Origin of the sequence: Nocardioides sp. zg-1230, assembly GCF_013155335.1 — a bacterium.
GTDB lineage: Bacteria > Actinomycetota > Actinomycetes > Propionibacteriales > Nocardioidaceae > Nocardioides.
Genome location: NZ_JABJQZ010000007.1, coordinates 1 through 115,038, shown reverse-complemented (window position 1 = coordinate 115,038; position 115,038 = coordinate 1). Strand labels below are relative to the sequence as shown.

The following is a 115,038-nucleotide window of genomic DNA, read 5'->3' as shown; positions in this document are numbered from 1 at the left end:
CGCCAACGGACCCTCCCGGTCTGGACCACCCGTCGAGGACGGCGACCCGGGGGTGAACGACGTCCGGCTCCTCGGACGGGTGACGAGCGTGCCGGTCGTCGTCGACCTGCCGAGCGGCGACGCCCTGGTGAGCTTCCGCGTGTCCGTCCCTCGCAGCCCCGGCGCGGCGAGGCCGGGCAGCGCCACAGCAGGCCAGCGGATCGACTCGATCCCCTGCTCAGCGTGGAGTGCGGCCCTGCGCCGCCGGATCGCCGGCTGGCGCCCGGGCGACATGGTGGAGGTGTCCGGCGCCGTGTGCTGCCGCTTCTACCAGGCAGGGGGTGCGACGCGCTCGCGGGTCGAGGTGGTCGTGTCGTCGGCGAAGATCATCCGGCGCTCACGCGTCGCATGATCACGCCGAGACTGGGCTTCGGCTGGAACGACGTGGCCTTCTCCGGCAGGAGCCCGCCCGACTCGACCAGGGCTCGCACCTGTTCGAAGTCGGGACTGGGCAGGAGCACAGCAGGCGCAGCGGACGACGTCGCGGCAAGCGCCTGCTCCACCGTGTGGTGGTGCTCGAGGCGTCGTGGCGGCTCCGGCAGCCGGGGGAGCACGTGGTCGTGGAGCCACGACACGGCCGCCTCGCGATCGAGCCGGTCGGGTGCGACGGCGCACCAGGTGTTGCCATCCGTCAGCACCAGGTGGGTGCTGTCGAGGGCTCCGAGTGCGTGGCGGCGTGGCTGGGCGGTGACCTCGGCTCCTGCGGCCCGGGCGGCCTCGACGAGAAAGTCGAGGCGTACGTCGGGCAGGGTCCGGTGGATGGCTCCGAGGAAGAGGGGAGTGTCGGCCTGGTCGACCAGCATCGCGAGACCCGCATCCCACGCGGTGCCCGGGTGCTCCTCCTGCAGCCGTAGGTAGGCGGCGTACCGGTGGTGTCCATCAGCGAGGAGGCAGCGGCTCGTCGCCACGAGCTCACCGATCCGGGCCACTGTCTGCGCATCCCTCACGGCCCAGAGCCGCTGCCGCTGACCGGTGCGGTCGAGGTAGCGCCAGTCGGGGTCGGCGCCGGCGACCTGGTCGACGAGGTCGCGGAGCTCCTGCCGGGCGTGGTGGACGAGCAGGATGGGCGCCGGGTTGAGGTCCATCTGCAGCATGCGCTCGGCCAGCTCCCCGGCCTGCTCGGGGTGGATCGCCTCGTGCGGCCACACGGCGCGGTCGGCCAACGTGTCGGCGCGCTCGGACATCCGCAGGGCTCCGACGATCCCACGGACGGTGAGGCCGCCCGAGGTGTACTCGTGGAGGTAGAGGGCGGGGGCGGTGTCGGCGTGCGCGTCACCGCGGTCGATCCACTGCATCAGACGTGCCGCCACGTCGCGGTAGGGTCGCGCCAGTGCTCGCGCGGAGGCGGGGTCGCCCACGCGTGTCGGGGACAGCATGACCGCCCGGAACGGGAGCAGCTCGAGGGGTTTCGCCACGTACGGAGGCACGACGGTGGCGGAGTCCATCGGAGCATCGTAGGGGGACGCTCGTCACAATCCGGAAAGGGGTGGACCATGCTGCAGGAGTCCACGACTCCCCTCGTGGAGGCCCACGACCTGGTCATGTTCGACCTCGACGGCGTGGTCTACGTCGGGGGCGAGGCCATCGACGGCGTTGCCGCGGCGATCGACCGGGTGCGAGGGTCCGGACGCCACGTCGCATTCGTGACCAACAATGCCTCACGCACCCCCGACCAGGTGGCGGCCAAGCTCACCAAGGTCGGCGTCAACGCAGAGCCGGGAGACGTGGTCACGTCGGCCCAGGCGGCGGCACGTCTGCTGGTCGAGGAGCACGGTGAGGGCGCTCGGGTGCTGCTCCTCGGGGGAGAAGGGCTGAGGGTTGCGCTGCTGGAGGCCGGCCTCGAGCCCGTCGAGGACCCCGACGGTGCGGTGGCCGTGGCGAGCGGCTACGGGCCGGACGTGCGCTGGCGGGACATCATGCGTGCCGCGACGCTCGTGCGCGACGGGCTGCCCTACGTGGCGAGCAACGCAGACCTGACGATCCCGACGCCCTACGGGCTCGCACCGGGGCACGGTGTGCTCGTGCGCACGATCACCGGTTTCGCCGGTGTCGACGCCGTCGTCGCGGGCAAGCCGGAGCGGCCGCTCATGGAGGAGACCGTCCTGCGGGTGGGTGGCGACCGCCCGCTGATGGTCGGCGACCGCCTCGACACCGACATCGAGGGCGCGCACGCGATCGATGCGCCGTCGCTGCTGGTGCTCACCGGGGTGACCTGGCTGGAGGAGCTCGCCGCGGCGCCGCCTGCGCTGCGGCCGACGTACGTCTCCCCGACCGTGGCCGGGCTGTTCGAGCCGCACCAGGTGCCCGACGTCACCGGTGGTGCCGTCGAGCTGGGCGGCTGGAGGGCGACCGTCGACGACGGGCGACTGGCCGTGGACGGGGCGGGCAGTGACGGTGACTGGTGGCGCGTCGCGGTGACGGCGTGCTGGGTCCACCTCGACGGCGCGAAGAGCCCAGCCGACGTCTCCGACACGAAGCCGCCTGGACCGGTCCGACAGCTCGACGCCGAGTAGGGTCTCGGCCATGAGTGAGCTGCCCGACCACGAGCCGACCGGCGTCGAGGCGGTCGACCGCGTGCTGGCCGAGGTGACGGCCCTGGCCGAGGCTCCGGTGGCCGAGCACGTCGCGGTCTTCGAGCGCGCCCACGAACAGCTGCGGAGAGCCCTCGACGCACGGCCCGACGCGTCCGGCGACCCCCGGGCCGACTGACCGATCGTGCCCCCCAGACGTCTGCGACTGGACCAGGAGCTCGTGCGCCGCGGCCTGGCCCGTTCGCGCGAGCACGCCAGCGAGCTGGTGGCCGCCGGCCGGGTGACGGTCTCGGGCGCGCCCGCCACCAAACCGGCGACGGGTGTGACCACCGACGTGGCGATCGTGGTCAAGGACGACCCCACCTCCGTGGACTACGTCTCCCGCGGCGGGCACAAGCTGGCCGGGGCCCTGGCGGCGTTCGCCGACCACGGTGTGAGTGTCGAGGGGAAGCGGTGCCTCGACGCAGGCGCGTCCACGGGCGGTTTCACCGACGTCCTGCTGCGGGCCGGGGCGCGGGAGGTGGTGGCCGTGGACGTCGGCTACGGCCAGCTGGCGTGGTCGCTGCAGAGCGACGAGCGGGTGCAGGTGCACGACCGCACCAACATCCGCGAGCTGACCCTCGACGTGATCGGTGAGCCGGTCGACCTCGTCGTGGGCGATCTCTCCTTCATCTCCCTGGCCCTCGTGCTCGACCCGCTCCTGTCGGTGACGCGGGACGACGGTGAGCTCGCGCTGATGGTGAAGCCGCAGTTCGAGGTCGGCAAGGAGCGCGTCGGCAAGGGCGGCGTCGTACGCGAGCTCGCGCTGCGGGCCGAGGCGGTCACCACCATCGCCGACCTCGCCGCCGAGCGCGGCTGGGGCGCCGTGGCCGTCACCGTGAGCCCCCTTCCCGGACCGTCCGGCAACGTCGAGTTCTTCCTCCTGCTGCGCCGCGGCCCGGCCTCGATCGGGGCGGACGAGATCCGCGCCGAGGTCGAGCGCGCCGGGGCGATGGGGGTGGCGGGTGAGAGGGTGGACCCGTGAGCACCCCCAGCCCCCAGCGCCGCGTCCTGGTGCTCGCCCACACCGGCCGGGCCGAGGTGCGAGAGGTGGCCCGGGCCTGCGTCCAGAGCCTCACCGCCCACGGCATCGCCGTACGCCTCCTCGCCGACGAGGCGGCCGACCTGGGTCTGGAGGACATCGACGGGCTGGTCGAGACCACGCACCCCGATGACATGCCCGGCGAGGGCTGCGAGCTGGTGCTGGTCATCGGCGGTGACGGATCGATCCTCCGCGCGGCGGAGCTGACCCACGCGACGAGCACGCCGCTGCTCGGCGTCAACCTCGGCCACGTCGGGTTCCTCGCGGAGGCCGAGCAGGAGGACGTCGAGTCCACCATCGCAGCCATCGTCGGTCGCGACTACACCGCGGAGGACCGCCTCACGCTGGACGTGTGCGTGCTCGTGGGCAAGGAGGTGCGGTTCTCGACCTTCGCCCTCAACGAGGCGAGCGTGGAGAAGGCGGCGCGCGAGCGCATGCTCGAGGTCGTCGTCGAGGTCGATGGCCGCCCCCTGTCGCGCTGGGGCTGCGACGGCGTCGTGTGCGCCACCCCGACGGGGTCGACCGCCTACAACTTCAGCGCCGGCGGACCAGTGGTGTGGCCCGAGGTCGAGGCCCTGCTCATGGTCCCGCTGAGCGCGCACGCGCTGTTCGCCCGCCCGATGGTGGTCGCGCCGACCTCGGTGCTCGCCGTCGAGGTGCTCTCCAACACCGAGGGGTCCGGCGTGCTGTGGTGCGACGGCCGGCGCACCGTGGACCTGCCACCGGGCGCCCGCATCGAGGTGCGCCGCGGCGCCCGACCGGTGCGGCTGGTCCGGCTGCACCACGCGCCGTTCACCGACCGGTTGGTCGCGAAGTTCGACCTGCCCGTCGAGGGATGGCGCGGCGCCGCCGAGCGCCGACGCCGGGACAACGGGGACACGGATGCTTGAGGAGCTCCGCATCAGCCAGCTCGGCGTCATCGAGTCCTCCACGCTGGAGCTCGGGCCGGGCCTGACCGTCATCACCGGTGAGACGGGCGCAGGCAAGACCATGGTCGTCACCGCCCTCGGGCTGCTCCTCGGGGGGCGCGCCGACTCAGGCGCGGTGCGCTCGGGGGCCAAGCAGGCCCGCGTCGAGGGCGTCGTCACCGCCCGGGACCTCGACGGGTTCCGGGGGGCCGTCGAGGACGCCGGCGGCGAGGTCGAGGACGACCAGGTCGTGCTCGCCCGCAACGTCGCGGCCCAGGGGCGCTCTCGCGCGTGGGTCGGCGGTGCGTCGGTGCCGGTGACCACGCTGGCCGAGGTGGCCGAGCCCCTCGTGGCCGTGCACGGCCAGTCCGACCAGCACCGTCTGCTCCGCTCGGGCGCGCAGCGTGCGGCGCTCGACCGGTTCGGTGGCGAGCCGCTGGCTGCGGCCGCGACGTCGTACGCCGAGCTGTGGGCCGAGCTGGTCGTCACGGAGCGGACGCTGGCCGAGGTCGTCGGCTCCGCCCGGGAGCGTGCCCGCGAGGCCGACCAGCTGAGGTTCGGCCTCGGCGAGGTCGAGACGGTTGACCCGCAGCCCGGGGAGGACGCGGAGCTCGCAGCCGAGGAGACCCGGCTCGGGTTCGCCGACACGCTGCGCACCGCGGCCGAGACGGCCCGGGAAGCGCTGTCCAGCGAGGAGGGCGCGCCCGACGCCCTCGGCACCACGGTGACGGCCCGGCAGGCCCTCGAGGGCGTGCGCGAGCACGACCCCGCCGCGGGCGAGCTGGCCGATCGGCTCGCCGAGCTCGGCCACCTGCTGGTGGACGTCGCCGGCGATGTCGCGTCCTACGCCGCCTCCCTCGACACCGACCCCGCGCGACTGGCCGCCGTGTCGGAGCGCCGGGCCGCGCTGACGGCGCTGACGCGGAAGTACGGCGAGACGATCGACGAGGTGCTCGCGTGGGCCGAGGACGGCGCGAAGCGGCTGCTCGACCTCGAGGACACCGACGGCCAGATCGCCGAGCTGGAGGCACGCCGCGACCGCATCCGGAGCGAGCTCGGCGGGCTCGCCGGCAGCCTCAGCGCCCAGCGGCAGCAGGCGGCGCACCGGCTCGGCGTCGCGGTCAGCGACGAGCTCACGTCGCTGGCGATGCCGCACGCCACCGTCACCATCACGGTGAGCCAGCAGGACACCCCGACACCCGAGACGCCCGCCGGGCCCCAGCTGCTCGTGGACGGCCGCTGGGTGCGCGCCGGGTCCCACGGCATCGACGACGTGGAGTTCCTGCTCGCTGCCAACACCGGCGCCGAGGCCCGCCCCCTGCACAAGGGCGCGTCGGGCGGCGAGCTGTCCCGCGTCATGCTGGCCCTCGAGGTGTCCCTGGCCGAGACCGGGTCCGTCCCGACGTTCGTCTTCGACGAGGTCGACGCCGGCGTCGGCGGCAAGGCCGCGATCGAGGTGGGCCGACGGCTGGCCGCCCTCGCCCGCTCCTCGCAGGTCCTGGTCGTGACCCACCTGCCGCAGGTGGCGGCGTACGCCGACCGGCACGTGGTTGTGCACAAGTCCAGCGACGGCACGGTCACGACCTCGGGGCTCGTCTCGCTCACCGACGACGACCGCGAGCGCGAGCTGTCCCGCATGCTCGCCGGCGTCGAGGACTCCGACAGCGCGCGGGCCCACGCACGCGAGCTGCTCGACGCCGCCGCGCCCGAGCGGGCGTGCCTCCCCGAGAGGCCCACCCGCGGCTGACACCATGGCGCGGTCATGAAGTTCGCAGTCCGCTCCCGCCAAGCCCCCGCCCTCCCCGGTGTGCACGGTCCCGCTCGCGTGCACCGCCGTACGGCCAGCGTCCTCGGCCGCCTGCACGCAGGCGACGTCGCCGTCCTCGACCACCTCGACATGGACCGGGCCACGGCCCAGGCGCTCGTCGACGCCGGCGTGGTCGCTGTCGTCAACGCCAGCCCGATGATCTCGGGCCGCTACCCCAACCTCGGGCCCGACCTGCTCGTCGACGCCGGCCTCGCGGTGGTGGACAGCGTCGGCCCGGAGGTCTTCGACCGGGTCCGCGACGGCGTCGCGGTGCGGGTCGACGGGGGAGCGGTGCACGTGAGCGACGAGCAGGTCGCCGAGGGTCGAGAACTCACCCCCGACCTCGTCGCCTCGGAGATGGACCGGGCCCGCTCGGGCCTCTCGGCCCAGCTCGAGAGCTTCACCCACAACAGCACCGAGTTCCTGCGCCGTGAGCAGGACCTGCTGCTGCACGGCCACGGCGTGCCGCGCACCGCGACCGAGATGGCCGGGCGCCCGGTCGTGGTGGCCGTGCGCTCCCACGGCTGGGAGCAGGAGCTGCGCGGCATCAAGCCCTTCGTCCGGGAGCAGCGACCGGTCCTCGTCGGCGTCGACCGCGGCGCCGATGCCCTGGTCAGCGCCGGCCACCGGCCTGACGTCGTCGTGGTCACCGGCGGCTCCGACGACCTGCCCACGGCCGCGGTCCTGCGGCGCGCCCGCGACGTCGTCGTCCTCGTCGAGCGAGGCGCGTCCCGCAGCGCCACCGAGCCCTTCGAGCGGCTCGGCATCCGGCCGCTGCGCTTCGAGACCACCGCCACGACCGAGGACGCCGCACTGCTGCTCGCCTCTGCCCATGAAGCGTCACTCATCGTCGGCGTCGGCATGCACGCCACGCTCGACGAGTTCCTGGACCGGCGCCGCAGCGGCCTGGCCAGCACGTTCCTGACCCGCCTCAAGCTCGGCCCCGACCTCGTGGACGCGGCAGCGCTGCCGCGGCTCTACGACGGCGCTGTCCGGCCGCGCCACCTCGCGGGCGCCCTCGCCGCCGGGGTGCTCGCGCTCGCCGCCGCCGTGAGCGTCACCCCGGTCGGACAGCAGTGGGTCGACGAGCTGTCCGCGGGCGTCACCAGCCCCACGTCCGACCTGATCGACAACGTCCGAGGAATCCTCCCGTGATCACCCTGCGCCACCACCTGCTCACCATCGTCGCCGTCTTCCTCGCGCTCGCCGCCGGGATCGTCCTCGGCGGCGGTCCGCTCTCCGACGTCGCACCGACCGTCGCGACGTCCGCCGCCGAGGACCAGGAGGCCGAGCCGGTGGAGGACGGCGCGCAGGCCGACTACACCGAGAGCTTCGTCTCCGCCCTGGGTCCTGCGACGGTCGGTGGCCGGCTGGCCGAACGGTCGGTCGCGCTGGTGACCGTGCCGGGTGCCGACGAGCAGGTGGTCGCGGCGCTCACCGACCAGGTGTCGGCCGCCGGCGGCACGGTCAGTGCCCGCTACGACCTGTCCGAGGACGTGGTCGACCCGAGCCAGAAGTCGCTGGTCGACACGCTGGGCAGCCAGCTGCTGACCCAGCAGGCCGAGGGCGACGTCGCTGCCGACGCGTCGACGTACGACCGCATCGGCCAGCTGCTCGGCATCGCCGTGGCCACCAAGGAGGCCGAGGGGCTCGACGTCAACGGCAAGGCGCGCGCCATCGTCGACGCCGTCAGTGGAGCGGGGCTGATGGCCGAGCCGGGGGAGGTGTCCCAGCGGTCGCCGCTGGTGCTGGTCGTCCTCGGGACCGACGCCGCGGACGAGGGCTCCGACGCGATCCTCGCCGGGCTCGCCCGCGGGCTGGCCGCCCAGGCGGTCGGCGTGGTCGTGGCAGGCGCCACGGCCGACGGCGGCGAGGGCCAGCTGGGCAGGTTGCGGGCCGACCCGGCCTCGGCCGGCGTGGCGACCCTCGACGGCGTGGACACGGCTGCCGGTCGCGTCGCGACGATCCTCACGCTCCAGCGCTCGTTGACCACTCCGGGCGGAGCGTTCGGTGCGTCGGGTGCCGACGGACCCGTCCCCCTCGGGTAGGATCGAAGCCCGTGAAGAGCCGCACGCCGACCAAGCACGTATTCGTGACCGGAGGCGTCGCCTCCTCCCTCGGCAAGGGGCTCACCGCCTCCAGCCTGGGCATGCTGCTGAAGGCGCGCGGACTGCGCGTCACGATGCAGAAGCTGGATCCCTACCTCAACGTGGATCCCGGCACGATGAACCCGTTCCAGCACGGCGAGGTCTTCGTGACCAACGACGGCGCGGAGACCGACCTCGACATCGGCCACTACGAGCGGTTCCTCGACACCGACCTCAACCAGATCGCCAACGTGACGACCGGTCAGGTCTACTCCACCGTCATCGCCAAGGAGCGCCGCGGCGACTACCTCGGTGACACCGTGCAGGTCATCCCGCACATCACGAACGAGATCAAGGACCGCATCCTCGCGATGGGCGGACCCGACATCGACGTGGTCATCACCGAGGTCGGCGGGACCGTCGGCGACATCGAGTCGCTGCCGTTCCTCGAGGCCGCTCGCCAGACGCGCCACGAGATCGGGCGCGACAACTGCTTCTTCATCCACGTCTCGCTGGTGCCCTACATCGGCCCGTCGGGCGAGCTGAAGACCAAGCCCACGCAGCACTCGGTCGCGGCGCTGCGCTCGATCGGCATCCAGCCCGACGCCATCGTGTGCCGGGCCGACCGCGAGCTCCCTGACGGCATCAAGCGCAAGATCGCCCTGATGTGCGACGTCGACGACGAGGCCGTCGTCACGGCCGCGGACGCCCCCTCGATCTACGACATCCCGAAGGTGCTGCACCGCGAGGGCCTCGACGCCTACGTCGTACGCCGACTCGACCTGCCGTTCCGCGACGTCGACTGGACCGACTGGGACGACCTGCTGCGCCGGGTGCACCACCCGTCGGAGGAGGTCACGATCGCGCTGGTCGGCAAGTACATCGACCTGCCCGACGCCTACCTCTCGGTCAGCGAGGCGCTGCGCGCCGGTGGCTTCGCGCACGACGCCAAGGTCATCATCCGCTGGGTCGCCTCCGACGACTGCCAGACCGAGGCGGGTGCGGCCAAGCACCTCTCCGACGTCGACGCGGTGCTGGTGCCCGGCGGCTTCGGCGTGCGGGGCATCGAGGGCAAGCTCGGCGCCCTGCACTACACCCGCACGCACGGAATCCCGACGCTCGGGCTGTGCCTGGGCCTGCAGTGCATGGTGATCGAGTACGCCCGCAACGTGGCGGGCCTGACCAAGGCGGGGTCGACCGAGTTCGACCCCGACACCGTCGAGCCGGTCATCGCCACGATCGAGGAGCAGAAGAAGTACGTCGAGGGCGCCGGCGACCTCGGTGGCACCATGCGGCTCGGCCTGCAGAAGGCCGACCTCCTCGAGGGCAGCGTGGTGCGGGCGACGTACGGTGCCGGCACCGTGGAGGAGCGCCACCGCCACCGCTACGAGTTCAACGACGCCTACCGCGAGACGCTCGCCCAGGCAGGCCTCGTCTTCTCCGGCACCAACCCCGAGCTCGGGCTGGTCGAGTTCGTCGAGCTCCCGGTCGACGTCCACCCCTACTACGTCGCCACCCAGGCACACCCCGAGCTGCGCTCGCGGCCCACGCGCCCCCACCCGCTGTTCGCCGGGCTCGTGGGTGCGGCCATCGAGCGCCAGCGCTCCGAGCGCTTCCCCCTCGACGAGTCGGGGCTCCGCCGCAAGGACGAGGTCACCGAGGCCTGACGCCTCAGAGGCGGCGGGCCGCCAGGATCCGGCCGAGGACGAACGAGTTCGACCGGAGCTGGTTGCGCGCGTAGGCCATCAGGCTGGTGTCCTCGGCGGCTGCTTCGGCGGCGGCGAGGAACTCCTCGTCGCCGGCCCCGAGGGGATACATCGCGCGGATGGTGAGCCCCTGGTTGAGCAGGCCGCCCTTCAGCGTGTGCAGCTCCTCGAGGTAGCGGTGCGCGAAGGGCGCGAGCAGCTCGGCCTGGCCGGGGCGCCAGAACGTCGAGCCCAGCACGAGGGTCTCACGGCTGGCGGGGACGGCGTAGTCGACGAAGAACGCGCGCCAGACCTCCTCCTTGGCCTCGACGTCGGGTCGGGCGGCGAGCACCGCGAGCCGGCGCATGCCGGCGTCCGGGTCGGGGTCGGACTCGAGCAGGCGGCGTACGGCGTCCTCGTCGTAGTCGCCGAGCTCGGCGCGCCGCACGGCCATCCGCCAGGCGAGGTCGAGGTCGGTGGCCTGGGCGGCAGCCCGCTGCAGGACCGTCCAGTGCTCGTCGGTGGACGCGGAGGCGGCGAGGGTGCGCAGCGCCGCCTGTCGGGCGTCCGGGACGTCGACGAGCCCGAGCACCGCGTCGGCGAGGGCGGCCAGCAGGGCTGGGGACTCGTTCGCCGGTGCCCACCGGTCGGCCACCGAGAGCGCCTGGCTGAGGAGGGGCTCGATCAGCGCCGGGCTGGTCTCCGACGCCAGCGCCCGGGTGAGGGCGGCTGCGACGTCGCGGGGCGCGACGTCGCCGAGCAGCAGCAGCTGGCCCGCGGTCGCGGCGACCATTGCCCGGTCCAGCGGGTCGTCGAGCTGGTGGACGCGCTCGAGCATGAGGCGCAGCGAGTCGGGGTCGGGCTTCACGGCGGCGAACGTGTAGTCGCCGGCGTTGACGAGGCGGAGGTCGCCGTCGGGGAGGTCGACGGGTGTGCGGGCGCCGGTGACCTCGTACGACGACCGGCCCGCCGCGACGAGCGTGTCGCCCGAGGCGTCGAAGACGGCGACGTCGAGCCGGTGCGGGCGGGGCTCCTGGCCGTCGGTCGTCTCCACGACCAGCTCGCCGTCGACGAGCGAGATGACGTCGGTGCCGGCCTCGTCGAGCCACGCCTTGGTCCAGGCCGACAGGTCACGGCCCGAGGCGCGCGAGTAGCAGTCCATCAGGTCGTCGAGCCGGGTGTTGGAGAAGGCGTAGCGGCTGAAGTAGTCGCGGAGGCCCTCGACGAACGCGTCCTCGCCGATGTAGGCCACGAGCTGGTGCAGGACGCTCTGGCCCTTGACGTAGGTGATGGCGTCGAAGTTGGACATTGCGGACGAGACGTCGGGCACGTCACTGCGGATGGGGTGGCGCGCGGGGCTCATGTCCATCTCGTAGGCGGTGCGCTTGAAGGCGGCGAGGAAGGTGGCCCACTGGTCGGTGAACTCGGTCGCGGCGGCCATGCCCCAGTTGGCGGCCCACGACGCGAAGGCCTCGTTGAGCCACAGGTCGTCCCACCACTGCATCGTCACGAGGTCGCCGAACCACATGTGCGCCATCTCGTGGAAGATGAACTCGGCCCGGACAGCGCGCTGCGCGTGAGTCGGGGGAGTGCGGAAGAGCTGGCCGTCGCCGTAGGTGACGCATCCCCAGTTCTCCATCGCGCCGCCGAGGTTGGGCACGAACACCTGGTCGTAGCGCGCCTGCGGGAACGGGTAGCCGAACCGCTCGCCGAAGAACGCGAGGCCCTGGCGCGTGAGGGTGACCATCTCCTCGAGGTCGCGCTCCAGGATCGGCACGAGTGACTGGCGGCAGTAGAACCCGAGGTCGTGCCCGTCGTGCTGCTGGCGCACCTCGTGGAACGGACCGGCGTTGACCACGACGACGTACGTCGACAGGCGGGGCGTGTCGGGGAAGGTCCACACACGGGCGTCGTCGGCCAGGTCGGGGTCGGCGTCCTCGATGGACTCGGGCGCCCCGTTGGAGGTGACCAGCCACGAGGAGGGGGCGGTCACCACGAAGCGGTGGGGGGCCTTGAGGTCGGGCTGGTCGAAGCACGCCCACACCCGGCGGGCCTCGTCGGGCTCGAGGCTGGTCCAGACGTAGACGAGCTTGTCGGTCGGGTCGACCGTGCGGAGGATGCCCTCGCCCGTGGCCGTGTTGGTGGTGCGCGCCTCGACGACGAGGACGTTGTCGGCGTCGAGCGCGGGGAGCGGGAGCCGTCCGTCGGCTGCGGCGGACACGTCGACGTCGGCGCCGTTCAGCGTCGCCCGGGTGACATCCATCGCGACGTCGACGAAGGTGGTCGCGCCGGGCTCGGAGCAGGTGAACGTCACGGTGCTGGTCGAGCGCCACTCCTCGCCCTCGAGCAGGCCGGTCATGTCCACGTCGATGTCGTAGCGCTGGACCTCGATCAGGTCCGACCGGGTCTTCGCTTCGTGCGTGGTGAGGGTCGACAACGTCATGGGGGCGAACCTAACCCACCGTCGGCGATCCCCGCCGGTCGTTGGGCTAGCGTCGGGGCATGACCGACGTGAGCGGGTCCGAGGGACAGCACGAGCTCGCCGACCGGCCGATGGCATGGCCCGTGGTCTCGAGCAAGGACCTGCACCGCGACGACTGGGTGGTGGCGCTCCGTGAGGACCGGATCACCCGTCCCGGGCACCCCGAGGAGTTCAGCCGGCTCAGCCTGGAGCACCCGGGGGCCGTGGTCGTCCTGGCCGTGGACGACGACGAGCGGGTGATGTGCCTGCGCCAGTACCGGCACACGAGCGGACACGAGTTCGTCGAGCTGCCCGCCGGTCTGCGCGACGCGGGGGACGAGCCCGCGGTGGAGACTGCCAGGCGCGAGCTCCGCGAGGAGGTCGAGCTCGACGCCGCCGACTGGCGGTTGCTGCTGAGCACCTACTCGAGCGCCGGGATCACCGACGAGGTGCACGAGATCTTCCTGGCCCGCGGCCTGACCCATGCCCCGCGTGGGGACTTCGAGATGGAGCACGAGGAGGCCGAGATGGAGCGCTTCTGGGTGCCCATGGCCGACCTGCTCGACGCCGTCCTGGAGGGGCGGGTGCGGCAGGGTCCGCTGGTGCAGGCGGTGCTGGCGTACGACGTGCTGAAGCACCGGGGCACCCTGGACGCCCCGTAGGGGCTCTCGGGAGTAGTCTCGCCCTCGCTGTGAGGCGGGCCACACCGTGGTGGTCCCCGGGACACCTGAGGAGCAAGGCATGAAGGTCGGCGTACCCAAGGAAGTCAAGAACCGCGAGTACCGCGTGGCCCTGACCCCCATCGGCGTGCACGAGCTCGTCCAGCACGGCCACGAGGTCGTCGTGCAGAAGACCGCCGGTGAGGGCTCGCTCATCCCCGACGAGGAGTACGTCGCCGCGGGCGCCACGATGCTCGACACGGCCGACGACGTGTGGGGCGAGGCCGAGATGGTCCTCAAGGTCAAGGAGCCGGTCGCCGAGGAGTACGCCCGCATGCGGGAGGGCCAGACCCTCTTCACCTACCTGCACCTCGCGGCCGACAAGCCGCTGACCGAGGAGCTGATGCAGCGCAAGGTCACCGGCATCGCCTACGAGACGGTCCAGCTGCCCTCGGGCGGGCTGCCGCTGCTCTACCCGATGTCGGAGGTCGCCGGCTGCCTGGCCCCGCAGGTCGGTGCCCACGCTCTTCTCAAGGCCAACGGCGGCCGCGGCGTCCTCATGGGCGGCGTCGGCGGTGTGGCCAACGCCAAGGTCGTCATCATCGGCGCCGGCGTCTCGGGCCAGAACGCCGCCAACATCGCGCTCGGCATGGGCGCCGACGTGACGCTGCTCGACACCGACCTCGACAAGCTGCGGATGTCGTTCTGGCGTTACAACAACCGCGTGCACGGCCTGGCGTCCTCCAAGCTCGCCATCGAGCAGCAGGTGATGGAGGCCGACATGGTGATCGGCGCCGTCCTGATCCCCGGCGCCGCGGCTCCCAAGCTGGTGAGCAACGAGCTGGTCTCGCGGATGAAGCCGGGCTCGGTGCTCGTCGACATCGCGATCGACCAGGGCGGCTGCTTCGAGGACTCCCACGCCACGACGCACGACGACCCGACGTACCCGGTGCACGATTCGGTCTTCTACTGCGTGGCGAACATGCCCGGCGCGGTGCCCAACACCTCGACGTACGCCCTCACCAACGCGACGCTGCCCTACGCCGTGGCGCTCGCCGACAAGGGCTGGCAGCAGGCGCTGCGTGACGACCGGAGCCTCGCCCTCGGTCTCAACACGCACGCGGGACAGCTGACCAACGCGCCGGTCGGCGAGGCCGTCGGCATCGAGTCGGTGGACCTCGATACCGTCCTCGGGTGAGCTCCGGGGCGAGGGTGGACCGCGCGGTCCGCACCTATCTCGACCACCTGGCGGTCGAGCGCGGACTGGCGGTCAACACGCTCAGCTCCTACCGGCGTGACCTCGCGCGCTACGACGAGTTCCTGAGCAGTCAGGGCATCGACGACCTGGACGCGGTCACCGAGGCGACGGTGGCCGCGTTCCTGGTCAGCCTGCGCGAGGGCAGCGAGGCCCACCCGCCGCTGAGCGCGACCTCGGCCGCGCGGACCGTGGTCGCGGTGCGCGGCTTCCACAAGTTCGCGGTCGCCGACGGGCTGGCCGTGGCGGACCCGGCTGCCGCCGTCAAGCCGCCGACCCCGGCCAAGCGGCTGCCGAAGGCGCTGCCGCTCTCCGACGTGGAAGCGATCCTCGACGCAGCGGGCGCCCCCGACACCGTCCTCGCCCTGCGCGACCGGGCGCTGCTCGAGCTGCTCTACGGCACGGGTGCCCGGATCTCCGAGGCCGTCGGTCTCGACATCGACGACCTCGACCAGGTCGACGGCACCGTGCTGCTGCGCGGCAAGGGTGGCAAGGAGCGCCTGGTGCCGGTCGGCGGCTACGCCCGCGACGCCGTGGCGGCCTACCTCACCCGCGCGCGGCCCGAGCTGGTCGGTGCCGGGAAGGGCGGCCCGGCGATGTTCCTCAACTCGCGCGGCGGCCGGCTGTCGCGGCAGAGCGCGTGGGCGGTGCTGGTCAAGGCGGCCGACCGGGCCGGCGTCACGGCGTCGGTGTCGCCGCACACGCTGCGGCACTCGTTCGCCACCCACCTGCTGGACGGCGGCGCCGACGTGCGCGTCGTCCAGGAGCTGCTGGGCCACGCGTCGGTCACCACCACGCAGGTCTACACCCTCGTCACCGTCGACAACCTGCGCGAGGTCTTCGCCACGGCGCACCCGCGGGCCCGGGAGTAGCCGTGCTGCGGCTGCTCGACGAGGTCTCGTGGGACCACGCCCCGCTGCCCGGCGCGCGGGTGGCTGCGCTGCTCGCCGTGCTCGCCGAGCAGACCGCGGGAGCCACGGACGGCCGCCTCGTGCGGGAGATCTGGCCCGACGCCGAACCCGTGCATCCCGCCAAGGCGCTCCAGGTCCTGGTGTCGCGCACCCGTTCGGCCACCACGCCGAGCGCGATCGAGCGGGTCGAGGGTGGCTACCGGCTCGGTCTGGCCGACGAGGACGTCGACGCGCGGCTGCAGCTGGCCCACCTCGCCGCCGCCCGTGCGGCTCTGGCGTCCGGTGACGCGGCCGAGGCGTTGCGGCTGGCGTCTGCGACAGCGGCCGTCGACGTCGGCGTCGCCGACTCCGGACCGCTGGCCGACCTGCGGACGGCGGCCGCGCGACGACGTACGACGGCACGCGAGGTCGCCGCGCTGGCGGCTGTCCGGCTCGGCCGGCACACCGAGGCGCTCGAAGACCTGGCGGCCGCCCACGAGCGGCGGCCCGACGACGGTGAGGTCCTGCTCGCGTTGCTGCGTGCCGAGGCGGCGACCGCCGGACCGGCCACGGCGCTGGCGCGCTACGAGCACTACCGGGCGGACCTTGCTGAACGACTCGGTGTGGACCCGGAGCCTGCTCTCCAGCGGCTGCACGCCGAGCTGCTGTCGGCCGACGACCCGGTGCGCACCGGCGTGAGGTGGGACGCGGCCGGGCTCCTGGGCCGCGACCGGGACCTCGACCAGCTGCGCTCGGCCCTCGCGTCGTCCCGGTTGGTGACCGTGCTCGGGCCCGGCGGCATCGGCAAGACCAGCATCGCCCATGTGCTGGCGCGCGAATCGGTGCTGCCGCACGTGCACGTGGTCGAGCTCGTCGGCGTGGGTGCGGGTGACGACGTCGTCGTCGCCGTGGGTGCGGCCCTCGGGATCCGCGGCTCCGTGACCACGAGACTGGCGCTCACACCGGCCCAGCAGGCCGACGTGCGCAGCCGGCTGGCACAGGAGCTCGACGCCGGACCGACGCTCCTGGTGCTCGACAACTGCGAGCACGTCCTCGAGCCCGTGGCGGCGCTGGTCGCGTTCCTGCTCGCGACCACCCGCGACCTCCAGGTGCTGACGACGAGCCGCGCGCCGCTGCGGCTGGCGGCGGAGCGCGTGGTCCCGCTCACCCAGCTCTCACCGGCCGATGCGGCCGCGTTGTTCGTGCAGCGAGCCTCTGCCACGCGGCCCGACGCCGTGCTCGAGCCCGCTGCGCTCCGCGACGTGGTCGACCGGCTCGACGGTCTGCCGCTCGCCGTCGAGCTGGCTGCTGCTCGCGTGCGCACGATGACGCTCGCCGAGGTGGCCACCGCGCTCGACGACCGGTTCGCCGCCCTCCGCAGCCGCGACCGCACCAGGCCCGACCGCCACCGGACGCTCGAGGCGGTGATCGCGTGGTCGTGGGACCTGCTGACCAGTGACGAGCAGCGCGCACTGGCGTGGCTCTCGGTGTTCCAGGACGGGTTCGAGAGGGCGACCGCGCTGGCGGTGCTGGGACGCGACGGGCCCGACCTCGTCGACGCCCTTGTCGAGCAGTCGCTGCTGGTCGTCACCGAGGACGAGGGCACTGCGCGCTTCCGGGCGCTCGAGACGATCCGTGAGTACGCCGCCGCGCAACTGGTCCGCAGCGGCGAGGAGGTCGCCGCCGCCGAGGCACAGCGCAGATGGGCCCGAGACCTTGCCGAGCGCTGCCAGGACCTCGTCGTCAGCGACGACCAGGTCGCGCTCGTGGACGTGCTCGTGCGTGACCAGAACAACCTCACCGACGTGCTCCGGCACGCCCTCTCCAGCGGTGACCGCGAGATGGTGGCCCGGCTCGTGGCGCTCCTCGGCAGCCTCTGGACCGTGACCGGCGACCAGCCCCGGGTGTTCGCGGTCTGCGACGCAGCGTCGGAGCTGCTGTCCGGTTGGGAGGTCCCGCCGGACCTGTGGTCGCACGCCCACGAGGCCGCCGGTGTGCTGATGGTGCACCTCAGCTGGATGCCGGGCGCGGACCTCGGCGGCCTCCGCGAGCTGCTCCTGCAGGGGGAGCGGCCGACGGGCCCGTGGGGGCTGATCGGCCACACGGTCCACATCGCCGGCGGACCCGTTGCGGAACGTCTCGCCGAGGTCGCCGCGCAGCAGTCGGTGCCGGGGATGGCGGGCGCCCTGCTGCTGTGGGCAGCGATCGTGGCGGAGAACGACGGCGACGTCGCCGCTGCGAGAGCGTACGCCGAGGCAGCCCTGGACGGTCCGCTCCCGCCCTACCTCCATGCCTCGCTCCACGCCGAGCTCAGCCAGCTGGCGATGGTCATCGGGGACCACCACCGGGCAGCGCGTCACGCGGGAGTCGCGTGGCCGCTGCTGGAACGCATCCACTCGACGACCGACGCCTACAGCCTCCAGGTCGCGACCGCCATCGCGCCGTTGCTGGACGGCGACGTGGACCAGGCGGAGGCTCTCCTCGCACGGTTCGGTCCGCCCGACGGCGAGACCGCCCAGGTCGGCGCTCGGCTGACGTGGCAGACCGCCCAGGCCGAGCTCGCCCTCGCGCGGGGTGACCACGCCGGGGCCATCCGTCGCTACGACGAGATCGTCGACCTGGTCACCGACGGCGACACGATGGGCGGAGGGCCGGCCGGCTCGCCGTGGGTGGCGCTGGCGGCGTCGGCGGCCCTGGTCAGCCGGGTCCGCTACGGCACCAGGTCGCCGGACGCCCGTGCCGACGAGCTCCGCGACCTCGTCGCCGGACCCGCCGGACGGACGCCCGAGGGCACGCTGTGGTTCACCGACCTGCCACTGAACGGGGTGCTGCTGGTGGCGCTGGCCGGCTGGATGCTCAGGTTCGGGCCCCCGGAGCAGCACGTGGACGGCGTGCACCTCCTGGCCGTCGCGCACCGCTGGGCCTACAACCGCAGCATGCCGGTGATGGCCTGGGAGCCCATGGCGGCCCTCGCCGACGCGGTCGAGCCCGGCCGCCTCGGCCCGCTCGTCGAGGGGCTGGCCGAGCGGCCGGGCCCGGAGCTGCTGCCGGGTGCGGCCGCGACGGTGGACCGCCTGCGGCGCGCCTGGCGCGTCACATCCGCCGGTTGAACGCCCGCACCGAGAGCGGGGCGAAGACGGCGATGACGACGCCGCACCCGAGAAGCGCCCAGCCGACGTCGGCCGTGACGGCCCCGTCGTTGGCGAGGTCGCGGATCGCGGTGATCACCAGCGAGACAGGGTTGACCTCGGCGAACGCCCGCAAGCCGTCGGGCATCGTCTCGGTCGGGACGAAGGCGTTGGACAGGAAGGTCAGGGGGAACATCACCAGCAGGGAGATGCCCTGGACGGCCTGCGCGTTGCGGCCGACGATCCCGAACAGCGTGAAGATCCACGCCAGGGACCACCCGGCCAGCATGGCCAGGACGACGGCCCCGGCCACGCCGAGGACCCCGCCGCCGGGCCGGTAGCCGATCGCGATGCCGACTGCGAAGGTGAGCACGGACGCGATGAAGTAACGCAGCAGGTCGGCCACCATCGGTCCGGCCAGGGGGGCGATGCGCGAGATCGGCAGCACCTTGAAACGGTCGAACACGCCGGTGTCCATGTCGGTGCGGAGCTGGACGCCGGTGGCGACGCACGCCGTCAGCACGGTCTGGCCGATGAGCCCGGGGATGATCCAGGGCAGGTAGCTCTCCACGTCTCCCGAGATGGCCCCGCCGAAGATGTAGGCGAACATCCCGGTGAAGACCAGCGGCTGGATGGTGACGTCGAACATCACCTCCATGCTGCGGCGCATCTTCATCGTCGCCCGCCATGCCAGGGTGAGCGTCTGGCTGAGGGTGTCGGTCAGGCCGACGCGGCCGGTGCCGACATCGGCGGGGTCGGTGACGGTCATGGCGCTCATCGGGCGTCCTCCATCTGCAGGTCGTCGACGCCGGCCGGCGCGGTGGCGTCGTCGGTGTCGTGGGTGTCGTGGCCGGTCAGGGCGAGGAAGACCTCGTCGAGCGACGGCTTCTGCACGGTCACCGACTCGATCGCGACACTGCGGTCCCGCAGGGCGACCAGGACGTCGACGGCCTGGTCGGTGCGAGCCAGCGGCACGTTGACGCGCCGCGCCTCGGGGGTCAGGACGGCGTCCTCACCGACCAGTCGCCGAGCCTCGCCCGCCACGAGCGTCAGGTCACCGGGATCTGCCAGCTGCAGCTGCAGCGTGGACTGGCCGACCGACGACTTGAGCTCGTCCGCGGTGCCCTCGGCGACCTTGCGGCCGCGGTCGATGACGGCGATGCGGTCGGCGAGCTGGTCGGCCTCGTCGAGGTACTGCGTGGTGAGCAGGACCGTGCACCCGGTGCGGACGAGGTCACGGATGGTGTCCCACATCTGGCCGCGGGTGCGGGGGTCGAGCCCGGTGGTCGGCTCGTCGAGGAAGATCAGCGGCGGCCGGGTCAGCAGGCTGGCGGCGAGGTCGAGACGACGACGCATGCCGCCCGAGAAGGCGGAGATGGGCTTCCTCGCCGCCTCGGTGAGGTCGAACTGCTCGAGCAGCTCGGCGCCCCGGGTGCGGGCCTCGGTGCGGCCAAGGCCCTGCAGGCGCGCGAAGAGCCAGAGGTTCTCCGACGCCGTGAGGTTCTCGTCGACCGAGGCGTACTGCCCGGTGACGCCCAGGAGCCGGCGTACGGCATGCGGCTCGGTGCGGACGTCGCGCCCGAAGAGCTCGGCCTCGCCCTCGTCGATGTGGAGCAGGGTCGCGAGCATGCGCAGCATCGTCGTCTTGCCCGCACCGTTGGGCCCGAGGACGCCGAACACCTCACCACGGTGGACCTCGAGGTCGATCCCGTCGACGGCACGCTGGTCACCGAACCGCTTGACGAGCCCGGAGGCCCGGACGGCGAGCTGTGGATGTGTGGTCATGGGAGGAACGCTCCCCGACCCCGGTTTCAGCGTGGTTGCACGGCGGCTGCCGCGCTGAAACCCGCGGATGGTTGGATCGACGCATGCCGGATCCAGTGCGCCTCGACACGCGGGTCCCGACGGGTGCGGACCCGGACGCGGTCTACGACGCCTTCACCGGCTGGGTGGGCGACCAGGGTCTCGACCTCTACCCGCACCAGGACGAGGCCGTCATCGAGCTGCTCGGCGGCAACCACGTGATCCTGGCGACCCCGACTGGCTCGGGGAAGTCGATGGTCGCGATCGGCGCCCACGTCGCTGCCCTCGCCCGCGACGAGGTCAGCTTCTACACCGCACCGATCAAGGCGCTCGTCAGCGAGAAGTTCTTCGCGCTCATCGAGGTCTTCGGCGCCGACAACGTCGGGATGCTGACCGGTGACGCCGCAGTCAACCCGGACGCCCCGATCATCTGCTGCACGGCCGAGGTGCTGGCCAACATCGCGCTGCGCGAGGGTCGCTCGGCCGACGTGGGCCTCGTCGTGATGGACGAGTTCCACTTCTACTCCGAGCACGACCGCGGGTGGGCCTGGCAGGTGCCGCTGCTCGAGCTGGTCGACGCCCAGTTCCTCCTGATGTCGGCGACGCTGGGCGACGTCTCCTTCTTCGTGGAGGACCTGAAGCGGCGCACCGGCCGCGACACCGCCGTCGTCGCTGACGCGGAGCGTCCGGTGCCGCTGAGCTTCCGGTGGTCCATGGAGCCGCTCGACGAGACGCTCGAGGAGCTGGTCACCACTGGGCAGGACCCGGTGTACGTCGTCCACTTCACGCAGGCCGCAGCCGTCGAGCACGCCACCAACCTGCTGCGGCGCCCGCCGGGCAAGGTCGACAAGGAGGCGATCGCCGAGCGGATCGGCGCGTTCCGCTTCGGCGCAGGCTTCGGCAAGACGCTGTCGCGCCTCGTGCGCAACGGCATCGGCGTCCACCACGCCGGCATGCTGCCGAAGTACCGCCGGCTCGTGGAGACGCTCGCCCAGGCCGGGTTGCTGCGCGTCATCTGCGGCACCGACACCCTGGGCGTCGGGATCAACGTGCCGATCCGGACCGTGCTGTTCACCGGGCTGGCCAAGTTCGACGGCAGCCGGCAGCGGGTGCTCCGGACCCGGGAGTTCCAGCAGATCGCCGGCCGGGCCGGCCGGGCGGGCTACGACACCGCCGGCTACGTCGTCGTACAGGCTCCCGAGCACGTCATCGAGAACGAGCAGGCCAAGGCGAAGGCCGCCGCGCGGGTCGCGGCGGGGAAGAAGAAGTCGAAGGCGCAGCTCAAGAAGGCCCCCGAGGGCACGGTCGTGTGGACCGAGCAGACCTTCGACAAGCTGGTGGCCGGCGTGCCGGAGCGGCTGACGAGCCGGATGAAGGTCGACAACTCCATGATCATCAACGTCCTGACGCGCGAGGAGGATGCCTTCGCGGTCATGCGGCGCCTGCTCACCGACAATCACGAGGAGCGACGCGGCCAGCTGCGCCTGTCCCGTCGCGCCCTGCGCCTGGGGCGCTCGCTGGTGCGCACCGGCATCGTCACCCGCCTCGAGGAGCCGGACGAGCACGGGCGCAGGTTCGTGCTGACCGTCGACCTCCCCGACGACTTCGCCCTCAACCAGCCGCTCGCCCACTTCGCGCTCGCCGCCTTCGACGTGCTCGACCCGGAGTCGGAGACCTACGGCCTCGACGTGGTCTCCGTGGTCGAGGCGGTCCTCGAGGCGCCCCGGCAGGTCCTGATGGCGCAGCAGCACGCCGCGCGCGGCGTGGCCATCGGGGAGATGAAGGCCGACGGCATCGAGTACGACGAGCGGATGGCGCTGCTCGAGGAGATCACCTGGCCGCAGCCGCTGCACGAGCTCCTCGAGGCCCTCTACGAGACCTACCGGCAGACGCACCCCTGGCTCCCCGACGACGCGCTCGGCCCCAAGTCGGTGGTGCGGGAGATGTGGGAGCAGGGGATGGGGTTCACCGACTTCGTCAGCCGCTACCAGCTCGCCCGGTCCGAGGGGCTGGTGCTGCGCTACCTCACCGACGCCTACCGCACGCTGCGCCAGACGGTGCCCGAGTCGCACCGCGCCCCCGAGGTCGAGGACGTCATCGAGTGGCTGGGGGAGACCGTGCGCCAGACCGACTCCTCGCTGCTCGACGAGTGGGAGGCGCTGTCGGACCCTGACCACGCGTCGTCGGCCGTCGCGCACCACGAACCGCCGCCACCGCCGCGTCCGCTCTCGAAGCAGGAGCGCCCCTTCCGGGTGATGCTGCGCAACGCGATGTGGGCGCGCGTCGACGCGGTCTCGCGCGACGACCTGGACGGGCTGGTCCGGCTCGAGCGGGCCGCCGCCGACCGGACCGACCCGCCCCGGCAGGTCGTCGTCGGGCGGTCGGTGTGGGACGCGGCGCTCGAGGACTACTACGCCGAGCACGACCGGGTGCTGACCCACGGCGACGCCCGCGGTCCCGAGCTGCTCGTCGTGGGGGAGGAGCGCACCGGGGAGCCGGTCGGTGCCGAGGAGGGCACCACGGCCCGCCTGCGCGACGTACGCCAGACCATCCACGACCCCGAGGACCACCACGACTGGGTCATCGAGGCGGTGGTGGACTGCGACGCCACGGACTCCGCCGGTGAGCTGGTCCTGGCGACGGTCGCGATGCGGCGGCTCTAGGGCGGGCAGACCCCCGGACGGCGGGGGGCAGGGGGCGCGTAGAGTCCCGCGCGGTGCGCAGCCGGACCGATCCGGAGAATTGGGCCGGGAACTGTCGACGTGTCGACAAAGTTCGTAGCGTCCGGCGTGGTCGAATCGAGGTCCAGGCCGATGCACGACGCATGCACACACGAGGAGCAGACATGAGCGGATTCCCCGGTCACGACACGGGCAGCAGTGCCCCGCAGATGCCGCCCCTCGTGCGACCGCCGCACCCGCAGCAGACCCCCCAGCCCGGCCCGACCCCGCGAGACGAGCAGACCGTGACCCAGCCGATCCCCTTCGAGCGCCCGATCGAGACGCGTGCCACGACGACCCTGGAGGAGGAGCAGCCCCTCGGCCCGACCGGACGCCCGATGCCGGTGTTCCCCGACCCGGCTCCTCTGACCTCGCACGGTGGCGCGCGTGTCATCTCGATGTGCAACCAGAAGGGCGGGGTCGGCAAGACCACCACCACGATCAACCTCGGTGCCTCGCTGGCCGAGTTCGGCCGCAAGGTGCTGCTGGTCGACTTCGACCCGCAGGGCTCGCTTTCGGTGGGCCTCGGGCTCAACCCGCACGAGATGGACCTGACCATCTACAACCTGCTGATGGACCGCGAGACCACCCTCGACGAGGTCGTGGTCCCCTCCGGCATCGAGGGCATGGACCTCCTGCCCTCCAACATCGACCTCTCCGCCGCCGAGGTCCAGCTGGTCCACGAGGTGGCGCGCGAGCAGACGCTCCAGCGCGTGCTCGCCCCGGCCCTCGAGCACTACGACATCATCCTCATCGACTGCCAGCCGTCGCTCGGCCTGCTGACCGTCAACGCGCTGACCGCCTCCGACGGCGTCATCGTGCCGCTGGAGTGCGAGTACTTCGCGCTGCGCGGCGTGGCGCTGCTCAAGACGACGATCGACAAGGTGCGCGAGCGGCTCAACCCCAAGCTTGAGATCGACGGCGTCCTGGGCACCATGTTCGACGGTCGCACGCTGCACAGCCGCGAGGTCATGGAGCGGCTGGTCTCCGCATGGGGCGACAAGGTCTTCCACACCGTCATCCGCCGCACCGTGAAGTTCTCCGACGCCACCGTCGCCGGCGAGCCCATCACGTCCTACGCCTCGTCCTCGACCGGCGCCGACGCCTACCGCCAGCTCGCCAAGGAGGTGGTGACCCGGTGGCCCGCCGAGTGAGCATGCCGGCGGCGGACGACCTGTTCCGGCCGACCTCCGACGCCGCCCCCGAGCCCGCTCCCGAGCAGCGCCCGCGCCGTGTGCGAGCCGTGGCCGACACCAACCCCGATCCTGGCGAGCCCGCGGGCCCGCGCAAGCCGAGTGGCCGGGTGCGGCACGACGAGAAGATGACGGTGTACGTCACCTCCGACGAGCTGCTCGACATCGAGCACGCCCGCCTCACGCTGCGTCGCGAGCACGGGCTCGCCGTCGACCGCGGCCGCCTGGTCCGGGAGGCGCTGGCGCTCGTGCTCGCCGACCTCGAGGCCCAGGGCGCCGACAGCGCGCTGGTGCAGCGGCTGCTCGACGAGTGAGCACCGGCCGCCCCGCCGCCCCGGACCCCTCGTCCGGCGGCACGCTCGAGCCGGGCAGCGAGGTCCCGGCGTTCGCCGTACGCCTGGACAACTTCGAGGGGCCCTTCGACCTGCTGCTCGGGCTCATCGCCAAGCACAAGCTCGACATCACCGAGGTCGCGCTGTCCCAGGTCACCGACGAGTTCATCGCCCACGTGAAGAACCTGGGTGACGCCTGGGACCTCGAGCAGACCACCTCGTTCCTGCTGGTGGCCGCGACGCTGCTCGACCTCAAGGCGGCCCGCCTGCTTCCGCAGGGCGACGTGGAGGACGAGGAGGACCTCGCCCTGCTCGAGGCACGCGACCTGCTCTTCGCCCGGCTCATGCAGTACCGCGCGTTCAAGCAGGTGGCCTCGGTGCTGGAGGAACGACTGTCCTCGGAGTCGCGCCGGCACCCGCGCGCGGTGGGCCTCGAGGAGCGCTTCGCGACGCTGCTGCCCGACGTGCTGATCGGCATCGGGCTCGACGAGTTCGCCCGCCTCGCCGCGCGGGCGATGGAGCCCAAGCCGGTCCTCGAGGTGTCGCTGCAGCACATCCACGCCGCCAAGGTGAGCGTGCGCGAGCAGGCCCAGCTCGTCGTCGACCGGCTGCGGCGCAGCGGCACGATGACCTTCCGGGCGTTGTGCGGCGACTCGCCCGACCGGCTGACCACGGTCGCCCGCTTCCTGTCCCTTCTCGAGCTGTTCCGCGAGGGTGCGGTGTCCTTCGACCAGGTGACACCACTGGGCGAGCTGACCGTGCGTTGGACCGGTGCGGAGGACGGCGAGGTGGACATCCACGACGAGTTCGACGGAGCCCCGCCGGGCGACGATGATGATGAGGCGGCCATGCCGTCGCCGGCAGACGAGCGCGAGGAGGACCAGTGAGCGAGCACCCCGACAGCACCCTGGACGTGGCGGTTGCCGAGCTGCGCCCGGCGCTCGAGGCGATCCTGATGGTCTCCGACGAGCCGCTGGCCACCGTGCGCCTGGCCTCGGTCGTGGGTCACCCCGTCGAGGAGGTCGAGGCCGCGCTCGAGGGGCTGGCAGCCGAGTACGCCGAGCAGGGCCGCGGCTTCGACCTGCGGTCGGTCGCCGGAGGCTGGCGCTTCTACTCGCGCCCGGAGCTCGCCGGGGTCGTCGAGTCGTTCGTGCTCGAGGGGCAGCAGGCCCGGCTCACGCAGGCCGCGCTGGAGACCCTGTCGGTGGTCGCCTACAAGCAGCCGGTCTCGCGCGCCCGGGTGTCGGCGATCCGCGGGGTCAACGTCGACGGCGTGATGCGCACCCTCCTGACCCGCGGGCTGGTCGAGGAGGCCGGCCAGGACGAGCAGAGCGGCGCCAACCTCTACCGCACGACGTCCTACTTCCTCGAGCGCATCGGCATCACCTCGCTCGAGGAGCTGCCCGAGCTCGCGCCCTACCTGCCCGACATGGACGACCTCGAGGACGAGCTGGCCAGCGTGGCCGGCCTGGACGCCACTGTCGAGCCCGCCGAGCCCGCGCCCGAACCCACTGGCGAGCCCGCCCCCGAACCCACCCCCACCGCCCCGCCCGCGCCGGTGCGCCACCCGTCGCCGCACTCCGGCGACGGCACCGAGCCCGACGGCGGGACCGAGATCGCATGAACACCCCGAGGACGTGATGAAGCCGCACGACGCCCCCGACAACGACCAGCCCGCCTCCCAGCGCCCGGCCACCGACGAGGACGGCTTGATCCGGCTGCAGAAGCTGCTCGCCCAGTCCGGTGTCGCCAGCCGCCGCAAGTGCGAGGAGCTGATGCTCGACGGGCTCGTCGAGGTCGATGGGGAGGTCGTGACCAGGCTCGGCACCAAGGTCGACCCCCGCACGGCGGTCATCCGCGTCGAGGGCAAGCGACTGCCGCCGATCAGCGACAAGGTCTACCTCGTCCTCAACAAGCCCCGCGGGGTCGTCTCGACGATGTCGGACCCCGAGGGCCGGCGCACCCTCGGCGACCTCGTCGCCGACCGGCCCGAGCGGCTCTTCCACGTCGGCCGGCTCGACACCGACACCGAGGGCCTGATCATCCTCACCAACGACGGCGACTTCGCCCAGCACCTCGCCCACCCCTCGCACGAGGTGGACAAGACCTACGTCGCCGAGGTGGAGGGGGAGGTGCACGTGCGCACGGTCCGCGAGCTGCTCGCCGGCGTCACCCTCGACGACGGCCCGGTCGCGGTCACCAAGGCCCGCGTGGTCGGCGGCGACCCACGACGCGAGGGCAGCAACCGCTCGATCGTCGAGCTCACCATCCACGAGGGTCGCAACCGCATCGTGCGGCGCCTGCTCGCGCACGTCGGGCACCCCGTGACCCGGCTGACCCGCACGCAGATCGGTCCCGTCACCCTGTCCAGGCTGCGGTCGGGGGAGATGCGCGAGCTGACCGTGGCCGAGCTCGGTGAGCTGATGGACAGCGCGCAGCTCTGAGTCCCGACGCGGCTAGGCTCGTGCCGTGGCAGTGAGAGCAGTGCGTGGGGCGACCCAGCTCGAGGAGGACACCCGCGAGCACATGCTGGACCGGGTGGCGGAGCTCGTGACCGACGTGATGGAAGCCAACGACCTCGCGGTCGACGACTTCATCTCGATCATCTTCACCGCGACCAGCGACCTCACCAGCGAGTTCCCGGCCTACGCCGCCCGCCAGCTCGGCTTCTCCGACGTCCCGCTGGTCTGCGCGCGCGAGCTCGAGATCGAGGGCTCGATGCCGCGGGTGGTCCGGCTGATGGCGCACGTCGAGACCGACCTGCCGCGGGCGGAGATCACCCACGCCTACCTCCACGGGGCGGCCAACCTGCGCCGCGACCTGGCGCGCACCACCAGCCATGACTGACCCCCGGTCCGAGGTGGCCCTGCCGGCCCTCACCGGGCCGGTGGAGGTCGTCGGGGCCGGGCTGATCGGCACGTCGATCGCCCTGGTCTGCACCCGCCTCGGCATCGACGTCGTCCTGCGCGACACCTCCGAGGAGAACGTCCGCACCGCACACGGCCTCGGCGCCGGACGCGCTGCGCGGCCCGGCGACCGGCCGCAGCTGGTCGTCGTGGCGGTGCCGCCCGCCGCGGTCGGCGACGCGATCGTGGACGCCCTCGCCCGCACCGCGGCCGTGGTCACCGACGTCGGCAGCGTGAAGGCCGCCCCGCTCGAGGAGGTGGCGGCCCGCGTCGACGCCGACGACCTAGCCCGCTACGTCGGCTCGCACCCGATGGCCGGCAGCGAGCGCTCGGGCCCACTCGCCGCCAGCGCCGCGCTCTTCGACGGAAGGCCCTGGGCCGTCACGCCGCACCCGCATGCACGCCCCGACGCCGTACGGCTCGTGGAGGCCCTCGTGCTCGAGTGCGGCGCCGCCCCGATCGTCATGGATCCGACCGAGCACGACCAGGCGGTCGCCCGCATCTCCCACCTGCCCCACCTCGCGGCCGTGCTTGTCGCCGGGCGCCTCGCCACCGCCCCCGCCGAGCACCTCGCGCTGTCGGGCCAGGGCGTCCGCGACGTGACGCGGGTCGCGGCCAGCGACCCCGAGCTCTGGCAGCAGATCCTCGAGGCCAACTCCGAGGCGGTGCTCGACCTGCTGGCCGAGGTCCGCGCCGACCTCGACGCCCTGATGACCGCGGTCGCGTCCGACGCCGGTTCCGACCTCGTCGAGATCCTGACCCGCGGCAACGCGGGGACGGCGGCGATCCCGGGCAAGCACGGCGGCCCCGCGCGTCCCACGCGCTCGGTCTTCGTCGCGGTACCCGACCACCCGGGCGAGCTGGCTCGCCTCTTCGGCGACGCGGGGGAGATCGGCGTCAACATCGAGGACGTCCACATCGATCACGACCCGGGACGCCCGGTGGGCCTCACCGAGCTGGTCGTCGAGCGGGGCAGCGCCGAGCGCCTGCTCGCGGCTCTCGAATCCCGCGGGTGGACGACCCACCGGTAACCTTCTCGCCCGTGAGCACCGCCGCCAGCACCTCCCGGACCGGGTCCCTCGTCATCGCCGTCGACGGCACGTCCGGCTCGGGCAAGTCGAGCACCTCGCGCGGCGTGGCCGAGCGGCTGGGCCTGCGCTACCTCGACACCGGCGCGATGTTCCGGGCGATGACGTGGTGGCTGCTCCGCGAGGGCATCGACGTACGAGACGAGGCAGCGGTCGCCGCCGCAGCCGGACGGCCCACGATCGAGTCCGGCACCGACCCGCTGGCGCCGACCATCGTGGTCGACGGCACCGACGTCTCGGTGGCGATCCGCAGCGACGAGGTCAACGCCGCCGTCAGCCCGGTCAGTGCCGTGCCGGAGGTGCGGGGGCGCCTGCTCGACCTGCAGCGGGAGGCCATCGGCGAGGGCGGCATCGTCGTGGAGGGCCGCGACATCGGGTCCGTCGTGTGGCCGCAGGCCGAGGTCAAGGTCTACCTCAGCGCCGACCCCGACGCCCGCGCGCAGCGTCGTACGGCCGAGCAGGGCGGTACCGACGTGGCCAGCACCCAGCAGTCCCTCCTCGAGCGCGACCGCATCGACTCCGGGCGGGCCACCGCCCCCCTGACCATGGCCGAGGGCGCCGTCCACGTCGACAGCACGCACCTCACCCTCGCCGAGGTCATCGACCGGATCGTCGCGCTGGCCACCGGGGCCGAGCGAGCGTGACCCGGGCGGACCTTCCCGCCAGCGCCGACGAGCACCCCGCCACCCGGCTGCTGCACCTGCTGCGCCCGCCTGCGGCGCGGCTGGTGCGGACCCGCTGGCCGGTGGTGGTGCACCACGCCGACCGCGTGCCGGCGTCGGGCGGCGTCATCCTCGCGAGCAACCACATCGGCATCATCGACGGCCCGCTGCTCGCGGTGTTCTCGCCCCGCCCGGTGCACGCGCTGACCAAGCAGGAGATGTTCTCGGGACGGCTCGGACGCTTCCTGCGTGCCTCGGGGCAGATCCCCCTCGACCGCTTCCACGCCGACCCGGGCGCGATCCGGTCGTGCCTGCGGGTCGTCCGGGACGGGGGAGTGGCCGGGATCTTCCCCGAGGGCACCCGCGGCTCCGGCGAGCTGCACCGCTTCCACCACGGCGCCGCCTACCTCGCGCTCGTCACGGGCGCGCCGGTCGTCCCCGTCACGATGCTCGGCACCCGCCCGACCGGGGGCGGCGCCAACACGCTGCCCGGTCGCGGGGACCCCGTCGACATCGTCTTCGGGACGCCGTGGCGGACGACACAGCAGGCATGGCCCCGCACCCGGGAACACGTGGCCGCCACGTCGGTGTTGCTCCGGGGGCACCTGCTGTCCGAGCTGGCCACCGCGCTCGCCGACACGCGCCGATCCTTGCCCGGGCCGCTTCCTGCGGGACAATCCGAGGACGACCCCGACACCGGGCTCGTCGAGCCATCCAGAGAGCTGTGATCACCCATGACTGACTACGACGCCGACCTCGCGTCCGCGTCCACCGACGAGCCGACCGGGCCCACCCCGGTCCTGGCGGTCGTGGGCCGACCCAACGTGGGCAAGTCCACCCTCGTCAACCGGATCATCGGCCGCCGCGAGGCCGTCGTGGAGGACCGCCCGGGCGTGACCCGCGACCGGGTCTCCTACGACGCCAACTGGGCCGGCCGCGCGTTCACCGTCGTCGACACCGGCGGCTGGGACCCCGACGCCCGTGGGCTCGCCGAGCGCATCGCCGGGCAGGCCGAGGTGGCGGTCTCGCTGGCCGACGCGGTGTTGTTCGTCGTCGACGCGACCGTCGGGATCACCGACGCGGACGAGGCCGTCGTCCGCATCCTGCGGAAGTCGGGCAAGCCGGTCGTGCTCGCCGCCAACAAGGTCGACGACCAGCGCACCGAGGCCGAGGCCTACGGCCTGTGGAACCTCGGGCTGGGCGAGCCCTTCGCCGTCTCGGCGCTCCACGGTCGCGGGTCCGGCGAGATGCTCGACGCGATCCTCGCGGCGCTCCCCGAGACCCCGGACGAGTCCTTCGACGAGGTCGGCGGCCCGCGGCGCATCGCCATCGTCGGCAAGCCCAACGTCGGCAAGTCCTCGCTGCTCAACATGCTGGCCAAGGAGGACCGGGTCGTCGTCGACAACGCCGCCGGCACCACGGTCGACCCGGTCGACGAGCTGATCCAGCTCGGTGACCGCACCTGGCGCTTCATCGACACCGCCGGCATCCGCAAGCGCGTCAACCAGGCCTCCGGCCACGAGTACTACGCCTCGCTGCGCACCACCACCGCGATCGACCGGGCCGAGGTGGCGGTCCTGGTGCTCGACGCCAGCGAGACCGTCTCCGAGCAGGACATGCGGATCATCCAGACGATCCGCGACGCCGGCCGGGCCATGGTCATCGCCTTCAACAAGTGGGACCTCGTCGACGAGGAGCGCCGCTACTACCTCGAGCGCGAGATCGAGCGTGACCTCGTCCAGCTCAAGTGGGCGCCGCGGATCAACTTCACCGCCCGCACCGGCTGGCACGTCGACCGCCTCGTCCCGGCGATCGACAAGGCGCTCGAGGGCTGGGAGACCCGCATCGGCACGGGCGCGCTCAACACGTTCCTGGGCCGTCTCGTCGCCGAGCACCCGCACCCCGTCCGCAGCGGCAAGCAACCGAAGATCCTCTTCGCCACGCAGCCGTCCGTGGCCCCGCCGACGTTCGTGCTCTTCACCAGCGGCAAGCTCGACGCCGCCTACGAGCGTTTCGTCGAGCGGCGACTGCGCGAGGAGTTCGGCTTCGTCGGCACGCCGATCATCATCCAGCAGAAGCCGCGCGAGAAGCGCAAGCGCTGACCCCACGTGGGTCGGCAGCGCTCAGGGCTCGAGGCCCTGGCTCCGCAGCCACTCCATCGGATCCACCGGGCTGCCGGCTGCCGGACGCACCTCGAGGTGGAGGTGCGGCCCGGTGGAGTTGCCCGTCGAGCCGACGCTGCCGATGACGTCCGCGATGCCGACCTCCTGACCGGCGACCACGGTCGCGTCGGTCTGGTGGCAGTACCAGACCTCCGTGCCGTCGGGGAGCGTGAGGATCGTGCGCAGGCCGTAGGGACCGGCGTACGCCACCTCGGTGACGACCCCGTCGGCGACCGCGACCAGCGGCTCCCCGGCGTACGCGCCGAAGTCCTGCCCCCCGTGCTCGGCCTCCCACAGGGGACCGGTCAGCCCGAACCCGGCGGAGAGGTCGTACGACGACAGCGGCAGGACGGCGCGCACCGCGTCCGGGTCGCCGTCGTAGCCGTAGCGCGCGAGCACTGCGCGGTAGCCGATCAGAGCGCGGTCGCGGGCGTCGGCCTGACGGTTGAGCACCGCGAGGGTCTGCTGCCGCTCGGCGAGCTGCTCGGCCAGCGCCATCGCCTCGGCGACAGCCTCGGCCGTGCGAGCCTCCTCACGTACGACGGTCTCCGGCGCCGCGTGCGCGGGCGCGACGAGGACCAGGCCGACGGCCGCCGCGGTCGCGGCGAGCAGCAGACCGGCGCGCTGCAGTACTGGCATCTGGAACCCCCCACGGGTCGACGGTCCATGGTCGGACGACCGCCGTCGTCGCTCACGGGGTTTCGCGACAAATGGCCCACTCGGACTACTGCCGGGGGCCAGTGGCGGGTCGATTCCGTGACCGCGGAGGGGCTGCGGTAGTGTTCCCCTCGCTCCGCAGGCCTCGCGCCGGGGGCACTCGGGCTGTGGCGCAGCTTGGTAGCGCACTTGACTGGGGGTCAAGGGGTCGCAGGTTCAAATCCTGTCAGCCCGACCATGTGATGTCTCAGGACATCGTGGACACCCGGACCTACGGGAACGTAGGTTCGGGTGTTCTTCATTTGGGGGTTCGTGGCTGGTAGTCCTTGCTCGGGTCGAGGGTGAGCTCGCGGAGCAGCTCTCCTGTGATTGCGTTGACGACGCGTACGTGAAGGTCGTGGACGAGCAGGATGACGTGGGTTCGGGCGTGGGTTCGGCCGACGCCGATGTGGCGTAGGTGGCCGGCGACGCGCAGGGTGACGCTGCTGGACTTGTCGATGCGTTCGTGTCGGACCCGGTCGTGTGTCTCGGGGTCGCGCGATGGACCGGGCACGGTCTTGGGCATGGTGTCGTAGACCGCTGCCGGTGTGGCTCGGTGCGGCAGCGAGCGGTGAGGCCGGTGGTGGTTGTACTCGGTGCGGAACCGGTCGAGCTGGGCCTGCAGCTGCTCGATGGTGGCGGTCTGGGCGGGCTGGGTCCGGAGCCAGTTCTTCATCGTCTGCTGGAAGCGTTCGACCTTGCCGCAGGTGCTGGGGTGGTTGGGCCGGGAGTTCTTCTGCACCACGTGCCACTCGCGGAGCTGGTGCTCGTAGCCGTTTCGGCCGCCTCGGTGTCCGATGCCGGCCAGGCGGACGGTGCAGACCATGCCGTTGTCGGTGAGGGCGAACTCTCACCGGACACGGCCACGATGCTGGGCAAGCAGCTGCCCAAGGTCGAGCAGATGCTCCGCGACGCACACGACGACCTGCTCGCGTTCACCGGGTTCCCGGTGGCGCACTGGAAGAAGATCTGGTCGACCAACCCGCTCGAGCGGCTCAACAAGGAAGTGAAACGCCGCACCGACGTCGTCGGGGTCTTCCCCAACCCCGCCGCCCTGCTCCGCCTGGCAGGCGCGGTCCTCGTCGAGGCCCACGACGAGTGTCAGGTCACCGCCGAACGCCGCTACCTCTCCGAGCACTCCATGGCCCAGTTGGCCAAGAAGACCAACCACGAGAACGAGGAGGTGGCCAAGCCCGAACTCATGACGGCATGATCAGAACCACTCACCCGCACGGTGTCGAGAACTCCACCACTCAGCGGGACGTCACCGGGGGCCCGGCCGCGTGCGGGAAGGCTCGCCCCACGGCTGGCCACCACTGTGGTGGCCGACCCAGGTGCCTTGTGGCTGTGTCACATTGGGCGGGATGCATTACGGACGTCGGCTCACCGGAGACCTTCGTCAGGATCGTGGTTTGCCCAGACTCTGTTCCAGGTGATCAAACGCGGATACGCAGTCTTCAAACCGCGCCGGCAGCGCTGAGCGTGAGCTTGGCATGCGCGCCGCCGGCAGCGGTGCCGCCTGCGGTCAGTTCGTGTCCCTAAGCGAAGGCGTCGCGTTCTGAGACCCGCGTCGGTGCTGTGATGCACGGCGCGTGAGCGCATCTCCGGGTTTGGCGTGAGGGTTAGCCGGACGTCAGAAGGGGGTGCGCGCCCGAGGGAGGGTCCGGAGGACTGTCTGGCCGCAGCCTTCGACGAGGGCCTGGAGCTCGGGATCGGGTGAGATGCCCAGCTCTCGCCTCACCAGGTCTGAGTAGTCACGGTAGATCCGCCGTGCCTCACAGAGGTTGCCCTCGGCCAGATGGGCCTCCACCAGTACCCGCAGGGCGCTCTCCCGCAGGGGATCGATTCGGACACCCTCGAGAGCAACCTCAATGGCCTGGGCGAACAGGCGCGACTTGGCCAGGGTGCGGCTCAGGCTCTCCAGCGCGTGGAGCAGGCGCTGGCGCAACCGCTCCCGCTCGTAGATCACCCAGTCGTCGTACCAACCTGGCAGCAGGTCCACCGCGTCCAGGCTGCAACGAGGCATGCGGAGGTCTGCGCCTACTGCCGTCTCCTCGATGATGCGACCGGCCCACCGGTCGAGGTCGCGGACATCGAACCGGGCTTGAGGATCAAGCCACAGGGCGTACTTGTCGGCGCGTACGACGCTGATGCCGGCACCCTTCATCCGCCAGAGCGCGGACCGGAGGTTGCCGGCGGCTCGCTCATCGTCACCGTTAGGCCACAGGGTGCCGGCCGCCTGACGACGGTCGACGCGCCCTCGGCGCAGCGCGATGAACACCAGCAGTCGCTTGCTGCCCTCCGGGACTGAGATCGGACGGTTCCCGTCCACCACGTACGGGCCGCCGAAAAGTCGCAGCTCCTGGCTCGGGGCCGCATCAGCGGCCCTCAGGGTCGGGGGTGCGGCGAGCAACGCGAGGTCCTCACCCGGTGAACCCGTCATAGTCGCCTCCCCGATCCCACGACGATAGCGACAGTAGTCGCGCTGCGTCACGACTCTGTCACCGCGCGCGGCGGGGCCTTCGGGACCCCGATCAGCCGGATGAGTCGTTGAGGAAGCGCGCGACGATGCGCAGCACCTCGTTCACGTCGCTGGAGCGCAGGTTTCGCTGGGCGGTGACCTGCAGGATGTCGAGGCTCACCGTCACCGAGTAGACGCGCGCGTGGTCGATCGGCTCGGAGCGCACCACCAGCACGCCAGTCGGTCGCAGGCGGCCTACGGACCGCACGGTTCCCAAGGGCTCTTCGCTCATTGCTGCCCCTTGGCAGCGCCCGGCTTCTTGGCAGCGGGTTTTGCAGAGCGGGTCCGCGCACTCGCCCGGGTCGACGGGGCAGAAGCCTCCTCGGCCGCTGACGGTTTCTCGGAAGAGTCCTCCTGTGGGGACTCGTGCTCGGGACACTCGAGGCGCTCGGTGCGGGTGAAGAGGACCCACGTGGTCGTGGCGCGGTCCCCTTCCGACGGCACGTGCACGTCGATGGCCTGGGTCTCGCCGGTCGTGGTGCCCGGAGAGGCGAGGGTGGTTCGGTCGCGGTGCTGGGCGTCCTCGAAGAGGCGCCCTACGTCGCCCAGCGAGCAGCGGCAGACTCGCCGGACCAGACCAGGGCTGGCCAGGTAGGTCTCCACCGCGTCCCGGACCGTCTCGAGGCCGTCCGAGGAGCACGGCAGGAACCCGGCCGGCGGGATCTCGATGAGGGTTCCTCCGGGTGGGCCGACGGAGCCCTTGGCCCGGCGCGCGCCGCCGGGGGAGAGGCGGGCGATCGAGGAGCGGCTCAGCATCTCCTCCAGCCACGTGGTCTGCTGGGACAGCGCCTCCAGATCTGCCTGCTCGGGTCTCCCCTGGAATGCCGCGGCCAGACGGCGACTCGCCTGCGCCTGCTCCTTCAGCGTGCTGCGCACCTTCGCGGTGTCCGGGGCCGTGCCGCTGCTCGTGGCCTCGTCCGCGACCTGGGCCTGGAACTGCAGCACCTGCGCGAGGAAGACGTCCCAGGGCCGCATCCGCAGTCGGCCCTCCCAGTAGCGGCGCGGTGGTGCGGCTCCGCGGTCGCGGCGCACCATCCAGGTGTCGAGCTCCCACGCCCCGTCGCCCCGGGGCGGGAGCAGCACGGCCAGGGGCAGCGAGTCCCGGACGGGTGGCGGCGCCATCGGCCGCCACGCGAGGGGGAGCTCGGTGTCGTACCCGCGTGGCAGACGACCGAGCGCGTCGTCCTCCTCCTCGAACAGGTATGACGCCAGCCAGGAGCGGCGCCGGTCCGTGTGCGACGCGAGCTCGGTGACCCGGTCCACCTTGGTCACCAGCACCGAGGGTCCTTCCAGCAGGCGCGCGCTGCGCACGGCGCCGTTGTCGCCGCAGCCCGAGTCGCAGAGCAGACCCTGGACGGCCTCCTCGCCCTCCTGCCAGGTGTCCCATCCGAGGCGAACCTCGTAGTAGATGCCCGCGGCAGCCGTCAGCTCGTCGATCTCCAGCTGGAGGAGGTCGTTGCTGCGCAGCGGTCTGCCGTCGTCCATCACCGCCAGCCCGGGGGAGACGTTGACCTTGCCCTGGGACAACGACACCTCGAAGCCCCACACGATGCCCGGGCCGCCGGCGCTCGCCACCGCCGCCGCGACCGAGTACGCGTACTCCTGCATCAGGTTGAGGTGCTCGGACCGCAGGAAGAGGCCGTCGAAGGCCGCCAACCGCTCGAAGGCTCCGGGTGGGGGCCGGGTGGCGGACCGGTCCTCCGAGGTGGACTGGGTGGTCATGTCGACTTCTCCTGACTGCTGTCGAGGTGCGGGAAGTAGCTGGTGAGCACCGCGTCGTGCCCCTCGTCGGCACCGCCGGGCGCACCTCCGAGGAGACCGGCGAACGGCGCCCGCGGGCTCGCCCCGTAGAGGGGCGTGGTGCCGGTGCCGCGGACCACGACCCGCACCAGCCCGTACGACGGCGGGCCGTCCAAGCGCACCCGCACCCGCTTCCCGCGCTTGGTCAGGCGGATCCTGCGGCACTCCTCGCGGGCCCAGCCGTGGCCGTGGGCGGAAAGAGAGCTGACCTCCACCGCGTGCTCCTGCGAGCCGGCTGCTGCTCGTGCGGTGAGCCGGAAGCTGAAGCCTTTCAGGTCCTCGTCCCATTTCAGGCGGCCCTGGAGCCGGGGTCCCTCGACCTCGGTGCCCGGCTGGTCCTCGGTCGACCCCGAGGCGCCTGCGCACAGCAGGTCCTGGAGGGTGGTGGTGGGCAGGAGAGCACGTCGGGCGCAGGGATCGATGGGTTCGCAGAGAGTGACGCACCCGTCGGCCTCCACGTCGAGGCAGAGGCGGGCCAGGACGACGGGAGCCGCCGCCGGCGGCACGGAGAAGAGGCCGGGGTGAGGAGTGCCCTCCTGCCGGGGCGGCACCACCTCGGTCACGTCGAGGGCGGCCAGGCAGCGCAGCTCCTCCAGCAGCACGAGCCGACGCCGCTTCGGCGGCGCCCCGCGCACCCTGCGGAGCGCCTCGACCACCCGCTCGTCGCTGGTGTGCTTCCCATCGGTGTCGAGACCGAGCAGCGCACGCACCCGCGGGTAGGGCTCCCACTGCGCCGGGGCCTCCTCGACGATCCGTAGGCGCGCTGTCTCGACGACCCGGGACGCCTCGTTGTGCTTCCTCGTCGTGTCGCACGGGTCGGCCAGGGCAGGCACCAGCCGGTCCAGGCACCAGTCCGCCTCGAGCACCACGTGGACGCAGACGTGGCGCGTCCCCGACTTGCACGTGCTGGTCGAGCCGGAGTCGGTGGTCGTGTCTGGGTGCATCTCGAGCCACGCCTTGGCCCAGGCCTGGAGGGTGAGGCACTCCTGGTGCTCGAGCCGCAGCTCCCGACCCCATCCGTCGACGGCCAGTCCCTGCCCCACCTCGAGCAGCGTGGCGTCGTCGCTGAGGGTCACCGGCAGCCCCCAGACCACTCCCGAACCGTGCAGCCAGCCCTGGTGCAGGCGCATCTTCGCGCGCGGGTTGCCGAGCATGACGTGGAAGTCCTCCGTGCCCAGCAGCATCCCCGGCGCCACGCGCAGGGACTGGAACGGCCACAGCGGGAGCTCGACGTCCTCGCGATCGTCCCGGGCGAGGCTGCCGTGGGGTTGCTGGCTGCTCATGACGACTCCTTGGACGTGGCGGCGAGGGTGCGGATGGCGCGCTCGTCGGGTGTGTCGAGACGGCCGGCTGACCGTCGGGAACTGGTCGGTTCGGCCGGCATGGTGCGGCTGTCCTTGGCGTACTCGCGTCGCAGGGCCGCCAGCAGCTGCTCCTGGGTCACGGGCTCGCCGGAGGAGGCCGCGAGGTAGGCCGCCCCGAGGGCGGCGTTGCGGATCCATCCGCCGGGCACCGCGTGGCGACGGGCCAGCGTGGCCAGGTCGACGTCGGTGCCGCGCACCGGCTCAGGCACGTGCATCGCCCACATCACCTCGCGCGCCTCGGCGTCGGGCAGGTCGAACTCGATGACGTAGTCCATGCGGCGTGTGAAGGCCGGGTCGATGTTGTGCCGCAGGTTGGTGGCCAGCACCGCCAGGCCCTGGAAGCGGTCCAGCCGCTGGAGCAGGTAGGCGGTCTCCAAGTTGGCGTACCGGTCGTGGGCGTCGCTGACCTTCGTGCGGCTGCCGAACAGGGCGTCCGCCTCGTCCATGAAGAGCACCGCCTGGGTGCGCTCGGCGACGTCGAAGACCGCCCCCAGGTTCTTCTCGGTCTCACCGATCCACTTCGAGACCACGTTGGCCACGTCGACGGTGAGCAGGTCGGTGCCCACCCGGCTGGCCACCACCTCGGCCGCCAGGGTCTTGCCGGTGCCGGGCGGTCCGCAGAAGAGCAGGCGCACGCCGCGATCTGCCCGGGCGGCCTGGCCGAGGCCCCATGTCTCCAGGACCAGTGACTGCAGCTCCAGCCGGGCGACGGCCTCGCGCAGGCACGACTTGTCGTCGCGGGGCAGCACGAGCCGGCTCCACCCGACGTCGGGGGTGCTCAGTCGGGAGCCCGGCGGCAGGGCAGCGCTGGCCCGGCCGCGGATGGACTCGGTCACCATCGCGCCGACCGAGCGCGTGGGGTCGGGTCGCGAGCGGCGGGACAGGTCAGCGGCCAGCTGGGCTGTCAGGGCCGGGTCGAGGGAGTGCCGCGCGGCCAGCTCGGCGGCCGCAGCCGGTTCGTCGGGCAGGGCCGCCTCCCACGCCAGGCGCTGGTCCGCCGGAGGGACGTCGCTCACGCGCAGCGCGACCACCGGGTCGGGACCGCTGAGGGAGACCGAGCCGGTCCGGGCCGCCACCATCAGCGGCCCGGTCACCAGCGAGGAGTCGAGCTGCCGGGCCGGGCCGCCGTCGGCCACCGAGGAGAAGGCGACCAGCAGCGGGAGCTCCGCGCGCGCGATCGCCAGCACCGACAGCGCTGCGAGACCGCGGGGATCGTCAGGTACGCCGCGCCGCGCCAGCAGCGTGGTCCCCACCCCGGTGGCCAGCGCCGCGCAGCGGCCGAGTGCGACGGTCTCGTCTTCGGCCAGCACCAGCACCAGGGTGCGGCCGGGCTCTTCCAGAGCCCGCACCGCATCAGCGACCTGGGGCGTGGCGAGCCAGCTCTCGAGCCCAGGCACTAGCCCGTCGGTCGCGACCTCGTCGCCTCGTCCATCCCGGGGGTAGGAGCGCAGGGCGCCCCACAGCCCCTCGGTGAGCACGAGCGAGCGTTCCGTGAACGGGACCGCGCCGGTGACCTCCAGCGCCGACCCGCGCACTGCCGCACCTCCGTGCAGAACGGCGAGCAGCCGGGACGGGTCCTCGGGTTGGAGCAGCCGGAGCGCGAGGCCGACGGTCGGCCGGCCCTCGTTCGCCGGGTGCAGCTCGCGCAGGGCACCGGCGAACCCGTCGCTCTCCTCCGGCATGCCGGCGAGCACGACCAGGGCGACCTCCTCCGGTTCCAGCCCGAGTCGGAAGCGCAGCCGGTCGAGCGGGGTGTCCGGACCGCGGCCGAGGTCGACCCCGGGATGGGTCGTCGCCCAGGCCCGCAGCCACGCCTCCCAGCCAGGTTGCTCGTCACCGGCGGCGTGCAGGTGGTCGGCCAGCCTGACGGCGAGCCGGTGGAGGACGACGTCGAGCTCACTCATAGTGGAACCTCACGACCGTCCCGAGCCAGGGCACGAAACCGGGGTCGAGGTCGAGTCCGGCGGCGCGGATGGCGGGTTCGACGCCTGACAGCGGCAGGACCACCGTGATCCACCCGGGCTCGGCGTCGATCTGCCCGGGCCGCGTGACCAGCCACCCCAGGACCGCGGCCGCGCCGGCCAGGGGCCCGGCCACGTCGGGGTCGAACGAGCAGAGCCGGGCCACCGTGACCCGGCGCCACCTGGCGGCGAGCACGGCCAGTCGGCGTCGCTCGGCGGCGGTGGCAGGGGCGGCGTCGAGCAGGGCCCCGGTCCGGTCGGTGGCCAGGCCCGCCAGTGCGAGGACCGCCGGGTCGTCGGGGCGGGCTGCGGTGAGCAGCAGCGCCGCCTGCCACACCGCCCACCGCACGCCCCGGTCCGCCAGCCCGGGGTCGTCGAGGACCCGATCAGGGAGGCCGGCTGCGGTCGCGGTCGCGAGCAGGTGGAGCAGTCCGGCCAACTGGGACGAGATGCCCGCGGCGGCGGTGTCAGCGACCTCCTCGACCACGGGGACGTCCTCACCCTGCGACTGCTCGCGGATCCCGTCCTCCTCCACGGCAACGGCCAGGCGCGGGTCCGCACGCCCGGCCTCGCGCACCGGCGCCTGCGTTCCGCCGTACGGCGAATCCGGATCGAGCGGGGACGACTCAGCGGTGCTCTCGCGCGGTGCCGCACCAGGCAGGCCGTGCGCCGCCTGACGAGCGGCGGTCTCCTCTCGCGCCGAGGGCACGTCGCGCAGCGCCGCCGCCCTGGCGAGACGGGCCTCGGTCAGCCGCTCCAGCAGCACGGAGGCGACACCTCCCACAGTCCTGCTCAGCCTCGACGTCGTGAGCCACGCAGGTTCGACCTCTGCCACCACCAGCCACGCCCAGGCCTGCGCTGTCGCGGCGCTCGGGCGCAGCCGCGAGCCGAGCAGCAGCCGTCCCAGCGTCGCGGAGGTGACCATGGCCTCGACGGTGTGGTCGGGCTCAGCGGGCTCCTCGCCGTACCCGGACGGTGGCGGTTCGAGCACCGCTGCCTCCGCTCCGGCCGCGACGGCCACCGCCTGCCAGCCCGCCTCGCCCAGCGCCCGGTCCAGCGCGGCCACCGAGCACACCTCTGCCGCTCGCACCATCGCAGCGACCGCCACGTGAGGACGGCCCACCAGCGCGGCCACCACCCGCTCCGCCGGCGGCAGGGCACGAGTCGTCGCGTCGTCCATGCCGCAGCGGGCCCACACCCAGTCGGCCGACGGGTCCGTGGAGACGGCCGCGACGAGGTAGGCCGCGACGAGCTCGACGTCGTTGCCGAAGTGCACACACGAGCGATCCGTGGCCACCGAGCGGGCGAGCGCCTCCACGATCGCCCGGGACCAGTCGGCGGCGAGCGGGGGCAGGGCCGCGACGTCACGGCACCGCAGCGCCAGCTCCAGGCGCGGGATGAACCAGTGACCGGGAGGCAGGGTGGCCTCGGCGAGTGCGCGGGGCAGGTGCACCTCGACCAGCTCCGCCGTGGTGTCGTCCAGCCACCTGCGAGCAGGGGGCGTGGGCTCGACGCCCGCCAGGGTCGCGGACAGCTCGTCGACGAACAGGTCGTGGGTGGTCATCCGACCCGCACCCTTCCGGAGACGGCGTCGCCGACGTGTGCGGTGAGGTCCGGGACGCCGACGACGCCACCTGCCCCGAGCAGCACCTGGCCCAAGATCTGGGGCGAGCCTCCGGAGCTGTTCCCGACGAGCGACGTCAGGTCCACCCGCATCCGTCCGATCCGCATCCCGTCCCCGACCTCGCAGATCTCGGCCCGGGTGTGGGCCGGCTTGTGCGTCTCGACCACGGAGGCGACGACACGGCGCTGCTCCTCGTCCAGGGGGACGGGCACGATGACGGTAAAACGGTGGGCGACGTCGGTGTCCGAGGCGGTGATCACCTCATCGGCCGCCGGCAGCGGTCCGCCGACCACGAACGAGCCGAGGGGCCCGACCGCGGCACCCGCCTCGGCGACGAACGGCGGAGCGGGTCCCGTCGCGGCCGGGCCGAGCGTGGTGCCGCCCAGCCCGCGCAGCTGCCAGTTCTCGATGACGGCGACGCGGCGGCCCAGGTAGAGGGCCAGCAGCCGCTCCAGCGCGGCCCGGGTGCCGCGCAAGCGGTAGAGGTCGTAGGCCTCGGACACGAGGTCGCGGCGCGCGGGGAGGGGCCACCGCTGGTCCAGGACGAGCCCCAGCAACCCGGCGAGCCAGTCGAGAGTCTCGGGCGAGGTGGTCTGCGGGTCGAGCAGCGAGGCGCGCTCGGCCGCGCGGTCGCCGAGGTCGCGCATCATCCCCTCGGCGGGTGCGAGGAAGCGTTGCAGGAAGGAGGCGCTCGCCTCGGTGCGGGTCCAGGCGAGCGGGAGCTGCCGGTCGAGCCGGTGCCCGGTGCGCTCGACCCTGATCTCACGCACCTTGGGCGACGTGCGCGAGGTGCCCTGCAGGTCGACGACCAGCCAGAGGTACCGGCCGGGGGGCGCGTCGACGACGGTCTCGAAGGTGTCGAAGCCGTCTGCGTCGTCGTTCTGCTCCCAGGGACGCTCGGGTCCCGTCGTACGCCGGTGCAGGGGATGCTGCACCGGCCGGGCCAGTCGTGCCACGTGCTCGGCGGAGGGGAGCGGCGGCGTCAGCTCGGGGGACGGGACGTCTCCTGCGTCGTGGGCCGGGGCCCTTGCCGGCATCGGCCCGACGACCTCGTCGTCGTCGGAGGTGAGGGCCGCGACCCGGACCGACGTGCCGACAGGTACGCACGCGTCGAGGAAGACCCGACCCCACCGGCCGCCGTAGGTCCCCGAGTCGAGTCGGTAGGTCAGCAGCCGGCCCTGGCTGTGGTAGCTGGCCGCGCTGCCGGGCGAGCCGGCCACGCCCCAACCGCCGGTGTGGACGAGCTCGCCCGCGGGGTCGGTCGCGAGGGCGGCGCCGTCGTAGTCGCGGGAGTCCAAGGGCTCCAGCTGGTCCCACTGGCCGGCGCGGTCGGCGAAGACCCGGAAGGGCATGCCCGGAGCCCGGGCCACGACCAGCCGGCCGCGCCCGTCGAGCGCCAGGTCGGTGGCCCCGGGCACCACCAGAGCACGGAGCCCGTGGAGGTCGCAGACCACTGCCCGGGTCGTGCCCGGCTCCCGCCACAGCACCAGGACCCCGGCGGCGGGGTGGACGACCAGCCGGGAGGGCCGCAGGCCCGCCTCGTCGCGCGGCGGTCGGGGTGCGGGGCAGGGGAGGGGGCCGCAGCGACCGCGCACCCCGACCAGTCCGGGCGGACCGTCGAGGAGGGCGAGCACGCCGTACCCGTCGGCGGCCACGTCGACCGGGCGGCCGCCCCCGGAGGCCATGGGCACGGCTCGGATCAGGCGCATCGCCCCCAGGTCGACCACGAGCACCCTGGAGCGGCCCGTCTCGGCGACGTAGAGCCGTTGGGCCTCGTCGACCGCGAGGCCGCAGGGGTGCGCGAGGGCGCCCGCCGCCGGCGGGGGAGCCGGTTGCGCGGAGCCGTACGGGAGCACCACGACCCGTCCGTCGTCCGGGTCGCTGCGGTAGGCCCGTCCCCACCGGTCGACGGCGAGACCGCCGAGCGGCGCGGTGCTCGGGACCGGGTCAGGGACCTGGTCCGACTCGGACCAGGCGAGCTCGACGCCTCGGCCTCCGTCGACCAGGCCGGTGCCGTCGTGGTGGCAGCGGCGCCACTGGTCGGGCTCGGAGAGCCGGCAGAAGGGGGACGTCGTGCTCATTGGCACACCTCCGGCGGCAGGGGTACGACAACTGGGTCGGTCTCGGGGTCGGGCGGCGGGACGTAGCCGACGCCGATGGGCAGCGGGGTCCCGGAGACCGCGGTGATCACGGCCAGCTCCGGCACCTCCCAGTCCCGCAGCCTCACGGTCGCCTCCCCGAGCCAGGAGTCGTCCTCGAGCTGGCGAGCCAGGAGGAGCTCGCCGTCGAGGGAGTCGACGCCCTCGACCTGCACGGCGACGGCCTCGAGTTCCGCGCGCCGCACCGGACGGCCCAGGGGCCAGCCGGACCCGCCGGGCCCGTACGGCGGAACCGGCGCCAGGTACTGCCGCAGCAGCAGCTCGACCCATCGTCGTACCGCGTCGATCTGGTAGCCGTCCTTGACCCGCACGCCGACCGAGACGGCGATCTTGCGGTAGGTCGGCGGGATGACGTAGAGCTCGGCGGTGACGAGCCGTCGCGGGTCGAGGTGGGCAGCGACCCTGCGCAGCAGCGTGTTGTCGGGAAGCGGCGCGGCGGGGTCGCGCAGGTCCTCCTCGGGGAAGATCACCACGCTCAGGACCCCGGCGCGCCGCACGTCCGGGGTGTCGGGGTGGAACAGGCTCAGCGTCTCCGCGCGACGCACGCCGCTGACCTCGAGGGCCAGGGCGGTGAAGTCCTCGGCAGCCACCGCCCGGTCGCGGCGGTGCACGTAGGCGGGTACCTCGGCAAGCGCCGCGGAGAGCGGTGCGGGATCGCGTCCGCCCCGGGCTGCCAGCACGTTCCGGACCTCGACCGATGCCACCCCGCTGAGCCGCGCGATCGCCCCGGCCGGGACGTTGCCAGCCGCGCCGCCACCGTGCCGGTAGCGCACCACGCGCACCCGCTGGCCCAGCTGCGGCACCCGGCTCCGGGTGCCGAAGGTGACCTGGCCGCTCTGGGTGTCGAGGCTGTAGTGGGCGTCCTCCTGCCGGCTCATCGCCAGCGACTCGACCTCGGACCAGCGGGTCCACCCGCCGTCCTCCTCCACGTCGAGCTCGATCGTCCCGGCGAGCACCGGGTGCTTGGTGAGGGTGAAGAGCTGTCCGGGTTCGCCGGTGCCGATGCCGAGGAGCTCTGCCCCGGCCGTGGACGCCTGCTCGACCTCGACGGCGTTGAGTCCGACCCAGCGCACGGTGTGGATCGCGTCGTTCTCGCCGCGCGGCCGCACGACCCGCAGCCACGCCACCACACCGGCCGCCTGCTCGGGGTCCAGCGGCGGCGGCGAGTGGTAGTCGCCCACCGAGACCGCGCCGCGCTCGTGCACCGGGAACTGCTGGGGGAGGTCGAGTGCGACGACGCCGGTGGTGGTCATGCCACGGGTGGTGTCGCGGACCAGGGAGAGCGGGAGGAGCCGCGGCCCCGGCCCCGGCTCCGGCCCGGCCCACAGCTCCCAGCGGGTCTCGGGCGGGTCGGGGGTGAGCGTGTCGGCCAGCCAGCGGCGGCCCGGTCCGGCGGCCTCCGAGTCCAGGTCGAACCCGTCGGGCTGCTGCTCGTCGAAGACCACCCCCAGGAAGAGCAGCCGCCCTGCCGGGCGCGCAGCGACGTCGGGGCGCTCGGAGACGAGCGCAATCCACAGCGACTGGTCGAGGGTCTCGCTGACGTCGAGGGCAGGCGCGGTGCCGGCGGGGTCCTCCGGCACGCGCTGGGTCCGGTAGAAGTCCTCGCGGTCGGTGGCGGGGTCCACGACGGGACGTCCCAGCGACTGCCGCACCCGCGCCGCAGCGTCCTGGCGCCGGCGCCGCTCGCGAGGGCCGACCTCGTCGTCTCCGGCGGAGACCTTGCCGACGGCGACTGCTGACAGCGGCCAGGCAACCGTCTCGTCCAACGTCTCGAACGCCACTGCTCCGGCCAGCGCTTGCGTGCCCTTGGGCACGGGCACGCCCTCGGGGCGCTCGGTGGTGAGGGCGAGCAGGGCGCGAGCGACCTGGGGTGGGCGCGGTCTCGCGCCCAGCAGGTTGAGGAAGGCGACCTTGGTGCTGTCGGGAATCTGGTTGAAGCGGAAGAGCATCGACTCGCCGAGTGAGGCGAAGAGCTCGATCAGCGCGATGCCCGGGTCGCTCTCGTTGTGGTTGGTCCACTCGGGCGTGTACGCCGGGATGCGGCGTACCAGCTCCTCGCGCAGCTGCTCGTAGGTGCGGTCGTCCAGGACGGGTCCGGTGATGGGCATCGCGGTCCGCTCGCTACTCGAGGTAGAAGGGGTAGACGAGGTTGTCGGCCCGCAGGTCCGAGACCCGGACGTAGGAGATCCCGATCCAGACCATCGTCGGCCGGGCGCCCGGGGTCACCGACACCTCGACGAGGCGGATCCTCGGCTCCCAGGTCGACAGCGCCGCCTCCACGTCCTGCTGGATAGCGGCTCTCGTCGACACCGTGTTGGGCGCCATCAGGTAGCGGCGCAGACCGCACCCGAAGCCGGGCAGCATGATCCGCTCACCCGGCTCGGTCTCGAGGATCGTCTCGATGGACTGACGCACCAGCTCCATGCCGTCAACCCACGCGATCCGGCCGTCCTGCGGCAGGAGCGGCATCCGCAGACCGGTGCCGAGCCACTGGTCCGCCGGCGAGCCGGGAGCGCTCGTGGCTAAGTCGTTCCTGGCCATGGCGTCGATGCTCCGCCCCGACCGTCACCCATGCGTATCAGTTCGTTGCGCGCACGAGATCACGGATTCTCGGTGATCTCCTCCGGACGGGGCAGCCCGACCCAGGTGCCAAAGGCGCCGCTCTCGGTGGCGGGCGGTTCCACCGGCTTGTAGGAGACGTCGATGCCCTTGGGAAACCTGGTGATGTCGAAGTTCTTGTTGCGGGCACGTAGCGCGTTCACCTGATCTGGCTTGTCGCCTGCCTGGTGGTAGTGGACGCGGACGTCGATCGTGTAGCGGTAACCCTTGGGCGCCTGCCGCTTCAGAACCTTCTCGTACATGTGGTGCAGCTCCTGGTTCACCGGCTTCGGCACCATGGCGAGGTTCCACCGTTCGCCGGGTCCGTCGAGCCAGCCGTCGAGGAGGTGCGCCCGGTCCCAACGCGGGGGAGCGAGGATGTCGTAGCCGTCCGGCTCTTGCTCGGGTTTCAGGTACGCCTTGCTCACCCCCACCTCGCCGGCCACGTGCTCGCCTCGCTTGCCCGCCTCGGGGGTCGTCAGGAGACGCTTGCGCGGACCCGTCGCCATGGGTCCCGCCAGGTCGAAGGTCGGGTTCTTCCCGGAGCTGTCGAGGGCGTGCCAGTGGACCTTCGTCTTGCCCACCTGGAAGACCAGCCGGTACTCCGACGACCGCCCGGCGAAGGTCACCGGCGCCGCCTCGATCTTGACTAGGGTCCCGCGCTGTCCCGCGAACGCACCCTCCTTCATCGTGATGTCGGTGTTTGGGGTGTACTTGGAGAGCTCCGGCGGGATGGGCTTGGCTCCAGCGCCCCCGGGAACTTCCTTGGCCTTGGGCAGCTTGATGTCGGGAGGTGGGGGGTTGATCCTCGGCGAGACGACCCAGTGGTCGCCTTCCGCCTTGGCTGGAGGGACGGTGAATCCGAGCGCCCGGATCTTCGCCAGGGTCTCGTTGATCTGGGCCTCGTCCTCGGGGTGGCTCTTTTCCTTCTCGACGATCTTCGAGAGGCCCGCCATGGCCTTCTTGACCTTGGCATCGTTCTCCTGCGTGGGGACCAGACCCGCCTCGGCGTCGGTCTTGCCACTGGGCCCGTTGGCCTTGGGCGGAGCGCCCTTCGCCGGAGCTTTGGCTCCGGAGACCTGCGGCGGGGCACCGGGTGCGCCGGTCGCGAGCTGCTTGCCCGGGGCGGCAGGTGCTGAGGAGGAAGGCGCGGCGGCCGCGGGGGCCGGCGGTTCCTTCCAACCGCCCTTCTTCTGCTGGTCCGCGGACTTCTTCGGCGGCACGTGGTCATCGACGAGATCGGTCATGAAGCGGGAGGCGTTGAAGTCGACCGGACCGAACGCGATCTCGGGGGTCTTGCCCGAGCCCAGGACGTGCTCGACGTCGGCTCCGATGCCGAACTCGCCCGGCAGCGGGTACTCCAGCTGTCCGAGCGGCCAGGTCCAGCGCTTGTCGGGAGCCGGCGACCACCAGGGGCTGTCCAGGTCGACGAAGAAGTCGCCGCCCAGTTGTAGGAACGGCTGGGCCGCCAGGTCCAGGTGGCCGCCGATGTAGAACTCGCCCTTCTTGCCGGCCGCAGGGTCGGCGACCTCGCGATAGCCGATCCGCGGCTTGGCATCGACGTACCCCCGGATGCCGGCGAGGGCGCTGAGGGCGACGCCGATCTTGAGGTCGTGGTCGGCGACCTCGATCCCGGCACCCCCCTCGGCCGTCACCCGGATCCCCGCGAACGCCGAGATGTTGAGGGTGGCGGTGAGACCGAAGCTCTGCAGCACGGCGGGGTCTGTGGAGTAGGTGCCGGTCATCTCCAAGTCGGTCAGGGTCGCGGGCCCGAGCTTGGCCAGCGCCTCGATGCCGATGTTGGCGAAGACGAAGATGTTGCCGATCACCGGGACCCCGTAGCCGGCCCGCACCTCGATCTTGGGCAGGGGGTACTTGTAGTCCCGCTGCTCGAAGAGCGGCTTGGTCATCTTCGGGGTGATCTTGCCGACGATGGTGACGTGGCCGGCGGCGTCGACCACGACCACCGCCTCGCCGCTGAGCCACTCGGCCAGGTGCACGTTGACCGAGCCCCAGCCGACCAGCACGCGGGGCCCCGGTTTGGCCGTCACCGCCGCGCCGGGCGGCTCGGCCCCCGCCGCCGGGGACGGTGCGGCGGGCGAGGGGGGAGCCGCGCCCTCGTGCGGGATCGCCCCCTCGGCAGCCGGTGCTGCGGTCTTCACCTCGGCGGGCGTGTGCGCGGCGGTGAGCGCCTTCGCGTTCTCCTTGTCCGTGGCCGCCAGGGTCACGCTGCCCTCGAACTTGTCGTTCGCGTACTTGACCGTCCCGACGACGTCCACGACGCCGTGCGCGTAGGAGGCCTTCACCTGCCCGGTGAAGCCCTTGAGCGTTAGGTCGACGTCGACCTCGCCCGACAGCGAGCCGTCCGCTTTGCGCTCGATCGGCACCGTCACGGTGGCCAGCCCCGGGACCTTGCCGGTCGCCGTGGCCTTGAACGTGACGACCTCGTTGGCCATCGTGAAGGTGCCGGTGCCGCTGAGGAACCGGCTGACCTCGAACGACAGACCGTCGACCTCGAGGACCAGGGTTGTGTCCTTCAGCTCGTTGGTGAGCCTGGGCAGGGAGAGCTTGTCCAGCCCGGCCCAGCCGAGGAGGTCCGCGTGCTTGCGGAGCTCGCCCGCCAGCCCGGAGCCCTTGCTCACCAGCTTGGTGCCGGTGCGGACCGAGGCGTAGCCCTGCACGCCGTCCGGCTCGACGTCGACAGCGAGCACCGGCTCGATGCCGGCAGTCCTGAGCGGGTCGAAGAGCGGGAGCAGGAGGGGGATGCCCTGGGTCCTGGTCGTGCGCAAGCCCTTCGACCCGGCCTTCATCGTGACAGTGCCGGCCGCCACGTTCCCGACCCGGACCCGCACCGGCGCACCGGGGCCGCCCTTCCCCTTGACGTAGTCGACCACCTCGGCGGGCGCCTCCAGGGGAGCGCCACCGACCAGCGACACCTCGTGGTCCGGCGCCCCGGGCGGCAGGGGCGTCGAGGCCGCGGAGACGACGCGGGCGGAGGCCGCGGCCAGCGGACCAGGCGTCGGCGGTGCGACGGCCGGAGGTGCACTGGCCGGCGTCACGGGCTTGCCGGCGGGGGAACGGTGAGCCGGCTTGGCTTGAGGGGGAGCCGCCACTGTCACGTTGGCCCCCCGGCTGGCGGGTTGAGCGGGCAGAGCGGGTCGGGCACCGGCTCCTCGGGCTCGGGTGGAGGCGGTGGGTCGTCCGGTGGGGCGAGCCCCTCGGCGAGGTCGTCCAGGGCAGCCGCGGGAAAACCGGACGCGGCCGTCTTCAACCTGGCGCCCGTGCCGCGCCCGCCGACCACTTCGTCGAGCGCCGCGTCCTGGGCAGCACCCATGGAGCCGGGGGTGCCGCCCGACTTGAAGTGGTTGCGCAACACCTCCACCGCGTCCGCGGCGGGTGGGAGGCAGAACTTGAGGAGCAGCATCCACCAGAGCTGGAAGAGGAACATGACCACGGGCAGGAAGAGGCTGAAGAGGAACATCGCCACGATCGTGAACAGCTCCACGGCGTAGGTGCAGGTCTGTGCGACGGTGCCGCCCGGAGGGAGCCCCGGGCTTCCCGGTGACCCGTTGTCCGGGTCGAAGGAGAGCTGGGAGCCCGGCGGCGTGGTGATCGCGACGCCGCCGGCGGCCGGTTGTCCGGCGCGAGCCGCGACTGCCCGCAGGTCTGGCATCGTGATCGAGACCGTCCGGTTCTTGGTGCCCTCGGGGTCGAAGAAGCTGGCCAGCCGGTACGGCCGGGTCGGTTCGCTCCAGTACCCCTCCGGCGGGCAGTCCTCGCGCCCGGGACCGGGCGGCCTCGTGGCGAGGCATCGGATCTCGTAGGTCTGCCGGTCGTCGTACCTCGGGCCGAGCTCGTGCGAAGGAAGGGGGAGCGCCGGGTCAAAGGCCGTCTCCCGGTCCGCCGAGGCCGTCGGTACCAGCCCGAACCACAGCGACCGGGTCGACGCTCTGTCGCAGTCCGCCGCGTCGGGCGGTATCCGCCACATCGGCAGCAGGTTCTCGGTGAGCCGCTTCTCCAGGAGCAGCGCGTGCTCCCCGTCGGGATCGGCGCCCGCGGTGGGGAGCGGCCGACCGTTCGGGTCGACGTCGACCCACCCCTGTCCGCCTCCGCACTGGTCCGTCATCCACCCTTGCGCGCCCGTCACGGTGACGGGTGAGGCCGCCGTGGCGGACACCTTGCCCAGCAGCACGTCGCGCGCCATCTTGCGTACGTCGTGCTCGTTCAGGTCGGTCGACAGCACCTGGCGGCGTACTGCGAGGGCGAGCGAGAAGGTGTCGTCGGGGCGGGGACGGGGGAGCCCGTCGTGGTCGCAGAAGACCTCGACGACGACCGCGTAGAAGCGGTCGTGGTTGGGCTGGAAGAGCTTGCGCATGCCCATCCGGGCGAAGGAGTGGGTGGCGAAGCGGAGCCGGCCGGTGCTCCCCTTCTGCTGCGTCTCGGATCGCGGCATCGGGACCGACCACTCGTCCTCGGCGGTGAACCTCAGCGAGTTCCGCGGGTCGGCCATGATCCGCTGCACGAGCTCGGGGGAGTCGTACTTCTGGATGCTCGGCTGCAGGGCAGGCGGGTCGTAGACGTCGAAACGGTCGAACCGCTTGGCCGGGTCGACCGGTCGCTCGCCGACGTACCAGGGCGCGCGCAGGGCCAGGGGGTGCTGCCCCGCCCGCAATCGCGGGCCAGGTCGCTGGGTGGTCACCGTGGTCACGAGGTCACCAGACGTTTCCCGCGCCAGGGCTGTAGGCGGGGGAGGTGACCATCTGCTCGGCGATCAGCATCGAGCACTTGACCAGACCGCTGAACGTCGAGACCGCGGCGTCCACCTGCACCATCGGCGAGGTCACCTGGACTGTGGCGTTGGCGGTGACCTGCACATCCGTGGCGGTCAGCTTCACCGTGCACCCGCCCGAGTGCTTGACGGTGACCTCCTGCGTGGCGTCGTCGAGGGTGATCTCGTGCCCCGAGGCCATGGTGATCCTGACCTTGGCCGAACCCGCGGAGTCGTCGAACTCGAGCTTGCTGTCGGCACGCGAGCGCAGCAGCCGGATGTTGTTGGCCCGCTCGGGGTCGCGGGGCAGGCGCTCCTTGCCGTTCCAGGTGGAGCCGAGGACGTAGGGACGGCGCAGGTTGCCGGCCTCGAACGCGACGACCACCTGGCTGCCCACCTCCGGGAGGATCAGCAGCCCCTGTTCGTCGTCGGCGTACGGCGTGCAGAGCGTCGCCCATGCCCGGACGTCGGCGCCGTCGTCGCCCAGCCAGGGGAAGGAGACCCCCACCCGGCCGAGCGAGTCCGGGTCGACGAGGTCGCTGACCAGCGCCGGGTAGACGCCGTGGTAGCCCGGGGCGCCGCCGTCGACGGGTTGCGGCAGCACGTCAGCTCACCTCGTTGAGGGTTGCGCGCTGTGCCGTGAACTCGGTGCGGAGCCCGGTCCTGAGGTCGAACCGGTGACGGATCGAGGTGACGTAGTAGCCCTCGCCCTCGAACGGCTCTCCCACCAGGCGAAGGGTCAGCCGGGAGCCCACGACCAGGTCCGGGGTGCCGTTGGTGACCCCTGAGACGGTGACGAAGGCGCGGCCGCGACGCAGCATCTCCGCCCGTGCCCAGGCCTGCGCCTCCTCCGAGCTGAGCGGGACCTCGCGGACCCGCACCGAGGCCGAGGCACCGAGGGCGCGGGTGACCAGGCTCGCGCCGGAGCGTCCGCCACTGGTCTCGGCCTCGACCACGTCGCTACCCGCCCGTTCGGTGACGGCGGCCCGTTGGCCGGCGTCGTACCCGCTGACCACGACCTCGCCGCGCTGCGCGGACAGGTCCGCGGCGAGCCGAGCGCTCAGCAGCTGGGCGCCGACGGTGAGGGCCACCTCGGTCGCGCTGCGGGTGTCCCGGCTGCGGAAGTGCAGCGTCGAGCCGGTGCACCAGAGCTCGGCCTGGAGGAGCCGGGCGCGCTCGCGCAGGAACGCCAGGTCGCTCTGGTTCAGCTGCTGGACCACGTCGTAGCGCGGTCCGTCGGCCTGGACGTCCGCGTCCAGTCCGTGCTCGCCGGCGATGCTGGAGGCCAGCTCGGCGTCGGTGACGCGGGTCCACGATCGCAGCCGCCGGGTCATCCGCAGCCGCATGAGTGCATCCTCGGCGAGCACCACCGCCCGCTGCGGCTCACCGTCGGAGATGACCAGCTCCAGCGCCGAGACCGTGCCGTCGAAGGCGAAGCGCTGCCCGCTGTCGGGCCCGATGGCGACCTTCAAGGACCGGCCGAAGTCGACGGTGGAGCCGTCCAGGTGGCGCAGGGGCCCGGGTGGGCCGTCGTCGCCGGCGCCGACCGCCAGGAACTCGGCCTCGAGCGTGCGGAGCCCGCCGAGTCCCTCCGAGATCTCCAGCCGCAGGCAGTCCCGACCGAGGGTGCGGGTGAGCTGGCCGTCGACGGTGAAGACCGGCGCCTGGACCTGGACCGAGGCCTCAGTCATCGAAGCCCTCCGAAGCCACCCGGCCGGCCAGCCAGGCCTCGCGGCGGATCCGGGCCGCCGCCGCCTCCACGACCGCCGCGGGCTCGTGCTTGTCCGAGGCCACCGGCGGCGCGGGCGACCCGCTGATCTCCGTGTGCACCTCGTGCACGTACACCGGTGTCACCGTGCCGCACCTCCTGGCCTCGACCGGATTGTCGGCGACCCACCGTCACGACGTCGTTGCTCGCGCGTCGCCGGGTCGCAGCCGTACGACGGCTGGCGCTCCCAGGGGGCGGCACCTGCATCCGCGGCGTCGGCACTCGCAGGACGCGCCTGCCCCTGCAGGGGGACCCCACGCCCGTAGGTGAGCGCCCGGGGATCCACCGGCCCGTCGTCGGCGGCGCGGCGGCCTGCCGCCGGGGGAACCGTGAACGAGCTGGTGCTGCGCAGCACGGCGGAGCCCACGGTGGCCCGGTCGACGATCCGCTCCGCGGCTGCGAGCCCCCCGGCCGCCGAGAGCGCGAAGCCGTCCCCGCCCCCGTCGGACCCCGGTCGCGTGGTGGTGCCCGTCTGGGGTGCGGGCACGCCCAGGGCAGCGGCCAGGGACGCCGGCGTGGCGATGGTCGCGTCCGCGGCGAACTGGCCGGACCCGGCACCGACCGCGCCCCGGAGACCGGCGGTGATCTCGGAGCCCAGGGTCACCGCGACGCCGGCGGCCAGGTCGAGCGGGTCGTCGAGGCCCGACATGGCGGCCCGCCAGCCGGATGGGTCCTGGCCGAGCCGGGACAGCAGCTGCTGGACGTTCTCGCCCTCGTGCGCGGAGACGACGTGCGTGGGGTCGCGGGTGCCGCTCTGGCCCGGTGCCGCCCCCGTCGGACCCCCCGGCTGGGTGGCCGCCCGCTGGTCACGGGCCCCGTTGCCGGTCTCCATCTTCTCGAACGAGAAGTCCTGCTCGGCGATGCTGAGGCTGACCTTCGCGTGCAGCGCGGTCCCGTCGGGTGCGAACAGGTCCAGGTCCTCGGTGACCTGCTCGACGATGCCGTTGAAGATCAGCCGGCCCCAGGTGAACCGCACCGCTGGCGGCGCCTCCGCAGGCTTCTTCTTGGAGGGCTCGACGTACTGGCGCACCAGAGCCGTCCACTCGCGTACGTCGACGTGCTCGCCGTCCGAGCCCTGCTCGCTGGTGTCGAACTCGAGGTCGAAGGCGAGCGTGGCCCCCTCCTGGGACGGGCTCTGCGCCTTCTGGGTGCCGGTGGTGACGCCGCCGCGGTCGACGTTGTTGCGGCGGGTGATCTTGAGGGTGCTCGGGTTGAGCTGCACCGAGATGGCGTCGCCCTCGGCCTCGACCGTCGCGGGAGCGTCCTTCTGCCCCTGCTTCACCCGGGTCAGGCGTTGCAGGGTGGCCCGCACCAGCTCGGCGGTCACGGCGACGGCTCCAGGAGGAGGCCCTCGTGGGCGATGTGCAGCTCCTCGACGGCCACCGCGCCGGTGACGGCGTGCAACGACGGCCCCACCACCTTCAACGGCAGGCCGCGGACGAAGGTCCACCGGGCCACGACACGTCCGAACGTCGGGTCGAGCACCTCGATGCGCCCGTCGTACCGCGGCACCGGCACCTGGCCCGACAGCATCGCCGACATCCACGACCACAGGCCGACGTCCGCCGGTCCGGCGGCGGTGGCCACCACCATGCCCCGCGTGAGCACGATCGGGCTGTGCTTGACCCGGCCCAGGCGGCGCACGGTTGTGTCGTTGGCACCGCCCTCGAGGACGTCGTGGAGGTCGGCGTCGAGCACCAGGCCGCCGCACTCCTGGAAGCCACCGTCACCGAGGCGGTCGCCGCCTCCCTGTGAGGAGGCGCCGCCGACGGGAGCGGTCGCGGCCGCACCCGTCCTCGAGCCACCCGAGACGGGCGCCGGCGGCGCCGTGCTGCCGCCTCCGCTCGCGCCGAGCTGGGGTGGAGGCGCCAGCGTGCGCCCGGGCAGGCTCCGGGTCAGGTGCACCTGAAACCGGAAGGCCTGCACGAGCTCTGTCACCTGGACGCTCATGGCTCACCCCTCGACCCCGAGCGAGCCGCTGGCGTCGCGCACCAGCCGCACCACGAGGAACTCCAGCGGGTACGACGGTGCGACGCCGACCTCGGCGACGAGCCGGCCCTGCTCCTGGGACCAGGCCGGGTTGACCGTGTCGTCGCAGCGCACGAAGAACGACTCCTGCTCCGTGGCGCCGGCGAAGGCTCCCCCGCGGTGGAGGTCGCGCAGGAGCTGGGTGATCGACCAGGTGAGCTCGCGACGCAGCGCTGCGGTGCTCGGCTCGAACGCCAGGCGTTGGCCGTGCCGTGCGAGGCTCTGCCGCAGCATCGTCATCAGGCGGCGCACGCTCAGCTGGCTGAGGCTGCGGTCCCTCGACAGGGTGCGCGCGGTGCTCAGGCGGAAGCCGTCCCGCTCGGCGCGGAACACGTTGACGTCGAGCTCGTGGAGCCGTGCGTGCTCCTGGTCGGTGACCGGCCTGGTCGCCCGTACGGCGTCGACCGCGACCTCGTTGGCAGGACCCCAGGGGATGCCGAGTCGGCGTTCCCGGGCGGCGATGATCCCGGCGGCCACCGCCGAGGGAGCCAGCGGACGCAAGGTGCCGTCCTCGGGCACCGAGGCCAGCCACGGGTGGTAGGCGGCGGCGTGGCTGCTGTCGATGGAGGCACGCCACCGCGCGACGTCGCGCTCGGTCAGACCGTCCGGCACGTCGAGCAGGGCGACGAACCTCTGCTGCCGCTCGGCCAGGACCACGACCCTGCGCTGGCGGTCCAGGGCCTCGGCGAGGCTGCTCGCGCCCCCGGCCAGCCTCACTACCCGGGGAGGCTGCTGGGTGAACGGCAGGGTCACCTCGGGCGGACGGCAGGGGGCGAACTCGGGGTAGAGCGGCCTGTGGGGTCGGTCGGTCACCCCGGGGACGAGCACCACGTCCCACAGCAGGTCGGGGACGCACAGCAACCCCACCTCGGGCTCCACGGAGATCCGCTCCACGCCGTGCAGGTCCAGCCCGTCGTCGAGGGGGTCCACCCCTCCGACCGGGAGGAGCTCGGCGGGTTCGTCATCCAGGAAGCTGCCCCTGGCCACACCGTCCCAGCGGTCACGTCCCGCAGCCACCAGCTCGGACGTCGCGGAGGAGAGCCGTGGCTCGGGCGGCCGGACGCGCTCGGGCCAGGGGCCGGCTGGTCGGACCAGCCGGGACTGCGACGGGTCGGCGAGGATCGTGGCGGCGTGTCGCGGATGGGCGGGGGCCAGGCCCAGGTCTGCGAACCGTTCGTGACGACGCAGCTCGTCGGAACGGTCGGTGACGTCGACGGTGGCGGTGACGACGTCGACGACGACCGTCGTCGGCCAGTCGCGGCCCTCGGCGGGCTCGGGTCCCGCGCCTGTGGGACGGTCCAGCACGAGCACCGGGTCGCGCCGCCCGGGTCCCAGGTCCCTGGTGCCCAGCTCCTCCGCCCAGCGGTAGACCGGCGTACGTCCCCCGTCCAGCCAGAGTCGGAGCAGCGAGCCGGGCGGGATCCGGGCACCGGGCGGGAGCCGCACCAGGCGTCCGCCGACCTCGGTCCGCGTCGACTGCGAGACCACGAACTCCCAGGTGATCACCAGCGAGTCGCCCCAGCTGCCCTCGTCGGCCGCCGCGAAGGCCAGCTCGGTGGTCCCGAGGACGAGGCGGTGCCGGGCACGACCGAGGGGGTCCTGGTGCGAGCCTCGCGGCAACGGCGAGACCCGCAGGACCAGGGCTCGCACCCCGCCCTGGGCGAAGAAGGCGTGCACGGCGTCGCCGAGCCCGCCGGGTCCGGCGGTACCGCCGAAGATCCACTGGTAGTCGGACCAGGAGGTGACCGGGACGGGCACGTCCACGGGTCCGCGCGGGGCGACGCCCACGAACCCGGCGACGTCCAGGCGGACGGTGGCCGGCGTGGACTGGTCGACCGGGGGAGCGAAGTAGACCCCCGGCGACCCGACCTCCACCCCCAGCACGCTCACGGTGACAGGAAGTCGATGCGCTGGGCGACCAGCACCAGCTCCTCCATGGCCACCTCGCCGCCGCCCTTGGCGGCCAGGGTCGGACCCGTCCACTTCTTGGGCTGCGCGAAACGGAGGACCCACTGGCAGGCAGGGGCACGGGCCTCGTCGAGCAGCGTGACCGTCACCGTCCGGGGCTCGTAGGCGCCCTCGCGGGTCGACTTGATCCACTCGAAGAGCCGCAGGTCGCCGATGATGCCGCGCTTGAGCGTGACGTCGTTGGTGGTGTGGGTGTTGGCGATCTTCCGGACGTGGCTCTCCTTGTCGTTGCCGTTGCGGTACTCGGAGAACTTCACCTCCACGGCGGCGCCGGAGAAGTCCGAGAACCCGCCGGCGATCTGGTCCTCCCCGCCGGCGTCGCCCAGCTTCACCATGAAGTTGAACGCGCCGTACGGGTTGTCTCGCAGTGCCATCTGGAACCTCCTGGTCTCGGTGGGTCGCCGGCCGCTGTCCGGCCGCGGTCCCTCAGCTGCGTCGTGAGTCGGCCGTCCACTGGCCGATGCGGAAGATCACGAACTCGGCCGGGTAGGTCGGCGCGACGCCGATCAGGCAGATCATCCGGCCGTTGTCGAGGTCGTTCTGGGTCATGGTCGTCCGGTCGCACCGGACGAAGAAGGCCTCCTCGGGGCGGGTCCCCATCAGGGCCCCGGTCTGCCAGACCGAGATGAGGAAGTCCTCGATCGACTGACGGACGGAACCCCAGAGCCGCTCGTTGTTGGGCTCGAACACCGCCCATTGGGTGGCCTTGTCGATGGAGTGCTCGAGGTAGATGAAGAGCCGCCTCACGTTGACGTACTTCCACTCCGGGTCCGAGGAGATCGTGCGTGCGCCCCAGACCCGGTTGGCCCGTCCCTCGAAGAACCGCAGGGCGTTGATCCCCTCGGGGTTGAGCACCGACTGCCGGTCGTAGGTGACGTTGGTGACGAACTGCGTGATGCCTCGGACCACCTCGTTGGCCGGTGCCTTGTGGACGCCCCGCTCGATGTCGGACCGCGCGTAGATCCCGGCGACGGCACCCGACGGGGGTACGTCGAGCAGCTGGGCCGGCAGCTCCGGGTCGAAGGACTGGGTGGGGTCGACGATCCGGAGCCACGGGTAGTAGAGCGCGCCGTACTTGCTGTCGAACCGGGACCGGAAGGCGCGAACCTCCGAGATCGAGCTGTCCTGCGGCGGGTCGATGATGGCGATGCGGTAGCGGTCCTGCTCACAGTGGCCCAGGAGTGCGTCGACCGCGGTGATCGCGTTGTCCAGGTCGTCGAAGTTCGTGGTGTCGGGCATTGCCACAATGGCGATGTCGTCGATCTCGCCGAGGGCATTGAGACCGGTGGCGGGATCCAGGGTGTCGGTCCCGGCCTTCTCGCCCTCGAGCGCTGCGGGCGACATCGCCCCGCCCTCGCTCCCGCCGACCAGGTAGGCCCCGTCGGGACCCGCGGCGAGCAGGGCGGTGAGCATCTGGATCGGGGTGGGCTCGGGCGCCGGGGGCTGCCCGACCGCCGGCGTGGGGAGGGTGAGCCAGACCAGGCAGGCGTCGTCGGCCGGGTCGACGTCCTGGAGGACCTCGCGGATGTAGCGCCGATGCTCGCTGCCGAGCTCCAGGCCGTTGTACACGTCGACCCGGTCACCGAGGCGGACTTCCACGTCGAGGGTGATGTGGAAGGCGGCCTGGCCAGCGGCGGGCGCGACGAAGCCGCCGCTGCCGTCGTCGTAGCCCAGTGCGCCGTCCTGGAGCTTGACGATCCGCAGCGCGGTCGGCGCCTGCTCGTCCGGGATCGACGGCGCTCTGCCCTGGGCGTCGAGTGCCGCCGTCTCGACAGCCGCGCCCGGCAGGACGGTGCGCAGCGAGGTGCCGACCTGGACGTTCTTGCTGCGCCGGAACCTGACCGCCACTCGCACGCGGGCACCGGCCGTGCCGGGCCAGCGCGCGCACCACTGCAGCCGGGGTGGGTTCGCGCCGGCGGGGATGTCGAGCCGGGCCAGGTCCCCGTCCGGTCCCGCACCCGCCCCGTCCGCCGTCGGGACGAACACCCGCTGGACGTAGAGGCGCCGTCCGCCGTTGGCGAAGAACGACCTGGCAGCCAGCGCCAGCCGGCACGGGGCGAAGTCGATGGTGAGGCCGCCGAAGAACCGCTCGTACTCCGTCGGACTGGTGACCAGCACGGGCCCGGTCGCCATCGCGACGTTGTTGGCGGGATGGGCCACGGGGCCGTACTCGGTCGCACCGGCCATCCCGGCCGTGCTCGTCGGGACTCCCTCGATCGAGCGGGACCGGAAGCTGGTCTCCTCGACATAGACGCCGGGAGTCAGGTACTCGGGCATGGCGGCCTCCTGGGCTGGTTAGGGCGTGAAGCTGATGTCGGGGAGCCGAACTGCTCGCCCGGGGGTGAGCGACGCTGCCAGGTCGACGGCGGCTGTGACGAAGCCGTTGGGGACCGCGACGCCGATCGTGGCGTCGTCCTCGAAGGACCCGGCCGGGACCTGCTGCCTGGGCAGCACCTCGACCGGCAGGTCGGCCAGCGGGTCGGCGGCGAGGTCGCGGGCGGTGACCGCGGGGGTGCCGGCGGGTAGCGGTCCCGGTCGGTGGACGCGTACGGCCACCTGTACGTCGGCGGTCGGCATGCCCGGTCCGAGCTGGTCGAGCACCACGAGCACCTCCCCGTGCGCGTCGCCGTGGCCCCATCCGAGGCGCTGGCCGGCACCGTCGAAGACCTCGGCGCGGGCCCAACGGACGGGGATGCCCCCGCGGACCACGCGCAGCCGGACAGCGGTGCCGCCGCCGGCTACGGCGTAGGCGGGGCCGGGCAGGAGCCAGGGCCGGATGCTGCGGCTCGCCGCCGGGACGGCCGGACCGGGCAGGACGGGGTCCTCGGGTGCCCGCACCTGAGGGAGCGGCCAGACCGGGACGCGGCACCGTCGAGGTATCCAGCGACCTGCCGGATCCACGATGCGGACGGTGAGGACGGGCTGGGCGCCCGGTGGACTCCCGTCAGGCGGCACCCGGGGGACCGTCGCGTCGTGCAGCACGACGTACGCGCCGGCCGCCGGGCGCACCCGGATCGTCGGCCTCTCGGGGTCGGGTCGTCCCCGGCTGCTGCGACGTCGGGCATGCTCCATGGACCTCGCGGTCTCGCGCCCCACCAGGACCCCGGGCGGGACCTCGTGACGGGTGACGGCGTCCAGGGGCACGACGGCCAGCGCGAGACGGTGGGCGACCGCCGTCCGGCCGAGGGTGCCGAGGTCGGTGCTCATGGCAGGACGCCGTCCGACTCGACGGCGTTGGCCACGGTGGTGACCCGCTCGGCCAACGGGCTGTGAGGTGCGTCGATGACGATCACGCGGGCCAGGTAGGACAGGCACAGGCGGTAGTCGGTGGTGAGCGCCTGGAACGCCTCGCTCATCGAGTCGAGCGCCAGGTCGTCCGGGACGAGCTGCACCAGGTCACCGGGGTTCCAGTCGCCGGTGGGGTCGAGGCGGGGTCCGGTCAGGATGCTGTTGGCCTCGAGCAGGCGAGCGGTGAGTCCGAGCCATTCCAGCTCGTTCTCCACAATGCGATCCCAGGCGGCGAGCATGAGGTGCATGCGCAGGGGGATCCGCGGGATGCCGTCGCCCGCTCCCACGGCAGACCATCCCGGCCGCGTCTCGCGGTCGACGCTGATGCGGTAGCAGTAGACGGACACCGCCGGATAGCGGATGACCGCGGTGGGACTGCTGTTGACCTCGTCGAAGTCGGCCGTGCCGGCCAGCACGGCGGTGGGTCGCCTCGCCGGTCCGGGCAGCTCGGTCAGGTAGCCGGCGTTCAGGACGTGCACCACGCTGCGCCCCACCGCCGCCAGCGCCTGATAACCCGCCATGCGGGCATCGTGCAGGCGCTCCGTCACCCTCGCGTCGCGGCCGGGGTGGTCGGTTCGCGACGCCCTCGTGACACCTGCCGCGCAGGATCGGTGCGCGCAGGGTGGGCGGACGTCCACGGGAGAAGAGGATGAGCATGGACACGAGCACGGGAACCCAGACGCAGGACCCGACCGATTCCAGCGCGTGCGACGGCTGCGACATCGTCGGGGTCGCCTGCGCCACGGAGCGGTACAAGAAGCAGGCGGAGGTCGCAGAGGAGTCCGCACAGGCACTCGAGGGCTTCCAGGAGAAGTACGACCTGGCGCGGGCGGCGTACTCGAAGGCCAGGGCTGACGCCGAGGCCGACGTCGCGTGGTCGAAGAAGACCCTCTACGGCAAGGACTCCGGCGGCAAGACGTCGATCAAGGAGCGCCTCAAGTGCCTCCTCGACGACGACCAGCGCAAGTGCCTCAAGGAGTCGCTCCGGACCGTCACCGCGGCCATCACGGAGTGCTCGGGCGCCTCCACGACCGGGTGCTGCGTGGGCGACTGCGATTACCCGCACGAGCCGAGCGAGGACGAGACGGTGAGCAGTCTCGCGGGACTGATCGCGAAGTACCGGGCCGCGGCAACGTGGAACCAGGCGTGCTTCGGCTCGCTGATCGACCTCGCCACCGAGATCCCCCAACAGACCTCCGAGATCCGCGCCGCGGTGGCAAAGCTCGACGAGGAGTCCAAGTCGGCGAGCAAGGAGAACGTCGTCGCGCTCTACGCCACCTACCTCGTCCTCAAGCACCGGCTGGCCGGTGGCGGGCTGTTCGGCGGCTTCGCGCACGTGAACGCCTACATGGACTGCCTGTGCAAGGCCCTCCAGTGCAGCTACGCCGCGTGGCAGGCCGTCATCGAGCTCGAAGGCCGGCGGGCCCTGCTGGAGTGCCAGGACAAGGCCGCGCGGGACGAGTGCGACCGGAAGAAGAGGGAGATCCTTGAGGACCTGCTCGGCGAGTACGAGAAGTGCAAGCCCGCAGCTGTCGCCAGCAGTGACCACGATGAGGACTGCGGGTGCGGTCAGCACAGCCACACGCAGCAGCCGGCCTCGGCCTTGTGAGAAAGCGACGCGGTCAGTTCTTCGAGTCGGTCGACGGCGCGACTGGAGCGTGGCCAGGCTCTGTGCCCCGGGGGGGCCAGCGACGCGACGTGCACCGCTGGGGCGGTGAGGGAGCACACGCCGTACCCGAGGGACCTGACCGATGAGCAGTGGGACCTGCCCAGCGCCGAGCCTCGTGGGTGCACCGAGGACAGTACCTAGGAGTCAGAGCCCCGACGGTTGCGTCGCTAGGAACCGACGGCATCGCTCGCGTCGCGTTCAAGAGCCTCGACGTCTGCCTCGAGCTGCTTCTTCTGGGACCACGGTTCCACCCCGGCTGCGGAGGATGCCTCATCCACGACGGGTGACCTCTGACCCGCGCCGGTTGCCTAGCGTGGCGACATGATCAAGCTGCTCAGTGGGATGCCGCCAGGGGTTCTGGGGCTCGAGGCCGTCGATGACGTCGACGAGGACGACTACCGCGACGTGGTCGTGCCGGCGATCGATGCAGCCATCGCCGAGCACGGGAAGGTGCGCCTCGTCTACGTGCTCGGCCCGGAGTTCGACGAGTACGAGAAGGAAGCAGCCTGGGAGGACCTCAAGCTCGGTGTCCGTCACCCGGCGTCGTTCGAGCGGATCGCCATCGTGACTGACGCGCGCTGGGCAGGGCCGACGATCAGGATCTTCAGCGTGCTCTGGCCGGGACAGGCGCGCACGTTCCCACTCGCCGACCTCGAGTCCGCGAAGCGATGGGCGGCCGAGCCGGTCGGCTGAGCCACCCCCTGTCCATACCTGCTGGTCTTCTCGACGGAGCGGGCGTACCGTCGAACGTACCGAGGGCTTGTCGTGCACCGTCACAGATTCGATGCCGTTCCCGTCTAGTACGAGTGGGCGGACTTGGGTTCCGCTCCGGAGCTGGGACCTCATGTCGACCACCGAACTTCTCCGTGTCTCCTGCGACACCTCCGACGGCGCGTGGCGGATCCGGCTGGTCGGTGAGGCGGACTTCTCGGTCCTCGACGACCTGATCGGCGCACTGCAGGGCGTCACCGTACGACCGGGGCAGGAGGCGCGCCTCGACGTCGGAAGGCTGCAGTTCGTCGATCTCGCGTGCATGCGGTCACTCGTCGACTTCGCCCAGCGCGCCGAGCGTCTCGGTGCGCGGGTGCACGTGGAGCAGCCGAACGCGACGTTCACGCGCCTGCGCGGGATGCTCGCGTCCGATGCCCCTGCACGCGTGTGACAACGGGTGACGCCCTGCGCCTGACGCCCGCGGCGTGCGTCCTACGGTGGCGCGTGTCCGTCGACGGAGAACGACGCCCACACCTGCTTGGAGGCGTCCCGGGAGGCGTCCACTCCCCAGTCGAGGCTCGTCCTGGCGACGATGTCCAGCCCGCGACCCGAGTATCCCGTGGGCCCCGTTGCCCGCCGGACCGGGGTGCGGGGGGAGTGGTCGCCCACCGTCAGCACGACGAGGTCCTCGGTGCGTTCGAGGGTCACGGTGAACCGTGTGCGCGCGTGGAGGATGGCGTTGGTGGCCAGCTCGCTCGTCACCAGGCGCACCGGGTCCACCAGGTGCGCCAGCTCGTCGTGCACGAGCTGGTCCACGACGAAGGAGCGGGCGAGGGAGGCGCTGACCGGGTCCGCGTCGAAGCTGGCTCGACGAGTCCAGTCCGGCGCACGGCGTGACATCCTGCACCCCCCACCCTTCCAAGCGAGTCGCGAAGCGGGCCGGGCGACACCTTTCGGTTCACGACGATACGCCGGGTGTCAGGGCAGCAACAGGAGCTCGCGGTCTGGACAGCGTGGCCTTCCCCGAGCGTGCGGCGTAGCGTCGATGACTGCGGACGACCTGACCCGGGGGACGTGATCGGGGCGACGGGGAACTGCCCGCGGGGCCCATCCAGCCAGCCTCGCGGGCAGCCCGTGACGTCAGAGCCTGAACGCGCGCGCCTGGGTCGCCAGCGCCCAGATGATGAAGACGTCCAGGGCGATGATGGCGAGGGACCAGAACGGGTAGTAGGGGATGAACGCGAAGTTCACCAGTGCACTCACGGAGGCCAGCACGATGCCGACCACCCGCGCCCACGTCTGGCCGGAGAGCAGGCCGTAGCCGGCGAAGACCACGATCACCCCGAGCAGCAGGTGGATCCATCCCCACGCGGTGACGTCGAACTCGAGGACGTAGTTGGGGGTGACGGTGTAGAACTCGTTCTCGAAGATGGCCGCCAGGCCGGCGATGGCCTGGAAGCCGCCCCCGACGAACATCATGACGGCGGCGAACAGGATCAGTCCCTGGGCCCAGGCGCCGGGCTCCTCGGGGGGTGCGGTCTGGCGGCGCGACCCGGTCGACTCGGTCATGGCTCTTCCCTCCGTGTGTGGTGCGAGCAAGCTCTCCACAGCAACGTAGGACGCCCGATGCGGTCGCCCTTCATCCGCTCGGGGTGAGATCCGGGTCGCTCAGGAGCCGCCGAACGTCTCGAGGAGGACGGCGCGCTCGGCGTCGGTGAGGTTGGTGGTGATCAGCTTCTTGTCCGTCCCGCGCATGCGTTCGCCCAACCGGTCGAGATTGCCTGCCTCGGTCACCACGAACAGCGCCGACGTCCCCTCGACGACCTCGGTGCGGATCCGGGCGAGGTCGTCCTTGGTGATGCCCGCGCCCTCCGTGGACTTGGCGATGGCGCCGATCGCCAGGCCCACAACGCCGCCGACGACGGGCACCGCGAAGAGCGCGCCCCCGAGGATGCCCCAGAGCGCACCCCACGCTGCCCCGTGCTTGGCGTCGTCGTGCGAGTGACGGGTCTCCGGCTTGTCGGCGCCGGCGGGCCAGGTCATCACGGCGTGGTCGATCACCGTGACCAGGCCGTCGGCCTCGGCGTTCTGGAGCAACGTGGCTGCGTGCTGGGCGCCGTCGGGGTCCTCGAACTTCCAGACCGTGAAGGTTGTCATCGCTCACTCCTCGTAGTGCGTGGCGGGTCGGTCCACCCGTGCGGGCTCCGCGACCCGACCCTGCACGGTCGCACGAAGCGGCTTCCGGGGAATCACCCGCAGCGGATGAGCGCGCGTCACCCCGTGCTCCCACGAGGTGGGACTGGGGTCCCGGCCCCGTCCGGGACCTGTCGGGACGGCGTGAGCCTGCCCGGCCGCGCACAGCGGGCCGTCGGGACTGCCTTCCCCGCTCAGGCGCAGACATCCTGACGTGCTCGAGATCCCCGCCCCGTGCCCGGGGAACAGCGCCGGCGCGAGCGTCGACCCAGAGGCGGGAATCCTCCCGCCGGACGGGATCGGGTGGTCGAGATGCGAACCTCTCTTCTGGTGGGAACGGCGGCGCTGGGCGTGGTCGCGGCCGTCGCGGCGCCGGTGGTCACTGCTGCGGCCGGCGGCGGGGTGCAGGAGTCGTCGTACGTCGTGGCCGCGGGCGCTCGCCTGTCAGCGGCCGCACAGGTCGCCGAGGCACCGGCTGCCGACGTCGTGTTCAACGACCCGACGGGCGACGAGGCCGCGCAGGACCGGATCGCCGACCACGTCCGACGGGCGATCGACGCGACGCCGGACCACGGCACGATCCGCTTGGCGGCGTACAGCTTCGACCGGCCCGACATCGCCGAGGCGCTCGAGCGGGCGTGCACCCGGCGGCAGGTAACGGTGCAGGTCGTGCTGAACGACAACTTCGTCTCCGCGCCCGTGCGCCGCCTGCGGCGCCTCATCGGTCCGGACGAAGCCTCGAGCAGCGGCGCCTGCCACGCCCGCGGCGAGTCGCGGGGGGCCATCACGGAGCCCAGCTTCGTCACGGTCTGCCACGCCAGCTGCCGGCTCGGCGACCGCGGCAACCAGCACATGAAGGTCTACCTGTTCTCCGGGGGCGCCGACGCCGCGACCGTCGTCATGCTGGGCTCCGCCAACCTCACCGACTACGCCGCGGGCGTGCACTGGAACGACCTGGTCACCCTCACCGGCAGCCAGCAGCTGTACGACGACTACAGCCGGGTCTTCGCGGAGCTCGCGGCCGACCGTCTGGTCACGGAGCCGGCACTGGACGTGGTCCACGGCGACGTGTCCACGAGCGTCCCGTCCGGCCCGCCGGGCACGGCCGACGACGACTCCGTCGCGCAGCGGCTGTCCAAGGTCGAGTGCCACGCGCTGCCCGGCAGCGGGGTCACCGGTCGGTCCGTGGTCCGGATCAGCATGTACGGCTGGCGCGGCGCGCGCGGCGCCGACCTGGCCCGGCGGGTCGCCGGGCTGCACCGCCAGGGGTGTCACGTCCAGGCGCTGGTGAGCGCCGCCGGTCCGGAGGTCGTCGAGATCCTGGTCGCCGCGGGCGTCCGGGTGAGGAGCGCGTCGCTCGACGTCGACGGCGACGTCGCGACAGGCTTCGAGGACTCGGGCTGGGAGCACTTCGTGCACGAGAAGTGGATGTCGGTCGACGGGACCTGGGACGGTGCGGCCACCCGGGCGGTGTGGACCGGCTCGGAGAACTGGTCGGATGTCTCGCTCCTCAACGACGAGCTGGTGGTGATGATCCCGCGCGACCGGGTCCACGACGCGTACGTCGAACACTTCGACGAGGTCTGGGGTGACCACTCGAAGGCGGTCGCACCGCCGACCGTCCCGATGTGAGCCTCGTCTCTGCACCGAGACCCCCGGTCCCGACAACTTTGTCGGGTCGGGGATCGTCACCCTCCGTACGGGACCGGACCCTGCGGAGTGCGTGGGTCCGGTCGACATGCCCCTTCTGACGCCCGGGTGCAACGGGTCGAGGAACGGGGCTCGATCGTGACGACGCCACCGACGGTGGCGGTCGGGAAGGCGAGTTCGTGCCGAGGTTGTTCACCCTGCTCACCCTGTGCCTGGTCCTGGGCACCCCGCTGGCCGCGGTCCCCGCCGCGGCGGGCCCGCCAGGAGGCGCGTCGACCGCGGCCCAGCCGGGCCTGCCGTCCGCGAAGGTCACCGCCGCCGATCGCACGCGGTGGAAGGCCCCGCAGGGTCCGTTCTTCAACGACCCGCGTCGCAAGAAGGGCTGGTTCCGCATCGAGCGGAAGGTGATCGACACCATCAAGCACACGCCGAAGGGCTCGACGATCCGGATCGCCGTCTACTCCTTCGACCGGATGCCGGTCGCGAATGCGCTCATCGCTGCGCACCGACGTGGCGTCCAGGTGCAGATGATCCTCAACGACCACCAGTACACCAAGGCGATGCGGGCGGTCCGCAGGGAGATCGGGGCCAAGCGCTACCGCTCGAGCTTCATCACCCGGTGCACGGCCGGGTGCCGGAGCAAGCAGAACCAGTACAACAACATGCACACGAAGTTCTACTCGTTCTCACGGGCCGGCCGGTCGAAGGACGTGCTGGCCGTGGGGTCGGCCAACCTGATGCTCAACGCCGACAAGCACCAGTGGAACGACCTCTACTTCACCTCCGGCGACCACGAGCTGTTCCGCCAGTTCGTCCGGCTGTTCAACGACATGCGCAAGGACCACTCCACCCGCCAGCCGCCGCAGTTCTTCTGCGGCACGCCGGCCAACGGCGTCGCGTGCGACGACTCGGTCGACAAGCACACCGTGTGGGCCTGGCCCAAGCCGTCGGGGCCGAAGAACGACCTGGTGCTCGACCTGCTCGGCAAGGTCCAGTGCCTGACCGCCGACGGCGCCGGTGGGCAGAAGCGGAGCAGGATCGCGGTGTCGATGCACACCATGCGAGGCAGGCGCGGCGACTACCTCGCTTCGGCGATCCGCCAGAAGTGGATCGAGGGGTGCAAGGTGCGCGTGATGTACGGCCTGATCGGCTACCACACCAAGCGTGTCGTCGGTGCTCCGACCGCCCGCGGGCGCATCCCGCTGCGTTCGACCGGACTCGACTTCAACCCGAACGACGACTACGACCTCAACAAGGACGGCAAGGACGACCTGATCCTCAGTGTCTACAGCCACCAGAAGTACGTCGCGATCCAGGGCACCTACAACGGCATCCCCGACACGCACATGACCGTGACGGGCTCGGCGAACTGGGCGAGCCTGAGCCCCGGCAACGACGAGCTCTGGATGACGATCCGTGGCAAGAAGCTGACCCGGAAGTACGTCAAGAACTTCAACTACCAGTGGCGGAACAAGCGCAACTCGCGCAACGCCTACACCACGACCTACGTGAACTTCCGCGTCAAGCGGACGGTCGTCGACGAGGGCGGCACGCCTCGCACGGTCTGGCGCACCGTCCGGCGTCCGGTCACGACGATCGAGCGCGACCCCTACCGCAAGGGTCCCCACTGGGAGTCCGACTGAGGACCCGACCGGCGGTCCGGACCGGCTCGGAGAATTTTCGGGCAGACCCGTAACACGTGGGGCCGGGCCGGCGCTGAGCAAGTAGGCGGCCGCGTTCCGCCGGGTCCAACACTGCTCACCCGTGCCTCGACCTCCCGCCGTGGCACGGATCCCCCCAGAGACAGTGGGACGACCCGAACAACCGCGCAGGACAGCGGCGTGGCCCTCCGGGGCCGCGCCGCTGCTGTGTGTCCGCTGGTGTGTGTCAGGTCAGCGGATCGCCAGCGTGGCCGCGGCCACGGTGAGCGTGGCGCACACAGCGCCCCACCCGGCGAGCCGGAGCAGGGGGACCCGCAGGCCGGCGGAGCGGCACCGCTGGAGCCAGAGCAGCGTGGCGAGCGAGGCCCAGGGGGTGACCAGGGCGCCGGCGTTGACGCCGACCAGCGTGGCGACGAGTCGACGTACGTCGTCGGCGGCTGCGGGCTCGACGAGCAGGTACGCCGGGAGGTTGTTGACGAGGTTCGCCACGACCGCGGAGGCGGCGGAGAGGTGGAGCAGGTCGAGGGGCCGGGTCCCGGTGCCGACCGCGGGCGCCAGCCAGTCGAGGAGCCCCTCACCCTGGGCGAGGCGCAGCAGCCCGGCCACGAGCACGAAGCCGCCCGCCATCAGCCAGGGCGGCCGGACCTCGCGCAGGAGCCCCGGAGCCCGCCACAGCAGCGCTGCGAGCAGGACGACTGCCGAGCCGAGCGCCACCACGGCGGGTTCGACACCGACGGCGAACAGCGGTCCGATCACGACGCACACGACGGAGGCGATGACGAGCAGCACGCGGTCGTGCGGATCGGCCGGGGGCTCGACGGCGTACGTCCCGCGCAGCGCTCGCCGCTGCAGCACGGCGATCAGGACCAGGGTCACCACGACGGCGGTCACCGCCGGCGCGGCCGCCGTACGCACGTAGTCGCCGTGGTCGGCCCCGAGGTCCTCGAAGCGGTGCACCGCGAGCAGGTTGGTCAGGTTGGACACGGGGAGCAGCAGCGAGCCGGTGTTGGCGATCCAGAGGGTGGTGAGCGCGAAGGGGAGCGGCGCCACCCCCGTCTGCCGGGCGATCGCGAGGCCGACGGGCGTCAGGAGCACGGCGGTGGTGTCGAGGCTCAGCACGACGGTGCAGACGACCGCCAGCGTGGCGAAGGTCAGCCACAGCAGCACGACCCGATGCCGGGCGCGGTGCGCGAGGGCGTGCGCGGCCACGTCGAAGACGCCGGCCAGCTGGGCGACCTCCGCGGTCACCGTGATCGCGAGGAGGAAGACCGCGACCGGCAGCACCTGCGCCAGGACGGGCACCAGGTCGGGGTGCAGCAGTGGGTGCAGGGCCTCGGTCACGTCGTCACGAGGACGGGCCGCGGGCCGCACCCGCTGCCGCACCCGCTGCCGCACCCGCTGCCGTGCCCGTCACCGGCTCGGGGACGGGACCGAACTGCTGGTTGCAGGTCCACCCCGCGCAGTCGACGAGCTCGTCGCGGCGCATCTCGAGCGCGGACCGCACGCCCGCGTAGGCCGGGTCGTCGACGAGGTTCACCATCTCGTAGGGGTCGAGGAGCCGGTCGTAGAGGAACGTGTCGACGCCGTCGGTGCCGTAGAGGTAGCGCTCGGTGCGTACCCCGCGGTGGGACCAGCCGTCGCCCAGCGTGCGGCCGGTCTGGACCAGCGTCGTGTCGCGGAACGGCTGGGACTCGCCGCGCAGGGTCGGCGCCAGGGAGGTGCCGTCGACCTGCCACTGCGGGGTGACCCCGGTCAGGGCGGCGAACGTGACGGGCAGGTCGACCAGGGTCGCGGGCAGCTGCGACGTGGCGCCCGGCACCACGCCGGGGCCTCGCACGAGCAACGGGACCTGCAGGGCCTCGTCGGTCAGCACGTCCTTGCCGACGAAGCGGTGCTCGCCCAGGGAGTAGCCGTTGTCGGAGGTGAAGACGATGTAGGTGTCGTCGAGGACGCCCTCGTCGTCCAGCGTCTCGACCAGGGACCCGACGGCGCGGTCCACGGACTGCAGCGACTGCAGACGCGCCGTGTTCTCCGCGGTCACCGCGTCGCGGGACACGGGGGCGCCACGTCGCAGGTAGACCGGCTGGTCGGACACGTCCTCCTCGTTGAAGGACGGGTCGTCGAAGGCGGAAGGGCGCTCGTCCAGGAACAGGGTCTCGTCCTGGGGCTCTGCGGGTGGGAGGCTGCGCCCGCCCTCCGGGCTGATCCGGTAGTGGGGGGCGAGGTGCCACGAGTAGACGACGAAGGGATCGCCGCTGCGGGCGAAGTCGCGCACGGCTGCGTTGGTGTGGTCCTCGATCACGGTGGTGACGTAGCTGTCGGTGTAGCGGCGGGGGTCGCCGTCGCCGGTCATCGAGAAGTCGACGTAGTCGTAGACCCCCCGGGTCAGCGCGTCCCACCGCGACCACCCGGCCGGCCGCACGTCGCCGGGGTGGTAGCCGTTGAGGAACTTGCCGGCGAACGCCGTGCGGTAGCCGCTGTTGCGGAACCAGACGCTCGCCTCCTGCGCCGGGTCGAGCGCCGCGAAGCCACCGTGCGCGCCGCGGTTGTGCTGGACGCCGTTGTTCTGGGCGTACTGGCCGGTGGCGAGCTGGGCACGGGCCGGGCAGCAGAGGGGGTGCGGCGAGATGGCGTCGGTGAACTCCATGCCCTCGTCGGCCAGGAGGCGCCGGGTGATCGGCATGTGGTCGAGGTCGTCGTCGCGCATGTCGTCGGTGAGGACGAACACCAGGTTGGGACGCGTCGCCTGGTCGATCCCGGAGCCGGGGGACTGGGTTCCCTGCACCATCCGCACCGCGCCCGTGCCGCTCGCGCCACCTGTGTCGCTGGTCGCGGTGACCGTGGCCAGGGTGGCGACGAGGACGACCAGGAGGGCAGCCGTGATCGACTGTGCCCACGCTCGCATGCTGCCCCTCGCCGAGACCCTGAGGGTCCTTCTCGTCCGCCCGTGTGTCGGCGCAACAGTAGGGCTCCGGGACCCGCCTCCCCAAGGCGACACGACGAGTGGGGAGACAATGGGCCCGACCGTTACGCTGTGGTCTCGCCCGGGCCCGCCATGACGACCCGAGGCGCTACGCGACCGACGAGACGAAGGAACCCGCAGCAGCCGCCATGGACGAGAGTCAAAGTCCCCGCACGACCGCACTGATCACCGGGTGCGCGTCGTGACCCCCCTCCTGCTCCTGCTCGTCTCGTTGGCCCTCGTGGCCGCCTGCGGCCTCTTCGTGGCTGCGGAGTTCTCCTTCGTCACCGTCGACCGGCCCAGCGTCGAGCGCGCCGCGGCCGCGGGCGACGAGGGCGCGCGAGGTGTCCAACTGGCTCTCCGCTCGCTGTCGACGCAGCTGTCCGGCGCCCAGGTCGGCATCACCGTGACCAACCTAGCCATCGGCTTCCTCGCCGAGCCGGCCATCTCCGACCTCATCGACGGCCCGCTGGCGTCCGCGGGCGTGCCCGAGGGCGTCGTGACCCCGCTGTCGCTCGCGCTCGGCCTCGCCATCGGCACGGTCGTCACGATGATCTTCGGGGAGATGGTGCCCAAGAACATCGCCATCGCCCGCCCGCTCGAGACCGCCCGCAACACCCAAGGGTTCATGCGCGGATTCACCGCCCTCTCCCGCGGCCCCATCCGGGCCCTCAACGGGTCGGCCAACGCGATCGTGCGCCGCCTCGGCATCGAACCGCAGGAGGAGCTCCGCTCGGCCCGCAGCGCCCAGGAGCTCTCCTCGCTCGTCCAGCGGTCCGCCGACCAGGGCACGCTCGACGCCGACACGGCCGAGCTGGTCGAGCGCTCGGTCGAGTTCGGCACCCGCACCGCGGGCGAGATCATGACCCCCCGCGTGCGGACCACGACCGTCGAGGACGGCGACCGCGTCTCCGCGGTGATCGAGCTGGCCCGCCAGACCGGACACTCCCGCTTCCCGGTCCTCGACGCCGAGGACACCGTCGTCGGCACCGTGCACGTCAAGCACGCGGTCGCCGTGCCCGTGCACGAGCGCGCGACGACCCGCATCAAGCGCGTCATGGTCCGCCCCGTCGTCGTACCCGACAGCCTGCGGCTCGACCCGCTGCTGGCCCTGCTGCGCCAGGACGGCTTCCAGATGGCCGTCGTGCTCGACGAGTACGGCGGCCACGCGGGCATCGTCACGCTCGAGGACGTCGTCGAGGAGATCGTCGGCGACATCTCCGACGAGCACGACCGGCTCGGCGCGCGGATCCGCCAGCGCCGCGACGGCAGCTGGACGCTCTCGGGGCTCCTGCGACCCGACGAGGTCGAGGACGCCACCGACATCGAGCTGCCCGACCACGAGGACTACGACACCGTGGCCGGCCTCGTCATGCGCGAGCTCGGCAAGATCCCGGAGCCCGGTGACCGCGTCGAGCTCCCGGTCCCCGACCGCAGCGACCCCAACGAGGTGCGCGAGCGCCTCGTGACCCTGACCGTGCAGCGGATGGACGGCCTGCGGATCGACCGGCTCGACCTGGTGCTGGTGGGGGAGGGCGAGTCGTGAACAGCGATCTCTTCGGGGTGGGCCTCGCCGTCGTGCTGCTCGCCTTCAACGCCTTCTTCGTCGGTGCGGAGTTCGCCCTGCTCGCCGCGCGCCGCAGCCAGATCGAGCCGCGGGCCCAGGAGGGCTCGCGAGCCGCTCGCACCACGCTGCGCGCGATGGAGAACGTCTCGCTCGTCATGGCGGGGGCGCAGCTCGGCATCACGGTCTGCTCGCTCGGGCTGGGTGCCATCGGCGAGCCCGCCGTCGCCCACCTGCTCGAACCGGTCTTCCACGCCGCCCGACTGCCCGACGACCTGCTCCACCCGGTGTCCTTCGTGGTCGCGATGTCGATCGTGGTCTACCTGCACGTCGTCCTGGGCGAGATGGTGCCCAAGAACATCGCGCTCGCCGGTGCCGACCGCGCCGCCCTGGTCCTCAGCCCGCCCATGATGGCGATCGTCACCGTGCTGCGCCCGGTCATCGCCGGCATGAACATGGCTGCCAACGGCGTGCTGCGGCTGCTGCGCATCGAGCCCAAGGACGAGGTCCACTCCAGCTTCACCCGCGAGGAGGTCGCCGCGCTCGTCGAGGAGTCGCGGGGCGAGGGACTCATCGAGGCCGACGAGTACGACCGGCTCGCCGGCGCCCTCGGCTTCACCGAGAAGTCCGTCGCGGCCATCGTGATGGCGCCCGACTCCCTGGCCACCGTGGCGCCCGGCTCGACCGTGGCCGACGTCGAGGCGGTGTGCGCGGCCACCGGCTTCAGCCGGTTCCCGGTCGCCGGGGACGACGGCACGCTGCTCGGCTACCTCCACATCAAGGACGCCCTGGAGTCCGAGGACGACAGGCGCTCGCGTGTCATCGAGGACAAGTGGATCCGCCCCTTCGCCTCCGTCCACCCCGACGACCTGCTCCACGACGCCCTCGAGAGCCTCCAGATCAAGGGCGCCCACATGGCGCGGGTCGTGGAGCGGGACGGGAGCGTCATCGGGCTGGTCACGCTCGAGGACGTGCTCGAGGAGCTCGTCGGTGAGATCCGCGACGCCGCGCACCACGACGTGTCCGGCGCCGAGGCTCACTGAGCGTGGATAGGGTCTGAGGCGTGTCCGAGGGAGCCTCTCGCATCTGGACCGTGCCCAACATCATCAGTGTGGTGCGGCTTGCCGGCGTGCCCTTGTTCCTGTGGCTGGTGCTCGGGCCCGAGGCGGACGCGATCGCCCTCGTGGTGCTGATGGTCGCCGGGTTCACCGACTTCCTCGACGGATGGCTCGCGCGACGGCTCGACCAGTACTCCACGCTGGGCGAGATCCTCGACCCGGTGGCCGACCGGCTCTACATCCTGGCCGTCGTGGTCGGGCTCTTCCTGCGCGACATCATCCCGTGGTGGGTCGCCATCGCACTCCCGCTGCGCGACCTCTTCCTCTGGGGCCTCGTCCCGATCCTCCGCACCCGCGGCTACTCGGCCCTGCCGGTGCACTTCCTCGGCAAGGCGGCCACGTTCAACCTGCTCTACGCCTTCCCGTTGCTGCTCCTGGGCGAGGGTGAGGGCATCGTCGCGACGCTCGCCCGCAACTTCGGGTGGGCCTTCGCATGGTGGGGGATCGGCCTCTACTGGTGGGCCGGGGTGCTCTACGCCTGGCAGGTGCGCACCCTGCTGCGCGAGACACCACGCCGTACGACGCCGGCGACCGACCATGGCTGACCCGCTGCCCGAGCACGTCACGACCCCGCTGCTGACCCTCATCACCGCGCGGTCCATGGACGAGGACTACGCCCACGTGGCTCAGAAGCGGGCCGCTGCGGGCGACGTACGTCCGCAGGTGGCGCGGCCGCACTGGTCCAGCCTCGTCGCCGTGGCCGCGCTCGGCGTCATGGCCGCCGTCGTCGCCGTGCAGACCGACCGTGAGGCCCCGGCCAACGAGCTGAGCCGGGCCGCGCTGGTCGAGCAGATCGAGAGTCGCAGCGACGAGGTCCGCGCGCTCCAGGGAGACGTCGCGGAGCTCAACCGGTCCAACGCCGCGCTCGCGAGCAGCAGCACGAGGAACCAGGGAAAGCTCGACGACATGGAGGCGCGGCAGAGGCGCGCCGAGCTCGTCACCGGCTTCTCCGTCGCACACGGCCCAGGGGTCCAGATCACCGTGGACAACAGCGCCGACGGCGAGGTGGACGGCGAGGTCCTCGACGAGGACCTCGCCACCCTGGTCGACGGCCTGTTCGCCGCCGGTGCCGAAGCCGTGGCGGTCAACGACCAGCGGATCAACGCGCTGGGCGGCATCCGAAACACCAACCGCGCGATCCACGTCAACGGCCGCCCGGTCAACGCCCCCTACGAGGTCTCGGCGATCGGTGACCCCCGCACGCTGCAGGCCCGGCTCGTCGAGACCTCCCAGGGGCAGCAGTGGTTCGCCCGGGTCAACCGCTACGAGTTTGTCTACGACGCCCAGAATGTCGACGACATCCGCTTGCCGGCTGCGCCCGAACGCGTCCTCCGTGATGTGATCGAGCTCGACGCCGACCCCAACAGCGGGCCTGAGCGAGAAGGGAGCTCGCCGTGATCGCCGCCCTCGGCCTGCTCCTGGGCATCATCGCCGGGCTGGTCTTCGCCCCCGACGTGCCGCTCAGCCTGCAGAACTACCTGCCGATCGCCGTCGTGGCCGCCCTGGACGCGGTGTTCGGCGCGCTGCGCGCCTACCTCGACGGCATCTTCGACGACAAGGTCTTCGTCGTCTCCTTCGTCAGCAACGTCGTGGTGGCGGCGGCGATCGTCTACCTCGGCGACCAGCTCGGTGTCGGCTCGCAGCTCAGCACCGGCGTCATCGTCGTGCTCGGCATCCGCATCTTCTCCAACGTCGCAGCCATCCGCAGGCACGTGTTCCATGCCTGAGCACCGCACCGAACCCGAGCCCGAACCCGGCCGTGAACGCCTGCGCAGCGCCGTGGTGCGGCCCTCGCGGCGCCAGGTGGTGGTGGCGGCCCTCCTGGCAGTCCTCGGCTTCGCCTTCGTCGTCCAGGTGCGCGACACCGCGGCCAACGACACCTACGCGGGTCTCCGCGAGAGCGAGCTGGTCGAGGTGCTCGACGGACTCACCGGCACCGCGGAGCGCGCTCGCCGCGAGGTCGACCGGCTCGAGGCGCGACGCGACGAGCTAGCCGACGAGAACCAGGCGCGGTTCGCGGCCCTCGACGAGGCCGAGCAGCGCGTCCGCACCCTGAACATCATCGCGGGCCTGGTCCCCGTCACCGGGCCGGGACTGCGGATGACCATCAACGAGTCGTCGAGCCGCGTCAACGTCGGGTCACTGCTCGACACGGTGCAGGAGCTGCGCACGGCAGGCGCCGAGTCGATGGAGCTCAACGACTCGATCAGGCTCGGTGCGGACAGCTCGTTCGACAACGCCGTGGGCGGCATCGAGGTCGACGGCCAGCTCCTCGAGCCGCCCTACGTCCTCGAGGTGATCGGCGACCCGCACGTGCTCCGCACGGCCCTGGAGTTCTCCACCGGCCCCATCGAGACGCTGGAGACCTACGACGGCGCCACGGTGGAGGTGGAGGAGCTCGAGGCCGTCCAGATCGAGAGCGTCCGCGAGCCCACCCGACCTGAGCATGCGGAGTTCGGGACCGGCCAGTAGCCTGCCGCACACCCCCGCAGCCACCCACCACCCACTGCACCTAGGAGTCCCCGTGTATCCGGAGAACCTCAAGTACACCAGCGAGCACGAGTGGGTCCGCACCCCCGGGGACACCGAGGGATCGGTCCGCGTCGGAATCACCGACTTCGCCCAGGACGCCCTTGGCGACATCGTGTACGTCTCCCTTCCGCAGGTGGGTGACCAGGTGACGGCGGGGGACACCTGCGGTGAGCTCGAGTCGACCAAGTCGGTCAGCGACATCTACGCCCCGGTGACGGGGGAGGTGGTGGCCACCAACGCCGCACTCGACTCCACCCCCGAGCTGGTCAACAGCGACCCCTACGAGGCGGGCTGGCTGTTCGAGGTCGGTGTCGCCGACAGCTCCCAGGTCGACGGCCTGATGGACGCCGCCGCCTACCAGGCCGGGCTGGACGGCTGACCCGCATCCCCTGTCCCACCACCTGCCCACCCGTGTTCCCCGACCGCCCGCCGTCGCCATCGGCGGGCTGGTAGGTTCGGGGAAACCGTCAACCTCAACCCTCGGCTGAGGGTTGGGCGTCGATCCGTCGAGGAGTCTCCCAAATGCCGTTCTGCACCGCCTGTGGCAAGCAGAACCCCGACGATGCCCGCTTCTGTGCCCAGTGCGGCACCAAGCTGCTCGCTGGGGAGGACACGGGCGCGAGCCCGGTCGAGTCCACTGCGACGATCACCTTCGGGGTCCCCGACCAGCGGGAGTCCTCCGACCGTCAGCTGAGCGCCGTCGACGCGGCTGCCGTCGACGCCCTTCCCGAGGGTCACGCGCTCCTGGTCGTCCAGCGAGGCCCGAGCGCCGGCAGCAGGTTCCTCCTCGACGTCGACGTCGTCGGCGCCGGCCGCCACCCCGACAGCGAGATCTTCCTCGACGACGTGACCGTCTCCCGCCGCCACGCGGAGTTCCGGCGGTCGGGCTCCGGTTACAGCGTCAGCGACGTCGGCAGCCTCAACGGCACCTACGTCAACCGTGACCGGATCGACTCCGTCGAGCTCAACGACGGCGACGAGGTCCAGATCGGCAAGTACCGCCTGGTGTTCTTCTCCTCCCACCCGGTCAGCTGATCCGTGAGTGCCTCGACGGCCTCGGGTGCGAGTCGCGGCGCCCGCTACAACATCGGGCAGGTGCTCGACCAGCTGCGGGCCGACTTCCCCGGGGTGACCATCCCCAAGATCCGCTTCCTCGAGGACCAGGGCCTCGTCAAGCCCGAGCGGACGGCTGCCGGCTACCGAAAGTTCTCCGCCGAGGACGTGTCGCGGCTGCGCTACATCCTGACGATGCAGCGCGACCACTACCTCCCGCTCAAGGTGATCGGCGACCACCTCGACGCCATCGACCGCGGGCTCGAGCCGCCGGCTATCGAGTCGGTCGTGCCGACCGTGCCGAAGGTCGCGCTGAGCGCGGACGGGCTGCCGAGCCCCGAGTCGTTCCGGCGCAGCAGCGACCTGCGCCTGTCGCGCCGCGAGCTGCTCAAGGTGGCCGAGATCTCCGAGGACCTGCTCACCGAGCTCGAGCAGTACGGACTCGTCAGCGCGCGCAGCGGCACCGGTCACTTCGACAGCGACGCGCTCGTCGTCGCGCAGACCGCGCGCGAGCTCGCCGACTTCGGTTTCGAGCCGCGCCACCTCCGCGCCTTCAAGACGGCCGCCGACCGCGAGGTCGGACTGGTGCAGCAGGTGGTCGCCCCGCTCGCCCGAGGTCGTGACGCTGCGGCGCGGGGGAGGGCGGAGGACGCCACGTCCGAGATCGCGGCGCTGTCCGTGCGCCTGCACGCCACCTTGGTGAAGGTCGGTCTCGACCGCGGCTGAACCGGCTCCCCACCGGCGCGATCGCGTCAGGGGACCTGAGTAGTGTGGACGCATGCGCGAAATGGACGTCGTGGGTGTCCGCGTCGAGATGCCCTCCAACCAGCCGATCGTGCTGCTGCGCGAGGCCACGGGTGAGCGCTACCTCCCGATCTGGATCGGCGCGGTCGAGGCGACGGCCATCGCCTTCGCCCAGCAGGGCGTCACCCCTCCGCGGCCCCTGACGCACGACCTGATGCGCGACGTGCTCGAGGCCACCGGGCAGCACCTCGACGAGGTGCGGATCGTCGACATGAAGGACGGGGTGTTCTTCGCCCAGCTCGTCTTCCACGGCGGCGCGGAGGTCGGCGCCCGCCCCTCCGACTCGATCGCGCTCGCCCTGCGCACCGGCACGCGCATCGTCTGCGCCGAGGCCGTCCTGGACGAGGCCGGGCTGGCGGTGCCTGCCGAGCAGGAGGACGAGGTCGAGCGGTTCCGCGAGTTCCTCGACCACGTGTCACCCGACGACTTCGAGGCGCACTGACCCGCCTCATAACCCTGACCCTCATGTTGACGTTGAGGGTTGCGACACGCCGCTCCATGGATGGACAACCCGCCGGATCGGGCCTACTTTGAACTGTCTCTGTTGTAACTCCACCGTTGTGGTTGTCGGTTCCTCCGGCGCCGGGCGGGCCCTTCCCCCAGGAGTTACCGCTCAGCGGAGGAACTGACCTGGAGGGTCACTGTGGCTAGCAACGAGAACGAGAACGGCGCTGACGCCGCCGGCATGAAGGCTGCGGCCGAGGCCGCCGACCTCGCCGAGGAGCAGGGCCTGCTCTTCGACGACGACGTCTCGCCCCTCCCGAGCGACGCCGGCTACCGCGGCCCGACGGCGTGCAACGCCGCCGGCATCACCTACCGCCAGCTCGACTACTGGGCCCGCACCGGGCTCGTCGAGCCCAGCGTGCGCGGTGCCGCCGGCTCCGGCTCGCAGCGGCTGTACTCCTTCCGCGACATCCTGATCCTCAAGGTCGTCAAGCGTCTCCTCGACGCCGGCATCTCGCTCCAGCAGATCCGCACCGCCACCGCCCACCTCCGTGAGCGCGGCACCGACGACCTGACCCGCGTGACGCTGATGAGCGACGGCGCCTCGGTCTACGAGTGCACCAGCAACGACGAGGTCATCGACCTCCTCCAGGGCGGCCAGGGCGTCTTCGGCATAGCGATCGGCGGTGTCTGGCGCGAGATCGAGGGCACCCTCGCTGAGCTGCCCTCCGAGCGCACCGCGGAGCAGGCGGCGCCGTCGCCCGACGACGAGCTCGCTGCCCGCCGCGCAGCGCGGCAGACCGGCTGACCGCACCGCCGCCTCCCCACACGACCCTCCGACGAGGCCGCCCGGACACCGGGCGGCCTCGGCCATTTCCGGGCGGTCCCGCTAGACTCGACGACGCCGACATCCCATGCGGGAGAGTCGCGGCGCACGGTCCCCGGACCGGACGTCGTGCGCCGAAGGGGCAATTCCTCCTACATCCCCCCGTACTGAAGAACATTCAAGGGGCGGGGTCGCTCCGCTGGAACGTCGTCTGCAGGGCACTAGGCGGCCTTCCGCTCGTCCGCATGTGCCGCCATCGGGCGCTGACCACCTCCGATCGTCACGGAGCAGTCGCACGAGGCACACTTAATTTGGTCGCTGTCGCCCCAGGACTTTCACCAACCGGACCTCTTCAGCCGCGTGCTCGGCGATTACCCCCATAGGCGGGCAGGAAAGCGAGCGGGCGGGGCGGAGATTCCTGGGCATGGGGCTAACGCAGCTGCTCCGCGGAGAGTTGAGGCTCGCCGTCGCGGCAGGCTGAGGACGTAGCAGCGCCCCGAGTGGATTGGATTCTCACTCGGGGCGCTGCTCAGAATGCTCAACGACCCCTGGCTGGAATGGGCTACGTGCGGACCGTCACCTTGGTGGCGACCTTGCCGTTGCGGAGCACCTTGACCTTGTGCGCGCCGCTGCCCTTGGCAAAGGTGATCGTCTTGATCCGCTTGGTGTCGGGCTTCTGAGTGAACGAACTGACCTTGTCATCCTTGATGATGGTCCACTTGAGCTTGTTGCGAATCTGCGCGCCGGCCGGGATCGGCTTCGCCTTGAAGGTGAACTTGACCCCGCGAGTGACCATCTTCTTGCTGACCGAGCCCTTGACGTCCGCGTAGACGACCGGGGCAGGGACCGGGGCCGGGGGCGGCGGGGGAGTGGTCGGCGCGGGCGGCGGGGGCGGCGCCGGGGCGACGTACGGGCTGACCGTGAACGTGGCCGGCGTGAGCGCCTGCTCGACGACGGTGGAGCTGCCGTTGTTCACGGTGTGCAGCGTGCCGGTGATTGTGTAGGTGCCGGGACCGTCCAGGGACGAGCAGATGAACGCGCTCTCCTCGAAGTAGGAGGCGCCCCAGTCGTCCCAGTAGACCTCCGAGACCCAGCTGTCCACCCAGCCGTTGGGGCCGTTGACCTCGACGGACACGAACCAGCCGTCCGTCTCGTAGCCGATGTTGACGTCGAGGCGGTGCGGGTGATCGAAGCAGCCACCCGTGGCCGGCAGCGTCACGTTGCCGACCGTGAAGTAGCCGGTGCCGTAACGAGCGTTGGTCACCTTGGCGTCGGCGTTGACGCCAGCGCGCTCCTGGCGCTCCGGCGTGGCATCTGCTGCCTGGGCAGCGGTGGCCGGCGCCAGCGCCAGCGTGATGGCCAGCGCGAGCCAGCCGATGATTCTCTTCATGAGGTCTTCCTTATCGTGTGATAGCGCGCGCGAAGAGACCCGAGAACGAGCCCCCGTTACGCATGCGGTGATGCGCAGGGACCCAGTCTTCATACGGGGCCGGGGATTGTCGCGACTTTCGACGAATCTCCGTGAAAAGTGAGCACTGTAGTGGCGAGCAAGCAAGTCACATCGGCTCCTACGGTGTCTGCCGCGTCGCGAAGCACCTTGAGCACTCGGTCGTCTCTGTCGACGCTATGCTGAAGCGCAGTGCGCGGCGCGGTCTTGGGGAGACGCTCACTTCGGCGCGCGCTTTGACGAACGTGCTGAGCAGGTTGAGGTTGATGCGATGTCCGGGATCATCCTCCGCGAGCCAGCCTCATCCCCCTCGACAACGACCAGCCAGTCCTGCGCCTGCACTTCCGGGAGTGACAGGCCAGCGTCGAGAGCGGCGCACTCGGCCTTGAAGATCGCGAGAGCGACCGCAATGCGCACGCCCTGAGCGTGAGTGAGTTCGTGGGGTGCAACGACCCACGGCTGTTTGGGCATGGCAGAACCCCCCTTCAGGGTTGGTCGTGGACGGTGCAAGAAGCCGTCGCGCTGACCTCAAGCGACCCAGTGCGTTTCGCGACGATGTGGCAGTTGAGCTGGAAGGCTCAACAGCCCGACGATCAGTAGGCAACTGCCCACCCCACCCGCCCGTTCCGGCTGATGACGGGACACCTGGGACGAGGTGATTGAATCGGGCTGTAGTAACGATCGCCCCAGCTCGCCTGGTGCGGGCCCAGAACCCTGAAATGTTCAGTAGGGGGATTGTCCCCGGAACCTCTCAGGCACCCGGACCGCATGGGTTGGCACTCTGGAGGTCACCGGGCTGACAGAGGGGGAGGTCAGCGACGCGACCTCAGGGAGCCCCTCGTGCCCGACACCACCCCGACCGCCGCCGGACCCACCGACTCGCTCGGCGAGTTCGTCGCCCGGCACCTCGGCCCGGACGACGCAGCCGTCGCCCACATGCTCGAGGCGATCGGTCACGAGTCGCTCGAGTCGCTCATGGCGGCGGCCGTGCCGGGTGGCATCCGCTCGGCCTCTGCGCTCGACCTTCCCGACCCGCTCGACGAGGAGGCGACGGCGCGCGCGCTGCGCACCCTGGCCTCGCAGAACCGTCCGGCGGAGGCGATGATCGGCCTGGGCTACCACGCCACGATCACGCCCCCGGTGATCCGGCGCAACGTGCTCGAGGACCCCTCCTGGTACACCGCCTACACGCCCTACCAGCCGGAGATCTCCCAGGGTCGCCTCGAGGCGCTGCTCAACTTCCAGACGGTCGTGGCCGACCTGACCGGCCTCCCCACCGCCAACGCCTCGCTCCTCGACGAGGGCACCGCCGCCGCGGAGGCGATGACGCTCGTACGCCGCGCGAAGCGCAACGCGACCGGACCGTTCGTCGTCGACGCGGACGCGTTGCCCCAGACGATCGACGTGGTCCGCACCCGGGCCGAGGGGATGGGCATCGAGGTCGTGGTGGCGGACCTGGGCGACGGACTGCCCGACGGCGACCTGTGCGGCGTGCTGGTCCAGTACCCCGGCGCGTCCGGTGCGGTCCGCGACCCCCGGCCGGTCATCGACGCCGTACACGAGCGTGGCGGCCTGGCGGTCGTGGCGGCCGACATCCTGGCGCTCGCACTGCTCGAGGCCCCCGGCACCCTCGGCGCCGACGTCGTGGTCGGCTCCTCGCAGCGCTTCGGCGTACCCCTCTTCTACGGCGGCCCGCACGCCGGCTTCATGTCGGTGTCGGCCGGTCTCGAACGACACCTGCCGGGCCGCCTCGTGGGGGTGTCGGTCGACGCAGAAGGTCGTCCGGCCTACCGCCTGGCACTCCAGACGCGCGAGCAGCACATCCGCCGCGACAAGGCGACGTCCAACATCTGCACCGCGCAGGTGCTGCTCGCCGTGGTGGCCTCGATGTACGCCGTCTACCACGGCCCCGAGGGCCTGCGCCGGATCGCGCAACGCACCCACGACCACGCCAGCCGCATCGCCGACGCACTGCGCGCCGGGGGAGCGGAGGTCGTCAACGACACGTGGTTCGACACGCTGACCGTGGCCGTGCCCGGACGCGCCGGCGAGGTCGTGGCGGCCGCCCGCCAGGTCGGGCTGCACCTGCGCCTCGTCGACGCCGACCACGTCGGCCTGTCGACGTCCGAGCGCACCAGCCCGTCGACGGTCGCGGCCGTGCTGCGCGCGTTCGGCGTCGCGCCCGGAGGCGACAGCGCCGACTCGGGCCTGCCCGAGGAGCTCCGCCGCACCACCGACTACCTCACCCACGAGGTCTTCAACTCCCACCACAGCGAGACGCAGATGCTCCGCTACCTGCACCGGCTGTCCTCGCGCGACTACGCCCTCGACCGCGGCATGATCCCGCTCGGATCCTGCACGATGAAGCTCAACGCGACCACCGAGATGGAGCCGATCAGCCTGCCCGGCTTCGCCGACCTGCACCCCTTCGCGCCCGCTGCGGACGCCACCGGCTACCGCGAGCTCGTCGACGACGTCGAGCGGTGGCTGGCCGAGGTCACCGGCTACGACAAGGTCTCGGTGCAGCCCAACGCCGGCTCGCAGGGCGAGCTCGCCGGTCTGCTGGCCATCCGCGGCTTCCACCTCGCCAACGGCGACGTCGAGCGCAACGTGTGCCTGATCCCGTCCTCGGCGCACGGCACCAATGCCGCGTCCGCGGTCATGGCCGGGATGAAGGTCGTCGTCGTGGCGGCAGCCGAGGACGGTTCGGTCGACCTCGACGACCTCCGCGCCAAGTGCGACCAGCACGCCGACACGCTCGCCGCGATCATGGTGACCTACCCGTCCACGCACGGGGCCTACGAGGACACCATTACCGACCTGTGCAAGATCGTCCACGACCACGGCGGGCAGGTCTACGTCGACGGGGCCAACCTGAACGCGCTCCTCGGCTGGGCCCGCCCCGGCGAGTTCGGCGGCGACGTCTCCCACCTCAACCTCCACAAGACGTTCTGCATCCCGCACGGCGGCGGCGGCCCCGGCGTCGGCCCGGTGGCGGTGCGCGCCCACCTGGCGCCGTACCTGCCCTCCCACGACTGGCACCCGGAGGCCGAGAAGCGGCAGGGCATCGGCGCCATCAGCGCCGCGCCCTACGGCTCGGCCGGCATCCTGCCGATCACGTGGGCCTACATCCGGATGATGGGCGCGCAGGGCCTGACCCGTGCGACCGCCGTCGCCGTGCTGTCGGCCAACTACATCGCCACCCGCCTCGAGGACCACTTCCCGGTGCTCTACCGCGGCCACGGCGACCTCGTCGCCCACGAGTGCATCCTCGACCTGCGAGGCATCACCAAGGCCAGCGGCGTGAGCGTGGACGACGTGGCCAAGCGGCTCGTCGACCACGGCTTCCACGCGCCGACCATGTCGTTCCCGGTGGCGGGGACGCTGATGGTGGAGCCCACCGAGTCCGAGGACCTCGCCGAGATCGACCGGTTCTGCGACGCGATGATCGCCATCCGCCGCGAGATCGCCCGCGTCGAGGCGGGGGAGTGGAGCCCCGAGGACTCGCCGCTGCGCCACGCTCCGCACACGGCTCGCGCGCTCGTCGGCGAGTGGGACCGCCCCTACTCCCGCGAGGTCGGCGTGTTCCCGGGCGGGATCGACCCCGACAAGTACTGGCCGCCCGTGGCCCGCATCGACCAGGCCTACGGCGACCGCAACCTCGTCTGCGCGTGCCCGCCGCCGGAGGCGTTCGCCGACTGATGAGCCAGCGCCAACGCCTGCTCGACGTCGCGCAGGCCGAGGGCCGGCTGACGTCGGTGGTCGGCGCCGTCCTCGACCGCTACGGCGCGGTGTGGGTGGGCGGCGCCGGGCAGGCGCCCGGGCTGGACGGCCAGTACCGGGTCGGCTCGATCACCAAGACGATGACGGCCGTCCTGGTCGTGCAGGCCCGCGACGAGGGGCTGCTCGACCTCGACGACCCGCTCGCCGCCCACCTGGGCGACGTGGGCTACGGCGAGGTGACGGTCCGCGAGGCGCTCGCGCACGCGTCCGGGATGCAGAGCGAGCCCCGCGGGCCGTGGTGGGAGCGCACTCGGGGCGGGGACTTCGCCGCCCTCGCCGCGGCCAACGACGGCAGTGGTCGCGTGGCGCCTCCCGGCGCCTGGTTCCACTACTCCAACCTCGGCTACGGCCTGCTCGGGGAGGTCGTGGCGCGGCGCTTCGGCGCGCCGTGGCGGGCCCTCGTCGCCGAGCGTCTGCTCCAGCCGCTCGGCATGCGGGCGACGTCGTACCTGCCGCGCCCGGGTGCCCAGCCGGGCTGGAGCGTGGACCACTTCACGGGGGTCCGCGTGCACGAGCCGCTCACCGACACGGGGGCGATGGCCCCGGCCGGCCAGCTGTGGTCCACCCTTGCCGACCTCGTGACGTGGGGCCAGGTGCTCGGCGGCGCCCGCCCCGACGTGGTCCGGTCGTCGTCGCTGGAGGAGATGCAGCGACCCGTCACCCCCGACTACGGGCTCGGGCTGATGCTGGGCGTCCATCCGGGCGGCCGGCTGGTCGGCCACAACGGCTCCATGCCCGGCTTCCTGGCGGCGCTGCACGTCGACCCCGACAGCGGCATCGGTGCCGTCGTGCTCGCCAACGCGACCACCGGAATCGACCCGCGCGAGCTCGCCGTCTCGCTCATCGAGGGCGACCCCGACGCCGACGACGCCCGCCCGGCACCGTGGCGCCCCACGGTCGTCGTCCCGCCCGAGGCCGCGGGCGTGCCGGGACTGTGGTTCTGGGGCAACACCGCCTACGACGTCCGCTGGCACAACGACGGGCTGGAGCTGCGCGCCATGGCCCGGGGCAACGTGGTGACCGACCGCTTCGAGCCGGTCCATGGCACGCTGGTCGGCGTCTCGGGCTACCACCGCGGCGAGCGGCTCGACGTCGTACGCCGTCCCGACGGGTCGGTCCACCACCTCGAGTGTGCGACGTTCGTCTACACCCGCACGCCCTACGACCCCGAGGTCGACGTGCCGGGCGGGCACCCGCGCTGAGCCGGGCGCGTCAGACGCCCTGCGACACGCTCGACATGTTGAAGTCGGGGATCCGCAGCGCCGGGGTGGCGGTGCGGGAGAAGTAGTCGTCGCCCCACTCGCGGCTGAAGCTCGGCACCGTCGCGGTGGCGGCGCTGAAGCGGTTGAGCAGGTCGATGGGACTCTCGTTCCAGCGGAAGTTGTTGGCGGCGCCGACGATCTCGCCGTCCTCCACGACGTAGACACCGTCGCGGGTCAGGCCGGTGAGGAGCATCGTCTGCGGGTCGACCTCGCGGATGTACCACAGGCAGGTCAGCAGCAGTCCGCTCTGCGTCCCGGCGACCATGTCCTCGATCGTCCCGGCGCCGCCGCCGACCTCGAGGACGAGGTTGTCGATCATCGGGGTGACCGGCTGGCCGGTCATGCCGGCCGAGTGGCGGGTCTGGAGCAGCCCGGTCAGCAGGCCGTCACGGATCCAGTCGGTGCGCTCCAGCGCGAGCCCGTTGTCGAAGACCGAGTCGGTGTTGTCGGACGCGCCGGCGATGACGAACGGCGCGCATTCCAGCCCCGGCTGTGCCGGGTCGGAGAACAGGCTGACGCCCGGAGCCGCGACCTTGTCACCGATCCGGGTGCCCCCGCCGCGGCGGCTGTAGACCGACTCGCCCTCGTGGGCCACGCGCGCGCCGGCACCCCAGTAGGCGTCGATCATGAGGTCGGCGACCGACGAAGGCGGCAGGATCGTGTCGTAGCGCCCGGCCGGGAGGTCGATGCGTCGCTCGGCCCAGGCGAGGCGCTGGGCGACCGTGGCGGCCATCGCCGCGGCGTCGACGTCGCGGAAGTCACGGGTCGCGCCCCCGGTCCACGCGCTGCGGGTGAGCGAGGTGTCCTTGCCGGTGCACGCGTAGTGGCCGGTCGGCTGCACGTGCCGCAGCCGGAGGCCGCGGCTCGACCCCAGGTAGGTGGTGGCGACGTCGTGGTTGACGAAGCCGTAGAGCAACCGGTCCTCGGCGGTGGCCTGGGCGAACGCCTCGCCGAGTGCGGGCGCGAAGGCGTCGTACACCCCGATGTCGGTCGTCTCGGCCTCGGTGTCCCAGTCGGGCGAGGTGGCGTCTGCGACGAGCTCGGCTGCGTCCTCGGCGGGGGAGCCCGCTCGTGCGGCGGCGTCAGCGGCGTCGACGAGCGCAGTGACCTGCTCCGGCGTCGAGGCGCTGCCGGAGACCGATCCCGTCGCCACGCCGCCCTGGACCGCGGCGAAGCTCACCACGGTCACCGACACCTCGGTCATCACGCCGTTGGTGGTCAGGGTGTTGTTGGCCCAGCGCAGGTTGGCACTGGTGATGTCGCGGACGATCGCGATGCAGTCGTCGGCCGTCGAGGTCGCGAGTGCGTGCTCGACCAGCTGCTGCGGGGTGTACCGGGTGGAGGTCATCAGTGGCCTGCCTCGTCGATGGTGTTGAGGATGTTGACGCCGCGGAAGAGCGCGGTCGGGCACCCGTGGCTGACCGCGGCCACCTGCCCGGGCTGGGCCTTGCCGCAGTTGAACGCCCCGCCGAGGACCCACGTGTCCGGGCCGCCGACGGCCTCCATGGAGCCCCAGAAGTCGGTCGTGGTGGCCTGGTAGGCCACATCGCGCAGCATCCCGTCCAGCCGACCGTCGGTGATCTTGTAGAACCGCTGGCCGGTGAACTGGAAGTTGAAGCGCTGCATGTCGATCGACCACGACTTGTCGCCCACGACGTAGATGCCGCGCTCGACGCGCGAGACGAGGTCGTCGGTGCTGAGTTCGTCGGTGCCGGGCATCAGCGACACGTTGGCCATCCGCTGGATCGGGACGTGGCCGGGGGAGTCGGCGTACGCGCAGCCGTTGGAGCGGCCTGCGTTGAGCTCGGGCTTGAGGTGGCCCATCGAGCGGTCGAGCTGGTAGCCCACGAGCACGCCGTCGCGGACGATGTCCCACTCCTGGGTCTCCACGCCCTCGTCGTCGTAGCCGACGGTGGCGAGGCCGTGCTCCTGCGTGCGGTCACCGCGCACGTTCATCACCGGCGAGCCGTACTGCAGAGTGCCGAGCTTGTCGTAGGTGGCGAACGACGTCCCGGCGTAGTTGGCCTCGTAGCCCAGCGCGCGGTCGAGCTCGGTGGCGTGGCCGATGGACTCGTGGATGGTCAACCACAGGTTGGAGGGGTGCACGACGAGGTCGTAGGTCCCGGCCTCCACGGTGGGCGCCCTGAGCTTCTCGGCGAGCAGCTCGGGGACCTCGGCGAGCTCGGCGTCCCAGTCCCAGTGCGCCCCGGTGAGGTACTCCCACCCGCGCCCGACCGGCGGCGCGATGGAGGCCATCGAGTCGAAGATGCCGGTCTGCTCGTCCTCGCCCGTGGCCTCGAAGCCCGGCTGCAGCCGCACCCGCTGCTGCGTGGTCCGGGTGCCGGAGAGGTCGGCGTAGTACTTGTTCTCCTGCACCTGCTGCAGGAAGGCCGTGGCGTGGGCGACGGCAGCACCCGTGCGCAGCCGCTCGGTCCAGTCGACGAGGAGGGCCGCCTTCTCGGGCGTGGGTACGTCGAGCGGGTTGATGTCGTAGCCCGACACCCAGGTGACGTCGTCGTGCACCGGCTCGGGCGCGAGCTCGACCGGGGTCGTCGTCATCGCGGCTGCCACCGTGGCGACCGCCACGGCCGTCTCGGCGACGCGGCGGGCCTCGTCGTCGGTCAGGACGACACCGGATGCGAAGCCCCAGGCGCCGCCGTGCACGACCCGGACGGCGAAGCCGAGGTCCTCGGCGTCGCTCGCGGTCTGCAGGACGCCGTCGCGGGCACCGAGGTACTGGTAGCGGTTGCGCTCGAAGCGGAAGTCCGCGTGGCTCGCACCGAGCTCCTGGGCCCGGGCGAGGGCCACCTCGCCGAGCCGGCGGTGCGGCAGGTCGCTGAAGGTCGGGTCGAGCCCGGGCGCACTCATGGGGACGAACCTAGCCGAGCCGCGCGCCCGCCATCGGCAGCGACTCCGGCGCCGCGCGGCTACGCGAGGGAGAGCGAGGTGCGGCTGCCGGTGCGACCGCGGTGGACCCGGAGCTGCGTCGGGATCCGGGTCTGGAGCTCCGGTACGTGGCTCACGACACCCACCACCCGGCCGCCGTCGCGCAGGGTGTCGAGGGTGTCCATCACGTCCTCGAGGGTCTCGGCGTCGAGCGAGCCGAAGCCCTCGTCGACGAACAGGGTGTCGAGGTCGGCGCCACCGGCCTCCTGGGTGATGACGTCGGCGAGCCCGAGCGCCAGCGCGAGCGAGACCACGAAGGTCTCGCCGCCCGAGAGGGTCGCGGGGTCGCGGCTGTCGCCGGTCCAGTCGTCGCGGACGAGCAGGCTGAGGCCGCCGCGCGTCTCCCCGGCACCGCGCTGGCCGGTGTGGACGAGGGAGTAGCGCCGGTCGCTCATCGTGGAGAGGCGCAGGTTGGCGGCCTCGACGACCTGCCCGAGGCGGTGGGCCAGGACATAGGCGGACAGGCGCATCTGGTGGCGGTTGTCGGGGTGCTTGCCCTCGACCAGGGCCGCGAGGTCGGCGACCAGGTCGAGGTCGGAGCGAACCGGATCCCACGCGGCGAGCGCGGTGCGGACCTCGCCCGAGAGACCCCTCAGGCGGTGCAGGCGCTCACGCAGGACCAGGTCACGGTGGCGCGCAGTCGCCGCTGCCTCCCTAGCGCGGCCGTGGGCCTCGGCGAGCTGCTCGAGGTCGGGCGCCGCTGCCCCGGCGGCACGGACGAGGTCGTCGTCGGCGAGCAGCTCCCCGGTGCGGGCGAGCTCGCGCTCGTGCTGCTCGATCGTCGCAAGGAGTGAGTCGAGGTCGACCTCGGAGAGCCAGGCGGCCGCGGCCTCGGCGGCGAAGCCGAACCCTGCCTCCGCCGCCGCGCGGTCGGCGGCCTCCTCGGTGCTCGTCGACGCGGCGCGCGCTCGTCTGAGGTCTGCGGTGGTGTCGATGCAGCGCCGGGAGAGGGTCGCGACCTGCTGGTGGTGTGCCGTCAGGGCGTCGAGGTCGGCGTCGTCGGGCAGGACGGCGCGGACCTGCTCGTGCAGCGCGTCGAGGCGCGCGTCGAGAACGGCGGTGTCGGTGTCGAGCTGGGAGGCGGACGAGGTGAGCGCCTCGCGTCGACGGGCGAGGTCGTCGCGCTCGAGGAGCAACGTGTCGTGCTGGGCGACCAGGGCCGTGAGGCCCTCCACGGCGGCTCGCGCGCCCTCGACGCGGGCTCGTAGGTCGGCCTCCGCGGTGACGAGTCGGTCGATCGTGTCGCCGGCCTCGGCCCGAGCGGTGGCGAGCCGGGTCTCGAGCCCGCGCACCTGCTGGGCGTGGGCCTCCACGACGACCTCGAGGTCGTCCACCTCCCGACGGGCGTCGCGCTCGGCTGCCTCGTCGGGGGCACCGGACGCAGGTGCGGCGGGGGAGGGGTGGTCGGCCGAGCCGCACACGGGACAGCACCCACCCACGGCGAGCTTGCGCGCGATCTCGGCGGCCATGCCGTCGAGCCGCTGCTCGCGGATCTCGACGAGAGCCTCGCGGGCGAGCAGCCGCGTCTGCGTCGCCGCACCCAGGTCGCGCTGGGCCGCCGCCAGCTCGGTCGCCAGCTCCTCGGCGGAGCGTGCGGCCCGCACCCGTGACCGGAGGACCTCCAGCTCGCGGTCGAGGGTCGCGACCTCGGCGGCCGACCCGTGGGCGGCCGCGAGGCGGGGCTCGAGGTCGGCGAGGGCCAGCGGCACCTGCTCCTCCCGGTCTGCCAGCCGGTCGAGCTCGACCGCGATCCCGCGACGGCTGGCTGTGGTCTCGTGGAGCCGGGACTCCAGCTCGGCGACCTGGCGCCGGAGCGGGCGCACGCGCGCGAGGTCGTCGAGGACGCGGGTGGCCGCACGGTGGTGGTCGACCGCGGCGTCGTCGGTCGTCGGCGCACCCAGCAGCGCGCCCAGCTCGGTGACCGCGACCCGCAGACGCTGCTCGATCCCGTCGGCCTCGGTGCGCGAGGCGACCGCGAGGTCGTGGAGCGAGCGGGCTGCGGCGGCACGCTGCGCCCGGTCGACGCGGCGGACACGAGCGGCGTGCTCCGGCGCGTCGGCCTCCAGCGCCGCGCGGTCGCGAAGGGCCGCGGCGTGGGTGGTCTGCCGTGCCGCGAGCTCGACGGCCGCGGCCTCGGCGGCCGCAGCAGCGGCCTCGGCCGCCGCAGCCGCCGCCGTGAGTGCCGCCTGCTCGACCGATGCCGACGCGGCCGCCTCGCCCAGCCCGGTGACCCAGTCGTCGAGCCCGGCGGGGTGGGACTGCCAGTCGTCGGGCGCCCGGTCGTCGCCGACCTCGCTCACGCGGCTGACCAGGTCGGCGACCGTGCTGCGGTGGGTCTCGGAGTCGCGTCGCAGCGCGACCCGTCGGTCGCGCAACCAGCGCTCCGTGCGGTCGAAGCGACCGGTCTGGAAGACCTGCTGGAGCAGCGCGTGCCGCTCCTCGGACCGCGCGCGGAGGAAGGCCTGGAAGCGGCCCTGGGGGAGCATGGCGACCTGGCAGAACTGCGGCAGCGTCATGCCGACCAGCCGGGTGACGAGGTGGCCCGTCTCGTCGAGGCGGGTGCTGAGGGGGTGCCAGAGGTGCTGGCCGTCGTCGGCCGGGCGGCGCTCGGAGATGACGACGCGTGCCTGCTCGGTGGTGGTGCCGGTGCCGCGCTTCTTGGGTCGGGTCCACGCGGGGGAGCGGTCGATGCGGACCCGCCTCCCGGACAGGGTCGCCTCGAGCACGACCCGGGGAGCGACGTCGTCGGCGGCGTGGTCGGAGCGCAGCCGCTTGGCGGCCGCGCGGTCGCCGGGGACGTCGCCGTAGAGCGCGAAGCAGACGGCATCGAGGATGCTGGACTTGCCGGCTCCCGTCGGACCGCTGAGCAGGAAGAGCCCGGCGTCGGACAGCGCGTCGAAGTCGATCGAGACGGGGTCGGCGAACGGACCGAAGCCGACGACGCTGAGGTGATGCAGCCTCACGTGGCACCGCCCGCCGCGCTGACGGGGGCGCCGACGACCACGTCCTGGTCTGGGTCGTGGCAGCAGGCGTCGATCGCCTCGCGGAGCAGGTCGGACTCCTGAGGCGTGGCCTGGGAGCCCCGGACGTGGCGCACGAAGTCGGTCGCGATCGCGTGGTCGCTGGTGCCGGGGGCGGGCCGCGGCGGCGTCCGGACGTCGGGAGTGGGTGCGGGGAACTGCAGGACGAGCGCGTGCGGGAAGCGGCGTCGCAGCAGCTCCATCGCGCGGAGCGGGCGCCGCTCGTCGGTGAGGGTGGCCTGCACCCAGTCGCCCTCGTGGGCGGCGAGCGCGCGGTCTCCGAGCAGCTGCTCCAGCGTGCCGGACAGCCGGGCCAGCCGGCGCGGCACCGGGGCGTCGATCCAGGTCGCGGACGCGAACCCCGCGCCGTCGAGGTCCACGAGCCACGACCCCTTGACCTGGTCGGCCTCCGAGAACGAGTAGGCCAGCGGGGAGCCGGAGTAGCGCAGGTGCTCGTCGAGGACGTGCGGGCCGTGGAGGTGGCCGAGCGCGGTGTAGTCGACGCCGTCGAACACGCTGGTCGCGACCCGGGAGACGCCGCCCACGCTGATGTCGCGCTCGGACTCGGACGGCGTCGCGCCCGCGACGAAGGCGTGCGCGAGGACCACGCTGCGGGTCGTCGTGGGACGGGCGGCGAGGTCGGCCCGCACGCGCGTCATGGCCTCCGCCAGCGCGGCCTCGTGGCTGCGTCGCGCCAGGCCCCAGGGCTCGAGCAGCGCCGACGGGTCGAGGAAGGGGATGGCGTGGATCGCGACGTCGCCGTGCCGGTCCGCGAGCACGACGGGGGTGCCGACGGAGGACGCGTCGGTCCGGACGAAGACGCCGGCGGCGTCCATCAGGCGCGAGCCGAAGCCGAGGCGGCGGGCGCTGTCGTGGTTGCCGCTGCTGACCACCACGCGTGCGCGGGAGGCGGCCAGTCGGGCAAAGGTCTCGTCGGCGAGGGCGACCGCGTCGACGTGGGGCAGGGCGCGGTCGTAGACGTCGCCCGAGACCACGACGACGTCGACCTCCTCGGCGGCGACGACCTCGAGGAGGTGGTCGACGAACGCACCCTGGTGGCCCAGGAGGTCTTCTCGGTGGAAGGACCGCCCCAGGTGCCAGTCGGAGGTGTGGAGGATGCGCACGGGGACGACGTTAGATCGCGGCACCGACAGGGCCGCTCCACCACGCCGTCCGCCGCCGAACCAGGGCGCCGAGTCATGGACGACGGGTCAAGGACGACGGGTCAGTAGCGCACGGTGCGCCCCGCAGACGTGAAGCCCCACAGGTCGATGTCCGCCTCGGCGGCCAGCCGGGCGGCCAGGCTCGTCGGCGCACCGACCGCCACGATCGAGCCGATGCCGACGGCCGCGGCCTTCTGGACGAGCTCGAAGCCGACGCGCCCGCTGAGCACGAGGCACGCGGCGGCGACCGGTCCGCCGGCGAGCACCCTGGCGCCCACCACCTTGTCGACGGCGTTGTGCCGGCCGACGTCCTCGCGGACCACCGTCAGCGTCCCGTCCGCGTCGGCCAGCCCGGCGGCGTGCACCCCCCCGGTGCGCTCGAACAGCGTCTGGCGCTCGCGCAGCGCCTGCGGCAGGCGTCGTACGACGGACGCCTCGGGACGCGGACCCGACCACGGACGCGACGTCCGGGTGGCCAGCGCCTCGACCACGCTGTCCTTGCCGCAGACCCCGCAGGCCGACGACCCCGCCGATGCGGCCTCGTGCCGGTGGGGGAGCACGGTGGCGCCGGTGACGGTGACGGTGACGACGTTGAACTCCTCCTCGGGCGCGAGGTCCAGGTCGGTGCAGTAGGCGACCTGGGCGATCGCACCGGGGGCGGCCAGTCCCTCATTCACCAGCCAGCCGGCGGCGAGCTCGAAGTCGTGCCCGGGGGTCCGCATCGTCACCCAGGCCCGCTGCGGTCCGTACGACCCCGAGCGCACCCGGATCTCGAGCGGTTCCTCGGTGATGAGCCGGTCCTCGCGCCGCACCTCCTGCCCGTCGCCGTGCTCCACCACGCGCGTGCGGACCGAGGGGCCGGGGCGTCGCGCTCGGTCGGTCGTCACCCCTCGACACTAGCCGGGGACCGGGGCCGGCCGGTGGCCGAGATCACCCCTTCGAAGATGCCGGACCGGATGCTACTGATCCGTAGGATGTAAGAGCCGCAACGGAGCGGCTAGTTCTTACACCAGTTTGCTCACCACGGGAGGGCCGGATGCCCTCGGAAGGACAGATCTCCATGAACCCGCAGCTGCACCTGGCTCTCAGCCTCGTCGACACCCGAGCGCACTCCGCCGAGGACCGCGCGCTCCTGCGCAACGTGGAGATCGCCCGCCGTGAGGAGCGCCGCGCCCGGCGCGCCGCGCGTCGTACCACTCGCTGACCCCCCTCAGCAGGACGCTTCGCGGAGACCCCACCGTCGGGGACCGAGCACCCTGTCGGAGCCTGCGCTCTGGCAGGGTGCTCGTCATGACGGACGACATGCTGCGCAGCGTCGAGCTCACCCGCATCGGGCCGGCCCGGTTCAAGGCGACCAACGCCCGGGGTGGTGAGACCTTCTTCGGGACCGGGGGAGAGGACCCCGACTTCACCCCCGTCGAGCTGCTGCTGGCTGCGATCGCCGGGTGCAGCGCGCTCGACGTCGAGGCCATCACCCACAAGCGCGCGTCGAGCACGACCTTCGACGTCCACGCGGAGGGGCACAAGGTGCGCGACGCCGACGGCAACCACCTCACCGGGATCCGGCTGTCCTTTGACGTCGACTTCCCCGAGGGTCCCGAGGGTGACGCCGCCCGCGACCGCGTGCAGGCGGCCATCGAGATGTCGCGCGATCGGCTGTGCACGGTCTCGCGGACCGTGCAGCTCGGCGCCGGAATCGACTACGAGACGGTCAGCCGGTGACCCGGGTGCACGGCATCAGGATGAGGGTGCGCGGCTCGGGGACCTCGGGCTCGTCGAGGTAGCTCTCCCAGGGCGCGTCGGTGGCGACGTAGCCGTGCTCCTCCAGCCACGTGGACGCCTCGCCCCACGCCTCGCCGAGGGTGTCGTACGGTCCCGTGGGCACCAGGCGCGCCGCCCGGCACGCCGGGAGGTTGGACGGCTCGACCTCGCGGTCGGCGACGAGTGGTGCGTCGACCGGGAACCCGGCCTCGAGCTCCCAGCCCGACTCGTCCATCGTGCGATAGCGGGCGAACGGGGGCCCGGCGAGGCGGCGACCCTGGTCGGCGGCCGCACGGGCGACCGCCTCGAACGTGCGACCGAGGACGTCGGAGATGCTCTCCGGCGACGCCCGCCCCCTGACGACGGCGGTCGGCTGCTCGCTCAGGTCCACCACGGTGATCTCGTGCTCCATGGCACCGACCCTGCCGCGACCCCGCTCACGGAGGGGAGGGCCCAAGGTCCCGTCGACGGGGGATGGCCACCCGGGACTCCAGCCGAGCGGAGCGGTCAGCCGACCGGACCGGTCAGCCGACCGTGACGCTCTCGATGGTGACGTCCTTGTTCGGCGCGCCGCCACCAGCCGGGTGGGCGTTGTCGTTGCCCTCGGCCGCGATCGCGTCGATGGTCTCCAGGCCGGTCTCGTCGATGGTGCCGAAGACGGTGTAGTTGGGCGCGAACTGCGAGTCGCGGAAGACCAGGAAGAACTGTGAGCCGTTGGTGTCGGGGCCGGCGTTGGCCATCGCCAGGGTGCCGGCCGGGTAGGTCTCGTCGCCGCTCAGCTCGTCGGCGAACGAGTAGCCGGCGCCGCCGGACCCGGTGCCGGTCGGGTCGCCGCACTGCAGGATGCCGAATCCCTCCTGGTCGCCGATGCGCGGGCACGGGGTGTCGTCGTAGAAGCCCTGCTCGGCCAGCGAGACGAAGGAGTTCACCGTGCACGGCGCGGTGGCCGCGTCGAGGCTGAGTCCGATGTCGCCGAAGTTGGTGGTGATCGTCGCGGGCACGGTGCCCTCCGACGGGGCCTCGGCCTCCGGGGCCTCCACCTCGCGCGCCGGCTCCTGGCCGTCCTCGGGGTACTCGCACGTGGTCGTCTCGCCCGAGGCCCCCGATGACTGCGAGGACTCCGACGTCTCCGACGTGGGGTCCGTCGCGGTGTCCGTCCCGTCGGCCTCGTTGCCGCAGGCGGAGAGGGCGAGCACGGACAGGCAGGCGGCCACGGCGGCCAGTCGCTTCAGCATGCCGGTGATGGTAGCCAGCGGCCCGTCACATCTCCTCGTGGGCGTCGGGGTCGCCGCCGAAGAGCCGCCCGTCGGGCTCGGCGAGCCCGGAGACGGCAGCGACCTCGGCGTCGCTGAGCTCGAAGCCGAAGACGTCGAGGTTCTGGGCCTGACGGGCGGGGTCGGCCGACTTGGGGATCGGGAGCGAGCCGAGCTGCACGTGCCAGCGGAGGATGACCTGGCCCGGGGAGACGCCGTGCGCCTCGGCGGCGGCCCGGACGGCGTCCTCCTCCAGAGGGGCGCGCCGCTTACCCATCGGGCTCCACGCCTCGGTGCGGATGCCGAGGCGATCGTGGACCTCGCGCATGTGCTCCTGCGGGAAGCGCGGGTGCAGCTCGACCTGGTTGACCGCCGGCGTCACGCCCGTGTCGTCGATGATGCGCTCGAGGTGCTCCTCGGTGAAGTTGGAGACGCCGATGGAGCGCACCAGCCCGTCCTGCTGCAGCTGCACCAGTGCCCGCCACGCCTCGACGTACTTCCCCTGGCTCGGGTTGGGCCAGTGGATCAGGTGGAGGTCGGTGCGCTCGAGCCCCAGGCGGTCCAGCGACTCGCGCACGGACCGGATCGCGTCGTCGTACGCGTGGTGGCGGCCGGGGATCTTGCTGGCCACCACCAGCTCGTCGCGGGGGACACCGGAGCGGCGGATGGCCTCGCCGACCTCCACCTCGTTCTCGTAGTTCACCGCGGTGTCGACCAGCCGGTAGCCGGCCTCTATGGCGGTGCGGATCGCCTCCGTGCCGTCGTCGCCCTTGAGGGGGTAGGTGCCGAAGCCGATGGCGGGGATGGTCGTGCCGTCGTTGAGCTCGTACGTCGGGATGTGGGCCATGTCCTCACGGTAGGCGCTCCCGGGTGACCGACTCCGGCAACCTTTTGTCGGCGGGCCGCATCACACTCGTTGCACGGGCCCGATACGGGCCACGACACCGATCACGGAGGACTCCTTGACACGCACCTCACGCCTCAGCTCCGCACTCGTCCCGGTCCTCGCCCTCGTAGCACCGCTCGGCATCGCCGCCGGAGCGGGTACGCCGGCCGCTGCCGCCGCCACCTGCGACGGCAAGGTGCCGACGATCGTCGCCGTCGCCGGCGTCGCCACCACCGGCACCGCCGGTGACGACGTGATCCTCGGGACGGACGCCGGTGACGTCATCGACGGGGGAGCGGGCAACGACACGATCTGCGGCCTCGACGGCCGCGACACGCTCGTCGGCGGCCCCGGCGACGACCGGCTCCTCGGCGGCCTCGACGGGGAGTACTTCCCGGAGGACTCCTACCAGGGCGACCTCCTCGTCCCCGGGCCCGGGGACGACTTCGTCGACCTCGGCGACGACCCGCAGTCCGAGGACGGGTCGTGGGACGGGCCGGGCGAGTACGACCGGGTGTCCTACCGCGACGCCGCCGGTCCGGTCTCGGTGGACCTCTCCACCGGCCGGGCGACCGGGGAGGGCACCGACACGATCGTGGTGCCGCGGTGGTCCGGGGGCGTGATCGGCTCCGCCTTCGACGACGTGCTCGTCGGGTCGGACGTGCGCGACACCATCCAGGGCGGCGGCGGTGACGACACCATCGTCGGCCGCGGCGGCGAGGACGTGCTGGAGCCCGACCGGGTCGGCCCGCAGACGATGCAGGTCTACGACCGGAGCGTCGCGCCCGGAGACGACGTCGTGCGTGCCGGTGGCGACGACGACTACGTCCTGTCGGTCCTGGGCCGCGACCGGGTCTTCGGCGACCGTGGCAAGGACGCGCTTTTCGGAACGGGGCGGGGCAGCAGCCTGGGCGGCGGCCGGGGACGGGACTACGTCGAGGCCGGGATCGGTGTCAGTGCCCACGGCGGTGCTGCCGGTGACGAGATCGACGCCCAGATCGGGCGGCGCAAGGGGCACGAGGTCGACGGCGGTCCCGGACGCGACGTGGTCCGGCTGACGGCACGCAAGGCGGAGTTCGACCCCGGCACCCGATGGGTCGTCGACGTGCCCCGCGGCAAGATCACCGCCGACGGCCGCAAGCGGCTCGCCTACGAGCGCGCGGAGGGCCTGTCGTTCTCCGGGCCGCGCGGTCGTCTGACCTACCGCGGCGGCGCCGGACGCGACGGGCTGTCGGCGAACGGCTCGATGCGGATCACGGCGTTCGGTCGCGGCGGACGCGACGAGCTGGTGGGTGGCCGGAAGGCGGACCTCCTCGACGGTGGTCCCGGCCGCGACGCGCTCGTGGGGGGCGCGGGCCGCGACCGGTGCGTCGACGGGGAGCAGCTGCGCCAGTGCGAGGTGCGCCGCTGACGCCCGGGGTTGCGTCAGCCGGCCTCACGGGGCGCCGCGGGGCTCCTCGTGGGCAGGTCCGTCGCTGAGCTCGTCGACGACGAGCAGGTCGCGACGGACCTGCCCCGCACGGAACGAGGCACGGCCCACCATGTGGCTCGACACCACGCTCGTGGCCATCTGCAGCAGCACGATGAGGACGAGCACCCCGACGACGCCCGGCTCGCGCAGGCGGAGGGCGACGCCGGTCATCACCAGCACCGTGCCGAGGACCTGGGGCTTGGTGGCCGCGTGCATGCGGCTCAGCAGGTCGGGCATGCGGACGACGCCGATGGCGGCGACGAGGGCGAGCAGCGCGCCGAGGAGGATGCACACGGCAGCGGCGAGGTCGGCCACGACGGTCCAGCTCATCGCAGACCACCGGTGCCCGGGTCGTCGCGGTCCCCGGCCTCGAGGTCGTCGCTCCGGCTGGTGTAGCGGGCGACGCTGACCGCGCCGACCATGCCGCAGCCGGCCAGCACGACGAGCATCGGCAGCGCGTAGGTCACGCCGGAGTGGGCGACGTGGAGGCCCGTCGCGCAGACGGTGACCGCGACCAGGACGTCGAGCGCGACGCTCCGGTCGAGGATGGTCGGGCCGACGGTGAGGCGTACGAGGAGGAGGGCGGCGGCGGCCGTGAGCATCGCGGCGCCGAGCACGAGCACGACGGTCATCGGGCCTCCGGGGCGGTGGGTCGCGGCGGCAGCGCCCGCAGCAGGCGCTGCTCGAGGGCCAGAGCGGTGCGGCGGAACTCTTCGGCGGCCGCGGCGTCCGGCACGTCGAGGACGTGGAGGTAGAGGGTGTGGGTGGACCGGCGGGCCTCGACGACGACCGACCCGGGGATCAGCGACAGCATGGAGGCCACGAGGGTCATCAGGAAGTCGGACGTCGTCTCGAGGTCGACCGCGACCACCGCGTTGCGCACGGGTCGGCGCCGCAGCACCACGCCGGCCACCTGGACGCTGGCGCGCACGACGTCGAGGTGGAAGCGCGCGACGACGCCCAGGAGTGGCAGCACGCGCACCGAGGACCCGAGGTCGATCGGTGGGAGCGGGAAGGTCAGGCAGACCAGCACGGCCACCAGCACGCCGCCGACGAGGAGCATCGGCGTCACGTCGCCCCAGAGCGCCAGCCAGACCACGAGCAGCCACGCCACCGCGAGCGGCTGGACGGCCCGGTGCCGGGCGGGACGCGTGGACCCGTCGCGACGGGTGCGCATGACCGGGCTCACGGGTGCTCCTCGGTCAGGACGGAGGAGAGGTAGGGGGTGCGCTCGTGCAGGTCGTCGGCCGCGCGGTCGCCCAAGGCGTAGAGCGGCCCGGCGACGACCGTCAGGAGCACGCTGGCCGTGACCAGCCCGGCGGCCGGGAGCAGCATGCCGAGGGGGGCGTGACGGTTGTCGTCGCCTGCCTCGATCAGGGTGTGGAAGTCACGCTCGGGCTCGTTGTCGTCGCCGAGCCGGCGGGCCTCCTCGATGTCGCTGCGCGACACGGTGCCGGCTGCGGTGTGGACGTGCCCGCGGTGGACGCGTACGGCGCCGGTGTCGTGCCCGGGGACCGGCTCCGCGGAGCTGGTGCCGATCGCCTCGAGCGCCTCGTGGGCCTCCAGCGGCGTGCGCCAGAAGACGACGGCCCACGTCTTCGCGACGGCGTACAGCGTCAGCAGGCTGGTCGCCGCGCCGGCGACGACCAGGGTCCAGGCGAGCGGGCTGCCGTCGAGCTGTGCGGCCTGGAACAGGCCGACCTTGCCGATGAAGCCGGAGAACGGGGGGATCCCGGCGAGGTTCATCGCCGGCACGAAGAACAGCACGGCCAGCAGCGGGGCGATCCGCGCCAGCCCGCCGATGCGCATCAGCGCGGTGCTCCCGGCGCGTCGCTCCACGAGGCCCAGGACGAGGAAGAGCGCGGTCTGGATGGTGATGTGGTGCACGACGTAGAAGGTCGTGCCCGCGGTTCCCGTGCGGCTGTCGAGCGCGATGCCGAGGATCAGGTAGCCGATGTGGCTGACGAGCGTGAAGGACAGCATGCGCTTGATGTCGGACTGGGCGATCGCGCCGAGGATGCCGATGATCATCGTCAGCAGCGCCGCCCACAGCAGCAGGTCGGTGAGCGGGCTGTCGGGGAACAGCAGGGTCTGCACCCGCAGGATGGCGTAGACGCCGACCTTGGTGAGCAGGCCGGCGAAGACCGCCGTCACCGGCGCGGGCGCGGTGGGATAGCTGTCCGGCAGCCACAGCGACAGCGGGAAGACGGCCGCCTTGATGGCGAACGTCGTCAGCAGGAGGAGCTGGATCATCAGCGACACGTGGTCGGGCAGGTCGGCGAGCCGTTGGGCCAGGTGGGCGAGGGTGAGCGTGCCGGTGGCGGCGTAGGTCACCGCCAGGCTGATGAGGAAGAGGGTCGAGGACAGCAGGTTGACCAGCACGTAGATGGTGCCGGCGCGGACCCGGGCAGCCGTCCCGCCGAGGGTGAGCAGGACGTAGCTGGCGAACAGCAGCATCTCGAAGCTGACGAAGAGGTTGAACAGGTCGCCGGCGAGGAACGCGTTGGCGACGCCGGCCACGAGCACGAGGAAGGTCGGGTGGTAGACCGAGATCGGTGCGCCCTCCTCGTCCTCGGTCATGCCCTGTCCGACGGAGTAGGCGAGCACCGCGAGCGTGACGACCGCGCTGACCAGCAACATGAGGGCCGCGAGCCGGTCGGCCACCAGGACGATGCCGAGCGTCTCGGGCCAGGCGCCGATCCAGACGGTCTGCGGGCCGTGGCGGTCGGCCTGGACCAGCAGCACCGCGGCCACGACGACGACCGAGCCGAGGACGGTCAGGCTGAGCCAGCGCTGGATCCGCGGGTGGTGCAGCAACGCCAGCGACGCGCCGGCGCCGAGGATCGGCAGCAGCACCGGCAGGGGGACCAGGGCGTTCACGTCGACCTCGCCTCCCTCTCGGCCGTCTCGGCGGCGTCGGCGACCAGCGGGTCGTCGTCCGGTCCCTGACCGGGGTCGCCGCTCGAGTCGTCACCGGGGTAGTCGGAGGTCGTCGCGGAGTAGGCCTCCGACGTCACGTCGCGGAGCGCCAGCCGGCGGACGATGTCGTCCTCGATGTCGTCCTGCACGTCGTCGTGGCCGTTGAGCTGCCAGCTGCGGTAGGCCATGGCCAGCACGAACGCCGTGGTGGCGAGGGTGATGACGATGGCGGTCAGCACCATCGCCTGGGGGAGCGGGTCGGTGAGGCCGGTGGTGTCGCCGCCCTTGGACACGATCGGGGCGCGCCCGGCGGGCCCGCCGGCGACCATGAAGGAGAGGCTGACGCCGTTGCCGATCATGACGATGCCGACCAGCACGCGCGACAGGCTGCGCTCGAGCACGAGGTAGACACCGCAGCCGAGCAGCGACGCGGCGACGAGGACGAGGGTCAGGTTGACGGTCATGCGGCCTCCGCCTCGGTCCGGGCCTCGCGCCGGGAGCGCTGGATGTCGCGGTCGATGTGGGAGCCGAGGGCGCGCAGCAGGTCGAGCACCAGCCCGACGACGACGAGGTAGACACCGACGTCGAAGAGGACGGACGAGACCAGGTGCAGGTCGCCGAGCAGTGGCAGGTGCAGGTCGACGACCGCCGACTGCAGGACCACGCCTCCGAAGGCCATCGGCAGGAGGGCGGCCAGTGCCGCCACGGCCAGTCCGGCCCCGATGAGGCGACCGGCGTCGACGGGTGCGGCCTCGTCGAGCTCGTAGCGGCCGCCGGCGAGGTAGCGCACGACGAGGGCGAGCCCGGTGGTCATGCCAGCGGCGAACCCGCCGCCGGGCTCGTTGTGACCGACCAGCAGCAGGTAGATCGAGATGACGACCAGTGTGTGGAAGAGCAGGCGGACGATCACCTCGAAGACGATCGAGCGCTTGTCGGGCGGCAGTGTGCGCGATCCGGGCAGCCAGGCCCGGCGCCCGGGACCGGTGGCGACCTTCTCCACGCCTGCGGGGTAGGGGATGTCGTGCACGCGGCGGATGTCGGCGCCGCGCGCGTTGACGTAGACCAGGCTGGCCACGCCGGTGGCCGCGGCCACGAGCACCGCGAGCTCGCCGAGGGTGTCCCAGGCGCGCGTGTCGACGAGGACGACGTTGACGATGTTGCCGCCCCCACCGAACTCCAGCGCCTGCTCGGGCAGCGACAGCGAGACGGGGTCGGCGGTGCGCGCAGCGCCCGCCACGAGCAGGAAGCCGGCGGTCACGACCGCCACGGCGACGCCGAGCGCGATCCGCAGGTAGCGCTGGCGGCTCAGCGGGCGGTCGGTGAAGTACTCCGGGAGCCGCCGCAGCGCGAGGACGAACACCACCACGGTCAGCGTCTCGACCAGTGCCTGGGTCAGCGCGAGATCAGGGGCGCCCTGCAGGACGAACAGGAAGGCCGTGCCGTAGCCGGTGACGCCGACGAGCAGGACGGCCCGGATGCGGCGACGTGACCGCGCGGTCAGCACGGCCGCCGCGACGACGACGAGGCCGACGACGGCCTGCGCGGGGCTGTCCCAGGCCGTCACCCGTACGTCGTCGAGGTTGCCGACCAGGGTGGATCCCGGCAGCAGGACGAGGACGACCAGGATGATGGCGAGGTACGCCGCCGCCGATCCGCGCTGCACGACACCGGTCACCTCCACGGCCGTGCGGTCGAGCCGGCGCATGCCGCCGCGGTAGGCCCGCTCCAGGCTCCAGTCGTGGGCCAGGGCGGCCTGCGCCCGGGCGACGGGCTCGCGAGCGACGAAGAGCGCTGCACCTGCGGTCAGGGTGACGAGCGTGAGGACGAGGGGGAGTCCCACGCCGTGCCAGAGCGTGAGCTCGGGGTCGTGGGCGCCGGGCGGGAACGCCTCCGCCTGCGGGACCAGCAGGGACGTGAGGGGACCGCCGAGCAGGCCGAGCACCAGCGACAGAGCGGCCAGGGTGACCGGCGCGACGACGAAGGCGGGCGAAGGGGAGTGGACCGCCACGGGGGCGTCGACCTCCCGGGTGCCGAAGGCGCCCCAGATGAAGCGAGCGGAGTAGGCGGCGGTCAGGACCGAGCCGACGACCACACCGGCGAGCAGCAGCCACCCGGTCGTCGTACCGATCCCGGTGCCGTCACCCTCGCGGGCGACGTCGACGAGCGCGACGAGCACGCTCTCCTTGGCGACGTAGCCGAGCAGCGGGGGGAGTCCCGCCATCGACGCAGCGGCGAGCGTCGCGGTCACGGCGAGGACGGGCAGCCTGCGGGCCAGGCCGCTCAGCTCGCGCAGGTCCCGGGTGCCGGTGCTGTGGTCGATGATCCCGACGACCAGGAAGAGCGTCGCCTTGAACAGCGCGTGGGCGACGAGGAGGGCGAGGCCGGCGAGCATCGCGCTCCGGGTGCCGGTGCCGAGGACCAGCACGAGGAAGCCGAGCTGGCTGACCGTGCCGTAGGCCAGCAGCAGCTTGAGGTCGTGCTGGCGGAGCGCGCGTACGCCGCCGAGGACCATCGTCGTGAGGCCGAGCACCAGCACCACCGTGCGCCACCCGGCCACGCCGGCGAACGCCGGGGCGAGGAGCGCGACGAGGTAGACGCCCGCCTTCACCATCGACGCCGCGTGGAGGTAGGCGCTGACGGGGGTCGGGGCGGCCATGGCCGACGGCAGCCAGAAGTGGAAGGGGAGCAGGGCCGACTTGCTGACGGCCCCCACGAGCAGCAGGTGGACACCGACCGTCACGGCGGTCCCACCGGGCGGGTCGGCCAGGATCTCGGTGATCCGGAACGTCCCGGCCGCGTGGCCGACGACGATCGCGCCGACGAGCAGGACGAGGCCGCCGAACGTCGTCACGACCAGCGCCTGGATGGCGGCACGTCGGCTCGCCCGCCGCTCGGAGTCGTGGCCGATCAGCAGGAAGGAGAAGACCGTCGTCAGCTCCCAGAAGACGTAGAGCAGCAGCAGGTCGTCGGCCAGGACCAGGCCGAGCATCGAGGCGATGAAAGCGACCAGGACGCCGGCGAAGCGGGGCACGCCCGGCTCGTCGTCTCCGAAGTACCACGCGCAGTAGGCCAGCACGAGCGCGCCGATGCCGAGCACGATGAGCGCCATCACCCACTGGAGCGTGCCCATGGCGAGCGCGAGGTCCATGCCGATGCTGCCGACCCACGGGTGGACTTCGACGAGCGTCTGGCCGTCGCGCACGACAGCACCTCGGGCGGCGATCCACACGGTTCCGGCCAGCGGCAGCAGCGCGATGCCCAGGAACGCTCGTCTGCCGGCACGCAGGAGCAACCACGGGGACATCACTGCCGCCGCGAACAGCGCGGCGATCAGCATCAGCACAGGCGGTGGTCCTCGTCGTGGGTGGCAGTGCTGCAAAACCTACAGGCGTCGTTCGCGCGATCCCGCCGCTCGAAGGCCCTCAGGGGAAAGATGGGGGACGGACCCCATCTCGGGGGATCACATCCGTGTAACCCCCCGATCTACACTATCTGACATAATGTCAGTTATCGGCGATAAGCCGACGCTCCCGTTCCGGGGCCCGCTCAACCGTGCTTCCCGTGGGCGGGCCTTCACGTCGCGGGCTGTCACCATCACGACGCGGTGCGCGTCAGGCGAACTTGCCGTACTTCTTGTGCATGGCCTGCTTGGAGACGCCGAGCATCGTGCCGATCTCCGCCCACGAGAAGCCGTGGATGCGCGCGCGTCGTACGGCGACGGCCTCGGCTGCGGCGAGCTCCTGCTTGGCGCCCGCGATGCGCATGAGCTCCTCGAGCGGGTCGGGCTCCCCCGGGTCGGTGTCCACGCTGGTCCTCATGCGTCAACTGTCGTTGACACAACGCCCACTGTCAACTTTCATTGACGCCCGGTTGTTCCTTGGTCAGGTGCAGGAGCCACTGCGTGCCGCCGGTGTGGATGAGCGCGAACCGTCGGGAGCCGGCGCGACCGTGCAGCGTGAACACCAGCCGCCGGTCGTCGCGCGAGTGCTCCTCCCACGTGCCGGTGTCGGCGACCGACTTGTGCTCGTCCTCGAAGTCGACGTGGTCGAGGTCGTGGTCGTCCACGGCGATCGCCAGCCGGTCGTGGCGGCCGTCGTCCGGCAGCCCCTTCGGGACCGCCCAGCTGCGCAGGACGCCGTCCTCCTCGAGCCGCAGGTCGAAGTGAGGGCTCGGGCGGCGGTGGTCGTGCAGGACGAACCTCGGCGCGCTCACCCGAGGCGTCGGAGCTGGTAGGTCCCGACCGTGGAGGCCACGACCTCCCCGGCCGCGTCGGTGAGCGTCGCCTCGAGCACGAACTCCCCCTTGCCGGTAGCCAGGGCGTCGGCCCGCACCCGCGCCACCTCGTCGTCGGACAGCGACGCCGTGGCTCGTACGACGCCCAGCGCGGGCCGCCGGAACCGGATCGTCGACTCCTTGACGAGCGGCACGCAGCCGGCGAGCTCGCCGCCGTCGTCGAGGTCGAAGGTGGCCAGGCTGAGCAGGCCGCCGAGCATCTCGGCCACGCTGAACAGCGAGCCGGCGTAGGTGACACCGAAGTGGTTGACGTTGGGCTCGGGCGGCAGCTCGGCCGCTGCGAAGCCGGGTCGGAGATCGACGACGCGGATCCCCATGGCCTCCAGGATCGGGACCGATCCGACGGCCTGCACTGCCTCCACTCTCAACGTATAGGCCATCCGGGGGCTTGCCGCAAGGCCCCGTGCAGCCCTCACACTGCACGGCGTGACGCCGCAGGACACCCTTCCGTTCGCTCTCCCCGACGCCCTCGCCGCCAAGGCCGACCCGCTCCTGATCGAGCGCGACCGTGAGCACTTCACCCGCATCGCGAACGGTCTGGCGCGCGCGGTGTCGGATCTCGAGGAGCGCCTGGCCGAGACCAGGAGGACTGCGGTCCGCCACGGCACGGCGGCCCTCGAGCGCGACCAGGAGGTGCACCGGCTGACCTCCCGGTTGCGGGCGCTGCGGCGCTACGACCTCGACCTCTGCCTCGGGCGCATCGTCCACGCCGACCACGACGCAGACAACGAGGGCGAGGACGCCGGCACGACGTACGTCGGCCGCTTCGGCCTGGCCGACCCGGACGGTCGCCGTCTGCTGGTCGACTGGCGCTCCCCTGCCGCCGAGCCGTTCTTCGCCGCCACCCACGCGCACCCGCTGGGCCTGGTCAGCCGGCGGCGCTACCGCTGGGTGGCGGGGAGGATCGTCGACTACTGGGACGAGGCGTTCACCGAGGAGGGACTCACCCACACGGCCGCCCTCGACGACCAGTCCGCCTTCATCGCCACCCTCGGCGGGAGCCGTACGCCCCGGATGCGCGACGTGCTCGGCACCATCCAGGCAGACCAGGACGCGATCGTCCGGGCCGGGTCTCGAGGCGCGCTCGTGGTCGACGGTGGCCCCGGCACCGGCAAGACCGTCGTCGCGCTGCACCGCACCGCCTACCTGCTCTACGCCGATCCGAGGCTGGGGCACCGGCGCGGCGGGGTGTTGTTCGTCGGACCGCACGAGCCCTACCTCGCCTACGTCGGCGACGTGCTGCCGAGCCTCGGCGAGGAGGGCGTGCAGACGTGCACCGTCCGAGACCTCGTGCCCGAGGTGGCGCTGGGACCGGAGGCCGACGACCAGGTGGCCGCGCTCAAGTCGGACCTGCGGATGGTCGCGGCCGTCGAGCCGGCCGTCGCTCTCTACGAGGAGCCGCCCACCGAGTCCTACCTCGTCGAGACCGCGTGGGGCGACGTGCGGATCACGCCGGCGGAGTGGGCGGAGGCGTTCGGCTCCCCCGACCCCGGAACGCCGCACAACCTCGCCCGCGACGACGTGTGGGGCGAGGTCCTCACCATCCTCGTCGACAACGCCGCGGACGTGGTCGATGACCTCTCCCCCGACGAGCTCCGGCGCGTGCTCGACCGGCACGCCGGGCTGCGCGACACCTTCGACCGCGCCTGGCCGCTGATCGAGCACACCGACCTCGTCGGCGACCTCTGGACGGTCCCGGCCTACCTCCGCCACTGCGCCCCCTGGCTCGAGCCCGACGAGGTGCGGGCGCTGCGCCGCGAGGACGCCGAGGCGTGGACGTACGCCGACCTGCCGTTGCTCGACGCGGCTCGGCTGCGGCTCGGCGACCCCGAGGCCTCGCGGCGCAGGCGTCGTACGCAGGCCGCCGAGGCCCGCGAGCGCGCCCGGGTGGGCGAGGTCATCGACGACCTGCGCACCACAGCGCGGGAGACGGACGCCGACGCGCTCGGCGACGGCCTGGTCTCGATGCTCGTCCACGACGACCTGCAGACCGCGCTGGTCGACGACGCTGCACTCCCCACGTCGGACGTCGACCTGTTGGCCGGGCCGTTCGCGCACGTCGTCGTCGACGAGGCGCAGGAGCTCAGCGACGCCGAGTGGGCGATGCTGCTGCGGCGCTGTCCCTCGCGCAGCCTTACCGTCGTCGGTGACCGGGCGCAGGCGCGTCACGGCTTCGCGGAGTCGTGGACCGAGCGGCTGGCGCGCGTCGGTCTCGCGGACGTCACGGTCGCGCCCCTGACGGTGAACTACCGCACCCCGGCCGAGGTGATGGCCGAGGCCGAGCCCGTGATCCGCGCGGCTCTGCCGGAGGCCAACGTGCCCACGTCGGTCCGCGAGAGCGGCATCCCGGTGCTGCACGCCCCGGTCGCCGAGCGCGACACCATCATCGGGGCGTGGCTGGCCGAGCACGCCGAGGGCACGGCAGTCGTGGTGGGCGACCCGACGTACGCCGACACGGCGCGCGTCCGCTCGCTGTCCCCCGAGCTGGTCAAGGGCCTCGAGTTCGACCTGGTGGTGCTCGTCGACCCCGAGCGCTTCGGTGACGGGATCGCCGGAGCGGTGGACCGCTACGTCGCGATGACGCGGGCCACCCAGCGGCTGGTCGTGCTCACGAGCGGGTGAGCGCGGTGCGAATCGCGGTGATGTCGGCGGTGCCGACGCGGCAGCAGCCGCCGACGAGTCGGGCGCCCGCGTCCACCCAGGCCGCGACGTCGGCCGGGTCGAACGCCGAGCGTCCCTCCCACGCCCGCGTCACGGCGTTCCAGCCCTGACCCGAGTTGGGGTAGACCACGGCGGGGCCGTGCGCCCCGGCGACGGGCACGGCGGTGCCGGCATCGGCGGGCGACGTGCAGTTGACGCCGACGGCGATGACCTCGGCGACGTCGGCGGCCATCGCGAACGCCTCCCCGATCGGCTCGCCGGCGCGGGTGAGCCCGTCGGCCGTCGACAGCGACAGCCACGCGGGCACGCCGCTGCCGTCGAGCTCGGCGAGCACGGCCTCCACCTCGGCCAGGCACGGGATGGTCTCGACCGCCAGGACGTCGGCGTGTTCACCGACGGTCGAGGCGAGGACGTCGAGCCGCGGTCGGTGGAAGGCTCGCAGACCGGCCACGTCGAGGTCGTAGTCGCCGCGGTACTCCGAGCCGTCGGCCAGCACGGCGCCGTACGGTCCGACCGAGGCGGCCACCCAGCCGTCGGGGGCCACGTCGTCGCGCGCGGCCGCGGCCAGCTCGACGCTCCGGCGGAGCAGGCGCTCGACCTCGTCGCGGTCGGCTCCCTCGGCTCCGAAGCCCTCGAAGGACACCTGGTAGGACGCCGTCGTCGCGACCTCCGCGCCCGCGACGAAGAACTCGCGGTGGGCCCGCTCGATCGCAGCCGGGTCGTCGCGCAGCAGGCGGGCGGACCAGAGGTCGCTCGACAGGTCGTGGCCGTGCTCCTCGAGCAGCGTGGCCAGGCCGCCGTCGAGGACGACGGGGCGATCGGCGATGGTCGTTCGCAGGTCGCGTGCAGTCATGGCCCCATGCTCGCAGGTGCGGTCCCGCCCGTCGGGGCGACGCCGGGGTTGGCCGGGTCGGCAACGATCGGGGCGTGCCAGAGGGACACACCATCCACCGCCTCGCGCGCCGCCATGCGCGGCTGCTGGTCGGGCAGCACGTGTCCGCCGACAGCCCCCAGGGCCGCTTCGAGGACGGCGCCCGGCTCCTCGACGGCCGCCTGCTCGCCGCCACCGACGCGTGGGGCAAGCACCTGTTCCACCGCTACGGCGACCTGTGGCTGCACGTGCACCTCGGCCTCTACGGCAAGTTCCGCGACGGCACCCTCCCGGCGCCGGCGGCGCGTGGTGCCCTGCGGCTCCGGCTCGTCGGGGGCGGTCACTGGCTGGAGCTGCGCGGTCCGACTGCGTGCGAGGTGCTCACCGACACCGAGCGCAGGACGGTGCTCGCCCGGCTCGGCCCCGACCCGCTGCGGAGGGGGCCCGACGTCCAGGCTTTCGTGGACCGCGTGCTGCGCAGCCGGGCCCCGATCGCCACCCTGCTCATGGACCAGTCGGTCGTGGCCGGTGTCGGCAACGTCTACCGCGCCGAGGTGCTGTTCCGGCAGCGGCTCGACCCGTTGCGTCCGGGCCGGCTCCACGACGCGGCGGTGCTGCACGCCCTGTGGGACGACCTCGTGGTGCTGCTGCGCGCTGGTGTCCGTGCCGGTCGGATCGTCACAACCTTGCCGGAGGACCGGGAGCGCCCGGCCGGCCGCCCGCGCCGGGTCGACGCCCACTACGTCTACGGGCGCGCCGGCCTGCCGTGTCGGATCTGTGGGACCCCGGTCCAGGACACCCAGGTCGCTGCGCGGCGCCTCTTCTGGTGCCCGGTGTGCCAGGCCTGACCTCAGGTCAGGAGCGCCAGTACGGCTGCCGGGTCCTCGACGTGCGCGTTGTGGCCCAGCCCGGGCAGCGTGACCGCGTCGCCCGCCAGCTCGGCGAGCTGCTCGTGGCCGACCATCGGGTCGTGCTCGCCGCGTGCGAGCACCACGGGGCACCCGGCGGCCGCGAGGAGCCCCGCAATGTCGGGCACGCCGACGCCGAACGTGCGCGGGTCCTGTGCGAGTCGCCAGCCACTCCCCTCCCCCATCGCCGCGCGGTCGACGACGGCACCCTCGACCATCGGGTCGTCGGGAGCCACGAGCCCGGCCAGCCCGGAGACCCGGAGGAAGCGCTCGACCGCCTCCGCCCGGGTGTCGTACGTCGCCGCCGGCCGCTGCGCCATCGCCAGCGCGCGGGCTGCGTCCTCCGGCGGCCAGGCGACCTTGATCCCGAGCCCGACCACGCGTGAGACCCGCTCGGGAGCCAGCACCGCGAGCTCGAGTGCCACCACGCCGCCCATCGAGTGCCCGACGACGGGCACGGGGCTGTCGAAGGCCTCCAGCAGCGGCAGCACCGCCTGGGCATGGCCGGTGAAGGTGTACGACGACGCCCAGGCCGCTGCGCCGTGGCCGGGCAGGTCGAGTGCGGTCGCCGGTGTGATCGCCTCGACGCCGCGCCAGACCCCGCCCGTGGCGCCGAGCCCGTGGAGGAGCAGCATCAGGCGCCGACGTACGCCGCGAGGTGCTTGCCGGTCAGGGTCGGCTCCTTCGCCGCCACCATCTCGGCCGGCGGACCCTCGAAGACGACGGTGCCGCCGTCGTGGCCGGCACCGGGACCGAGGTCGATGATCCAGTCGGCGTGCGCCATCACGGCCTGGTGGTGCTCGATCACGATGACCGACTTGCCCGCGTCGACGAGGCGGTCGAGCAGGCCGAGCAGGTTCGCCACGTCGGCGAGGTGCAGGCCCGTCGTGGGCTCGTCGAGGATGTAGACGTCGCCCTTGTCCCCCATCTGCGTCGCGAGCTTGAGGCGCTGCCGCTCGCCCCCGGACAGCGTGGTCAGCGGCTGGCCCAGCGACAGGTAGCCCAGGCCCACGTCGACGAGCCGCTCGAGGATCTTCACCGCCGCCGGGATCCTCGCCTCGCCGTCGCTGAAGAGGGCCAGGGCGTCGACGACCGACATCTCGTGCACCTCGGCGATGTCCTTGCCGCCGAGGGTGTGCTCGAGCACCTCGGCCTTGAAGCGGCGGCCCTCGCACTCCTCGCACGGCGACTCCACCGTCGCCATCGGACCGAGCTCGGTGAAGATCACGCCGGCACCGTTGCAGGTCGGGCACGCGCCCTCGGAGTTCGAGCTGAAGAGCGCGGGCTTGACGCCGTTGGCCTTGGCGAACGCCTTGCGGATCGGCTCGAGGAGCCCGGTGTACGTCGCCGGGTTGCTGCGCCGGGACCCCTTGATCGCGCCCTGGTCGATCACGACGACCTCGTCGCGCCCGGCCAGCGAGCCGTGGATCAGCGAGCTCTTGCCCGAGCCGGCCACGCCGGTGACCACGGTGAGGAGCCCCAGCGGCACGTCGACGTCGACGTCGCGCAGGTTGTGGGTCGAGGCACCGCGCACCTCCATCGCTCCGGTCGCCTCACGCACCGTCTCCTTGAGGGTCGCCCGGTCGTCGAGGTGCCTGCCGGTGATCGTGTCGCTCCTGCGCAGGCCGTCGACGTCGCCCTCGAAGCAGATGGTGCCGCCCGCGGCACCGGCGGCCGGGCCGAGGTCGACCACGTGGTCGGCGATCTGGATGGTCTCCGGCTTGTGCTCGACCACGAGCACGGTGTTGCCCTTGTCCCGCAGCTGCCGGAGGAGGTGGTTCATCCGCTCGATGTCGTGCGGGTGCAGCCCGATCGTGGGCTCGTCGAAGACGTAGGTCACGTCGGTGAGCGACGAGCCGAGGTGGCGGATCATCTTGGTGCGCTGGGCCTCGCCGCCCGACAGCGTGCCGGCCGGCCGGTCGAGCGAGAGGTAGCCCAGACCGATCTCGCTGAACGAGTCGAGCAGGTGCTGCAGGCCCTTCAGCAGCGGCGCCACCGACGGCTCGTCGAGGTCGCGCACCCAGTCGGCGAGGTCGCTGATCTGCATCTCGCACAGGTCGGCGATCGACTTGTCGTTGATCGTCGACTTCCTGGCCTCGGGAGTCAGCCGGGTGCCGTCGCAGTCGGGGCAGGTCTGGAAGGTGACGGCCCGCTCGACGAAGCGCCGGATGTGCGGCTGCATCGCCTCCGGGTCCTTGGACAGCATGGACTTCTGGATCTGCGGGATGATGCCGTTGAAGGTCAGGTTGACGCCCTCGACCTTGATCTTGGTCGGCTCGGCCCACAGCATCGTCTCGAGCTGCTTCTTGGTGAACGACCTGATCGGCTTGTCCATCGGCAGTCCCATGCCCTCGAACAGCCGGCCGTACCACCCGTCCATCGAGTAGCCGGGCACGGTCAGGGCGCCCTCGGAGAGCGACTTGTCCTCGTCGTAGAGCGCCGTGCGGTCGATGTCGTTGACCTTGCCCATGCCCTCGCAGCGCGGGCACATCCCGCCGAGGTAGACCTCCTGCTTGGCGATCCGGCGCTCGGTGCGCCCGCCCTTCTCGGTGGTCATCATGCCGCTGGCCTTGCGGGTCGGGACGTTGAAGGAGTACGCCGTGGGCGGGCCGACGTACGGGTCACCGAGACGGCTGAAGAGGATCCGCAGCATCGCGTTGGCGTCGGTGGCGGTGCCGACCGTGGAGCGCGGGTTGGCGCCCATGCGTTCCTGGTCGACGATGATCGCGGTCGTGAGGCCCTCGAGGTGGTCGACGTCGGGGCGGGCCAGGGTGGGCATGAAGCCCTGCACGAAGGCGCTGTAGGTCTCGTTGATCATCCGCTGCGACTCGGCCGCGATGGTCGCGAAGACGAGCGAGCTCTTGCCGGAGCCGGACACCCCCGTGAAGACCGTCAGGCGGCGCTTGGGCAGCTCGACGCTGACGTTCTTGAGGTTGTTCTCCCGCGCTCCCTCGACGCGGATCAGGGCGTGGTCGTCGGCCGGGTGTGTGGTCGTCATGGCGTGTGTCTCCCCTGTGATCTGGCCTCCCGTGGCGGGAGCAATCCTGCCAGTACGACGCCTTGCGCGCCGCTGCTGTGACCGGCCCCGCCCCTCGGGTGGGGTGCAAGGTTTGTCCACCGTGTCAGGGTCGAGGCATGAGGACCCACGACGACCGGACCGCGCCCGTTGCCGAGATCATGGAGGAGACCGACATCGCCGTGCTGACCTACGTGTCGCTCGACGGCCGGCTGGTCTCCACGCCCATGGGCACCCAGGACTTCGAGGACCCGGGCACCACCTGGTTCCTCACCGAGCGCAGCAGCGACAAGGTGCGTGCGATCGAGGCCGACCCGCGGGTCAACGTGTCCTACTCCAGCAAGGCCGGTTGGGTCTCGCTGACCGGCACCGCCCACGTCAGCGACGACCGGGCCAAGCTCCGCGAGCTGTGGGACGCCTCCGCCGGCGCCTTCATGTCCGGTGGTCCCGACGACCCCGACAACGTGCTGCTGCGCATCGACGGCGACACGGCGGAGTACTGGGAGTCCCCCGGCAAGGTCGCGATCGCCGTCCAGATGGCCAAGGGCCTGCTGAGCGACGACAAGCCCGACCTGGGCGACAACGACACCGTCCCGCTCTGATCGGGGCTCCTCGTGCTGGTCGACGCCCACGGTCCCGCCACCGCCGACGAGGCGTGGCGGTGCTTCACCACGCCCGCGACCTGGTCGTCGTGGGCACCCCTCATCCGCGACGTCGAGGCCTCCGACGACGTCCTGGCCGTCGGCACGACCGGACGGGTCCACGGCCCTGCCGGGGTCGCCGTCGACTTCGAGGTCACCCGGGTCGACCCCGCGCTGCGGTCGTGGACCTGGCGCGCAGGCCGGGGTCCGGCGGCGGTGTCGATGGACCACCACGTCCTGCCCGCGCCGGGCGGTGGCAGCCGCGCCCTGGTCCGGGTGCCTGCTCCGGCCGCCGCCGTGCTGCAGCCCTATCGCGTCCCGGCGGGCATGGCGCTGCGGGGTCTCGTGCGTGAGCCCGGCGGAGAGGGCGCTCCGGTCGCGGTGGAGACGTTCGACTTCGCCTTCGCCCCGAACTACCTCGCCCCGGCGCGGGCGTTCGGCATCACTCCCGCGACGACCACGGCGGAGGTGGGGCCGGACTGGTTGTTCGTGCGCTACGGGCCGTGGCGCCTGGCCACGCCGCGCGCCAACATCTCCTCCGTCGAGCTCACGGGCGGCTTCGCGTGGCACCGGACCGCCGGTCCGCCGCACCTGTCGCTGACCGACCGGGGCGTCTCGTTCACGACCAACGGAGACCGCGCGCTATGCCTGACCTTCCACGAGCCTGTCCCGGCGATCGACCCCACCGGCACCATCACCCATCCCGGCGCCACGCTCGCCGTCGCCGACCCGCGACGGTTCGCTGACGCGCTCGGGTTCTCCCTCGACGACTAGGCTCGCGGAGCATGGACATGCTGCGGAGCGAGCAGATCGCCGAGGCCGACCTGACCGAGTGGCGAAAGCTGGCGCAGGGGTTGCACGCGCGCTACCTGACCGACGGCTTCAGCGCCGGCGCGCGGTTCGCCACCGCGGTGGGTGACGCAGGCGACGCGATCGGCCACCACCCGCGCGTGGTGATCGGCGCGTGCCACGTGGACCTCGAGCTGGTCACCGCCGAAGCGATCTACCGCGAGGACGACGGCACCGAGCACGTCGTCGAGTGGGTCACCCAGCAGGACGTCGACCTCGCGCGCCGCATCACCGAGGTCGCGGCCGACCTCGGCCTCACCGCCGACCCGGCCGCGGTCAGCGAGATCGAGCTCGGCCTCGACACCGCAGCCCCGGGCGCCGTCGCCCCCGTGTGGGCGGCCCTCCTGACGGGCGACGCCGAGTCGCAGGGCCGCGGGTCACCCGGCGACGAGGTCCGCGACGCCACGGTCCGCGTCCCCAACCTCTGGTTCGATGACTCAAGCGACCCCGGCGACCCGACATCCTCGCGCCAGCGCTTCCACGTCGAGGTCTACGTGGCGCCGGAGGTCGCCGGGCAGCGGATCGCGGCAGCCGTGGCCGCGGGCGGGACCGTCGTGGACGACAGCAACGCACCCGGGCTGACCGTGGTCGCCGACCAGGACGGCAACCGCGGCGTCGTCTGCGCCGACACCTCCGCCGTCAACACGGCCTGACTCCCGGCGCGACTCAGCGACGACTGTGCGGTGGCTGTGGTCCACCCGGTGGACCACAGCCCCCGCCCCGGCGTCCGTCGCGCCAGCGAGGGCCCCGGCGGGCGATCA

At 72.3% G+C, this 115,038-nt stretch carries 104 protein-coding genes, 1 tRNA gene and 1 pseudogene; 52 read left to right on the top strand and 54 right to left on the bottom strand.

The window, feature by feature from the left end; all coding sequences use genetic code 11:
• Window positions 1-52 precede the first annotated feature (52 nt).
• Window positions 53-391: a single-stranded DNA-binding protein gene (locus HOO61_RS25045; RefSeq protein WP_367650261.1), complete on the top strand. Its 339-nt coding sequence runs from the start codon at window positions 53-55 to the stop codon at window positions 389-391.
• Here HOO61_RS25045 and HOO61_RS19355 read toward each other — a convergent pair.
• The gene (locus HOO61_RS19355; protein ID WP_172261450.1) at window positions 366-1,484 is read right to left on the bottom strand and encodes a DUF1015 family protein; all 1,119 of its coding nucleotides are present in this window, start codon (window positions 1,482-1,484) and stop codon (window positions 366-368) included. The genes HOO61_RS25045 and HOO61_RS19355 overlap by 26 nt on opposite strands.
• Before the next feature lie 48 nt (window positions 1,485-1,532).
• Between HOO61_RS19355 and HOO61_RS19350 the strand changes: the two genes are divergently transcribed.
• Genes HOO61_RS19350 through HOO61_RS19315 form a run of 8 tightly spaced genes read left to right on the top strand, consistent with a single transcriptional unit; the run spans window position 1,533 to window position 10,120 of the window.
• Entirely contained in the window at window positions 1,533-2,552 is a 1,020-nt protein-coding gene (locus HOO61_RS19350) for an HAD-IIA family hydrolase (RefSeq protein WP_253942625.1), read from the top strand.
• Between the two features lie 10 nt (window positions 2,553-2,562).
• Window positions 2,563-2,748, top strand: coding sequence for a hypothetical protein (locus HOO61_RS19345; RefSeq protein WP_172261449.1), 186 nt, complete (start codon window positions 2,563-2,565; stop codon window positions 2,746-2,748).
• 6 nt (window positions 2,749-2,754) lie between these two features.
• Complete coding sequence (locus HOO61_RS19340; RefSeq protein ID WP_172261448.1) at window positions 2,755-3,594, top strand: TlyA family RNA methyltransferase; 840 nt, start codon at window positions 2,755-2,757, stop codon at window positions 3,592-3,594.
• Window positions 3,591-4,541 (top strand): NAD kinase, encoded by a 951-nt coding sequence (locus HOO61_RS19335; RefSeq protein WP_172261447.1) that lies wholly within the window; start codon window positions 3,591-3,593, stop codon window positions 4,539-4,541. Before HOO61_RS19340 ends, HOO61_RS19335 begins: the two co-directional genes overlap by 4 nt.
• Window positions 4,534-6,306, top strand: a complete 1,773-nt coding sequence (gene recN, locus HOO61_RS19330) for a DNA repair protein RecN (RefSeq protein ID WP_172261445.1) — start codon at window positions 4,534-4,536, stop codon at window positions 6,304-6,306. The genes HOO61_RS19335 and recN overlap by 8 nt, the downstream gene beginning before the upstream one ends.
• A gap of 15 nt (window positions 6,307-6,321) precedes the next feature.
• Entirely contained in the window at window positions 6,322-7,521 is a 1,200-nt protein-coding gene (gene steA, locus HOO61_RS19325) for a putative cytokinetic ring protein SteA (RefSeq protein ID WP_172261443.1), read from the top strand.
• A complete protein-coding gene (locus HOO61_RS19320; RefSeq protein ID WP_172261441.1) occupies window positions 7,518-8,414 on the top strand; it encodes a copper transporter in 897 nt (298 codons plus the stop codon). Before steA ends, HOO61_RS19320 begins: the two co-directional genes overlap by 4 nt.
• An 11-nt stretch (window positions 8,415-8,425) precedes the next feature.
• Window positions 8,426-10,120, top strand: coding sequence for a CTP synthase (locus HOO61_RS19315; protein WP_172261439.1), 1,695 nt, complete (start codon window positions 8,426-8,428; stop codon window positions 10,118-10,120).
• Between the two features lie 4 nt (window positions 10,121-10,124).
• On the opposite strand, the gene pepN is transcribed toward HOO61_RS19315, so the two are convergent.
• Window positions 10,125-12,581: an aminopeptidase N gene (pepN, locus tag HOO61_RS19310; RefSeq protein ID WP_172261437.1), complete on the bottom strand. Its 2,457-nt coding sequence runs from the start codon at window positions 12,579-12,581 to the stop codon at window positions 10,125-10,127.
• Window positions 12,582-12,640: 59 nt separating this feature from the next.
• On the opposite strand from pepN, the gene HOO61_RS19305 reads away from it, so the two are divergent.
• The 4 genes from HOO61_RS19305 to HOO61_RS19290 all read left to right on the top strand — a co-directional run bounded on the left by HOO61_RS19305 (window position 12,641) and on the right by HOO61_RS19290 (window position 18,513).
• Window positions 12,641-13,261, top strand: coding sequence for an NUDIX domain-containing protein (locus HOO61_RS19305; protein ID WP_172261435.1), 621 nt, complete (start codon window positions 12,641-12,643; stop codon window positions 13,259-13,261).
• 79 nt (window positions 13,262-13,340) lie between these two features.
• Complete coding sequence (gene ald, locus HOO61_RS19300; RefSeq protein WP_172261433.1) at window positions 13,341-14,456, top strand: alanine dehydrogenase; 1,116 nt, start codon at window positions 13,341-13,343, stop codon at window positions 14,454-14,456.
• Window positions 14,453-15,385 carry a site-specific tyrosine recombinase XerD gene (xerD, locus tag HOO61_RS19295; protein WP_172261431.1) on the top strand — a complete coding sequence of 311 codons (933 nt, stop codon included), beginning with the start codon at window positions 14,453-14,455 and terminating at the stop codon, window positions 15,383-15,385. The genes ald and xerD overlap by 4 nt, the downstream gene beginning before the upstream one ends.
• A gap of 2 nt (window positions 15,386-15,387) precedes the next feature.
• Complete coding sequence (locus HOO61_RS19290) at window positions 15,388-18,513, top strand: BTAD domain-containing putative transcriptional regulator (RefSeq protein WP_172261429.1); 3,126 nt, start codon at window positions 15,388-15,390, stop codon at window positions 18,511-18,513.
• Here HOO61_RS19290 and HOO61_RS19285 read toward each other — a convergent pair.
• Together HOO61_RS19285 and HOO61_RS19280 are read right to left on the bottom strand one after the other, a co-directional pair.
• A complete protein-coding gene (locus tag HOO61_RS19285) occupies window positions 18,497-19,309 on the bottom strand; it encodes an ABC transporter permease (RefSeq protein ID WP_172261427.1) in 813 nt (270 codons plus the stop codon). The two genes, HOO61_RS19290 and HOO61_RS19285, sit on opposite strands and share 17 nt — an antisense overlap.
• Window positions 19,306-20,316 carry an ATP-binding cassette domain-containing protein gene (locus HOO61_RS19280; protein ID WP_172261425.1) on the bottom strand — a complete coding sequence of 337 codons (1,011 nt, stop codon included), beginning with the start codon at window positions 20,314-20,316 and terminating at the stop codon, window positions 19,306-19,308. The genes HOO61_RS19285 and HOO61_RS19280 overlap by 4 nt, the downstream gene beginning before the upstream one ends.
• An 83-nt stretch (window positions 20,317-20,399) precedes the next feature.
• Between HOO61_RS19280 and HOO61_RS19275 the strand changes: the two genes are divergently transcribed.
• The 11 genes from HOO61_RS19275 to der all read left to right on the top strand — a co-directional run bounded on the left by HOO61_RS19275 (window position 20,400) and on the right by der (window position 31,337).
• Window positions 20,400-22,997, top strand: a complete 2,598-nt coding sequence (locus HOO61_RS19275) for an RNA helicase (protein ID WP_172261423.1) — start codon at window positions 20,400-20,402, stop codon at window positions 22,995-22,997.
• Between the two features lie 182 nt (window positions 22,998-23,179).
• The gene (locus HOO61_RS19270) at window positions 23,180-24,208 is read left to right on the top strand and encodes a ParA family protein (RefSeq protein ID WP_301539107.1); all 1,029 of its coding nucleotides are present in this window, start codon (window positions 23,180-23,182) and stop codon (window positions 24,206-24,208) included.
• Window positions 24,193-24,561, top strand: coding sequence for a hypothetical protein (locus HOO61_RS19265; RefSeq protein WP_367650260.1), 369 nt, complete (start codon window positions 24,193-24,195; stop codon window positions 24,559-24,561). Before HOO61_RS19270 ends, HOO61_RS19265 begins: the two co-directional genes overlap by 16 nt.
• Window positions 24,562-24,644: 83 nt before the next feature.
• Window positions 24,645-25,466, top strand: coding sequence for a ScpA family protein (locus HOO61_RS19260; protein ID WP_216659154.1), 822 nt, complete (start codon window positions 24,645-24,647; stop codon window positions 25,464-25,466).
• Window positions 25,463-26,203, top strand: coding sequence for an SMC-Scp complex subunit ScpB (scpB, locus tag HOO61_RS19255; protein WP_172261419.1), 741 nt, complete (start codon window positions 25,463-25,465; stop codon window positions 26,201-26,203). Before HOO61_RS19260 ends, scpB begins: the two co-directional genes overlap by 4 nt.
• A 16-nt stretch (window positions 26,204-26,219) precedes the next feature.
• Entirely contained in the window at window positions 26,220-27,023 is an 804-nt protein-coding gene (locus HOO61_RS19250) for a pseudouridine synthase (protein WP_172261463.1), read from the top strand.
• Window positions 27,024-27,048: 25 nt separating this feature from the next.
• Window positions 27,049-27,426: a chorismate mutase gene (aroH, locus tag HOO61_RS19245; RefSeq protein ID WP_172261417.1), complete on the top strand. Its 378-nt coding sequence runs from the start codon at window positions 27,049-27,051 to the stop codon at window positions 27,424-27,426.
• Entirely contained in the window at window positions 27,419-28,516 is a 1,098-nt protein-coding gene (locus HOO61_RS19240) for a prephenate dehydrogenase (RefSeq protein WP_172261415.1), read from the top strand. Before aroH ends, HOO61_RS19240 begins: the two co-directional genes overlap by 8 nt.
• An 11-nt stretch (window positions 28,517-28,527) precedes the next feature.
• Window positions 28,528-29,217, top strand: a complete 690-nt coding sequence (cmk, locus tag HOO61_RS19235) for a (d)CMP kinase (RefSeq protein WP_172261413.1) — start codon at window positions 28,528-28,530, stop codon at window positions 29,215-29,217.
• Window positions 29,214-29,963 carry a lysophospholipid acyltransferase family protein gene (locus tag HOO61_RS19230; protein ID WP_172261411.1) on the top strand — a complete coding sequence of 250 codons (750 nt, stop codon included), beginning with the start codon at window positions 29,214-29,216 and terminating at the stop codon, window positions 29,961-29,963. Before cmk ends, HOO61_RS19230 begins: the two co-directional genes overlap by 4 nt.
• Before the next feature lie 6 nt (window positions 29,964-29,969).
• On the top strand, window positions 29,970-31,337 hold the full coding sequence (der, locus tag HOO61_RS19225) for a ribosome biogenesis GTPase Der (RefSeq protein WP_172261409.1): 1,368 nt from the start codon (window positions 29,970-29,972) through the stop codon (window positions 31,335-31,337).
• Window positions 31,338-31,358: 21 nt separating this feature from the next.
• Here the strand turns inward: der and HOO61_RS19220 are convergent, their stop codons facing one another.
• The gene (locus HOO61_RS19220; protein WP_172261407.1) at window positions 31,359-32,036 is read right to left on the bottom strand and encodes a M23 family metallopeptidase; all 678 of its coding nucleotides are present in this window, start codon (window positions 32,034-32,036) and stop codon (window positions 31,359-31,361) included.
• Window positions 32,037-32,215: 179 nt separating this feature from the next.
• Between HOO61_RS19220 and HOO61_RS19215 the strand changes: the two genes are divergently transcribed.
• A tRNA-Pro gene (locus HOO61_RS19215) sits at window positions 32,216-32,292 on the top strand.
• 60 nt (window positions 32,293-32,352) lie between these two features.
• On the opposite strand, the gene HOO61_RS19210 is transcribed toward HOO61_RS19215, so the two are convergent.
• Window positions 32,353-32,919 carry an integrase core domain-containing protein gene (locus HOO61_RS19210; protein ID WP_253942624.1) on the bottom strand — a complete coding sequence of 189 codons (567 nt, stop codon included), beginning with the start codon at window positions 32,917-32,919 and terminating at the stop codon, window positions 32,353-32,355.
• Between the two features lie 45 nt (window positions 32,920-32,964).
• On the opposite strand from HOO61_RS19210, the pseudogene HOO61_RS19205 reads away from it, so the two are divergent.
• Window positions 32,965-33,306: pseudogene (locus HOO61_RS19205) on the top strand (transposase); the annotation flags it as partial.
• A gap of 420 nt (window positions 33,307-33,726) precedes the next feature.
• Here HOO61_RS19205 and HOO61_RS25040 read toward each other — a convergent pair.
• The 21 genes from HOO61_RS25040 to HOO61_RS19100 are packed head-to-tail and all read right to left on the bottom strand — an operon-like array spanning window position 33,727 to window position 60,461.
• A complete protein-coding gene (locus HOO61_RS25040; protein ID WP_172261405.1) occupies window positions 33,727-34,587 on the bottom strand; it encodes a BTAD domain-containing putative transcriptional regulator in 861 nt (286 codons plus the stop codon).
• Between the two features lie 40 nt (window positions 34,588-34,627).
• On the bottom strand, window positions 34,628-34,846 hold the full coding sequence (locus HOO61_RS19195; protein ID WP_172261403.1) for a hypothetical protein: 219 nt from the start codon (window positions 34,844-34,846) through the stop codon (window positions 34,628-34,630).
• Window positions 34,843-36,336, bottom strand: a complete 1,494-nt coding sequence (locus tag HOO61_RS19190) for a hypothetical protein (RefSeq protein WP_172261402.1) — start codon at window positions 36,334-36,336, stop codon at window positions 34,843-34,845. Before HOO61_RS19190 ends, HOO61_RS19195 begins: the two co-directional genes overlap by 4 nt.
• Window positions 36,333-37,697: a hypothetical protein gene (locus tag HOO61_RS19185; RefSeq protein ID WP_172261401.1), complete on the bottom strand. Its 1,365-nt coding sequence runs from the start codon at window positions 37,695-37,697 to the stop codon at window positions 36,333-36,335. Before HOO61_RS19185 ends, HOO61_RS19190 begins: the two co-directional genes overlap by 4 nt.
• Window positions 37,694-39,682, bottom strand: coding sequence for an ATP-binding protein (locus tag HOO61_RS19180; protein ID WP_172261400.1), 1,989 nt, complete (start codon window positions 39,680-39,682; stop codon window positions 37,694-37,696). Before HOO61_RS19180 ends, HOO61_RS19185 begins: the two co-directional genes overlap by 4 nt.
• Window positions 39,675-41,303 (bottom strand): hypothetical protein, encoded by a 1,629-nt coding sequence (locus HOO61_RS19175; protein ID WP_172261399.1) that lies wholly within the window; start codon window positions 41,301-41,303, stop codon window positions 39,675-39,677. The genes HOO61_RS19180 and HOO61_RS19175 overlap by 8 nt, the downstream gene beginning before the upstream one ends.
• Window positions 41,300-43,444, bottom strand: coding sequence for a phage tail protein (locus tag HOO61_RS19170; RefSeq protein ID WP_172261398.1), 2,145 nt, complete (start codon window positions 43,442-43,444; stop codon window positions 41,300-41,302). The genes HOO61_RS19175 and HOO61_RS19170 overlap by 4 nt, the downstream gene beginning before the upstream one ends.
• Entirely contained in the window at window positions 43,441-45,630 is a 2,190-nt protein-coding gene (locus HOO61_RS19165; RefSeq protein ID WP_172261397.1) for a putative baseplate assembly protein, read from the bottom strand. The genes HOO61_RS19170 and HOO61_RS19165 overlap by 4 nt, the downstream gene beginning before the upstream one ends.
• A 13-nt stretch (window positions 45,631-45,643) precedes the next feature.
• Window positions 45,644-46,063, bottom strand: a complete 420-nt coding sequence (locus HOO61_RS19160) for a GPW/gp25 family protein (protein WP_172261396.1) — start codon at window positions 46,061-46,063, stop codon at window positions 45,644-45,646.
• Window positions 46,064-46,122: 59 nt separating this feature from the next.
• Window positions 46,123-49,179 (bottom strand): hypothetical protein, encoded by a 3,057-nt coding sequence (locus HOO61_RS19155; RefSeq protein ID WP_172261395.1) that lies wholly within the window; start codon window positions 49,177-49,179, stop codon window positions 46,123-46,125.
• Window positions 49,180-49,235: 56 nt separating this feature from the next.
• On the bottom strand, window positions 49,236-50,828 hold the full coding sequence (locus HOO61_RS19150) for a hypothetical protein (RefSeq protein WP_172261394.1): 1,593 nt from the start codon (window positions 50,826-50,828) through the stop codon (window positions 49,236-49,238).
• Between the two features lie 4 nt (window positions 50,829-50,832).
• On the bottom strand, window positions 50,833-51,492 hold the full coding sequence (locus tag HOO61_RS19145) for a phage baseplate assembly protein V (RefSeq protein ID WP_216659143.1): 660 nt from the start codon (window positions 51,490-51,492) through the stop codon (window positions 50,833-50,835).
• Between the two features lies 1 nt (window position 51,493).
• Window positions 51,494-52,579 carry a phage late control D family protein gene (locus tag HOO61_RS19140; protein WP_172261392.1) on the bottom strand — a complete coding sequence of 362 codons (1,086 nt, stop codon included), beginning with the start codon at window positions 52,577-52,579 and terminating at the stop codon, window positions 51,494-51,496.
• Window positions 52,572-52,742, bottom strand: coding sequence for a hypothetical protein (locus HOO61_RS19135; RefSeq protein ID WP_172261390.1), 171 nt, complete (start codon window positions 52,740-52,742; stop codon window positions 52,572-52,574). Before HOO61_RS19135 ends, HOO61_RS19140 begins: the two co-directional genes overlap by 8 nt.
• A complete protein-coding gene (locus HOO61_RS19130) occupies window positions 52,739-53,983 on the bottom strand; it encodes a hypothetical protein (RefSeq protein ID WP_172261388.1) in 1,245 nt (414 codons plus the stop codon). Before HOO61_RS19130 ends, HOO61_RS19135 begins: the two co-directional genes overlap by 4 nt.
• Entirely contained in the window at window positions 53,980-54,606 is a 627-nt protein-coding gene (locus tag HOO61_RS19125) for a phage tail protein (protein ID WP_172261386.1), read from the bottom strand. Before HOO61_RS19125 ends, HOO61_RS19130 begins: the two co-directional genes overlap by 4 nt.
• A gap of 3 nt (window positions 54,607-54,609) precedes the next feature.
• Window positions 54,610-56,574, bottom strand: a complete 1,965-nt coding sequence (locus HOO61_RS19120; protein WP_172261384.1) for a phage tail sheath subtilisin-like domain-containing protein — start codon at window positions 56,572-56,574, stop codon at window positions 54,610-54,612.
• Window positions 56,571-57,026: a phage tail protein gene (locus tag HOO61_RS19115; RefSeq protein WP_172261382.1), complete on the bottom strand. Its 456-nt coding sequence runs from the start codon at window positions 57,024-57,026 to the stop codon at window positions 56,571-56,573. The genes HOO61_RS19120 and HOO61_RS19115 overlap by 4 nt, the downstream gene beginning before the upstream one ends.
• Window positions 57,027-57,078: 52 nt before the next feature.
• A complete protein-coding gene (locus HOO61_RS19110) occupies window positions 57,079-58,929 on the bottom strand; it encodes a phage tail sheath subtilisin-like domain-containing protein (RefSeq protein WP_172261380.1) in 1,851 nt (616 codons plus the stop codon).
• A gap of 18 nt (window positions 58,930-58,947) precedes the next feature.
• Complete coding sequence (locus HOO61_RS19105; RefSeq protein WP_172261378.1) at window positions 58,948-59,859, bottom strand: hypothetical protein; 912 nt, start codon at window positions 59,857-59,859, stop codon at window positions 58,948-58,950.
• Window positions 59,856-60,461, bottom strand: coding sequence for a Pvc16 family protein (locus tag HOO61_RS19100; protein WP_172261376.1), 606 nt, complete (start codon window positions 60,459-60,461; stop codon window positions 59,856-59,858). Before HOO61_RS19100 ends, HOO61_RS19105 begins: the two co-directional genes overlap by 4 nt.
• Before the next feature lie 134 nt (window positions 60,462-60,595).
• Between HOO61_RS19100 and HOO61_RS19095 the strand changes: the two genes are divergently transcribed.
• The 3 genes from HOO61_RS19095 (at window position 60,596) to HOO61_RS19085 (ending at window position 62,771) form a co-directional block, all read left to right on the top strand.
• Window positions 60,596-61,549 carry a hypothetical protein gene (locus HOO61_RS19095; RefSeq protein ID WP_172261374.1) on the top strand — a complete coding sequence of 318 codons (954 nt, stop codon included), beginning with the start codon at window positions 60,596-60,598 and terminating at the stop codon, window positions 61,547-61,549.
• A gap of 381 nt (window positions 61,550-61,930) precedes the next feature.
• Window positions 61,931-62,302 (top strand): STAS/SEC14 domain-containing protein, encoded by a 372-nt coding sequence (locus HOO61_RS19090; RefSeq protein WP_172261372.1) that lies wholly within the window; start codon window positions 61,931-61,933, stop codon window positions 62,300-62,302.
• Window positions 62,303-62,453: 151 nt separating this feature from the next.
• Window positions 62,454-62,771, top strand: a complete 318-nt coding sequence (locus HOO61_RS19085) for an STAS domain-containing protein (RefSeq protein ID WP_172261370.1) — start codon at window positions 62,454-62,456, stop codon at window positions 62,769-62,771.
• A 41-nt stretch (window positions 62,772-62,812) separates the two neighbouring features.
• Here HOO61_RS19085 and HOO61_RS19080 read toward each other — a convergent pair whose 3' ends face one another.
• From HOO61_RS19080 to HOO61_RS19070, 3 genes are all read right to left on the bottom strand, one after another.
• Window positions 62,813-63,220 carry an ATP-binding protein gene (locus HOO61_RS19080; RefSeq protein WP_172261369.1) on the bottom strand — a complete coding sequence of 136 codons (408 nt, stop codon included), beginning with the start codon at window positions 63,218-63,220 and terminating at the stop codon, window positions 62,813-62,815.
• A 240-nt stretch (window positions 63,221-63,460) separates the two neighbouring features.
• Window positions 63,461-63,889, bottom strand: coding sequence for a hypothetical protein (locus tag HOO61_RS19075; protein ID WP_172261367.1), 429 nt, complete (start codon window positions 63,887-63,889; stop codon window positions 63,461-63,463).
• A 99-nt stretch (window positions 63,890-63,988) separates the two neighbouring features.
• Window positions 63,989-64,477 (bottom strand): DUF1269 domain-containing protein, encoded by a 489-nt coding sequence (locus HOO61_RS19070; RefSeq protein ID WP_172261365.1) that lies wholly within the window; start codon window positions 64,475-64,477, stop codon window positions 63,989-63,991.
• Window positions 64,478-64,825: 348 nt separating this feature from the next.
• On the opposite strand from HOO61_RS19070, the gene HOO61_RS19065 reads away from it, so the two are divergent.
• A complete protein-coding gene (locus HOO61_RS19065; RefSeq protein ID WP_172261363.1) occupies window positions 64,826-66,145 on the top strand; it encodes a phosphatidylserine/phosphatidylglycerophosphate/cardiolipin synthase family protein in 1,320 nt (439 codons plus the stop codon).
• Window positions 66,146-66,342: 197 nt separating this feature from the next.
• A complete protein-coding gene (locus HOO61_RS19060; protein ID WP_172261361.1) occupies window positions 66,343-67,806 on the top strand; it encodes a phospholipase D-like domain-containing protein in 1,464 nt (487 codons plus the stop codon).
• A 249-nt stretch (window positions 67,807-68,055) separates the two neighbouring features.
• Here the strand turns inward: HOO61_RS19060 and HOO61_RS19055 are convergent, their stop codons facing one another.
• On the bottom strand, window positions 68,056-69,165 hold the full coding sequence (locus HOO61_RS19055) for an SLC13 family permease (protein ID WP_216659142.1): 1,110 nt from the start codon (window positions 69,163-69,165) through the stop codon (window positions 68,056-68,058).
• A gap of 4 nt (window positions 69,166-69,169) precedes the next feature.
• Window positions 69,170-70,729 (bottom strand): sulfatase-like hydrolase/transferase, encoded by a 1,560-nt coding sequence (locus tag HOO61_RS19050; RefSeq protein ID WP_172261359.1) that lies wholly within the window; start codon window positions 70,727-70,729, stop codon window positions 69,170-69,172.
• 259 nt (window positions 70,730-70,988) lie between these two features.
• Between HOO61_RS19050 and HOO61_RS19045 the strand changes: the two genes are divergently transcribed.
• The 11 genes from HOO61_RS19045 to HOO61_RS18995 all read left to right on the top strand — a co-directional run bounded on the left by HOO61_RS19045 (window position 70,989) and on the right by HOO61_RS18995 (window position 79,109).
• Complete coding sequence (locus tag HOO61_RS19045) at window positions 70,989-72,332, top strand: hemolysin family protein (RefSeq protein WP_172261357.1); 1,344 nt, start codon at window positions 70,989-70,991, stop codon at window positions 72,330-72,332.
• A complete protein-coding gene (locus HOO61_RS19040) occupies window positions 72,329-73,393 on the top strand; it encodes a hemolysin family protein (RefSeq protein WP_172261355.1) in 1,065 nt (354 codons plus the stop codon). Before HOO61_RS19045 ends, HOO61_RS19040 begins: the two co-directional genes overlap by 4 nt.
• A 20-nt stretch (window positions 73,394-73,413) precedes the next feature.
• Entirely contained in the window at window positions 73,414-74,013 is a 600-nt protein-coding gene (locus HOO61_RS19035) for a CDP-alcohol phosphatidyltransferase family protein (protein ID WP_172261353.1), read from the top strand.
• Entirely contained in the window at window positions 74,006-74,866 is an 861-nt protein-coding gene (locus HOO61_RS19030; RefSeq protein ID WP_172261351.1) for a DUF881 domain-containing protein, read from the top strand. Before HOO61_RS19035 ends, HOO61_RS19030 begins: the two co-directional genes overlap by 8 nt.
• Window positions 74,863-75,195, top strand: a complete 333-nt coding sequence (locus tag HOO61_RS19025) for a small basic family protein (RefSeq protein WP_172261349.1) — start codon at window positions 74,863-74,865, stop codon at window positions 75,193-75,195. Before HOO61_RS19030 ends, HOO61_RS19025 begins: the two co-directional genes overlap by 4 nt.
• On the top strand, window positions 75,188-75,940 hold the full coding sequence (locus HOO61_RS19020; RefSeq protein ID WP_172261348.1) for a DUF881 domain-containing protein: 753 nt from the start codon (window positions 75,188-75,190) through the stop codon (window positions 75,938-75,940). Before HOO61_RS19025 ends, HOO61_RS19020 begins: the two co-directional genes overlap by 8 nt.
• 52 nt (window positions 75,941-75,992) lie before the next feature.
• Complete coding sequence (gene gcvH, locus HOO61_RS19015; RefSeq protein WP_367650259.1) at window positions 75,993-76,379, top strand: glycine cleavage system protein GcvH; 387 nt, start codon at window positions 75,993-75,995, stop codon at window positions 76,377-76,379.
• Between the two features lie 143 nt (window positions 76,380-76,522).
• Window positions 76,523-77,035: an FHA domain-containing protein gene (locus HOO61_RS19010; RefSeq protein ID WP_172261346.1), complete on the top strand. Its 513-nt coding sequence runs from the start codon at window positions 76,523-76,525 to the stop codon at window positions 77,033-77,035.
• Between the two features lie 3 nt (window positions 77,036-77,038).
• Window positions 77,039-77,779: a MerR family transcriptional regulator gene (locus HOO61_RS19005; protein ID WP_367650258.1), complete on the top strand. Its 741-nt coding sequence runs from the start codon at window positions 77,039-77,041 to the stop codon at window positions 77,777-77,779.
• 52 nt (window positions 77,780-77,831) lie between these two features.
• Complete coding sequence (locus HOO61_RS19000; protein WP_172261345.1) at window positions 77,832-78,299, top strand: bifunctional nuclease family protein; 468 nt, start codon at window positions 77,832-77,834, stop codon at window positions 78,297-78,299.
• A 243-nt stretch (window positions 78,300-78,542) separates the two neighbouring features.
• Complete coding sequence (locus HOO61_RS18995; protein WP_172261455.1) at window positions 78,543-79,109, top strand: MerR family transcriptional regulator; 567 nt, start codon at window positions 78,543-78,545, stop codon at window positions 79,107-79,109.
• Between the two features lie 580 nt (window positions 79,110-79,689).
• On the opposite strand, the gene HOO61_RS18990 is transcribed toward HOO61_RS18995, so the two are convergent.
• Window positions 79,690-80,517, bottom strand: a complete 828-nt coding sequence (locus tag HOO61_RS18990; RefSeq protein ID WP_172261344.1) for a hypothetical protein — start codon at window positions 80,515-80,517, stop codon at window positions 79,690-79,692.
• Between the two features lie 276 nt (window positions 80,518-80,793).
• Entirely contained in the window at window positions 80,794-80,991 is a 198-nt protein-coding gene (locus tag HOO61_RS18985; RefSeq protein WP_172261343.1) for a hypothetical protein, read from the bottom strand.
• Between the two features lie 423 nt (window positions 80,992-81,414).
• On the opposite strand from HOO61_RS18985, the gene gcvP reads away from it, so the two are divergent.
• Window positions 81,415-84,276, top strand: coding sequence for an aminomethyl-transferring glycine dehydrogenase (gcvP, locus tag HOO61_RS18980; protein WP_367650257.1), 2,862 nt, complete (start codon window positions 81,415-81,417; stop codon window positions 84,274-84,276).
• Window positions 84,276-85,559 (top strand): serine hydrolase, encoded by a 1,284-nt coding sequence (locus HOO61_RS18975; RefSeq protein ID WP_172261340.1) that lies wholly within the window; start codon window positions 84,276-84,278, stop codon window positions 85,557-85,559. The genes gcvP and HOO61_RS18975 overlap by 1 nt, the downstream gene beginning before the upstream one ends.
• A gap of 10 nt (window positions 85,560-85,569) precedes the next feature.
• Here HOO61_RS18975 and HOO61_RS18970 read toward each other — a convergent pair whose 3' ends face one another.
• The 5 genes from HOO61_RS18970 to HOO61_RS18950 form a co-directional block, all read right to left on the bottom strand.
• Complete coding sequence (locus HOO61_RS18970) at window positions 85,570-86,967, bottom strand: metallopeptidase TldD-related protein (protein WP_172261339.1); 1,398 nt, start codon at window positions 86,965-86,967, stop codon at window positions 85,570-85,572.
• On the bottom strand, window positions 86,967-88,487 hold the full coding sequence (locus HOO61_RS18965; RefSeq protein WP_172261338.1) for a TldD/PmbA family protein: 1,521 nt from the start codon (window positions 88,485-88,487) through the stop codon (window positions 86,967-86,969). The genes HOO61_RS18970 and HOO61_RS18965 overlap by 1 nt, the downstream gene beginning before the upstream one ends.
• 59 nt (window positions 88,488-88,546) lie before the next feature.
• A complete protein-coding gene (locus HOO61_RS18960) occupies window positions 88,547-91,528 on the bottom strand; it encodes an AAA family ATPase (protein ID WP_172261337.1) in 2,982 nt (993 codons plus the stop codon).
• Window positions 91,525-92,709 carry an exonuclease SbcCD subunit D gene (locus tag HOO61_RS18955; protein WP_172261336.1) on the bottom strand — a complete coding sequence of 395 codons (1,185 nt, stop codon included), beginning with the start codon at window positions 92,707-92,709 and terminating at the stop codon, window positions 91,525-91,527. The genes HOO61_RS18960 and HOO61_RS18955 overlap by 4 nt, the downstream gene beginning before the upstream one ends.
• A gap of 101 nt (window positions 92,710-92,810) precedes the next feature.
• Window positions 92,811-93,635 (bottom strand): formate dehydrogenase accessory sulfurtransferase FdhD, encoded by an 825-nt coding sequence (locus HOO61_RS18950; RefSeq protein WP_367650256.1) that lies wholly within the window; start codon window positions 93,633-93,635, stop codon window positions 92,811-92,813.
• A gap of 173 nt (window positions 93,636-93,808) precedes the next feature.
• Here HOO61_RS18950 and HOO61_RS18945 point away from each other — a divergent pair, with 173 nt between their 5' ends.
• The gene (locus tag HOO61_RS18945; RefSeq protein WP_172261335.1) at window positions 93,809-93,952 is read left to right on the top strand and encodes a hypothetical protein; all 144 of its coding nucleotides are present in this window, start codon (window positions 93,809-93,811) and stop codon (window positions 93,950-93,952) included.
• Between the two features lie 86 nt (window positions 93,953-94,038).
• Window positions 94,039-94,470, top strand: coding sequence for an OsmC family protein (locus tag HOO61_RS18940; RefSeq protein ID WP_172261334.1), 432 nt, complete (start codon window positions 94,039-94,041; stop codon window positions 94,468-94,470).
• Here the strand turns inward: HOO61_RS18940 and HOO61_RS18935 are convergent.
• The 3 genes from HOO61_RS18935 to HOO61_RS18925 form a co-directional block, all read right to left on the bottom strand.
• Entirely contained in the window at window positions 94,460-94,921 is a 462-nt protein-coding gene (locus HOO61_RS18935) for a GyrI-like domain-containing protein (protein ID WP_172261333.1), read from the bottom strand. The two genes, HOO61_RS18940 and HOO61_RS18935, sit on opposite strands and share 11 nt — an antisense overlap.
• Window positions 94,922-95,033: 112 nt before the next feature.
• The gene (locus HOO61_RS18930; protein WP_172261332.1) at window positions 95,034-95,744 is read right to left on the bottom strand and encodes a peptidylprolyl isomerase; all 711 of its coding nucleotides are present in this window, start codon (window positions 95,742-95,744) and stop codon (window positions 95,034-95,036) included.
• 25 nt (window positions 95,745-95,769) lie between these two features.
• Window positions 95,770-96,609 carry an aldo/keto reductase gene (locus HOO61_RS18925; protein WP_172261330.1) on the bottom strand — a complete coding sequence of 280 codons (840 nt, stop codon included), beginning with the start codon at window positions 96,607-96,609 and terminating at the stop codon, window positions 95,770-95,772.
• A 115-nt stretch (window positions 96,610-96,724) separates the two neighbouring features.
• On the opposite strand from HOO61_RS18925, the gene HOO61_RS18920 reads away from it, so the two are divergent.
• Window positions 96,725-98,059 (top strand): calcium-binding protein, encoded by a 1,335-nt coding sequence (locus HOO61_RS18920; protein WP_172261328.1) that lies wholly within the window; start codon window positions 96,725-96,727, stop codon window positions 98,057-98,059.
• 24 nt (window positions 98,060-98,083) lie between these two features.
• Here the strand turns inward: HOO61_RS18920 and mnhG are convergent, their stop codons facing one another.
• From mnhG to HOO61_RS18875, 9 genes are all read right to left on the bottom strand, one after another.
• A complete protein-coding gene (gene mnhG / locus HOO61_RS18915) occupies window positions 98,084-98,449 on the bottom strand; it encodes a monovalent cation/H(+) antiporter subunit G (protein WP_172261327.1) in 366 nt (121 codons plus the stop codon).
• Window positions 98,446-98,751 carry a monovalent cation/H+ antiporter complex subunit F gene (locus tag HOO61_RS18910; protein ID WP_172261326.1) on the bottom strand — a complete coding sequence of 102 codons (306 nt, stop codon included), beginning with the start codon at window positions 98,749-98,751 and terminating at the stop codon, window positions 98,446-98,448. Before HOO61_RS18910 ends, mnhG begins: the two co-directional genes overlap by 4 nt.
• Entirely contained in the window at window positions 98,748-99,308 is a 561-nt protein-coding gene (locus HOO61_RS18905) for a Na+/H+ antiporter subunit E (protein WP_216659141.1), read from the bottom strand. Before HOO61_RS18905 ends, HOO61_RS18910 begins: the two co-directional genes overlap by 4 nt.
• Window positions 99,305-100,999, bottom strand: a complete 1,695-nt coding sequence (locus HOO61_RS18900) for a Na+/H+ antiporter subunit D (RefSeq protein ID WP_172261325.1) — start codon at window positions 100,997-100,999, stop codon at window positions 99,305-99,307. The genes HOO61_RS18905 and HOO61_RS18900 overlap by 4 nt, the downstream gene beginning before the upstream one ends.
• The gene (locus HOO61_RS18895; protein ID WP_172261324.1) at window positions 100,996-101,502 is read right to left on the bottom strand and encodes a Na(+)/H(+) antiporter subunit C; all 507 of its coding nucleotides are present in this window, start codon (window positions 101,500-101,502) and stop codon (window positions 100,996-100,998) included. Before HOO61_RS18895 ends, HOO61_RS18900 begins: the two co-directional genes overlap by 4 nt.
• Window positions 101,499-104,375: a Na+/H+ antiporter subunit A gene (locus HOO61_RS18890; protein WP_253942630.1), complete on the bottom strand. Its 2,877-nt coding sequence runs from the start codon at window positions 104,373-104,375 to the stop codon at window positions 101,499-101,501. Before HOO61_RS18890 ends, HOO61_RS18895 begins: the two co-directional genes overlap by 4 nt.
• A gap of 274 nt (window positions 104,376-104,649) precedes the next feature.
• Entirely contained in the window at window positions 104,650-104,802 is a 153-nt protein-coding gene (locus HOO61_RS18885; protein WP_367650262.1) for an RNA polymerase subunit sigma-70, read from the bottom strand.
• A gap of 85 nt (window positions 104,803-104,887) precedes the next feature.
• Window positions 104,888-105,250 (bottom strand): DNA polymerase ligase N-terminal domain-containing protein, encoded by a 363-nt coding sequence (locus tag HOO61_RS18880; RefSeq protein WP_172261321.1) that lies wholly within the window; start codon window positions 105,248-105,250, stop codon window positions 104,888-104,890.
• Window positions 105,247-105,693 carry a YiiD C-terminal domain-containing protein gene (locus tag HOO61_RS18875; RefSeq protein WP_216659140.1) on the bottom strand — a complete coding sequence of 149 codons (447 nt, stop codon included), beginning with the start codon at window positions 105,691-105,693 and terminating at the stop codon, window positions 105,247-105,249. Before HOO61_RS18875 ends, HOO61_RS18880 begins: the two co-directional genes overlap by 4 nt.
• Window positions 105,694-105,757: 64 nt before the next feature.
• Here HOO61_RS18875 and helR point away from each other — a divergent pair, with 64 nt between their 5' ends.
• The gene (helR, locus tag HOO61_RS18870; protein WP_367650255.1) at window positions 105,758-107,953 is read left to right on the top strand and encodes an RNA polymerase recycling motor ATPase HelR; all 2,196 of its coding nucleotides are present in this window, start codon (window positions 105,758-105,760) and stop codon (window positions 107,951-107,953) included.
• Here the strand turns inward: helR and mmuM are convergent.
• Window positions 107,940-108,845 carry a homocysteine S-methyltransferase gene (gene mmuM / locus HOO61_RS18865; protein WP_172261319.1) on the bottom strand — a complete coding sequence of 302 codons (906 nt, stop codon included), beginning with the start codon at window positions 108,843-108,845 and terminating at the stop codon, window positions 107,940-107,942. The two genes, helR and mmuM, sit on opposite strands and share 14 nt — an antisense overlap.
• A 74-nt stretch (window positions 108,846-108,919) precedes the next feature.
• Here mmuM and HOO61_RS18860 point away from each other — a divergent pair, with 74 nt between their 5' ends.
• The gene (locus HOO61_RS18860) at window positions 108,920-109,711 is read left to right on the top strand and encodes an Fpg/Nei family DNA glycosylase (RefSeq protein WP_172261317.1); all 792 of its coding nucleotides are present in this window, start codon (window positions 108,920-108,922) and stop codon (window positions 109,709-109,711) included.
• 2 nt (window positions 109,712-109,713) lie between these two features.
• Here HOO61_RS18860 and HOO61_RS18855 read toward each other — a convergent pair whose 3' ends face one another.
• A complete protein-coding gene (locus tag HOO61_RS18855) occupies window positions 109,714-110,406 on the bottom strand; it encodes an alpha/beta fold hydrolase (protein ID WP_172261315.1) in 693 nt (230 codons plus the stop codon).
• Entirely contained in the window at window positions 110,406-112,769 is a 2,364-nt protein-coding gene (locus HOO61_RS18850) for an excinuclease ABC subunit UvrA (protein ID WP_172261313.1), read from the bottom strand. Before HOO61_RS18850 ends, HOO61_RS18855 begins: the two co-directional genes overlap by 1 nt.
• Window positions 112,770-112,906: 137 nt before the next feature.
• Between HOO61_RS18850 and HOO61_RS18845 the strand changes: the two genes are divergently transcribed.
• Genes HOO61_RS18845 through HOO61_RS18835 form a run of 3 tightly spaced genes read left to right on the top strand, consistent with a single transcriptional unit; the run spans window position 112,907 to window position 114,930 of the window.
• A complete protein-coding gene (locus tag HOO61_RS18845; RefSeq protein ID WP_172261311.1) occupies window positions 112,907-113,389 on the top strand; it encodes a pyridoxamine 5'-phosphate oxidase family protein in 483 nt (160 codons plus the stop codon).
• Between the two features lie 12 nt (window positions 113,390-113,401).
• Entirely contained in the window at window positions 113,402-114,202 is an 801-nt protein-coding gene (locus HOO61_RS18840; protein ID WP_172261309.1) for an SRPBCC family protein, read from the top strand.
• Window positions 114,203-114,213: 11 nt separating this feature from the next.
• Window positions 114,214-114,930: a VOC family protein gene (locus HOO61_RS18835; RefSeq protein ID WP_172261307.1), complete on the top strand. Its 717-nt coding sequence runs from the start codon at window positions 114,214-114,216 to the stop codon at window positions 114,928-114,930.
• The last annotated feature ends 108 nt before the right edge of the window (window positions 114,931-115,038 follow it).

Coding starts and splice junctions, on each gene's coding strand:
- HOO61_RS19355 (WP_172261450.1), bottom strand. CDS start 1,484: ATGGACTCCGCCACCGTCGTGCCTCCGTACGTGGCGAAACCCCTCGAG.
- HOO61_RS19350 (WP_253942625.1), top strand. CDS start 1,533: ATGCTGCAGGAGTCCACGACTCCCCTCGTGGAGGCCCACGACCTGGTC.
- HOO61_RS19345 (WP_172261449.1), top strand. CDS start 2,563: ATGAGTGAGCTGCCCGACCACGAGCCGACCGGCGTCGAGGCGGTCGAC.
- recN (WP_172261445.1), top strand. CDS start 4,534: ATGCTTGAGGAGCTCCGCATCAGCCAGCTCGGCGTCATCGAGTCCTCC.
- steA (WP_172261443.1), top strand. CDS start 6,322: ATGAAGTTCGCAGTCCGCTCCCGCCAAGCCCCCGCCCTCCCCGGTGTG.
- pepN (WP_172261437.1), bottom strand. CDS start 12,581: ATGACGTTGTCGACCCTCACCACGCACGAAGCGAAGACCCGGTCGGAC.
- HOO61_RS19305 (WP_172261435.1), top strand. CDS start 12,641: ATGACCGACGTGAGCGGGTCCGAGGGACAGCACGAGCTCGCCGACCGG.
- ald (WP_172261433.1), top strand. CDS start 13,341: ATGAAGGTCGGCGTACCCAAGGAAGTCAAGAACCGCGAGTACCGCGTG.
- HOO61_RS19285 (WP_172261427.1), bottom strand. CDS start 19,309: ATGAGCGCCATGACCGTCACCGACCCCGCCGATGTCGGCACCGGCCGC.
- HOO61_RS19280 (WP_172261425.1), bottom strand. CDS start 20,316: ATGACCACACATCCACAGCTCGCCGTCCGGGCCTCCGGGCTCGTCAAG.
- HOO61_RS19275 (WP_172261423.1), top strand. CDS start 20,400: ATGCCGGATCCAGTGCGCCTCGACACGCGGGTCCCGACGGGTGCGGAC.
- HOO61_RS19270 (WP_301539107.1), top strand. CDS start 23,180: ATGAGCGGATTCCCCGGTCACGACACGGGCAGCAGTGCCCCGCAGATG.
- HOO61_RS19250 (WP_172261463.1), top strand. CDS start 26,220: ATGAAGCCGCACGACGCCCCCGACAACGACCAGCCCGCCTCCCAGCGC.
- HOO61_RS19240 (WP_172261415.1), top strand. CDS start 27,419: ATGACTGACCCCCGGTCCGAGGTGGCCCTGCCGGCCCTCACCGGGCCG.
- der (WP_172261409.1), top strand. CDS start 29,970: ATGACTGACTACGACGCCGACCTCGCGTCCGCGTCCACCGACGAGCCG.
- HOO61_RS19220 (WP_172261407.1), bottom strand. CDS start 32,036: ATGCCAGTACTGCAGCGCGCCGGTCTGCTGCTCGCCGCGACCGCGGCG.
- HOO61_RS19210 (WP_253942624.1), bottom strand. CDS start 32,919: ATGGTCTGCACCGTCCGCCTGGCCGGCATCGGACACCGAGGCGGCCGA.
- HOO61_RS19195 (WP_172261403.1), bottom strand. CDS start 34,846: ATGAGCGAAGAGCCCTTGGGAACCGTGCGGTCCGTAGGCCGCCTGCGA.
- HOO61_RS19190 (WP_172261402.1), bottom strand. CDS start 36,336: ATGACCACCCAGTCCACCTCGGAGGACCGGTCCGCCACCCGGCCCCCA.
- HOO61_RS19185 (WP_172261401.1), bottom strand. CDS start 37,697: ATGAGCAGCCAGCAACCCCACGGCAGCCTCGCCCGGGACGATCGCGAG.
- HOO61_RS19180 (WP_172261400.1), bottom strand. CDS start 39,682: ATGAGTGAGCTCGACGTCGTCCTCCACCGGCTCGCCGTCAGGCTGGCC.
- HOO61_RS19175 (WP_172261399.1), bottom strand. CDS start 41,303: ATGACCACCCACGACCTGTTCGTCGACGAGCTGTCCGCGACCCTGGCG.
- HOO61_RS19170 (WP_172261398.1), bottom strand. CDS start 43,444: ATGAGCACGACGTCCCCCTTCTGCCGGCTCTCCGAGCCCGACCAGTGG.
- HOO61_RS19165 (WP_172261397.1), bottom strand. CDS start 45,630: ATGCCCATCACCGGACCCGTCCTGGACGACCGCACCTACGAGCAGCTG.
- HOO61_RS19160 (WP_172261396.1), bottom strand. CDS start 46,063: ATGGCCAGGAACGACTTAGCCACGAGCGCTCCCGGCTCGCCGGCGGAC.
- HOO61_RS19140 (WP_172261392.1), bottom strand. CDS start 52,579: ATGACTGAGGCCTCGGTCCAGGTCCAGGCGCCGGTCTTCACCGTCGAC.
- HOO61_RS19125 (WP_172261386.1), bottom strand. CDS start 54,606: ATGAGCGTCCAGGTGACAGAGCTCGTGCAGGCCTTCCGGTTTCAGGTG.
- HOO61_RS19115 (WP_172261382.1), bottom strand. CDS start 57,026: ATGGCACTGCGAGACAACCCGTACGGCGCGTTCAACTTCATGGTGAAG.
- HOO61_RS19110 (WP_172261380.1), bottom strand. CDS start 58,929: ATGCCCGAGTACCTGACTCCCGGCGTCTATGTCGAGGAGACCAGCTTC.
- HOO61_RS19105 (WP_172261378.1), bottom strand. CDS start 59,859: ATGAGCACCGACCTCGGCACCCTCGGCCGGACGGCGGTCGCCCACCGT.
- HOO61_RS19100 (WP_172261376.1), bottom strand. CDS start 60,461: ATGGCGGGTTATCAGGCGCTGGCGGCGGTGGGGCGCAGCGTGGTGCAC.
- HOO61_RS19095 (WP_172261374.1), top strand. CDS start 60,596: ATGGACACGAGCACGGGAACCCAGACGCAGGACCCGACCGATTCCAGC.
- HOO61_RS19090 (WP_172261372.1), top strand. CDS start 61,931: ATGATCAAGCTGCTCAGTGGGATGCCGCCAGGGGTTCTGGGGCTCGAG.
- HOO61_RS19085 (WP_172261370.1), top strand. CDS start 62,454: ATGTCGACCACCGAACTTCTCCGTGTCTCCTGCGACACCTCCGACGGC.
- HOO61_RS19080 (WP_172261369.1), bottom strand. CDS start 63,220: ATGTCACGCCGTGCGCCGGACTGGACTCGTCGAGCCAGCTTCGACGCG.
- HOO61_RS19075 (WP_172261367.1), bottom strand. CDS start 63,889: ATGACCGAGTCGACCGGGTCGCGCCGCCAGACCGCACCCCCCGAGGAG.
- HOO61_RS19070 (WP_172261365.1), bottom strand. CDS start 64,477: ATGACAACCTTCACGGTCTGGAAGTTCGAGGACCCCGACGGCGCCCAG.
- HOO61_RS19065 (WP_172261363.1), top strand. CDS start 64,826: ATGCGAACCTCTCTTCTGGTGGGAACGGCGGCGCTGGGCGTGGTCGCG.
- HOO61_RS19050 (WP_172261359.1), bottom strand. CDS start 70,729: ATGCGAGCGTGGGCACAGTCGATCACGGCTGCCCTCCTGGTCGTCCTC.
- HOO61_RS19030 (WP_172261351.1), top strand. CDS start 74,006: ATGGCTGACCCGCTGCCCGAGCACGTCACGACCCCGCTGCTGACCCTC.
- HOO61_RS19020 (WP_172261348.1), top strand. CDS start 75,188: ATGCCTGAGCACCGCACCGAACCCGAGCCCGAACCCGGCCGTGAACGC.
- HOO61_RS19010 (WP_172261346.1), top strand. CDS start 76,523: ATGCCGTTCTGCACCGCCTGTGGCAAGCAGAACCCCGACGATGCCCGC.
- HOO61_RS19000 (WP_172261345.1), top strand. CDS start 77,832: ATGCGCGAAATGGACGTCGTGGGTGTCCGCGTCGAGATGCCCTCCAAC.
- HOO61_RS18995 (WP_172261455.1), top strand. CDS start 78,543: ATGAAGGCTGCGGCCGAGGCCGCCGACCTCGCCGAGGAGCAGGGCCTG.
- HOO61_RS18990 (WP_172261344.1), bottom strand. CDS start 80,517: ATGAAGAGAATCATCGGCTGGCTCGCGCTGGCCATCACGCTGGCGCTG.
- HOO61_RS18975 (WP_172261340.1), top strand. CDS start 84,276: ATGAGCCAGCGCCAACGCCTGCTCGACGTCGCGCAGGCCGAGGGCCGG.
- HOO61_RS18970 (WP_172261339.1), bottom strand. CDS start 86,967: ATGACCTCCACCCGGTACACCCCGCAGCAGCTGGTCGAGCACGCACTC.
- HOO61_RS18965 (WP_172261338.1), bottom strand. CDS start 88,487: ATGAGTGCGCCCGGGCTCGACCCGACCTTCAGCGACCTGCCGCACCGC.
- HOO61_RS18945 (WP_172261335.1), top strand. CDS start 93,809: ATGAACCCGCAGCTGCACCTGGCTCTCAGCCTCGTCGACACCCGAGCG.
- HOO61_RS18940 (WP_172261334.1), top strand. CDS start 94,039: ATGACGGACGACATGCTGCGCAGCGTCGAGCTCACCCGCATCGGGCCG.
- HOO61_RS18935 (WP_172261333.1), bottom strand. CDS start 94,921: ATGGAGCACGAGATCACCGTGGTGGACCTGAGCGAGCAGCCGACCGCC.
- HOO61_RS18930 (WP_172261332.1), bottom strand. CDS start 95,744: ATGCTGAAGCGACTGGCCGCCGTGGCCGCCTGCCTGTCCGTGCTCGCC.
- HOO61_RS18925 (WP_172261330.1), bottom strand. CDS start 96,609: ATGGCCCACATCCCGACGTACGAGCTCAACGACGGCACGACCATCCCC.
- mnhG (WP_172261327.1), bottom strand. CDS start 98,449: ATGAGCTGGACCGTCGTGGCCGACCTCGCCGCTGCCGTGTGCATCCTC.
- HOO61_RS18910 (WP_172261326.1), bottom strand. CDS start 98,751: ATGACCGTCGTGCTCGTGCTCGGCGCCGCGATGCTCACGGCCGCCGCC.
- HOO61_RS18895 (WP_172261324.1), bottom strand. CDS start 101,502: ATGACCGTCAACCTGACCCTCGTCCTCGTCGCCGCGTCGCTGCTCGGC.
- HOO61_RS18890 (WP_253942630.1), bottom strand. CDS start 104,375: ATGCTGATCGCCGCGCTGTTCGCGGCGGCAGTGATGTCCCCGTGGTTG.
- HOO61_RS18885 (WP_367650262.1), bottom strand. CDS start 104,802: ATGCGCATCGCGGGCGCCAAGCAGGAGCTCGCCGCAGCCGAGGCCGTC.
- mmuM (WP_172261319.1), bottom strand. CDS start 108,845: ATGACTGCACGCGACCTGCGAACGACCATCGCCGATCGCCCCGTCGTC.
- HOO61_RS18855 (WP_172261315.1), bottom strand. CDS start 110,406: ATGCTGCTCCTCCACGGGCTCGGCGCCACGGGCGGGGTCTGGCGCGGC.
- HOO61_RS18850 (WP_172261313.1), bottom strand. CDS start 112,769: ATGACGACCACACACCCGGCCGACGACCACGCCCTGATCCGCGTCGAG.
- HOO61_RS18845 (WP_172261311.1), top strand. CDS start 112,907: ATGAGGACCCACGACGACCGGACCGCGCCCGTTGCCGAGATCATGGAG.
- HOO61_RS18835 (WP_172261307.1), top strand. CDS start 114,214: ATGGACATGCTGCGGAGCGAGCAGATCGCCGAGGCCGACCTGACCGAG.